We start from the raw sequence: 110569 nt of genomic DNA, 5'->3' as shown, positions 1-110569 counted from the left end.
ACTCGAAGCGCGGATCGACGCGGAGAGCGTGGCCAGGCGGGCCTTCCAGGCCATGGCCGGACTACCAGACGGTGATCGCGCGATGCTCGAACTGGTCGTCATCGACCAGCTCACGATCAGCGAGGCGGCCGCCGCTCTGGGCATCCGGCAGGGGGCCGCCAGGGCCAGGCTGCACCGCGCCCGCCGCACGCTCAGGAACGTGCCGGGGCTAGCTCCCTTCGTCATGGAAGGAATGCGATGAAATTCAAGGAGCACGTACTGATGGAACTCAAAGCCGAGATCGTCGCCCGGAACAAGGCTCGACGCCTGCTCGTCAGGCGGCGCCTGCTCGCCGGAGCGGCGGTGGCCGGGATCGCGGCGGCGGCGGCCGTCGCGGTGCCGTTCCTGAACGGGTCGGGGACCCCGGCCTACGCGGTCACCAAAAACACCGACGGCACGATCACCCTGAAGATCAACGAGTTCAGGGACCCCGCCCAGGTGGAGAAGGACCTGGCGGCACTCGGTCTGACCGCCGACGTCTCCTACGTCAAGCCCGGCACCCGGTGTGCCCCCGACCGCGGCCACACCGACGCAGGCCCCTCGTTCTCCAAGGAGGAGCTCAACAGCAGGGATCCCGAGGTCCAGAAGAGGATCAGGAAAGCCATCGACAACTCGCCGAACGGCAAGGCGTTCAGGATGGGCGGTGGCGAGGTGCGGATCAGTCCGCAGCACATCAAGCCAGGGCAGACAGCCGTGATGGAGTTCACCGAGAACGAGGACCAGACCTCGGGCCCGGAGAAGCCCAGAGCCCTGTGGCAGTTCAGCGGCTACCTCGTCACCGGTCCGGTCAAGCCCTGCAAAGTCGTCGACGACCCGTCCTGGAGCAAGATGCCCGACCCCGGGACGAACCCCGGGGCATACCCGCCGCCTGGTAGCTGACCCTCGCCGGGCGGGAGCACGGCAGGCGCCACGTGATCCGCCGGAGCGAGCGACCGGACCAGGTCCGACCCGGGCAGCGCGGCCGGTATGCGGCTCCGATGACGGACATCACCTTCCCACCCCTGACGGCGGCTACCACGGGTGGCCGCCGGACGAACTGCGCGATCCATTGGCAGCGGTTGGCGCGACACCTGACCAGGATGCCGACCGCATCGTGAGAAGACCGCACGGAACCCTCGGCGAGCGGCAGGTGTCTCGTACCATGACTGGGTGGAGGGTTTTCTTCGCTCCGTGTGGAACGAGCCCCGTCCCCCCGACCCTCCGTCGCGGGTATGGCGAGACTGGGCGCTTGTGGCCGTGCTCGTGCTGCTCGCGGCGCTCGAAGGGATGTTCCGGCCGGACCTCCCGTGGCGAGCCCTCTCGCTGGTTCTCACCATCGGACTGATGCCCACGCTGTTGTGGCGCCGGACCAGGCCGCTGCTGATGGTCGTGATCGTCTTCGCCACCACGAGCCTGGCCCCGCTGCTGATGGACGGCGACGCCCTGGAGACGTACACGATGGTGTACGTACTGGTCTTGCTGTACTCGTTGTTCCGGTGGGGGTCGGGACGCGAGGTCGCGATCGGTTTGACGATCATGCTCGTCGTGGTCTCCCTCTCGCTGTTCTCCGGCCGCCTCACCCTCGGCGACACGGTCGGCGCGTTCGCCGTCACGTTCTCGGCCGTCGCCCTGGGCGGGACGTTCCGCTACCGGGCCGGGGCGAGAATGCGCGAGCTCGACCAGATCAAGCTGCTCGAACGCGAACGGCTGGCCCGCGACCTGCACGACACCGTCGCCCATCACATCTCGGCGATGGCGATCCGGGCACAGGCGGGCATCGCCACCTCGGCGTCGCGGCCGAACTCCGCGACCGAGGCACTCCACGTGATCGAGGCCGAGGCGGCACGCGCCCTCGACGAGATGCGCGCCCTGGTCCGCCTCCTGCGCCGGGACCAACCCGCGGAGCCGACACCCGGCCGTCGCATCACCGACCTCGAACAGTTCGCGAGCCCAGGCCGCTCCGGCCCGTCCGTCGACGTGGAGATCTCCGACGACATCGGTGACCTTCCCCTGTCGGTCGAGGCTGCGATCTACCGCATCGCCCAGGAGTCGGTCACCAACGCTCGACGGCACGCCCGTCACGCCACCCGCATCGAGGTTCGCGTCGCCGCCGACGACACATCGGTGCGCCTGCGAGTGAGCGACGACGGCGACAGCGGCCTGGTACGCCCGGCCGGGTCACCGGGATACGGGCTCATCGGCATGATCGAACGTGCTGACCTGCTGGGCGGCACCTGCGAAGCCGGCCCCGCCCCGGATAGAGGCTGGACCGTGACCGCCGTACTGCCCCGGACCGGAGCGGTGACATGAGCATCCGGGTGCTCGTCGCCGACGACCAGGAGATCGTCCGCACCGGGCTCACCATGATTCTCGACGCCCAGCCGGACATCGAGGTCGTCGGCGAAGCCGCCGACGGGTGGCGAGCCGTCCAGCTCGCGCGGCGCCTACGCCCTGACGTGTGCCTGTTCGACATCCGCATGCCCGGCCTCGACGGCATCGAAGCCACCCGCTCCCTCGCCGGACCGGGCGTCCAGGACCCCCTCGCCGTCGTCGTCATCACCACCTTCGACCTCGACGAGTACGTCTACGCCGCGCTGCGAGCCGGTGCCCGGGGTTTTCTGCTCAAGAACGCCGGAGCCGGCCTGCTCTCCCAGGCCGTCCACGCCGCTGCGAACGGCGACGCGCTCATCGCCCCGAGCGTCACCGCACGACTGCTGGGAACCTTCGCCCGCACCGTGCCCGCCACACCGCCGGTGCGCCCCATCGAGGCGCTCACGGCCCGGGAGGAACAGATCCTGGCCACCGTGGCACGTGGACGGACCAACAGCGAGATCGCCGACGAGATGCACATCTCTCTCAGCACGGTGAAGTCCCACATCGCCAGCCTGATGGCCAAGCTGGGTGCCCGCAATCGCGTCGAGATCGCCATGTGGGCCTATGAGACCAACCGCGTCAAGAACTGAGCGACGAGTTCCGGCTTTCCCACGTCATGACCGGCGTCGGCGGTGGCGGATCGGGGTCCGCCTGCCCTCGCCTGTGGGAACATCCCGTCACCGGCCCGCGAGAGTACGGGGCGAACTGAGCGGCCGCTGACGGATGAACCACTCGGCCACCGCGAGGTTGATCACCCACCCGGCGCCCACGAGCAGGGCTCTGGGGAACTCCCCAGGTGTACCGATGAACAGGAACCAGGGCAGATGGGTCAGCGCCTGCGTGCCCGCGCCCAGACCGATCGCGTAACCGCGGATCATCCAGGCGCGGTGCCTGGCGACGTCCCGTCGCCGGATCGCGGCGAGGCCGAGGAGAATGAACATGGTCATGGCCGTGCCGAACACAAGCCGGAACCCGGTGAGGAGATCGCCGTCGCCAACGGGGCGGGGATAGAACAGGCTCATCCAAAGACCGCTAAGCGCTGCGACGAGTCCGCACGGGACCAGAACCCGCCCGGCGACGCGGTGCCAGGCAGGTCTCCGGCGGCGGAAACGGGGAGCGAACTGGAAAGCCCCCAGAACGCTGTACAGGCTGACGCAGAAAATGTGCGTCAGCACGGGCAGGGGGGCCGCGAAGAACCGTGCGTTCTCCGGCGTGATCGCCGCACCACCGACCAGCTCGTTGAGGCGCACGGCACCCGCGACCATGGGAACGGCGCTGAGCAGGATCAGCGCGGCGGGCAAGAACCACCCCGCCCTCGTGGAGGAGGCCGCGGGGGAAGTCCCCGCTCCGTTCCGGTCGTCTGCCGGGCGGCCGCTTCGCGGCGCCCCGGGGAACGGGAGATGTTTCGTCGTGCTCTCGTCGGTCATGCCCCGATCATGACGATCGAGGCGACGCGGTTCATCGACAGAACGGCCCGACCCGAACCAGCCGATCATCCCCCAAACAGGCGTACTTTCGGCCGATGAGCCCTGTCCACAGGACTTCTACATTGCTCCTCAGCGAGAGGAGAAACGATGAAGGCGTTCGTTCTGCGCTCATACGGCTCACCTGACGTCCTGGACCTCACCGACGTCGACGAGCCCGTCCCCGGCGACGACGAGGTGCTGGTCCGGGTGCGGGCCACCTCCGTCAACCCGTACGACTGGCACAACATGAGAGGCGAGCCGTACATCGCGCGTCTGATGGGCGGCCTCGGACTGCGCAACCCGAAGCTCGAAATCCTGGGCGCCGACATGGCCGGTCAGGTCGAGGCGGTCGGCAAGGACGTGACGGGGTTCCGCCCCGGCGACGAGGTGTTCGCGGTGCTCGAACAGGGCGGCTTCGCCGAGTACGTGTGCGTCCGGGAATCCGAACTGGCGCCGAAGCCGAAGAACCTGTCGTTCGAGCAGGCGGCGGCGGTGCCGATGGCGGCCAACACCGCCCTGCTGGGCCTGCGCGACGATGGACGAATCCAGCCGGGGCAGAAGGTCCTCGTCAACGGGGCCTCGGGAGGGGTGGGCACGTTCGCCGTGCAGATCGCGCGAGCGTTCGGCGCGGAGGTCACCGGCGTCTGCAGCACGCGTAACGTCGACCTGGTCCGATCGATCGGCGCGAAAGAGGTCGTCGACTACACCGAGGAGGACTTCACCCGGAGTGGACGGCGCTACGACCTCCTGCTGGACATCGCGGGAAGCCGCCCGGCATGGGCGTGCCGGCGGGCGTTGACCCCTCGGGGAACCCACGTCGTCGTCGGTGGGCCGGGCGGCCGATGGCTGCAACCTCTCGGTCACGTGTTCTCGGTGCTTGCGATGTCGCCGTTCGTGTCCCAGCGGATGGCCCTCACGGACGCGACCCGATGCACGGAGAACAGACAGAACCTGATCACGCTGACCGAGCTCATCGAGGACGGAAAGGTCACCCCGGTCATCGACCGGCACTACTCGTTCGAGGAGATCCCGGCGGCCGTCGAATATCTGGAAGAGGGACACGCCCCGGGAAAGGTCGTCGTCACGGTTTGAGTCATCCGGCCGCCGCGTGCATGACGGGCGGCCGAGGTCCGTCTTTCGCCCCTCGCGGAACTGTCGGCCGCCCCGGCTACCATCTGTTCCTCCAAGGAAACGGACCAATCCGTTATTCCTTGTATATCTAGATCTGCCACGATTCGTCGTCGCAGATCATAAAAGGGGAATATTGTGGGATTATTAGGCAGGGCTGGGCGCCGAATCGGAGGGCTGGTGGCCATTATCGCCCTGGCGTCCGGCACCTTTGTTCCGACGGCGCATGCCGTACCGAAACCAGCCGTTTTCGGCACGGCTTCCGCTTCGCCGAAGACGCACAGCGGTGTCTGCCCGACGGTCGTGACGTTGTCCACCACGGTTCAGGTCCAAGCGCCGGTGGCGCTGAAGTACATGTGGATCTTCAGCGACGGAGACACCACCAGGACCAAGACGTACCGGGTCGGCGGCACGGGCCTCAAGACGGTGCGGCTGTCCGCATCGATCAAGGTCACCGGCGACGCCCGGGGCTGGGGCGCGGTGCGCCTGTTCGCGCCGGTGGAGAAGACCTCCAAGCGGGCCTCGTTCGCCGCCGACTGCGCCGGTGGGCACAAGAGCGGCGACGTGTGGAACTCCGTGTCCACCTCCGCCGCGGAGGTGGACACGCCACCGCCCGGGCAGGGTGGTGAGCCGACTCAGAATCTCGTGCGGAAGGCCACCATCGTCTTCGACCGGACCACCGCGTCGAAGTGCCCGTTGACCTTCAAGGTCCACGGCTTCTTCGAGGGGCTTCCCGACGGTGCGCAGGTCGTCCAGTACCGACTCGTCGGCACCGAGGAATGGAAGACCGTCAACGTGCCGGCCGACCACGGCGCCGTGTTCAGCACCGTGCTGGAGACGCTCGACTGGGGCTGGGAGACGGGCAAGACCTCGGTGCGGATCGAGATCAGGCAGCCGAACGGCCTCACATCCAACACCCTCTACTACTTCGAGTGCGGTCCGCCGGGGGAGAAGGAGAGGTTCGGCGCCACCGCCGAGAAGATCGCGCTGACCGCCGGTGGCGGCCCGCTGGCCGAACTGGTCGCCGACGCCTACCTGGACGCGGTCGAGGCCGTCTCCGGCGCACAGGTCGCCCTCGTCAGCAGGTACGGGTTCCGTACGGACCTGAATGCGGGTCCGGTCACCTATCCGGAACTGTGGACCGCCCAGCCCGCCGGGCTCGCCGTCGACGTGAACGCGATGACCGGCGCACAGCTCAAGAAGCTGCTGGCGCATCCGAACCCCTCGGGATGGATGCTGACCCCCTCGGCCTCGCTTCGCTACACGCTGTCCGGTGGAGCGGTCACCGAGATCACGCTGAACGGCGTTCCGGTGACCGACACCCAGGTGATCAAGATCGCGGCCAACTACATACTGATGGGCGGTGCGCAGGGCTTCCCGAGATGGGAGGGAAGCACCCGCGTCTATCGCGGCGGGCCGGATGACAGGGGAGCGCTGGCGTCCTACATCGCGAAAAACTCGCCGGTCAAGGCACCGAAGGGGGACCGCGTCACCATTCAATGAGTGACCCGACCGGCCGGGCGGGTATAACACCGGACGGCCGGGCCGATCGCCGGGCGGAATGCATTCCGTCCGGCGATTCGCCGTCAGTCAAACTATGCGTACTTTGAGAAGCTCGGTGCGCGCGAGTTTCCCCAAGACGTTTCCGCGGGGATTTCCAGGGCCGGGCCCACGGATTTACCCCACAGAGAAGGTTGTCGCCGCGGCTACCGGCGATGAGGTTCTTACAGCATCGCCCGGCCCAAGATCAGGCCGGCGATCCGCGCCGATCGGACCATGAAAGCACGCGCCTCCCTAGGATCCATCGCAGATCACGGGCACACGAGCTCAAGACACGACGCCGCTCCTCGTCAAGGACGCCGTGTTGAGAGCCGGCGTACGAGGTCACGATGCCGGCCGGGTAAGCATCGGCGAGGACTTCGCCCATGCTCGGAAACGACTGACCGAGGCGCTCGGCCCAGAGGACCGAGACCTCGCCGAAGACCGCTTCGTTCACCCGCCGTCAACCGGGCAAGAGACACCGGCGCCGCCGATGTCGCAGTGGCCACCGGGGTTCGGAAGGCTACCGCGGTCTGGACAAGAGATCACCTGGTTGGATTCCCGCCTCCGGTTTCAGCCGTCGGTGTCTTTCGGGTGACGGGGTGAGGCATAGACGATCCAGACAGTGCGAGTGGCGTCATCAATGGCATAGCGGACGCGCCCGCCGCTGGTGACCTCGAATTCCCATTGCTCCAGGTCCTTGCCATTATGACGATGAGTCGCGAGGTCGCCGCGTAGGCGATGTTGACGTTCATGATCCGCCCGTGAGCGTGGATCAGCGCGTAGCGCCTCGAAACATCGGCGTGTGTTGCCCAGGGCGTGACGGCACAACTCCTCCCATCCCTTGACCGCGTCACTGATACCGAACCGGATATCCCATTCGTCGTCCGGAGGCGGGACCGTGACCCGGTCACCACGCTTCGGACTCACGCTGAGACCTCTACCGGCCCGAAGTCGCCGCTTGTGGCATTGCGAGCCTGGGCGTAGTGCGCGGGGTCGGCCTTGATCCGAGCGGTCGCCCGCCAGCCCGCGATGACCTCCTGCGTGGTGACATCGACATCAAGTTCCGCGGCGTCGGAGAGTGCCTCCACCAGTTCGAGCGTGAAGGCACGCAGTTCGGCGGAGGTGAGGTGGCGAACCCAGGGGAAGACCTCGGGCATGGCGATGACCAGCGCGCGGGCGGTCGGATCGTGCTTGATGAGGGCGAGGAACAGACGGGATGCCGTAGCCAGCGTCTGCCCGCGCTGATCCTCACGGTCGGCGGCGGTCAAGTAGAAGTCCGGGGCATCGCGGTGGGTGACGCGTACTCGACCGAGGCGCGCGGCGCGTTCGGCGACGGCCCGGGGGTTTCTCGACAGGTCCGAGAAGGTGACGGCGTCGGCGTTGCTGGTGCTCACCCTGCCATCGTAAGTCAGAACACATTCTGAAGTCGGCGAACTGTGGCAAGGAGCGCCACACCATCACCTGTCAGCAAGCCGGGCAGGCCGAGTCGTCAGACGACTCGCACCGCGAAGAACAGCCATGAGTCGTGCAGCAAGCCTTGGGAGGTTGCCCTCGATCAGTTTCTGTTTCGATGAAGGAGCGACGGCGAAGCCGCACAGACGGACACGGCTCACGACCAGGAATCGGGCGCGAGCCGCACAGGTGAAACCCAGAAAACCACTCCTCGGTCGGGACCAGGCCGTCTGGCAGGCGGCCCATTCGGACGGGTCACCTGGCTTGACGTTGGTTCCGTCGATGGCGCGGCGACCCTCAGGGCCTGGGCGCGGGTTCCGGAGCCCTCGAAGCTCCGGAACCACAAGGCCGGGGCTCGGCGGATCTCACCTCCATCCGGCCGGCGCCGCAGATCCCACGGCTGGGCCGTTCCCTCTCGCGTGAAGGTCAGGTCGAGGTGAGCGCGGGCCGACGGTCAGTGCTTCACGAGAAGGCTGATCTGCGAGCCGAACTCCCGGAAACCGAGGGCTCGGGCGACTCGTCGCGACGGCTCCGGACGCGCTCTCCACTGCGGCAGCAATCCGTTGACCAGGGCGTCAGCCACCGCCGCCGAGGCTACCAAGCGAGCCAGGCCACGGCCGCGATACTTCGCAGCGGTCAAGACGGACAGCTGCGCCGCTGTATTCAACCATGGGCGATACCCGGCGGCGGCGATCACATTCCGGCCTTCACGGATCACCCAGACCGCCGAAGCGACCTCCTCCATCCCGCTTTCATCGGCATCCTTCTTGTCCACCGAGGCCACCAGGCCGTCGACATCGCGATGACCCGCTGACAGACGTTCGACTTCAGCGTCGACGCGGGCGGCAGCGAAGTCATCGGCATCGAGGTACGCAAGCGTTGCCGGGCCCAAGACGTCGCGGACCGGAAGCCCGGCGGGGAGCCGCGAAAGATCAATGCCGGTTTCGTGAAGATCGCCGAGCAGGACGTCACGCAACGGCTCGATCAAACCGGCGTCGGGCACCGTGACCAGAGCGGCCCCGTCCAACGTGACGATGCCCGTCCATCCCGACGGACACAACCACGACTCGGGAGAGACGACCACGGTCACGCCTCCACGCACGGGGAACGTGACAGGGACACGAGCCAAGCTCGCCCACAGCCGGCACGCGCGATCCAGGGAACTCCGCGACACTCCTCCATAATCCCGACGGCGAGCCCTCTGTCCAACCTGTTTTACCTCGACCGGAAAGCCCGTAACGAGGGCTTGGTGACGCGCGACCACGCGTGGGAGTGGCGCGGCCTTCGGAATGCCGAAGGGCGCTCACCATGTGGTGAGACTCTGCTGAACACAGGCCCAGACCACTCGTCCATCGAGATCGATCTGGTCCAGCACGAAGTCATCGGGAGACTTGGCCTCAATCTCCCAGGGCGCCAAGTGTTCTGAAGGAAAGTCCCTGAGATTTGACGTGACGATGCCCCGTGCCCCTACTTTGATCGCCGCAGCAAGCACATGCCGGTCATCCAATGTCCGCAGCTCGCTCTCCGGAACCAGGCAAGACGACAGGCAGTCGTAGCCCGTGGCCGCTGTTTCCGTCACGACGCCACCCTACGCACTCCACAGGCCCACTCCCACCCCGAGCGGCCGTGAAGCCACCCGGAGGTGTACAACTCTCTGGCCCATGATCGACTCCGGGCGCGCCGGGCGATCACGAGCCAGGTTCTGAGCATCTTCGCAGGTCTACGCTTCGCCGGAGGTCAGGCCGACCGGACAGGCAACGCCCGTTCCGCCGATCCCGCAGTACCCGTTTTTGTTGCGGTGAAGATACTGCTGGTGATACTGCTCGGCGAAGTGGTAGTCGCCGGCGGGGGCGATCTCGGTGGTGATGGCGCCGTAGCCGGAGTCGGTGAGGACCTTCTGGTAGGCGTCACGCGAGGTCAGGGCGGCCTTCTCCTGCCCGGGTGAGTGGAAGTAGATCGCCGAGCGGTACTGCGTGCCGACGTCGTTGCCCTGGCGCATGCCCTGGGTGGGGTTGTGCGACTCCCAGAAGACGCGCAGCAGTTCCTCGTAGGACACCCGGGCCGGGTCGAAGACGACGCGGACGAGTTCGGTGTGACCGGTCTGGCCGGTGCAGACCTCCTCGTAGGTCGGGTTCGGGGTGTAGCCGCCCCCGTAGCCGACGGAGGTGGAGACCACACCCGGGGTCTGCCAGAAAATGCGTTCGGCGCCCCAGAAACAGCCGAGGCCGAAGTCCGCGATCTCACTCCCCTCGGGGTACGGCGGAGCCAGCGGGGCATCGAGAACCTCATGACGCCCGGGCACCGCCATCCTGGTGGCACGGCCCGGCAGCGCGTTCTCCGGGGACACCATGGAAGTCTTGTCCTTGCCGAACAGCCAGCCCATTGCGAACCTCCTCCTGACACGTTCTCACCAGGAAGCAACCGAGGGCGACTCCCCCGTGTTCCCACAAGCGTTTCTTAACTGATCGAAAAGCACAGCTAAATTGTGTTAAATCGAGTAAGGAGCAAAGATAGGGGTCATGCCTGAAACACGCCGTGGAGTTCTCTATGGGATCGCCGCCTACGCAATGTGGGGCCTGTTCCCGCTCTACTGGCCGCTCCTGAAGCCCTCCGGCGCCCTGGAGATCCTGGCCCACCGCATCGCCTGGTCCCTGGTCGCCGTCGTCGCCATCCTGGCGGTACGACGCCACTGGTCCTGGTTCCGCGGGCTTCTGCGCACCCCGAGAAAGATCGGCCTTCTGATCCTGGCCGCGGTGCTCGTCACGATCAACTGGGGCGTCTACATCTACGCCGTCAACACCGGGCACGTGGTCGAGAGCGCGCTCGGCTACTTCATCAACCCCCTGGTCAGCGTGCTCTTCGGCGTTCTGCTACTGAAGGAGCGGCTGCGGCCGTGGCAGTGGGCCGCGGTGGGGCTGGGCGCGGTGGCGGTGGTCGTGCTGACCGTGGACTACGGGCGGCCGCCGTGGATCGCGCTGGCGCTGGCCGCCAGTTTCGGCACCTACGGCCTGGTCAAGAAGATCGCCGGGGTGGGTGCGGCGGAGAGCATGACGGTCGAGACGCTGGTGCTGCTGCTGCCCGCGCTGGGCTACCTGGCCTACCTGGGACAGCAGGGGACGAGCACGTTCGGCAACTGGGGGGCGGGCCACGCGCTCCTGCTGGCCGGAGCGGGTGTGGTCACCGCCGTTCCGATGCTCTGCTTCACCGCCGCCACGCTTCGGGTACCTCTCACCACGATCGGCCTGCTGCAGTACATCGCCCCGATCCTGCAGTTCCTGTGCGGGGTGGTCGTCATGCGCGAGGTCATGCCGCCCAGCCGCTGGGTGGGGTTCGCCATCATCTGGCTGGCGCTGTCGGTCTTCACCTGGGACAGCCTCAGGACGGCCACTCAGGCCCGCCGCGCGCCCAAGCAGGTAGCCGTACAGAACGCCTCATAAGCCTCAGGAGCCGCGTACGGCGAGGACCAGGGGAGTGAAGACCGGGTCGACGCCCGCCTGCTCCAGCGCGGCGCTCAGGGAGCGCTCGTAGGTGTGCCTGGCCGATGCCAGGCGGTTGCGCCCCTCGTCGGTGATCACCGAGTAGACGCCGCGCCGGTCGTCCGAACAGAGGTTGCGCCGGGTCATCCCGGCCCCTTCGAGACGGGCGACAAGGCGGGTCACCGAGCTCTGGTTGAGCCCCACCGCCTCGGCGAGTTCCTGCATGCGCATGGAGCCGTCGGAGACGGTGGCGAGCTGGATCAGTGCGCGGTACTCCGACAACCCCAGGCCGTGACCGCGCTGGAGTGCCTTGGCCAACTCCGCCTCCACGCGTGCGTGCAAGAGGGCGAAATGGTCCCACGACATGGTGATTCCTCCTGGAGTGTGCTATCCGGGAGGAGTCTACATGCACATACATTATTTGCTTTGCCCTGCAAGCAATATCGTGGAAGAAACACGAAAAACCCGGCTCGGCGCTGTCGCCGGGCCGGGCTGGGTCCTGTCCTGGACCGGCGCTCAGCCGGAGCGCTCGACGACGTAGTCGCAGAGGGCCAGGTAGGCGACACGGGCCGGGATGTCGGGAAGGCCCGCGAGGTCCTCGCGGGCACGGTCGGCCCAGTCGATCAGCTCGGCGCGGGCATGTCCCATGGCGGGGTCGGCGCGGAGCAGACGCAGGGCCTCCTCGATGTCCTCCTCGGCCACCGGACCGGCCAGCAACTCGCGCAGCCGGGCGCTCTCGGGGTTGTCCGACGCCAGGACGTAGAGCACGGGCAGGGTCCGGATGCCCTCGCGCAGGTCGGTGCCCGGCGTCTTGCCCGACTCGGCCGTCTCCGAGGCGACGTCCAGCAGGTCGTCGCCGAGCTGCCAGGCGACCCCGATGGCCTCGCAGGCCCGGGTCAGTCGCTCGACCACCTCGGGCGTGGCGCCGCTGAGCATGGCGCCGAACCGGCCGGAGGTGGCGATCAGCGAACCGGTCTTGTCGGCCAGCACCCCGATGTAGTGGGCCACCGGGTCCTCGCCGGAGCGGGGGCCGATGGTCTCGCGGATCTGGCCGCGGACCAGGCGGGAGAACGTCTGCGCCTGGATCCTGATGACGTCGGAGCCAAGGTCGGCGAGGATCTCCGAGGCCTGGGCGAACAGGTAGTCGCCGGTCAGGATGGCCACGGTGTTGTCCCAGCGGGCGTTGGCCGACGGAGAGCCCCGGCGGACCGGGGCCTCGTCCATCACGTCGTCGTGGTAGAGCGTCGCCAGGTGGGTCAGCTCGATCACCACGGCACCGGGCACCACTCCCGCCGCCGCGGGTGAGCCGAACTGGGCGGCGAGCAGGACCAGCATGGCCCGGAACCTCTTGCCGCCCGCCTCGATGAGATGCTTGGACGCCTCCGTGACGAAGGCGTCCTCACTCTCCACCGAGGACCGCAGCAGTTTCTCGACCTCGGCCAGTCCGGTAGCGAGGTCCTGCGCCAACCGTTCGTCGACGAACGGAAGATCAACAACCGGTGGCGCAGCCATGAACCGTTACTCCTCTAGCGAATGAACAACGCGGACGCAGCCTGATCCGCGAGATCGAGCACCGGCTGCGGGAAAACCCCTAGCACTACCGTAGCCGCTGCCGCGAGGGCGACCACAGCCGAGGTGCCCACCGTGGGCGTCGCGATGGACGGCCCGTCGACGGCGGGCTCGTTGAAGAACATCAGCACGATCACCCGGACGTAGAAGAACGCGGCGATCGCCGAACTGACCACACCCACGATGACCAGCGGCAGCGCGTCTCCGGCGACCGCCGCCGAGAAAACGGCGTACTTGCCGAAGAAGCCGCTCGTGAGCGGGATGCCGGCGAAGGCCAGCAGGAAGAAGGCGAAAATACCCGCGAGAACGGGGGAACGCTTGCCCAGACCGGCCCAGCGGGACAGATGCCCGGCCTCGCCTCCCGCGTCGCGGACCATGGTGACGACCGCGAAGGCGCCGACCGTGGTGAAGCCGTACGCGGCCAGGTAGAACAGGATGGCCGACAGCGCATGCCTGTTCTGCTCGGCGGCGCCGATCGCGACGACGCCGGTGAGCAGGAAGCCCGCGTGCGCGATCGAGGAGTAGGCGAGCATCCGCTTGATCTCGGTCTGGGTGATGGCCAGGATCGCACCGACGATCATCGTCAGGATCGCGATGCCCCACATGACCGGCTTCCAGTCCCACTCCAGGCCGCCCAGGGCGACCCAGAAGACCCTCAGTACCGCGCCGAAGGCCGCCACGAGCACCGTGGAGGCCATCAGAGCGGTGACCGCGGTGGGCGCTCCCTGGTAGACGTCGGGCTTCCAGGCCTGGAACGGCGCGGCTCCGACCTTGAAGAGCAGGCCGACACCGAGCAGCGCGAGGCCGAGCAGCAGCAGCGTCTCCTGACCGCTGACCTTGGTGAGCGCGGCGCTGATGGCCTTCAGGTCCACCGACCCGGCGTAGCCGTAGACCAGGGCCATGCCGTACAGGAAGAAGGCCGAGGAGAACGCGCCGAGCAGGAAGTACTTGACCGAGGCCTCCTGCGAGAGCAGGCGACGGTGGCGGGCCAGACCGCAGAGCAGATACAGCGGCAGGGACATGACCTCAAGGCCGACGAACATGGCCAGCAGGTCGTTGGCGGAGGCGAAGAGCAGCATGCCGCCGACCGAGAACAGCAGCAGCGGGTAGACCTCGGTCTGGGCGTGTCCGCTGAGGATCGCCTCCTCCTCGTCCGGGCTTCCCGGTACCGCCGCCGCCTGCGCGACGAACTGGTCCTCGTCGTTGATCAGGAGCGTGCTGACCAGCGCCAGGACGAGGATGATGCCCCAGATGAACAGGGAGGGGCCGTCCACCGCGATCGACCCCATGGCCGCCGGCGCGTCCGGCAGGCCGTTGAGGGCGGACAGGACGGTCATCACGAACCCGCCGAGCAGGGCGAGCAGCGTGAGCGGCATCTGGATCGACTTGCGCAGGTAGCGGGGCGCGAACGCCTCGACCAGCACCCCGATGATCGCCGCGCCGAACACCAGCAGCATCGGCGCGAGCAGCGCGTACTCGATTGTCGGGGCTTGGATGGTGCCGTTCACTGGCCGGCCCCCTTCTTCTCTGCCACGGCGGGCGTGAACGGTTCGATGTGGACGCTGGAGATCGTCTTGTCGACCGCGGGATTGATCACGTCAAGCACCGGCTTGGGGAAGAAGCCCATGGCGATGATCACCGCGATCAGCGGGCCCATCACCCAGATCTCGCGCCAGTTGAGGTCGGGCATGACATGGGCCGACTCCTTCGAGGGGCCGGTCATCGTGCGCTGGTACATCCACAGGATGTAGACGGCCGCCAGGATGACGCCGCTCGTCGCGATGATCGCTGCGACCGGGTAGCGCTCGAAGGTGCCGATCAGGACCATGAACTCGCTGACGAACGTGGACAGTCCCGGCAGGGAGAACCCGGACAGGCCGGCGATCAGGAAGGTGCCGGCCAGCAGCGGGGCGACCTTCTGCACGCCTCCGTAGTCGGCGATCTGGCTGGAACCCCGGCGGTAGATCAGGAAACCGGCGACCAGGAAGAGCGCGCCGGTCGAGAAGCCGTGGTTGACCATGTAGAGGGTGGCGCCCGCGCCCGCGTCCCTGGTCATCGCGAAGACGCCCAGCGCGATGAAGCCGAAGTGCGAGATCGAGGTGTAGGCGATCAGGCGCTTCATGTCGGTCTGGCCGATGGCCACGATCGCGCCGTAGACGATGCCCACCACCGCCAGCACGATCACCAGCGGGGTGAAGAACTTCGACGCGTCCGGGAAGAGCTCCAGGCAGAAGCGGAGCATGCCGTACGTGCCGACCTTGTCCAGCACGCCCACCAGCAGCACCGCGGCGCCGGCCGGGGCCTGCGCGGCGGCGTCGGGCAGCCAGGTGTGGAACGGCCAGAGCGGCGCCTTGACCGCGAACGCGATGAAGAAGCCCGCGAAGAGCCACTTCTGCGTGGTCGGGTCCTGGATGACGCCGATCAGCTCGGGGAACATGAAGGTGCCCTTGTCGGCGATCACGTAGAGCGCGATCACCGCGACCAGCATGAGCAGGCCGCCGAAGAGCGAGTACAGCAGGAACTTCACGGCCGCGTAGGACCGCTGGGCTCCGCCGTACGACCCGATCATGAAGTACATCGGGATGAGCATGGCTTCGAAGAAGACGTAGAAGAGGAAGACGTCGGTCGCCGCGAAGACGCCGATCATCATCGCTTCCAGCACCAGCAGCAGCGCGAAGTAGGTCTTCACCGAGCGCTTGGGCGGGGCCGCGGCCCCGGTTCCGTCGGCGTCGTGCCAGGAGGCGAGGATCACGATCGGCACGAGCACCGCCGACAGCGCGATCAGCACCAGGGCGATGCCGTCCACGCCGACGCCGTAGTGGACGCCGAACCGCGGGATCCACTCGTAGACCTCGGCGAACTGGAAGCGCGTCTCGGAGGCCGGTTCGAACAGGTACGCGAGGGCGCCGGTGAGCGCCAGCACGACCAGTGAGACCGCCAGCGCCAGCTGCTTCGCGAGCTTGTCACTCTTGACAAGGGAGACACCCACCGCGCCCAGAACGGGCACGGCAATCAGGGTCGAGAGCCAGGGCATCACATGTTCCCTACGTAGAGCAGCGCGCCAACGACCACGGCGGCACCGAAGAGGATGGACAACGCGTAGGACCGCACGTAGCCGGTCTGGATGCGGCGCAGCCGCCCGGAGGTCCCGCCGATCCCCGCCGCCAGGCCGTTGACCAGGCCGTCGATACCGCGGTTGTCGAAGAACACCGCGAACCGGGCCAGCCACTGGCCGGGGCGCATGAACAGCGCCTCGTTCAGCGCGTCGCCGTACAGGTCACGGCGGGCGAAGGTGGTGAGGAACGAGCCGCGCGGGGCGAGCCGGGGCACCTCGGCGGCACCGTAGCGGAACCAGGCGTAGACGACGCCGACGGCGACCAGCGCGAGCGTGGCCAGGCCGGCAGGAGTGAAGGGGTCGAACACGGGCAGGTGCTCGGGCAGGCCGACCGCCGGGGCGAGGAACCTCATGAGCCGGTTGTCCAGGATCAGGAAGGCGCCCAGGAAGACCGAACCGATCGACAGCAGGATCAGCGGCACGGTCATCACGGAGGGCGACTCGTGCGGGTGCGCGTCGTCTGCCCAGCGCCGCTTGCCGAAGAAGGTCATGAAGACCATCCGCGACATGTAGAAGCCAGTGATGCCGGCGCCGACGACCGCGAGCCAGCCGAGGATCTGGTTGTGGTGCATGGCCGTCTCGATGATGCCGTCCTTGGTGAAGTAACCGGACAGCAGCGGGAACCCGATGATCGCGAGATAGCCGATCATGAAGGTGGCCGCGGTGACCTTCATCACCGAGAACAGGCCACCGTACTTGCGCATGTCGACCTCGTCGTTCATGGCGTGCATGACCGAGCCCGCCCCGAGGAACATGTTGGCCTTGAAGAAGCCGTGCGCGATCAGGTGCGCGATGGCGAAGGCGTAGCCCACCGGGCCGAGGCCCGCGCCGAGCATCATGTAGCCGATCTGCGACATCGTCGAGCCGGCCAGGCCCTTCTTGATGTCGTCCTTGGCGCAACCGATGATCGCACCGGCGAGCAGGGTGGCCACACCGACGATCGTCACGACGAGCTGCGCGGTCGGGGCGGCCTCGAAGAACGCGCCGGAGCGGACGACCAGGTAGACGCCCGCGGTGACCATGGTCGCGGCGTGGATGAGTGCCGAGACCGGGGTCGGGCCCTCCATCGCGTCCAGCAGCCACGACTGCAGCGGCAGCTGGGCCGACTTGCCGCAGGCGCCGAGGAGCAGCAGCAGGCCGACCGCGGTGATCGTGCCCTGGGAGGCCGCGCCGGAGGAGATCGCCCCGCTGACGGCGCCCCCGGTGAGCTCGTTGAAGGCGACCGAGCCGAACGTCGTCCAGATCGCGAAGATCGCGATCAGCAGGCCGAAGTCGCCGACGCGGTTGACGATGAACGCCTTCTTGGCCGCGGCCGCCGCCGTGGGCTTGAACTGCCAGAAGCCGATCAGCAGGTACGAGGCGAGGCCCACACCCTCCCAGCCGACGAACAGCACGACGTAGTTGTCGGCCAGCACCAGCAGGAGCATCGCGGCGACGAACAGGTTCAGGTACGCGAAGAACCGGCGCCGGCCCGGGTCGTGCGACATGTAGCCGATCGAGTAGATGTGGATCAGCGATCCCACACCGGTGATCAGCAGGGCGAAGCTGATCGACAGCGGGTCGATCAGCAGCCCCATGTCGGCGAGGCCGGGGATGAACTCGTAGAGCCTGACCCCTTGGCGGCGCTGGGCCTCGGGCAGACCGAGCAACTGGACGAAGGCGGCGACCGCCACCGCGAACGCGCCCAGGGACATCGCGACACCGAGGAGGTGACCCCAGCGGTCGGTGCGGCGCCCGAACAGCAGCAGGATCGCGGCACCGAGCAGCGGGAGCGCGACCATGAGCCAGGAGACTCCGATCACACCCCCGGAATGCTGGATGATCTCAGCGGGTTCCACGGCCACCTCTTAGTACTTCAGCAGGTTCGCGTCGTCCACCGACGCGGACCTGCGGGTTCGGAAGATCATCACGATGATGGCGAGGCCGACGACGACCTCGGCCGCGGCCACCACCATCACGAAGAACGCGATGATCTGGCCGTCCAGGTTGCCCTGCTGCCTGGCGAAGGCGACGAACGCGAGGTTGCAGGCGTTGAGCATGAGCTCCACGCACATGAACACCACGATCGCGTTGCGCCGTACCAGCACGCCGATGGCGCCGATCGCGAACAGCAGCGCGGAGAGCACCAGGTAGTGAGTGGTCACTTGCCGTCCTCCTGCTGGGGCGCCACGTCCTCCGCCTGGACGGGCTCGTCGCCTGAGTCGGAATCGCGGCCTTGCGCCGCGTCCCTCTCCAGGACCTGCTTGATGAGCGCCGCCTTCACCGGGTCGGTCGGCGCGAAGCCGCCCTCCATCTCGTGCCTGGCGAGCACCCGGTTGATGGACTTGTCGGCGACCGTGCCGTCGGGCAGCAGGGCCGGCATGTCGATCGCGTTGTGCAGCGCGTAGGTGCCGGGTCCCGGCAGCGGCGAAGGCTGCGGGCCGTTGAACCGGGCGCGGGCCAGGTCACGCTGGGTGGCCTTGGGCCGGATGCGCTCACGGTGCGCCAGCACCATCGCGCCGAGCGCGGCGGTGATCAGCAGCGCCGAGGTGACCTCGAAGGCGAAGACGTACCGTGTGAAGATCAGCTGTGCCAGCGAGGGCACGTTGCCGCCCGCGACCTTCGTGGCCTCGGTGAGGCCGGCGGGCGCGGCGAAGGTGGCGTTGCCGACCCCCAGGGCGAGCAGGAAGGCGAAGCCCAGGCCCGCGATCGCCGCCCAGACGCGCTGTCCCTTGATCGTCTCGACCAGCGAGTCGGCGGAGTCGACACCGACGAGCATCAGGACGAACAGGAAGAGCATCATGACCGCGCCGGTGTAGACGATGATCTGCACCGCGGCGAGGAAGGGGGCGTCCTGTACCGCGTACAGCACGGCCAGGGAGAGCATGACGACGCCCAGCATCAGGGCCGAGTAGACGGCCCTGCGGCTGAAGACGAGCCCGAGGGCGGCCGACACCGAGACGACCGCCAGGATCCAGAACGTGATGGTCTCACCCATTGTTGCGTCCCAGCCGGTAGTAGTCCTCTTCGGTCTCGCCGAGACGCATGGGGTGCGGCGGGACCTCCATGCCGGGACCGAGCGGTGCGAGCAGCATTTCCTTGGTGTAGATCAGGCTCTCACGGCTGGTGTCGGCGAGCTCGTACTCGTTGGTCATCGTCAGCGCCCGTGTCGGGCAGGCTTCGATGCACAGGCCGCACAGGATGCACCGCAGATAGTTGATCTGGTAGGTGCGCCCGTAGCGCTCACCGGGTGAGAACCGTGCCTCGTCGGTGTTGTCGGCCCCCTCGACGAAGATCGCGTCGGCCGGGCAGGCCCAGGCGCACAGCTCGCAGCCGACGCACTTCTCCAGGCCGTCGGGCCAGCGGTTGAGCTGGTGCCGGCCGTGGAAGCGCGGCGCCGTGGGCCGCTTCTCCTCGGGGTAGTTGACCGTCTCGACCTTCTTGAACATCGTGTGGAAGGTCACGCCGAATCCCTTGATGGGATTCAGCCAATCAGTTGCTCCCACTGGGAACCTCCTTGCGCTCTACCCCGTGGTAGTGCGGCAGGTCGAGCGGCGGCACAGGGAAGCCACCCGCGGTCGGCTCGGCTTGGAGTTGCTCGAACTCGGCTTCGACCAGTGCGGCCTTGGCCTCCTTGCGCTTCTGCAGCACGCTGTCGAAGCGCCACCAGATCCCGAGGCAGGCGATCATCACGAACGCGGCCAGGATGAGCACGAGCGACCGGTTGACGTTTTCGAGCTGCAGGGCCCTGACCGTGGCCACGAGCAGGATCCAGGCCAGGTTGATCGGGATGAGGATCTTCCAGCCGAGGGCCATCAGCTGGTCGTACCTGACGCGCGGCAGCGAGGCGCGGCACCAGACGAAGAAGCCGAAGACCAGCACCATCTTGCTGAAGAACCAGAGCAGCGGCCACCAGCCGGTGTTCGCCCCGTCCCACATGGAGATCGGCCACGGGGCCCGCCAGCCGCCCATGAACAGGGTGATGGACACCGCGGAGACCACGAAGACGTTGACGTACTCCGCGAGCATGATGACCGCGAACTTCAGCGAGTTGGAGTACTCGGTCTGGAAGCCGCCGACCAGCTCGCCCTCACCCTCGGGCAGGTCGAAGGGGACCCGGTTGGTCTCGCCCAGCATCGTGACGATGTAGATCAGGAAGGACGGGATCAGCAGGATCATGTACCAGGAGGGCATCGGGATCTCCAGGCCGCCCAGCGTGAACACCCCGCCCTTGGCCTGCGCCGCGACGATCTCCGAGGTGGAGAGCGTCCCGGCGAACAGGAACACGCCCACGAACGACAGGCCCATCGCGATCTCGTACGAGACCACCTGGGCGCTGGCCCGCAGGCCGCCGAGGATCGAGTACGGGGAGCGTGAGCCCCAGCCCGCCAGCACGATGCCGTACACGCCGATCGAGGCCATCGCCAGCACCAGCAGCACCGCGACCGGGAGGTCGGTGAGCTGCAACGGCGTCTGGACACCGAACATCGACACCATCGGGCCCATCGGGATGACGGAGAAGGCCAGGAAGGCCGGTACCGCCAGGACGACCGGGGCGATGAAGTAGATCACCTTGTCGACGGTCCGGGGCATCAGGTCTTCCTTGAGCCCCATCTTCAGGCCGTCGGCCACCGACTGGAGCAGCCCGAACTTGCCCGCCCGGTTGGGACCGTACCGGTTCTGCATGCGGGAGATGAGCTTACGCTCGAACCACACGCCGAACAGCACGCCCAGCATCAGGACGATGAAGATGACAACGGCCTTGATGATGCTGATCCAGAGCGGGTCCTTGCCGAAGTCGGCAAGGGTCGGATCGGCCGCTAGAAGAGTCCGGGCATTCATTACCGCTCCTCGTTAGCTTCGCCGGCGGCGCTTACCTCGCCGGCCATGGTGCTCTCGGCGGTGTTCACCGCGCCGACCCTGACCACATCACCGGCGACGGCGTGCAGGTCACGGGTGACCGAGCGACCGTCGGAGTTGGCCGGCAGCCACACCACCCGGCCGGGCAGGTCCGCGATCCGCACGGGCAGGCTCAATGAGCCGTGCTCGGTGCCGACGACCACCTCGCCGCCGTCGACCAGGCCGCACTCGGCGGCGGTGGCCTCGGACACCAGCGCCACGCCGGGGCGGGCGGTGCCCGCCAGGTACGGCTCGCCCGCCTGCAGGCGGCCGTCGTCGAGCAGCAGGTGCCAGCTGGCCAGGACGGCCTCCCCCGCCCGCGGCCTGGCGGCGAGCGAGCCGCTCACCTGGGGGGCCGCGGCCCTGGGGCCACGCCACGCGCCGATCGAGCCGATCTCGCGGCGGGCGGCGGCGGGGTCGGGCAGGCCGAGGTGCACGTCCATGGCGTCGGCGATCGCGGAGACGACCCGCAGGTCGCTCATGATCCCCGGAACCCCGAGCGCCTCCTCGAAGGAGCGCCCGCGCCCCTCCCAGTCGACGAAGGTGCCCGACTTCTCGGCCACCACGGCGACGGGGAACACCACGTCGGCGCGGTCGGTGACCGCGCTGGCGCGCTGCTCCAGGCTCACGATGAACGGGGTGTTCTCCAGGGCCAGCAGGGCCGCCTGCGGCGCGGCCAGGTCGTAGGGGTCGACACCCGCGACGACGAGGGCGTCGAGTTGTCCGTCGAGCGCCGCCGCCAGCATGGCGGTGGTGTCGCGGCCCTCGCCCTCGGGCAGCGAGGTGACGTCCCAGGCCCTGGCCACCTCGGCGCGGGCGGTCTCGTCCGCGACCGGGCGGCCGATGGGCAGCAGGTTCGGCAGCGCCCCGGCCTCGACGGCCCCGCGCTCACCGGCGCGGCGCGGGATCCAGGCCAGGCGGGCACCGCTTGCGTCGGCGAGCCGCAGCAGCGCCGACAGCGCGCCCGGCACGGTGGCGAGTCGCTCACCGGCCAGGATGATCGCTCCCGGCTGCCTGATCGCCTCGGCGGCCGTCACGTCGACGGCGGCCAGGTCGTCCAGGACGGCGGTCTCGGTGCCCGGCACCGCCGGGATCAGCGTGCCGCCCATCTTGGCCAGCCCGGGGCCGGCGAACGGCGCGACGGAGAAGACCTTCAGGCCCTTCTTGCGCCATGCCTTGCGCAGGCGCAGGAAGACGATCGGCGACTCCTCGTCGGGCTCGAAGCCCGCCAGGAGCACCGCCGGCGCCTTCTCCAGGTCGGCGTAGCGGACCTCGATGCCCTTGCCGGCGACGGCGTGCGCCAGGAAGTGCGCCTCCTCCTCGGAGTGCGGCCTGGCACGGAAGTCGATGTCGTTCGTGCCGAGCGCGATCCGGGCGAACTTCGAGTACGCGTACGCCTCCTCGACGGTGACGCGACCGCCGACGAGCACGCCCGCGCGCCCGCGCGCCGCGGACAGGCCCTTGGCGGCGGCGGCGAACGCCTCCGGCCAGGAGGCCGGCACCAGGCGACCCTCCTCGTCACGGACGAGAGGGGTCTTCAGCCGGTCGGGCTGGGTCGCGTAGGTGAAGGCCCAGCGACCCTTGTCGCAGTTCCACTCCTCGTTGACCTCGGGGTCGTCCCCGGCCAGGCGGCGAGTGATCTTGCCGCGCCGGTGGTCGGCGCGCAGCGAGCAGCCGCTGGCGCAGTGCTCACAGGCGCTGGGCGTGGAGACCAGGTCGAACGGGCGGGCCTGGAAGCGGTAGGCGGCACCGGTCAGCGCGCCCACCGGGCAGATCTGCACCGTGTTGCCGGAGAAGTAGGACTCGAACGGCTGGCCGTCCGCGGCTCCGACCTGCTCCTTGGCCCCGCGCTCGAAGAAGTCGATGAGCGGGTCGCCGGCGATCTCGTCGGAGAAGCGGATGCAGCGCGCGCACTGGACGCAGCGCTCGCGGTCGAGCAGCACCTCCGAGGAGAGCGCGACCGGCTTCTCGAAGGTCCGCTTCTTCTCCACGAAGCGGCTCTCGCCCTGGCCGTTGGACATGGCCTGGTTCTGCAGCGGGCACTCGCCGCCCTTGTCGCAGACCGGGCAGTCCAGCGGGTGGTTCAGGAGCAGCAGCTCCATGACGCCGCGCTGCGCCTTCTCCGCGACCGGCGAGGTGAGCTGGGTCTGGACGACCATGCCCTCGGCGACCTCGATCGCGCAGGAGGGCTGCGGCTTGGGGAACCCCCGGCCGTTGCCCGCGTCGGGAATGTCCACCAGGCACTGGCGGCAGTTGGCGGCCGGTTCCAGCAGCGGGTGGTCACAGAACCGGGGGATCTGGATGCCGAGCAGCTCGGCCGCCCGGATGATCAGCGTGCCCTTCGGGACGCTCACCTGGAAGCCGTCGATGGTGACGGTGACCAGGTTCACCGGCGCCTGCGCCGGGGTGGTGGCTTCGACGGTCATGGCGTCTCCTCCGTCGGCCTGGCGACCGAGACGGTGCTGTGCTTGCCGGTGGCCTTCCCGCGCGCGCTCACTTCGCCCCCCACACCGTGGACGGGGCGTGATCGAACGGGCAGCCGCCGATCTCGAAGTGCTTGAGGTATTCGTCGCGGAAGTACTTCACCGACGAGTGGATGGGGCTGGTGGCACCGTCACCCAGGGCGCAGAAGGAGCGGCCCAGGATGTTGTCGGCGATGTCGGTGATCGTGGTCAGGTCCTCTTCGGTGCCCTGCCCCTTCTCCAGCCGCTTGAGCACCTGCTTGAGCCAGTAGGTGCCCTCCCGGCAGGGGGTGCACTTGCCGCAGGACTCGTGCGCGTAGAACTCGGTCCAGCGGAGCACGGCGCGCACCACGCAGGTGGTCTCGTCGAAGATCTGCAGGGCCCGGGTGCCGAGCATCGAGCCCTTGGCGCCCACGGACTCGAAGTCCAGCGGGACGTCCAGGTGCTCGTCCGTGAAGATCGGGGTGCTCGACCCGCCCGGGGTCCAGAACTTGAGCCGGTGGCCCTCCCTGATACCGCCGGACATCTCCAGCAGTTCGCGCAGCGTGATGCCGAGCGGAGCCTCGTACTGGCCGGGCCGGGTCACGTGGCCGCTCAGCGAGAAGATGCCGAAGCCCTTGGACTTCTCGGTGCCCATCCCGGCGAACCACTCGGCGCCGTTGGCGATGATCGAGGGAACACTCGCGACCGACTCGACGTTGTTGACCACGGTGGGCGAGGCGTAGAGGCCCGCCACGGCGGGGAATGGGGGCTTGAGCCGAGGTTGGCCGCGATGACCCTCCAGCGAGTCGAGCAGCGCCGTCTCCTCGCCACAGATGTAGGCGCCCGCCCCGCTGTGCACGACGAGCTCCAGATCGAAGCCGGTGCCGAAGAGGTCGGTGCCGAGGTAGCCCTTGGCGTACGCCTCGGCCACCGCCGCCTGCAGGCGGCGGATGACGTGCAGCACCTCGCCGCGCACGTAGATGAAGGCGTGGTTGGCCCGGATCGCGTACGCGGTGATGATGATGCCCTCGACCAGCGCGTGCGGGTTGGCCATCATCGTCGGGATGTCCTTGCACGTGCCCGGCTCGGACTCGTCGGCGTTGACCACCAGGTAGTGCGGCTTGCCGTCCCCCTGGGGGATGAAGCCCCACTTCATGCCGGTGGGGAAGCCCGCGCCGCCTCGGCCGCGCAGCCCGGAGTCCTTGACGACCTGGATGACCGCGTCGGGGTCCATGCCCAGGGCCTTCTTGGCCGCCGAGTAGTCGCCGTAGCCCTCCAGCGTGAAGGAGTTCGGCTGGTCCCAGTTCGCGGTGAGAACCGGGGTGAGAGTGGTCACTTCGTCTCCTCGCCTGGCAGCCCGTCGCTCCGTGACGAGACCGCTCCGTGCCTACCTGCTCGCCCGATCATGTTGACCTCGCGCCCGTTCACGCCTCGGGAGCCTTCCATCCGTTGGCCTTAGCGATCTTCAGGCCCTCCAGGGAGGGGCCCACCGCCGAGGGGCCGTCACCGGCCAGGCCGTCGGGCAGGCCCGAGAGCACCCGCGAGGCCTCCTTGAACGTGCAGAGCCTCTTCGGGCCGCGGGTCGGCGAGGGCTCCTTGCCGTCCCTGAGGTCGTCGACGAGCTGCTTGGCCGAGTCCGGGGTCTGGTTGTCGAAGAACTCCCAGTTGACCATCATCACCGGGGCGAAGTCGCAGGCGGCGTTGCACTCCAGCCGCTCCAGCGAGATCTTCCCGTCCGGGGTCGCCTCGTCGTGACCGACGCCGACGTGCTCGGAGAGCTCGTCCCAGATCTGGTCGCCGCCCATGACCGCGCAGAGCGTGTTGACGCACACGCCCACGTGGTACTGGCCCATCGGCCTGCGCTTGTACATCGTGTAGAAGGTGGAGACGCCCACGACCTCGGCCTTGCTCAGCCCGAGCATCTCGGCGCAGAACTCGTGGCCGTCGTCGGAGACGTAGCCGTCCTCGGACTGCACCAGGTGCAGCAGGGGAAGCAGCGCCGACCGCGGCCTGGGGTAGCGGCCGATGATCTCCTTGGCGTCGCGCTCCAGGCGCTCGCGCACTTCCGGCGCGTATCCATTGGTCATGGTCGCGCTCACCTCCTCGTTGCTCGACCGGGTGCTCTGCCCACCCGTCGGCTCACCGCCGGCAACCGCTCTCTCGTCGGGCGCGCTCATCGGTCGACACCTCCCATCACCGGGTCGATCGAGGCCACCGCCGAGATGACGTCGGCGACCATGCCGCCCTCGCACGTCGCGGGCATGGCCTGCAGGTTCGTGAAGGACGGATCGCGGAAGTGTACGCGGTAGGGGCGGGTGCCGCCGTCGCTGACCACGTGGGCGCCGAGCTCGCCGCGGGGCGACTCGACCGAGGCGTACGCCTGCCCCGCCGGGACCCTGAAGCCCTCGGTCACCAGCTTGAAGTGGTGGATCAGCGCCTCCATGGAGCCGCTCATGATGTGCGCGATGTGGTCGGGCGAGTTGCCCAGGCCGTCGGGGCCGAGCGCGAGCTGCGCGGGCCAGCCGATCTTCTTGTCGTCGACCATCACCCGGCCGCCCTTGAGCGGCCCGGAGAGCCGGTCCAGAGCCTGCTCAATGATCTTGAGCGACTCCTCCATCTCGGCCACCCGTACCAGGTAGCGGCCGTAGACGTCGGCGCTCTTCTCCGTCGGGACGTCGAACTCGTAGGTCTCGTAGCCGCAGTAGGGCTGCGACTTGCGCAGGTCCCACGGCAGACCCGCGGCCCGCAGCATCGGACCGGTGACGCCCAGCGCCATGCAGCCGGTGAGGTCGAGGTAGGCGATGTCCTTGGTGCGGGCCAGGTAGACCGGGTTCGCGTCGAGCATCTTGCGCATGTCCTTGATGCGCCCCGGCATGACCTTGAGCAGCTCGCCGACCTTGTCGACGGCGCCGGCCGGCAGGTCGACGGAGACACCGCCGGGCCGGACGTAGGCCATGTTCATCCGCAGGCCGGTGATGTACTCCATCACGTCGAGCACCATCTCGCGCTCGCGGGACCCGAAGAGGAACGGCGTGGTCGCGCCCAGCTCCATGCCGAAGGTGCCGATGGCCACCATGTGCGAGGAGATCCGGGTGAGCTCCATCATCATCACGCGGATGGCCTGGGCCCGCTCGGGGACCCGGTCGGTGATGCCGAGCAGCTTCTCGACGCCCATGCAGTAGGCGGTCTCGTTGAAGATCGGCGCCAGGTAGTCCATCCGGGTGACGAACGTCGTCCCCTGGGTCCACGTCCGGAATTCGAGGTTCTTCTCGATGCCGGTGTGCAGGTAGCCGATGACCGTGCGGGCCTCGGTGACCGTCTCGCCGTCCAGGTTCAGGATCAGGCGGAGCACACCGTGCGTGGACGGGTGCTGGGGACCCATGTTGATGACGAGCTGCTCGTCCTGCTGGCCGGTGAGGGTCTCGAGCAGTTCCGACCAGTCGTTGCCGGAGACGGTGTAGACCGTGCCCTCGGTGGCCTCGTCGTCAAAGGTGCTCATGTGTAAGACCTCCTCTGGTCCGGCGCGGGAATCTCGGCGCCGCGGTACTCGACCGGGATGCCGCCGAGCGGGTAGTCCTTGCGCTGAGGGTGGCCGTCCCAGTCGTCGGGCATCATGATGCGGGTCAGCGCCGGGTGTCCGTCGAAGACGATGCCGAAAAAGTCCCAGGTCTCGCGCTCGTGCCAGTCGTGCGTCGGGTAGACAGAGACCGTGGAGGGAATGTGCCGGTCGTCGTCGGGGCAGGAGACCTCGACGCGCAGGCGGCGGTTGTGCGTGATCGAGCACAGGTGGATCACCGCGTGCAGTTCCTGACCCGTCAGATGGGGGTAGTGCACGCCGGAGACACCGAGCGAGAGCTCGAAGCGCAGGGCGGCGTCGTCGCGCAGTGCCCTGACGACGTCGAGCAGGCGCTCGCGCCTGACGTGGAAGGTCAGCTCGCCGCGGTCGACGACCACGCGCTCGACGGCGTCGGCGAAGTCGCCGCCGAGGGCGCGCTCCAGTTCGTCGGCGACGGTGTCGAAGTACCCGCCGTACGGGCGGGGGGTGGAGAGCTCGGGCTTGCGCCGCACGACGAGGCGGCCGTAGCCCGAGGTGTCTCCGGTACCCGAGGTGCCGAACATGCCCAGGCGGGCGATGGGCTCCTCCGGGACCTCCGGAAGGTTTTCAGTGCTCATGTCTCGGTCGCCTACCGCTCCTCGTTCGCCACGCGGGCCGCTGTGAATCCGCTTCGCGCCATCGGTCGCTCACCGCTTCTCATTTGGCGGTTCCCTGGTCGATCAGCGGCAACGTCCGCAGTGCCTGCAGTTCGAGCTCGTCGATCTGCTTGGCGCGATGCGCGCCGAACTTCGTGTTCTGGATCTTGTCGTGTAGCTTGACGATCGCGTCGATGAGCATCTCGGGCCTCGGCGGGCAACCGGGCAGGTAGATGTCGACGGGGACGACGTGGTCGACGCCCTGCACGATCGCGTAGTTGTTGAACATGCCGCCGCTGGAGGCGCAGACGCCCATGGCGATGACCCACTTGGGCTCGGCCATCTGGTCGTAGATCTGACGCAGCACCGGGGCCATCTTCTGCGACAGCCGGCCCGCCACGATCATCAGGTCGGCCTGGCGCGGAGACGCCGAAGCGCGCTCCATGCCGAAGCGCGCCAGGTCGTGCTTGGGACCACCGGTGGACATCAGCTCGATGGCGCAACAGGCAAGACCGAAGGTGGCCGGCCAGACGGAGTTCTTACGTGCCCAGCCGGCGACCTGCTCGACCGTGCTGAGCATGAACCCGCTCGGAAGTTTCTCTTCAAGTCCCATATCTAGTCCCAGTCCAGACCCTTGCGGCGCCACACGTACGCGTAGGCCACGAGCACGGTGACGATGAACAGCACCATCTCGACCAGCCCGAACATCCCGAGCTGGTCGAACGCGACAGCCCACGGATAGAGGAAGATGATCTCGATGTCGAACACGATGAACAGCATCGCGGTGATCATGTACTTCAGCGGGAAGCGACCTCCGCCCACGGGCTGGGGCGTCGGCTCGATACCGCATTCGTAGGCGTCGAGTTTCGCGCGGTTCCAGCGCTTGGGACCGGTGAAGGGGGCGATCGTCACCGAGAAGACCGCAAATCCCGCCGCGAGAACGGCGAGCACCAGGATGGGTGCGTACAGCTCCATCGCTACGCCTCCTCTCCCATCTCCACGCGCGCCGGCGCGTAGCTCTGCATGTTGGTGTATTTCGAAAGTCTAGGCAGGGCGATCATCGCCCCGGGTCCCAGGTGTTCGGCGTTCGTTGAGCTCATGCCGGTGGTGCCACCTTCGACAGGGCGTTGATGATGCGATCCGACGCATCACCCCGCCGGTCGGTGAGATTAGCAAGGAGTTTGAGAGCGAACCTCATCAGGCGGGGGTGCGGCAGCGCGTGACGCGTGGCGAAGTTCATCACACCGCGGTGCCCGATGAGCTCGACGAAGCCCCGGCCGAGCGTGAAGTAGCCGCCGTAGGCGTCCTTCAGCGTCTGCGGGTAGGCTCGCAGCACACGTTCCCGCTGGGCGGGGGTGACCCTGCCCAGTGCCTGGACGATCATCTCGGCCGCGACGTGGCCGCTCTCCATCGCGTACGCGATGCCCTCGCCGTTGAACGGGTTGATCATCCCGCCGGCGTCACCCACCAGCACCAGACCCCGGGTGTAGTGCGGCTGGCGGTTGAAGGCCATCGGCAGCGCGGCGCCCCTGATCGGGGCCGTCATGTTCTCCTCGACGTAGCCCCACTCGGCGGGCATGCCCTTCACCCAGCGCTTGAGCAGGTCGCGGTAGTCCATGCCCTTGAAGGACTCGCTGGTGTTCAGCAGCCCGAGACCCACGTTGGACGTGCCGTCGCCGACGCCGAAGATCCAGCCGTAGCCGGGCAGCAGGGTGTCGCCGTCCCACAGCTCCAGCCAGGTCTCCAGGTAGTCGTCGTCATGGCGGGGGCTCTCGAAGTACGTCCGCACCGCGACGCCCATCGGGCGGTCCTCGCGCTTGTGCAGCCCCATGGCCAGGGAGATCCGGGTGGAGTTCCCGTCGGCGGCGACCACCAGCCGGGAACGGTAGGTGACCTCCTCGCCGTTCTGCCTGGCGAGGACGCCGACGATGTGCCCGCTGCGGTCGTCCAGGACCGGGGCCGTGACGTTGACCCCCTGCAGCAGGCGGACGCCCGCCCTGACCGCGTTGCCGGCCAGGATCTCGTCGAAGTCCTGGCGGGTGCGGACCAGGCCGAAGTCGGGGTAGCTCGCCAGCTCGGGCCAGTCGAGCTCGAAGCGTATCCCGCCGCCGACCACGCGCAGGCCCTTGTTGCGGACCCAGCCGGGGGCGTCGATGTCGATCCCCATGGCGATGAGCTGCTTGACCGCTCGGGGCGTCAGCCCGTCGCCGCAGACTTTCTCGCGAGGGAAGGTGGTCTTCTCGAGCAGCAGGACGTCAAGTCCGGCCTGCGCGAGATGAAAAGCGGTTGTCGAACCGGCGGGTCCGGCGCCGACGACGATGACGTCGGCGTCAGCCTCAGCGACGTTCCGCTGTCTGGCGGCTGGCACGGTCACGGGACCTGTCCTGTCCTGCAAGCTTTGGGGGCCTCGGGGTAAGGGGCCTTTCGTTCTTTGTGAAGGTCTTCACAAACTTGTCGGCCCGAAGTCTAACGCCTTTGCGGGGCAAAGTGTCAGGTGGGTACTGCTATCGCCTGCCAATCTTCTATGCGGGCTTATATCCGCGGTGGAGGGCCACGATGCCCAGCGCGAGATTGCGCCAGGCGACCCGTTCCCAGCCCGCTTCCTGAATGATCCTCGCCAGCCCCGCCTGGTCCGGCCAGGCCCTGATCGACTCCGCCAGATACTCGTAGGAGTCGTCGTTGGAACCGAAGAGCTTGGCTGCCTGCGGCATCAGCCTCATCAGGTACTGCGAGTATACGAGGTCGAAGGACCTCGACGTCGGGTGCGAGAACTCCAGGATCACCAGGCGCGCACCCGGCTTGGCCACCCGATACATCTCGCGCAGCGCCTGGCCGGTGTCCTGCACGTTGCGCAGCGCCGTGGAGATCGTCACCGCGTCGAACACGTCGTCGGCGAAGGGCAGCCGCAGCGCGTCGCCCGCGATGAAGCTGACACCCCGTACCCCCCCTCCGGAAACGCCCGAGCCGCCCCTGCGCCTGACCCCGGTGCTCAGCATGCCGAACGAGAAGTCGGAGGCGATCGCGCGGGCACCCAGCGAGGTGAACGAGTCGGTGGACGTGCCGGTGCCCGCACCGAGGTCGAGGACCAGCTCACCGGGGCCCGCGTCGACGGCCGCGGCGGTCGCCTTACGCCACAGCCGGACCTGGCCCAGGGAGATAACGTCGTTGACAAGGTCGTACCGCCGGGCCGTGCGATCGAACATCGCGGCGACCTCGTGCGGCTGCTTGTCCAGAGAAGCGCGCGTCATGGCACCAAGCCTAGGCCCGCCCCGACAATCCACGGAAAGTAGTCATTCGATTACCCAGAGCATGCTAAAAATTATCGAATGTTTGCCAGAACCGCTTACCTGCCGACCGCGGCCCTGATCCTGATGCTCCCCGGGACCGCCGCCGCCGGCACCACGGAGCACAGCAGGGTCGTCCTGACCGATCCGGTGAACACCACTCCCCACGTGCTCGACGGGATCGTCAACGCCATCGCGCTGGTGGGCGGCACGGTGGTGGTCGGAGGCTCGTTCAGCGAGGTACGCGAGGCCCGGAGCACGAGGGTGCTGTCGCGCGACAACCTCTTCGCCTACGACCTGGCCACCGGGCGGGTGCTGCCCGGTTTCGCACCACGCCTCGACCGCCCGGTCCAGGCCCTGGCGGCGGGGGTGCACGACACCGTCTACGCGGGCGGCCGGTTCACGACGACCGACGGGGCGCAGACGCGGGGCCTGGCCCTGCTCCGGCTGTCCGACGGATCCCCGGTGGCCCACTTCGGCGCCCAGGTCCGCGACGGAACGGTCACCAGCCTGGCCAGGCTGGGCCGCCACCTCTACGTCGGCGGCGACTTCACCCGTGTCGGCCCTGTCGCCCTTACCGCACTGGCCAGGCTGGACGCCGTCAACGGCTCGGTCGACCCGACCTTCGCGATCAGGCCGGACGAGCCCAGGGGTGGCAGGACCAGGGTCCACGCGCTCTCCCTGAGCCACGGCAGGCTGGCGGTCGGCGGCGACTTCGCCACCCTCGACGGCCTGTCGCGCCCGCAGCTCGGCCTGATCGACGTCGCCGCGTCACCGGCCAAGGTCGCGCCCTGGCGGACCGGCGCCTACCGGGGCAGGTGCATGGCCGACTTTCCCAGCTATGTGCGGGGCCTGGACTTCGCCCCCGATGGGAGCTATCTCGCCGTCGTCACGACCGGCGGCCCCGGGGGGTGGGACAGGATGTGCGACACGGCCGCGCGCTTCGAGACCCGCGCCCGCGGCGAGGTACGCCCCACCTGGGTGAACCACACCGGGGGCGACTCGCTGTACGCGGTGGCGGCGACGGGGGCGGCGGTCTACGTCGGCGGGCACCAGCGCTGGCTGGACAACCCGCTCGGCCACGACTCGGCGGGACCCGGAGCGGTGGCGCGTCCGGGAATCGGAGCGATCCACCCCCGCACCGGCAAGGCCCTGACATGGAACCCCACCCGGGAACGCGGAATCGGAGTCAAGGCATTCCTGGCACATCCTGGCGGATTACTCGTTGGTAGTGACACAACCCGGCTTGGTCACGAGTACCATGCCCGAGTCGGCATGTTCCCGTCGCCGCTCACTCCCGATTCTTAGTGATTCGCTCGCTTACCGCGTCCCGCTGCTTTGACAGCAGGACGTAGCTGGCCACGCCGCTGACCAGGAATGCGGCGACAAGCAGGATCAGCTGACGCAGGCCGAGGACATAGAGCACTCCCAGGCTCACGGCGAGTAGACCGACCCGGGACGCGGTGTAAACGATGACGGGATGCACAACGTCGAGGCTACGTCACTCCGCTCATCGCCCAGGCATGACCGTGCCGACCGCGGGAGCACCCTTCGCATTGACTGCGAGCGCTGCTAGTGTTCACAACAGACCAGTTTCGTAAAGAAACACCCACGAGAGTCCCAAAGAGGCTCTATCATATAACAATCGGGCAGGCAGTAGATAACAACCCGTGATCTTTGTTGAAAACCACGGATAAATCAGGCTTCGCTCGGCACACTGGTTACCTGTCCGCCCGCTGGCAGGAAGCGGGATGCGAGGGGGAGAGATTGTGGAGAGTAGCAGCGAGCGTCTGCTGACGCCCGGAGAGGTTGCCGCCCTCTTCCGGGTCGACCCAAAGACGGTTACACGCTGGGCCGCGGCAGGCCGCATCAGCAGCATCCGTACCCCCGGAGGGCACCGGCGTTTCCGCGAGTCGGAAGTGCACGCCCTTCTGCGTGGAGAGGACGTCTTGACGGCCGAACGGCCTGCAGGCGAGTCCCCGCGCGTCTGACGACTTAGGACGTCACACCATCGGTGATCCTGCGCGCCTTACCCGGAAGCCGCAGGGTCACCGTGGAGTCGTGTGAAGTGCCACACGACCGGACGGTGACCACGCCCGTGCCTGAACCGGCCTAGGTCTCCTGCTCGGCCTTGAAAGCCAGGAACTCCCGCTCCAGGTCGTCGTTCTCCGCCGACCAGCGCCGCCGCCGCTCGACCCACTCCTCCTCGGTGAGCGACTCGGCCAGCCAGCGGTCGTAGTCGGGATCCCCCGGAGACACCTCGACATAGGCGTTGCCGATCAGACGCCCGTCATCGCCGGCCAGGGTCTGCGGAACGCGCAGAGTACCGTCAGCGAGCCTGACGACGTACATCCCAGATCACCTAGATTCCGTAGCGCCGGTTGAAGAACAACATGACGTTGAGCGCCATTCGCGTGTCGCCGCCCAGCATGTCGACCAGCGCGGGGCGCTGCCGGGAGACGATCGCGGCGAAGGCATCGGCGAAGAACTCCTTGCGGCCCAGGTCGCCCGGCTGGAGATGGAACCCCGAGGCCAGCACGGGAACGCACTGGGCGTAGAGGGCGGCGAACTCCGGGCAGTCGGAGACCCAGTCGCCGTGGGGGGCGTCCACATCGTCCAGGGCATGCCCGACCTCGTGCATCATCACGTCGGGGGTGGGCGAGGGGCGATCTCCCACCACGATCTTGCGGTCGCCGTACGCTCCCGCGCAGACGTCCCAGGTCGCCCGGCCCGAGGGCAGCGGCGCACCGCGCAGGTATCCCATGTCGTCCAGGTCGGGCACCCCGCCCGCGCCGACGTAGATGCCGTCGAGACCGTCGGCCAGCTTGTCCTTCAGCAGGTCGGGCAACCTGGCCAGGCTCTCCACCGCCCGCACGACCTCCGGGGGCGGGACCTCCCACCGCGAGTCCCACTGACGGTGCAGAATGCGCTCCAGGCGCCCGCAGTGGCGCAGGCCGTCACCCAGATCCGGAGTGTCCGGGGAGTTGGGCTGTGCCCGGGGACGCTCGTCGTCGAGCTCGAAGTCCTTCCAGGTGTACTGCGGGCGGTCGACCACCGGGGCCGTGACCGCCCCGACCCGGCGCTCCGCTTCGCGGGGAACCTCACGGGGAGCTTCCCGCACAGCACTCTCCGCACGCGCGGCCGGACCCCGCTGCCACCACCGCCGTCGATGGCGGCCCTTGTCGCCCGATTGTGCCATCGCACCCCCTGGGGACGTGTCAACGGGTTCTACGTTAACCGGGTGAGCCCTCGCCAGTCATCCGTAACCGAGGGCTGACAGCAACGGGTCTCACAATGGCTTACAGTTCGGGCATGCCCCTGCTTGTCGGTCTGGCGATATTCGCCTTCTGGCTCTACTGCCTGTTCGACGTCATCACCACGCCGGACGAGGAGTCCAGAAACCTGCCCAAGCTCCTCTGGGTGCTCATCGTGGTGCTGCTGCTGGCCGTCGGAGCTCTCTTCTGGCTGCTGCTCGGCCGGCCGTACGGCCCCAGGGCGCCCCGCTCGCTCCTGGCGGAGGACATGCCACAGCGCCCCGAGGCCCCGAAGGGCCCCGACGACGACCCCGACTTCCTCAAGGACCTCGACCGCCGCCTGCGCGACGAGGACTGACCGGGCGGACGACGACTGACCGGCCGCCGATGCGGCCGGTCAGCGGGGGGCTCGGCGCCGGACTCAGGGAACCTCGGCGTAGGAGTGCAGGCCCCCGAAGAAGATGTTCACCCCGACCAGGTTGAACAGCAGGCAGACGCAGGCGACGAGCTGCACGATCGTGGCGGCATTGCCCTTCCAGCCCGCGGTGGCCCTGGCATGCAGGTAGGCGGCGTAGACGACCCAGGTGATGAACGCCCAGACCTCCTTGGGGTCCCAGCCCCAGTAGCGGCCCCAGGCCTTGTCCGCCCAGAGCGCCCCGGCGATGACGGCGAAGGTCCAGATCGGGAAGCCGATCACGATGGCCCGGTGCGCGACCCGCTCCAACTGCGGCCGGGACGGCAGCAGGACCGCGGTGTCCTTCCTGACCAGGTAGAGGATGCCGGCGATGCCGGCCATCAGGAACAGGCCGCTGGCGACGATCGCCGCCGACACGTGGATCAGGACCCAGTAGCTGTTGAGCGCGGGCACCACCGGGCCGGCCTGCACCTCCAGGTATCGGACCGCGAAGCCGAGCCCGAGAGCCGCCGTGACCATGACGAACGCGCCGAGGAAGCGGACCCGGTAGCGGAGATTCATGAACAGGAACGCGCTCACCGCCGCGAAGCACATCGCGACCACGAACTCGTACATGTTGCCCCACGGCCACCGGTCCACGGCCAGGCCCCGGGTGAGGAGGGCCCCGAGGTTCGCGGCCCAGCCGAGCCAGCTCAGCCCGACGGCCACCGGCCCAACCCGCGTCGCCCAGGCACCGGGCGCCTTGTCAGTGGGACCTTCGCCCCCCACCGGGGCGGACTCCGGGGCGGCCGGGGCCGCACCACCGCCGACGGTGGCGAGCGCGGGCTGCGCCGCCGCGCGGGCCGACACCCCCGCGGACCGGCTGAAGGCCAGGTCGAGGGCGTAGGCGATCATTGCGAAGACGTAGAGCAGCACCGTCGCCAAGATGAGCTGATCGCTCAGGGTGGCGAGGCCGGCATCGACCTCAACGGGCATCCTTAACTCCTGGGTTGGGAATTCCTGGGTTCAAAGCGGAGACGATCTCGGCGAACTCCTCGTCGAAATCGCCCCCCTCGGTACGCGTGAGGCCGCCCACCTCGACCCGCCGGTTCTCGCCCTCGGGCTGGACCCGCACCCACACCCTGCGGCGGCGGACGGTCAGGGCCGGCACGAGGCCGGCCACGGCGAGGACCGAGGCGACGAACGCCGGCATCCGGCCGGGATCGTGGGTGATCTGCAGGGCGATCCACTCCCTGACGCCGGTGAACTCGATGGAGCCCATGTCGTCCGGGAGCGTGAGCTTCTCGCCCACCGCCAGCGGGTCGGCCTTCATGACCAGCGGCTTCATCTTCTTCAGGCTCTCGGGTTCGAGCTCGTAGACCGACTGCGGCCGGCCGTCCTTCAGACCCAGGTCACCGGCGAAGGCGCCGTAGACCTGGGCCGTGGGATTGGCGGCGCCGGGGAAGACCGACACCCACTCCGAACCCACCGGAACCGTCGTCGGCAGGAAGCCGATCAGGAGTCCGAGCTGCTCCGGCTGCGCGTCCGGGACCTTGATCACGCACTCGGAGGTGAAGTTGGCGGGCTGGACGACCAGGCAGGGCACCGGCCCGTCGAAGGCGACCTGGCCCTTGCCGTCGGTGATCCTGAAGGTCGGCGCGTACCCGTGGTCGATCAGGTAGCTCTGCGTGCCGTTGACGTTCAGCGGCTCGTTGACCTTGAGGGCGTAGTCGCGCACGGGGGCGCCGGGGGCATCCTCGACCTTGAGCCTGGCCTCGAAGTCGAGAGGCTGCCCGGCCTTCTCGCCCTTCGCGATGTAGGTCGCCTGGAAGTCCTCGACGGTGAAGGAGAACGGCTCCAGCGACTCGGCGTTCACCTGCGGTCCCGGCATGTAGCGGTCATAGGCCGCGACCGTGTTGGCGAACCCCTCGCCCTCCACGACCAGCACGTTGCCCCGGTAGCCGTAGAGCGTGCCGATCCCGACCGCGAGCAGCAGGCCGAGCAGGGACACGTGGAACAGCAGGTTGCCGGTCTCGCGCAGGTAGCCCTTCTCCCCGGCGACCCAGCCGGGCCCCGTGATCACCCGGAACCGCTTGGCGCGCAGCGCGGCGGCGGCCTCCTCGACGGTCAGCGGGGCCTCGAAGGAGGCGTGCTGCGGCAGCCTGCCCAGGTTGCGCGGCGCCGCGGGCGGCTTCCTGCGCAGCTCCCGCAGGTGGGCCATGGTACGGGGGAGCACGCAGCCGATCAGGGACAGGAAGAGCAGCAGGTAGATCGCGGCGAACCAGGGCGCCCTGAACACGTCGAACAGCCAGAACCTGTCCAGCCACTCGGCGAGCTGGGGGCTGTCCTCGAAGTACTGGAAGACCTTGGCGTCGGAGACGCCGCGCTGCGGCCAGATCGAGCCGGGAATGGACGCCAGGGCGAACAGGAACAGCAGGATCAGCGCGATCCGCATCGAGGTGAGCGTCCGCCAGAACCAGCGCGCCCAGCCCACGAACCCGATTCCCACGGGCCGCGGTTCCTTGTTCCTCCCGTTCTTTCCGCCGGCCTCGGGGCTGCTCGCGGCCACCGTCTCCGTCTGCGGCTCGGTCACCGCTCGCTCTCCCGTCCCGGGGTCGATGTGCCCCATCAGATCACCGGCTCGAATCCGCCGACCCAGCCCTGGATCATCGCGACGAGCTGCTCCCAGAGCCCGGTGACGAGCAGGACGCCGACGACGACCAGCATGACGCCGCCCACCCGCGTGATCAGCTGTGAGTGCCGGCGTACCGCCTTGAAGGTCTTCAGGGCCCTGCTGTACGCCAGCCCGGCCGCCACGAACGGCAGGCCGAGGCCGAGCGCGTACGCGAAGGCGAGTATCGCGCCGCGGCCGGCGCTGCCCTCGTTCAGGCCGAGGGTGAGCACGACCCCGAGGGTGGGGCCGATGCAGGGGGTCCAGCCCAGGCCGAACACCAGGCCGAGCAGGGGCGCCCCCGCCAGGCCCGCGGCCGGGAGCCGGTGGATACGGAAGTCACGCTGCAGGCCGGGGATGACGCCCATGAAGGCCAGGCCGAGCACGATCGTGAGGGCGCCCAGCACTCGCGTGATGATCCCGGCGTTGCCGAACAGCATCGCGCCGAGCCCGCCGAAGAGCGCCCCGCCGGCCACGAACACGGCGGCGAACCCGAGGACGAACAGCACGATGCCCGCGACCATGCGCCCCCGCCTGGGGTCGGCGCTCATGCCGGTCACGTACGACAGGTAGCCGGGCACGAGCGGCAGCACGCACGGCGACAGGAACGACACCAGTCCGGCCGCGACCGCTATCGGCAGCGCCAGCGCCAGCGAGCCGCTCGCGACGGTGCTCACGAGGTCGGCGATCATCGCGGGCCCAGCCATCGGCCGGGGCTATTATCCCTCATTGGCGACCTTGGTCACGGCGTCGAGGAGGTCGTTGTACTTGACCGCGCCGAGTGCCCTGGCGGCGATCCTGCCCTGGCGGTCGATGATCAGTGTGGAGGGGATGGCCGCGGGCGGGACCGTGCCCTGGAAGGAGAGCGCGATCTTGCCCGGCTGGTCGAAGATACTCGGGTAGCCGGACTTGTGGCTCCGTTCGAAGGCGAGCGCGTCGGCCTTGCGGTCCTTGAAGTCGACGCCGAGGAACTCCACACCGTCCGCCTTCGTCTTGGCGGAGATGTCCTTGAGCACCGGCGCCTCAGCCCGGCAGGGCGCGCACCAGGAGGCCCAGAAGTTGAGCACCACGACCTTGCCCTTGTGTGCGGCGAGCGTCGCGGTGCCCCCGTCGAGGGTCTCCCCCTCTACAGGCGGCGCGACCTTGCGGTCGGCGGCCTGGAACAGGGTGATCTTGCCGTCGCCGGCGATGAACCGGGTGTCGCCGGTCTGCGGCTGCGCCCCCTGGTTTCCGGCGCATCCGGCCACGGCGATGAGCAGCGCAACGGCGGCAAAGGATTGTGCGCGCATGAATGACGGAGGCTCCCTGTACTACAACCGGTAGAGCAATCACTGTACCGGCGGGGTCAGGCGCCCGGCACAGTGGGGCGTTTGACGAGTGCCGCCGCGGGCTCGCTGTACCCCACGCTGATCAGACGGTCCCCCTCGAAGGCGAAGCTGGTGAGGCTGGCCAGAGCGCACTGCCTGCGGCGTGGGTCGTGCGGCAGGCGCCTGCCCTCGGCGGCGAGCCGGATGATCCAGATCGGGAGCTGGTGGCTCACCATGATCGCCTCATGGCCGCGCGCCGCCCTGCGAGCGGCGTTGATCGCGCCGCTCATCCGGTTGACCAGGTGGATGTAGCGCTCTCCCCAGGAGGGACGGAGCGGGTTCCACAGGTAGCGGTAGAAACGCGGGTTACGGAAGACACCGTCGCCTCCGCCGACGGAGAGACCCTCGAAGATGTTCTCGGCCTCGATCAGCCGCTCGTCGAGCGTGACGTCCAGGTGAAAGGTCGCAGCGAGCGGGGCGGCGGTCTCCTGGGCACGCTCCAGCGGGGAGGAGAACAGCGCGACGACGTCGCGGCCGGCGACCACCTTGGCCACCGTCTCGGCCATCTGCACGCCGTTGTCGGAGAGGTGGTAGTCGGGAAGCCTGCCGTACAGGACGTTAGCGGGATTGTGCACCTCACCGTGGCGCAGGAGGTGAACGACGGTGGTCTCAGCCATGGTTCCGCCAGCCTACCCACAGCTACCGGCCCACAGCCGGTCAGGTGGACCACTGGGAGCGCGTGGCGAAGGCGAGTAGGGTCTGGGGCGTTTGTGGCTAAGGTTCCGCGGTCCGGCGGTCCGGAAAGGTCCCCCGTGAGCCTGTTCGCCCTCGCCCTCATCCTTACCTCGGCCGTCGCCCACGCCTGCTGGAACCTGCTGAGCAAGCAGGCCGCCGACGCCGACGGCGTCGTCTTCGTCTGGATGGTGGCCGCCGCGTCCACGGCGGTCTGGACCCCGGTCGCGCTCGGCTATCTCCTCCTCGGCGACACCGGCCTCTCGTGGGCCGACCTCGGGGTGATCGCCGCGAGCACCACGCTGCACCTGGGCTACTTCATGTTCCTCCAGCGTGGCTACCGGCACGGCGACCTGTCGACGGTCTACCCGATCGCCCGAGGCACCGGACCGCTGCTGGCCAGCCTGGTCGCCGTCCTGTTCCTGGGCGAGCGACCCGGCCTGACGGGCATCGCGGGGATCGGCCTGATCGGGGTGGGTGTCTTCCTGCTCAGCATGGTTCGCAGGCCCAGCCGCCAGGACCTGAGCGGCATCGGGTTCGGGCTGGCCACCGGAGTGTTCATCGCGGCGTACACCGTCTGGGACAAGCAGGTGGTGAGCGCCTTCGCGGTCGCGCCGATCCTGCTCAACTACTTCGGCGACCTCGGCCGCACCCTCGTGCTGACCGCACCGGTGCTCGGCGGCCACCGCCGGGGCCTGGTCCTGCCCGTCTGGCGCGAGCACCGGACGCGGGTGCTGGGTGCGGCGGTGCTGATGCCGCTCTCCTACCTGCTGGCGCTGACCGCGTTCACCCTCTCGCCGATCAGCGCGGTGGCCCCGGTACGGGAGGTCAGCGTGCTCGTCGCGGTGCTGCTCGGCGGCAGACTGCTGGCCGAGGGCGACCTGACCAGGCGGCTGCTGGCCGCCTGCGTCATCGTCGGCGGCGTGGTGACGATCGCCCTCAGCTAGGCCCTGCGCCCTGGATCCTCTGCCCGCCGTTCCTCGGCTCGGTGAGGTCCACGGCACGGGGCCTGCGGTGGTCGCTCACTCGGCCGGGTCGACGTTCCCGGCCAGGACGGTGGACAGCGCCGATCCGACGGACTCGGAGATGGGGATGTGGAAATCGGCGGAGACGGCCTTCAGCGCCTCGACCGCGGCGCGGATCGCCGGGCGACGGGCCGCGTCACTGCGCCAGAGCGCGTAGAGCCTGCGGGTCGGGCGCGATCTGATCGGGACGACCCGCACCCCGGAGGGGACGAAGTCGCGACCCAGCCGGGGAATGATCGCGCATCCCTGCCCGGCCGAGACGAGGGCCATCTGGGTGGGGTACTCATCCGCCATGCAGGTGATGTCCGGCTCCAGCTCGGCCGAGCGCAGCGTGTAGACCAGCCAGTCGTGGCAGACCGTGCCCGGTGAGGAGCTGATCCACTGCTCCCCGGACAGCTCGGCCAGCTCGATCTCGGCGCGGTCCGCCAGCGGGTGGGTCGCGGGCAGGACCACGTCGGCGATGTCGTCGAGGAGCGTCGCCCGGGACAGTCCCTCGGGGATCGCCATCGGGCGGTTCATCCAGTCCTGGATCACCGCGAGGTCGAGCTCTCCCCTGGCCACCTCGCGGATCTGCCGCTCCGGCTCACGTTCCATGAGCTGGAGACGCAGGTCGGGGTGGCGGGTGCGCAGCAGGGCCAGCGCGGCGGGCATCAGCCCCCTGGCCGCGGTGGGGAAGGCGCCGATGCAGAGTCGCCCCACGACCTGCCCGCGCAGTGCCTCGAAGTCGGCCTCCGCCGTCTCGACCAGCGCGAGGATGCGCCCGGCGTGGTCGGCGAGCAGCCCCGCCGCGTCGGTCAGCCGCACCCCGCGCCCGTTGCGCTCCAGCAGGGTCGCGCCGGTCTCCCGCTCCAGCTTGGCGAGCTGCTGGGAGACCGCTGAGGGGGTGACCATGAGCGCCTCGGCCGCCGCGCCCACCGATCCGTAGACGGAGACCGCGTGCAGTGCCTTGAGCCGATTGAGATCCAACACATAAGCAACTCTAAACGGCATAGGCCAGAAATTTTCGCTTGTGCTGAAATATCGCTGAAAACGACGATGGATGTATGCGTACCCGGCACCTCCTCCTCGCCATCGGCCTCACCGCCCTCTGGGGCTTCAACTTCGTCGTCATGGAGGTCGGGCTCCGGCACTTTCCACCGCTGTTCTACGTGGCCCTGCGTTTCATCCTGGCCGCCTTCCCCGCGCTGCTGTTCGTCGGCGGCCCCGGGGTGCCCTGGCGCAAGGTGCTCGTCACCGGAGCCACCCTCGGTATCGGCCAGTACACCCTGCTGCTGCTGGGCATGCGGGCGGGCATGCCCGCCGGGCTGACCTCGCTCGTCGTCCAGGTTCAGGCGGTCTTCACCGCCGTCCTGGCTGTCGTGCTGCTGGGGGAGCGGCTCACCACACGGCGGATCACCGGCATGGCCGTCGCGCTCGCCGGGCTGGTGCTGATCGCCGCCGACCTGGGCACCGGCGGCCCCGTTGGCGCGTTCCTGCTGGTCGTCGGCTCGGCGTTCTTCTGGAGCGCGGGCAACATCGCGGTCAGGAGCGCCGCCCCGCCCAACTCGCTCCGCTTCATGGTCTGGATCAGCGCGGTCGCGGCCCTGCCCATGCTGGCCCTGTCCCTGCTGGTGGAGGGTGTTCCCCGGCTGGAGTTCTCGGTGGAGGGGAGCCTGTCCGTGCTCTACGTGGCGCTGATCTCCACCCTCGGCGGTTTCGGCATCTGGGGCTTCCTGCTCCAGCGCTACGACGCCTCGGTGGTCGCGCCCTCCGCCCTGCTCGTCCCGGTCTTCGGCATGTCCTCGGCCGCCCTGCTCACCGGCGAACCCATCTCCCTCGTCAAACTCACCGCCGCCGCCCTGATCATCTCCGGCGTCCTCTACGCGAGCACCCGCGCCCGCCACGCTCCACCTTCGATGACCTCTTCTTCTTCCGTTCGGGGCGAAACGGGAGAGAATAGAACGAGGGCAACGGAGATGATGTGAATGGACACGCCGAGTGACGGGGACGATGTTATGGTGACCGACGTGAGCGCCGCACTCGACTACTGGCCCTCCCCACCCCCATGGGGATGGACCGCCGATGATCTCGACAACCTGCCGGCTGAGGGACCGAACGGCGAACCTGACTTCTTCAAGCACGTCGAACTCATCGATGGAGCTCTCGTCTTCATGTCCCCCCAGAAGCGCTTCCACGAGCGCGTGCTGTTCGGCCTCCGCGTCGTCCTGAACGCTCAGGCTCCCGAACATGTCTCGGCCGTGAATCAGATGGACGTCAAGCTCGGTCACCGGATGCGCCCCTGTCCCGACATCGTGGTCGTCGACGCGAAGGCCGCCGATGACGACGACCGGACGTTCTACACTCCCGGTGAAGTGCACCTCGCCATCGAGGTGGTCTCGCCCGAGTCCGAGGACCGCGACCGCAAGACCAAGCCGTTCCGCTACGCCGAGGCGGGCATCCCGCACTTCTGGCGGGTGGAGAACAACAACGGCGCACCCGTCGTCTACGTCTACGAACTGGACCCGGCCACCCGCGCGTACAGCCTCACCGGCATCCACCACGACCGCGTGACCGTCCCGGTCCCCTTCCCCCTCACCATCGACCTCGGCGACCTGCCCAGGTAAGCACCCAACTCACCCCAGGCCGTCGAACTCGCCCCCTTTGACACCACCAACAAAGGCCCGCCACCCGCCAGGGGAAAAGACAAGCACCGGGCCCAGCGGGTCCTTATTGTCTCGGACAGCGGTGATGCCAGAAAGATTGCCGGCCACCTCAACGCAGTCCGCGCCACCATTACCACTCAGACTGCTTTTTCGCCACAGAGCGTTCACCAGATCAGTCATTGAACACCTGTATCTCTCACCTCCGAGAGATCTTTTCTCTGTCAGTCGCGCGATCAGGGACGCGTGTCGAAGTTTCCAGCCTTGACCCAGCCCAGGAAGGCGGCCCAGCCACTTGGCGCGAAGGAAAGTATGAAGCCGTCAGGATCCTTGGAGTCGCGGACGAGGTAGCGGCTGTCCTCGCGAGCTACCTCGACACAGTTGCCGCCGTTGGTGCTGCGGCTGCTCTTACGCCATGTGACAGAGGGAGAATTTTCATTCGTGGCCATCCCACGCTCCTTTTCCAGCGAGCACGATGTCATTAGTCGATCATGGAGGAGATGAGGATCGCAGACTCCTCAGCGGTGAGCGATTGAGTGATTAAATTATTGAACATCCAGCTGTATTCCGCGAGTTCCTCGGCCTCTTCGAGGACCAGGCCACTGATGGCCTGTTCGATGTAGACGAGAGCCGGGTCCACAGGATTAGGGAACTCCAGGATGACGAACGGACCATCTATGGCCGGGTGGGCACCCTGCTTGAAAGGCAGCACCTGGATTGTGATGTTCGGTAGCTTGCTCCGCTGGAGCAGGAAGGCCAGTTGATCGCTCATCGTCGTCGTTCCACCCACCTCGCGCATCAACACCGCCTGGTCGAGCACCGCGTGCAGATGGATCGGGACATCGCGGGTCAGGAGCTGCTGGCGGGCAAGGCGAACATCGGCCTTCTCCTCCACGTAGGCCGTATTGGGTTTTCTGACCGTTGCCTCTATGACCGCTCGGGCGTACGCCTCGGTCTGCAGGAGGCCGGGGATGACCTGCGCCTCGTAGGTCCGGATCGTCGCCGCGTCGGCCTCAAGGCCGATGTAGGAGTCGAATCCGGCCTTCAGGGTGTCGCGGTGGCGGTGCCACCAGCCTTTCTGCCGGGACTCGCGTGCCAGCGTGATCAGCTCTTGTCGAAGTGTGTCATCGGTGACCTTGTAGTGGTCGAGCAGGTCGCCGACATCGCCGTGATGGACGCTCACGCGTCCGGTTTCGATCCGGGAGACCTTGGTGCCGGACCATCCCAGGGCGGCGGCCACGTCGGTCCCGTTGAGACCGGCGGCTTCTCGCAGGCGCCGTAGCTCGATCCCGAGTCGGCGACGCCGAGCAGTGGGACTGATGGCCATCGGCACCTCTCTCGTTGGGGCTCTCAGCTTGGCAAAGCCCGCCAGGGCTTGCACGTACAACCGACTTAAAGATTTCGCGTGAACGCGATTGCGCGAAAGCACTTGCTCGTGCATGCTCTGAGCGTACGACTGGTGACTCTGAGTAGGTATCAGGTATCGAAAAGTAGTGACATGCCAGTCAAAATGGCAACAGAAGGGCTAGTTGTGAAGGAACGTGATCCGCAAGAGCAGTTGATTCACCTGGTGCGGCTGGGCTGGGACCTGCGGGGCCTGGGGGTGAGCACCTCGCTGGTGCTGCCCCAGGTGGGGCAGCCGGTGCTGGAGGTGATGGCGGCGGGCGAGACCCGCGTCCGGATCGCGGTCATCCGGCGGGCCTGTGGGTGGGTGTTCGTCTGGCGGCCCTGGTGGGCCAGGGTGTGGCGGCCGGGCGAAGGCGTCTGGGCCGGGGCCGACAACGCCGCCGACGTCATCGTCTCGGCGGCGATCGCATGAACACCTACGGGCAGGCCACCTGCCGCTACGAACGCCGGCGGGCAACCGCAGCGCGCTGGGCCGTACTGCACCCGCTGGGTCACGCCGAGTTCGCGGGCCTGGCCTGCTCGGTCGCGACGGTCCGCGCCTGGGCACGAGACCTGCTCACCGGAAGAGTCGACGACTCCGCCCTCGACGACGTGGTGCTCCTGCTCAGCGAAGTCGTGACGAACTCCATCGTGCACTCCGACTCCGGAAGGACAGCAGCAGGATCGATCACGGTCTGCCTGGGCCTGGGCGGCGGCATGATCCACGCCGAGGTCATCGACGACGGCTCGGCGACCAGCCTCCCCTTCGTCCGCGCGGCCGAACTCGACAGCGACGGCGGACGCGGCCTGCTCCTGGTCGAGGCCATGGCCACCGCCTGGGGCACCCACCACGACCCCGAAGCAGGCACCGCCGTCTGGTTCCACCTCCCAACCAACGAAACCAACAGAACCGACGGAGCCAACAGAACCGACGGACCTGACGGACCCGGCCCCCTCTCCAACTGACCCATCTGACCGAAGTTCCTCTCCCGAGGCGTACCCCTCCCTCCGGTCGCAGTGGCGGTCCCTCCGGTCGCGGCGGCGGCCCGAGTCGCGGTGTGAGGTGCCCTCTTAGACGATCACACTCGCCCCCGAGCCAAGCCACAACAAGCCGACCAGCGACGGCAAATCACGACAGGCCTGACGAACCACGGCGAGCCCCCTGCGCTCCTTCCCGCACCGGCGCTTCAGCTACGACGATGGACCCAGAACGCCCCCGTACGGATCGCTTCAGCGTCAAAGAGCCCAATGAGCGGCCCGCAGGAAAGCGGCTACGGCCCGCAGGCCGTACGGCGAGACAAGGGGTGCGCGGAGGTGGGCGGGTGTTCCGGGCGGCTTATAAAAATCCGCAACCAGCGCGCCCGCCAGGCCGAAGGCCTGCACCCACAAGACCGCGACCAACGACGGCCGCCCGGAACACCCGCCCACCGGAGCGCGAACACACCCGATAGAGCAGTCGGCCCACAAGGGAGCCCCGGCCCTCCAGAACAACGGCCGCCCGGAACACCCACCCGGCAGGAAGAACCCGAGCAGGCCGCCCGCTAAGCGGAAACGGAAGCGGCGGCCTTGGCCGCGGCGGGAAGGGCGTCCGCGATCCGGGAGAGGGCCTCGTCGTCGTGGGCCGCGGACAGGAACCAGGCCTCGTACGCCGACGGCGGCAGGTAGACCCCCTGGTCGAGCATCGAGTGGAAGAACGCCCGATAGGCGGCGGTGTTCTGCCTCTGGGCGGTGTCGAAGTCGACCACCCGCTCGTCCGTGAAGAAGATGGAGAACAGGCTCCCGGCACGCTGCAGGCGGTGCGGCACCCCGGCGGCGGCCAGCGCGTCGGCGGCGGCGCGGCCGATGACCAGGGCGGCGGCGTCCACCCGGTCGTAGACGCCCTCGTCGCAGGCGCGCAGGGTGGCCAGGCCGGCGGCACAGGCCAGCGGGTTTCCGGACAGGGTGCCCGCCTGGTAGACCGGCCCCTCGGGAGCGAGGTGGGCCATCACGTCGGCGCGACCGCCGAACGCTGCGGCGGGCAGGCCACCGCCCATCACCTTGCCGAAGGTCATCAGGTCGGCGTCGACCGGGTCGAGCCCGTACCAGCCCGCCTCCGAGACCCGGAAGCCGGTGAGCACCTCGTCGATGATCAGCAGGGCGCCGTGCGCGGTGCACAGCTCCCGCAGCCTGGCGTTGAACCCGTCCAGCGGCGGGACGACGCCCATGTTGGCCGGGCACGCCTCGGTGATCACGCACGCGATCTCGGCGCCGAACGCCTGGAACGCCTCGGTGACCGCCTCGATCGAGTTGTACGGCAGCACCACGGTGTCGGCGGCCGAGGCGCCGGTCACGCCGGGGGTGTCGGGCAGGCCGAAGGTCACCAGGCCGGAACCGGCCGAGGCGAGCAGGGCGTCGACATGGCCGTGGTAGCAGCCGGCGAACTTAATGATCTTGGATCGGCCGGTGAAGCCGCGCGCCAGCCGTACCGCGGACATGGTGGCCTCGGTGCCGGAGCTGACCAGGCGGACCTTCTCCACCGGGTCGACCCGGGCGACGATCTCCTCGGCGAGCTCGACCTCGCCGGCCGTCGCCGTACCGAACGAGGTGCCGTCGCGCAGCGCCTCCTGAAGGGCCTCGATCACGGCGGGATGCCGGTGACCGAGGATCATCGGCCCCCACGAGCAGACCAGGTCGACGTAGCGGTTGCCGTCCACGTCGGTGATGTAGGGCCCCTGCCCCGACGCCATGAAGCGCGGCGTGCCGCCGACGGCTCCGAAGGCGCGGACCGGGGAGTTGACACCTCCCGGAACGATCTCACGTGCGCGGGCGAACAGGTCCTCGGAGTTCTCAGTACGGCTCACGCCCACCAGGGTAGTCACCGCGGGACGAGCCTCCGCCTGCGGCGTTCCCGCCCCGGGTTCGCACCCCCGGAGGGACAGAGCCGGGAAGCGCCACCCGAGCCTTCCCCACCAGACACACCCGTGAACCAGTGAGACCCAGAAAAATCATTCCAGAACGGGACATCTGCCCCGGGACAGCGGGACATCACCTGGGAGATCCTGCCCTCATGGCAGTCACGACGCCCCCCGCACAGCCCCCCGCTGCCCAACCATCCGGCGTCCACACCGTGCTCAGCTGCGTCCTGGTCTACGGCACGCTGGCGCTGGTCGCCGGCGGGATCTACTCCGGCCTGACCTGGCTGACCCGCGCGCTGTCCGGCGCCGAGGACCCGGTGGCCGGGCTCGTCGCGGCGCTGATCGTGGGCGCGATCTTCCGCCCGGTACGGCTGCGTCTGCGGCGTGCCGTGAGCCGGCTGCTCCGGGTCGAGCACGACCCCTACCGGGTGGCCGACCGGCTGAGCCGCACCCTGCAGGAGGCCGTCGATCCCGCCGAGGGGCTGGCCACCGCCGTGGTACTGATCCGCCAGGCACTGCGTGCCGACGGCGTGGCCGTCGAGGTCAACGGTGGCACCGTCGCCGACGGCGAGCTGGGGGAACGGCCGGTCGAGACCCCGCTGGTCTGGCATGGGGAACCGGTCGGGCGACTGCTCAGCAACGGCCCCGCCCCCGCACCGGACCTGCTGAACGTGCTGGCCCAGCACCTGGCCGAGCTGGCGCACGCCGTACGGCTCACCGCGGACCTCCGGCGGTCCAGGGAGCACATCCTCACCACCCGGGAGGAGGAGCGGCGCAGGCTCCGCCGCGACCTGCACGACGGGTTGGGGCCGACACTGGCCAGCCTGGCGATGACCGTGGACGAGGCCAGGCTCCGGCTGGAACGGGACCCCGAGGCCACGGAGGGGCTGCTGATCCGCGTGCGCGACCAGATGGGCACCGCGATCGCCGACGTCAGGGACCTGGTGTACGGCCTGCGCCCGCCCACGCTGAAGAACCTCGGCCTGGCCGACTCGCTACGCTCGCTGGCCAACGCGCCGGGACCCCGGGTGGACATCGCGCTGGCCGGCCCGCTGGACGACGTACCCCCGGCGGTGGAGGTGGCGGCCTACCGGATCACCCAGGAGGCGCTCACCAACGTCCGCCGCCATGCCCAGGCCACCACCGCCCTGGTACGGGCCGAGGTGCTACGGGCCGAGACCGAGGGCGTCGAGCCCACGGTCACCGGAGGCAAGTCCGGCGGCATGGCGGTGGCAGGTGAGGTGCGGCTCTCGATCGCCGACGACGGGATCGGCCTGCCGGAAAGGGTCCGCGGTGGCGTGGGCCTGCTCTCCATGCGCGAACGGGCGGCGGAGACGGGCGGCTCGTGCACGATCGGGCCGCGTCCCGGCGGCGGCACCGAGGTCGTCGCCCGGCTCCCCCTCGGAACGGAGGCGCGGTGATCTCCTCCACGGACGAAGACCTCACGATCTCACTCACGGACAAGGAGCCGGCATGACCTCCCCCACGATCGCGGGCACCGTGACCGTCCCCGGGAACGGAGACACAACGACCTCCTCCACCGGCAAAGAGCCCACGACCGCAGACGCCGTGACCTTCCCCAGGGACGAGAACTCCATGACCTCACCGGTGGACGGAGACGCCGTGGGGGACCGGCGGCGGACGGCGCTGGCCGTTCTCGTCTGGACCGGCGCGGTGCTGGCGCCGGTCGGCAACCTCCTGGCGGTCTGGCTGGTCGAGCTGAGCGCCTCGACCTGGCGCGAGGACTTCATCACCCTGGATCCGACGGCCATCCTGTTCCCGGCCGCCGGCGCCTTCCTCATCACCCGCCGGCCCCGGCTGCTCGTCCCCTGGCTGCTCTGGACCAGCGGGGTGGTCGGCGCCCTCTACTACCTGATCTACAGCGCCGCCCACTGGCTCTACCTCACCGACCCCGAAGGGATCACCCCCTACCTCGGGTGGCTGGCACTGTGGCTGTGGCTGTGGCACGTTCCGGTGTTCATCTCGCTGCTGCCGCTGCTCTTCCCCGACGGCCGGCTGCCCTCCCGGCGCTGGCGGCCGGTCCTGTACGCCAACCTGGTCCTCATGGTCGGGCACTCGCTGTTCCTGGGACTGGCCCCGGATCCCGAGTTCGAGCTCCAGCTCCCGATCGCGAACCCCTTCGGCGTCGAGGCGCTGCGTGAGATCTCCCCGGTCGTGGAGTCGTACATCGGCGCCCCGATGATGGCGCTCACCGCGCTCGGCGTGCTCTCGCTGGTCTTCCGCTACCGGTCGGGCGACACCGAGCTCCGGCGCCAGATCGCCTGGTACGTCGGCGCGCTGGTGGTGCTCCTGCTCTCCTGGATCCTCCGGGTGGCGACCGGATCCTGGCTGCTGAAGGCCACGGAGACCCTCTTCATGGCCGGAGTGCCCCTGTCGATCATCGCGTCGGTGCTGCGCTACCGCCTCTACGGCATCGACGTCGTGCTCAACCGGGCGCTGGTCTACGGATCCCTCGTCGCGGTCACCGGAGGCGTCTACTTCGGGCTGATCTGGCTGGCCGGTGCCCTGGCCAGCGACCTGAGCCAGGGCGCCGGGCTGATCTCCGCACTGGCCGTGGGCGGTCTCTTCCACCCGGCGCGGCTACGCCTGCAGCGGTTGGTGGACCGGGCCTTCGCCGTCGAACGCGACCCCTACCGGGTCGTCGGCCTGCTCGGCCGTACCGGGCAGGGGGCACAGGACCCGGCGGCGGCCCTCGGCGAGGCCGTGGCCCTGATCCGCGGGGCGCTGGGAGCCACCGGGGTCGGCGTCGAGGTCCGCACCGGGCGGGGCGCGACGCGCGTGTTCACCGACGGGGAGCTTCGGCAGGGGGCGGCGGAGACGCCGCTGTTCTGGCACGCGGACTGGGTCGGGACCCTGATGGTGGCGGGGGTTCGGCCGGGCCGCGAGCCGATGGAGGTGCTCGCCAGGCACCTCGCCGAGCTGGCGCACGCCGTACGGCTCACCGCCGACCTGCACCGCTCCCGGGAACGCATCCGGTCCACCCGGGACGAGGAGCGCCGCAGGCTGGGCAGGGAACTGCACGACGGGCTCGGCCCGGCGCTGACCAGCGTCACATTCGCCCTCGACGAGGCGCGGAAAAGGCTCGACACCGACCCTCGGGCCGTCGAGAAGCTGCTGGTCCGGATCCGCGAGGAGATGATCGCGACGATCGCGTCGGTCCGCGAGCTGGTGTACGGCCTGCGCCCGCCCGCGCTGGACGACCTGGGTCTGGAGGGCGCGCTGCGCGCAGCGGCCGGGGAGACCGCGGTGACCGTGGACGGCCCGCTGGACGACCTGCCCGCGGCCGTCGAGGTCGCCGCCTACCGCATCGCCCAGGAGGCGCTCACCAACGCCCGCCGCCACGCCGGCGCGACCACCGTCCTCATCCGGCTGCGCCGCCTGCCGGGCGAGTTGCGCGTGGAGGTCGCCGACGACGGGATCGGCCTGCCCGAGAACCCGGTCGCGGGCGTGGGGCTGACCTCGATGCGCGAGCGGGCGGCAGAGGTGGGAGGCTCATGTGTGATCGGCCGCGGGCCGGGCGGCGGCGCGGAGGTGATCGCCAGGTTGCCGGTGGAGGAGGCCAAGTGATCACGGTACTGATCGTGGACGACCATCCGATCTTCCGGCAGGGTCTTCGCGGCCTGCTGGGGGCCATGGACATCGAGGTCGTCGGGGAGGCCGTCGGCGGCCAGGAGGCCGTGACGCTGGCCGCCGAGCTCCAGCCCGACGTGGTCGTGATGGATCTGCAGATGCCCGGCGGCAACGGCATCGAGGCGACCAGGACGATCATCAGAACCAGCCCGCGGATCGGGGTGCTGGTGCTGACCATGTTCCGCGACGACGACTCGGTGTTCGCCGCGATGCGCGCCGGGGCCCGCGGTTACCTGCTCAAGGAGGCCGGCGCCGAGGAGATCGCCCGCGCCGTACACGCCGTCGCCGCCGGCGAGGCCATCTACGGGCCCGAGATCGCCCGCCGCGTCCTGGCCTACTTCACCGGCATGCCCGATCCGTCACGTACCGCCTTCCCCGAGCTCACCGAGCGGGAGCGGGAGGTGCTCGGGCTGGTCGCCCAGGGCAAGGGCAACAGCGAGATCGCCGGGCTCCTCTTCCTGTCCGGCAAGACCGTGCGCAACCACGTCTCCAACATCTTCATGAAGCTCCAGGTGGCCGACCGCGCCCAGGCGATCGTCCGCGCCCGCGAGGCGGGCCTGGGGGGCTCTCCCTGACCGGGCGACTGCTCCCCGTACCAGAGTCACTCGCAGACGTCGGCGAGAAACTCCAGGACGCGGAGCGGATCGGGCAACGGGCGGCCGTCCGGCGGGCGCAGCCACGAGCAGTGCTGGCCACCGGGCAGGAGCGAGGGCGGGGCGAGGACGTAGCTGTCGCGGCAGTGCCAGCGCAGGCCGGGCATCTCGTCGATGGTGGACGGGCCGAAGTCGAGGGCGCAGGACCACCACTCGTCCTCGTCGTCGGAGACGTTACGGGTGGCCACATAGAACAGGGCCCGGTCGCCGTTGACGGCGACCGGGCCCGAGGCTGCTCCGGCGGAGTCCATGCTCGCGAGGGCGGTGCGCCCCGCGGCGAGCGGTACGTCGAACACGTCGAACACCCGCCCCGTGGGGAGAATCACATTCGCCTCGGGTTCGTACCGCCACCAGTTGGTCAGCAGGGTGGGGTCGGTGGTGGCCTGCATCTGCCAGGCCACCGAGAGAGGGTGGCGTCCCGGGTCGGGACAGCCGACGCGGTCACAGGAGCAGGAGCGCGAACCGCCTCTCAGCGGCCGCGCGCCCAGGCAGCTCGCCCAGCCCAGCTCGGCGTACTCCAGCACAGAACTGATCATCTGCTTCGAATGGCCATGTCGTCTGTTTCGACGAACCATCGGTACCCCGACCATTGTGTCCTCCGTCGTCCGCGCATCCCGCGTGCCACCCGGATGCGACGACCTGTCCACACTCTGGTCAGTGGGAACGTCAAACCCCCCAGGGTCTACGCCACCTGGGACACATCCGCACCGGTTATCGCACTCTAACGCACACGTATCTCCAGCAAGCGACGAACCTCCAGTTCTCGGTACGTGCCGCCGATCTCATCTCAGCTTCGCGGCGGCCTCGGTCGCCCAGTAGGTGAGGATCATGTCGGCCCCCGCCCTGCGGATCGCGACCAGCGACTCCATGATCACCCGATCCCGGTCGATCCAGCCGTTCGCGGCGGCGGCCTCGACCATGGCGTACTCGCCGCTGACCTGGTACGCCGCCACCGGCACGTCCACGGCGTCGCGCACCTGGCGCAGGATGTCGAGGTAGGCCAGGGCCGGCTTGACCATGACGGCGTCGGCGCCCTCGTCGAGGTCCAGCCGCACCTCGCGCAGCGCCTCCCCGACCGGTCCCGCCGCGTCCTGCTGGTAGGCGTTGCGGTCGCCGAACCGCGGAGCGCACTCGGCCGCCTCGCGGAACGGGCCGTAGAACGCCGAGGCGTACTTGACCGAGTACGCGAGGATCGGGACCTGCTCGAAGCCGTCACCGTCCAGGGCCGCCCTGATCGCCGCCACCTGGCCGTCCATCATGCCGCTCGGCGCGATCACCTGCGATCCGGCCCGTGCCTGGGCCACCGCCGCGGCCGCGTAGCGCTCCAGGGTGGCGTCGTTGTCGACCTCTCCCTCACCGGTCAGGATGCCGCAGTGCCCGTGGTCGGTGAACTCGTCCAGGCAGGTGTCGGTCATCACGACCATCGTGTCACCCACGTCGGAGACCAGATCGGCGACGGCTCGCTGGACGATCCCCTCCGGGTCGTCGGCCGCCGACCCCCTGCCGTCCTTCACCGCGGGGATGCCGAACAGGATGAGGCCGCCCACCCCTGCCTCGGCCGCCTCGTGGGCGGCCTTGCGCAGCGAGTCGCGGGTGTGCTGGAACACTCCGGGCATCGAGCCGATCGGGTTCGGCTGGTCGATGTCCTCCTTCACGAACATCGGCAGCACCAGTTCCGCCGGGTGCAGCCGGGTGCCGGCCACCATCCGGCGCATCGGTGCCGTGCGACGGAGCCTTCGCGGGCGTGCGACAGGGAACTGGGCCGTCATGGTGTCTCCCTCTTCCCCCGGCCGGTAGGGGACTGCGGGCCGGAGAAGCTCGATGTGTGCCGGCTCACCGCTCGCCGCGACGCGCCGCTGTCTCATGGCGCGCCGCCCGGCACCGCACATCACGCACCGCGTTCCGCGGCACTCCGGTCACCACGCCCCACCACCTGTGGCGACGCACCGTCTGCCGGGGCGCCGCCGGTCACGGCCCGGCGCGCTCGCGCGGGACCGTCGAGCACGGCCTGCCCGCCCTTTTCGCGCGGGCAGCCGCCTTGTTCAAGGTTACTTGGCGCGGCGCCGGGCCCCTCTTCGGGTCTGCGAGGGCCTGCGGGGAACGTCCCCCGCCATGACCGCGGCCTGCCGCTGCTTGGCACCGTACTCCGCCAGCGCCGCCGCGAGGGCGGAAGTCGAAGGTTTGTCGGCCATGACGTCGACCCTGAGCCCGAATTCCTCCGCGGTCTTGGCGGTCTGCGGGCCGATCACGGCGATGACCGTGACGTTGTGCGGCTTGCCCGCGATGCCGACCAGGTTACGGACGGTACTCGACGAGGTGAACAGCACCGCGTCGAACCCACCGCCCTTGATCGCCTCGCGGGTGGGGGCGGGCGGCGGCGCGGCGCGGACGGTCCGGTAAGCCGTCACGTCGTCGCATTCCCAGCCGAGCTCGATCAGCCCGGCCACCAGCGTCTCGGTCGCGATGTCGGCACGCGGCAGCAGCACCCGGTTGATCGGGTCGAGCATCGAGTCGTACGGGGGCCACTCGACCAGCAGGCCCTCCGACGACTGCTCGCCGGACGGCATCAGATCGGGCCTGACGCCGAACTCCACCAGGGCCCGCGCGGTGCTCTCGCCCACGGCCGCGACCTTGAGCCCGGCGAACGCGCGGGCGTCCAGGCCGTACTCCTCGAACTTCTCGCGCACCGCCTTGACCGCGTTCGCGCTGGTGAAGGCCACCCACTCGTAGCGCCCCGTGACCAGGCCCTTGATCGCCCGATCCATCTGCTGCGGGGTGCGCGGCGGCTCGACGGAGATCGTGGGGACCTCCTCGGGCACCGCGCCGTACGAACGCAGCTGGTCGACCAGGCCGGCCGACTGCTCCTTGGTCCTGGGCACCAGCACCCGCCAGCCGAACAGCGGTTTGGTCTCGAACCAGGACAGCCGGTCGCGCATGCCGACGGCCTCCCCGATCACGATCAGCGCGGGCTCGACCATCCCGGCGTGCTTGAGATCGGGCCCGATCCGGCCCAGCGTGGTCACCACGGTGTGCTGCTCGGTCGTGGTACCCGCGCTGCTGATCGCCACCGGCGTCGAGTCGGGACGGCCTGCCGCGATCAGCGCCTTGCCGATCGGGACCGCCTCGGCGATACCGTTGTAGATCACCAGAGTGCCCGCTCCCGCGGCGTAGGCGGACCAGTCCTTGATCTGGGTCGCGTCCACCACCCGGAACTCGGGCACCGACACCGCGGCCGGGATCCCGGCATAGGTGAGCACCGCCGTCGCCGGGGGCACCCCGGGGACGATCTCGAAGTCCACCTCCGCCTTGGCACAGGCCGCGACCTCCTCGGTGATCGAGGAGAAGAACATCGGGTCACCCGCGCACAGCCGCACGACACAGCTCCCGCTCTTGGCCGCCTTGACGGCCTTCAGCGAGACGGCGCCCTCCTCTGCCGCGCCGATGACCTCGACGCCCTCGCGACAGTGGCGTAGCAGCGGGCCGTACGCCTCCTGGTCGAGGATGACGATGTCCGCTCTGGAGAGCAGTTCGGCACCGCGTAGCGTGAGCAACTCCTCATCGCCGGGACCCGCTCCTACGAAGGCGACGAACCCTGACGGGTGCTCGAAGGTGGTACTTCTGGAGCTCAATGTGCTTGCTCCCCTATCAACGTGCCGGCCCCTTCGGCGATCATCTCGGTCGCGAGGTCGCGACCGAGATCCATGGGCGCAGAAGAGCTGCCGACGGCGGACTTGCGCACCGCCCGCCTGCCGTCGACGGCGACGGCAGCGGCGGTCAAAACCAGATCTCCCCCGCGGGAGACCGCGTACGTGCCCAGCGGGGCGGCGCACCCGGCCTCCAGGGTGTTGAGCACCGCGCGCTCGGCAGTGACCTCGGCACGGGTACGGGCATCGTCGAGCACGCTCAGCAGCTCGACCATGTCGCCCCGGTCGGAGCGGCATTCCACGGCCAGCGCTCCCTGCCCCGGGGCGGGCAACATCTCCTCGACCTCGAAGATCTGGGAGATCTCGGCCTCTCGCCCCAGCCTGCCGAGCCCGGCGGCGGCGAGCACGACCCCCTGCAGCTCGCCGGAGGTCACCTTGGCGATCCGGGTCTCGGCGTTGCCCCGGATGGGGACGCACTCAAGGTCGGGACGGAGCATCCGGAGCTGGGCGATCCGGCGCGGGGAGCCCGTGCCGATCTTCGAACCGGATGGCAGGTCGGCCAGCTTGGCGACGCCCACCAGAGCGTCCCTGTGGTCGTCGCGCGGCGGGATCGCCGCGATGACCACCCGTGGGTCGGGTGTGGTGGGCAGATCCTTCAGCGAGTGGACCGCGAAGTCGATCTCACCGTCGATCAGCTTGTCACGTAGCGCGCTGATGAAGACGCCCGTGCCGCCGAGCTGGGTGAGATCGCCCTTGGTCACGTCGCCCAGGGTGACGACGCCGACGAGCTCGACGGCCCTGCCGGTCAGCTCGGTAAGGCGGGCGGCGACCAGGCCCGACTGCGTGGTCGCCATGACGCTCCGCCTCGTTCCCAGCCGGAGCGGAGGAGAAACGCTGCTCACAGGCCTGCCTCCTTCTTGCTCGGCTCGGTGTTCCTACCCGGCTCGACGTCGATCGTCTCGATACGCCGCACCGCTTCGGGAACCTTCGGGTCAAGATTGAACAGTTCGCGGAGTGCTTCCGCATAATGATCGCCCGCCGCAGACTCCGCCAGCTGCTTGACACGCACGGTGGGCTCGTGAAGCAGTTTGTCGACCACCCGCCTGATGGTCTGGGTGACCTCGGCCCTGACCCGCCCGTCGAGTTCGGGAACCCGCCCGACGAGCCGCTCGAGCTCCGTCTCGACCACCTGTGCCGCCTTGCTCCGCAGCGCCACCACGGTCGGCGTGACGCGCGCGGCGCGCTCGGCCGACAGGTAGGCGGCGACCTCCTCGGCGACGATGCCGCGCACGGAGGTGACGGCCTCGGCCCGGCCGCCGTCGTCGGTGCCCGCGTCGACCCCGCTCTCCTGCATGGACTCCAGGTCGACCAGCGTCACGCCGGGCAGCCGCCGTACGGCGAGATCGACGTCGTGCGGCAGGGCCAGGTCCAGTATGAACATCTGACGGGGGGTCACCATGTCGGCGGTGATGACCAGGTCGGTGGCGCCGGTGCAGGAGATGACCAGGTCCGCCCCCGCCAGCTCGCTCTCCAGCTCACCGAACTCGGCGGCCCGGCCGCCGACCGTCTGCGCCAGCCGCACCGCGCGATCGTGGGTCCGGTTGACCACCACGATGTCGGTGAGGCCCGCCCGCTGCAGGGTCGCGGCCGACAGGGCGCTCATCGAGCCCGCGCCGACCACCAGGGCCCGCTTCCCGCTGAGAGGGCCGAGGGTCCGCTCGGCGAGCGTGAGCCCGACCGCGACGAGGGAGGCACCGGCCCGGTCGATGCCGGTCTCGGTGTGCGAGCGCTTGCCCACCCGCAGTGACTGCTGGACGAGCTCGTTGAGCGTCGGGCCGAGCGTGCCCTCCTCCTGGGCCAGCCTGAGCGCCGAACGCACCTGACCGAGGATCTGCCCCTCGCCCAGGACCATCGAGTCCAGGCCCGAGCCGACCGAGAACAGGTGCTCGATCGCGCGGTCCTCGTAGTGCACGTAGAGGTGGGCGGCCAGCTCGTCCATGGGGACGCCGGAATGGGTGCTGAGCAGCCAGGAGATCGACGTCACCGCGGCGTGGAACCGGTCGACCTGGACGTAGACCTCGACCCGGTTGCAGGTCGAGACGACCATGGCCTCGACGACGTGGACATCCCGGTGGACGTCCTGGAGCAGCTTCACCAGCGAGTCACCGGAGACGGAGACCCGTTCCAGCAGGGCCACCGGGGCCGTGCGGTGGCTCAGGCCGACGACGAGAACGCTCATCGCCCCTCCACCGCCTTCCCCGAGAGGGTGCGGTCCACCCTCGTCGGCTCCATGTCCGTGGTACGCGTCGTAGTGATCATGCTCATCGTGGTCGCCCGGGAAGGCCTGAAGAGTGTGTGCCCGTCAGTTCGTGTGCGGTGCTCCCTCACAAGTCCACCGCCTCGGGCCACTCCTCGGCCATCGCGGGCCCCCCAGTCATCCGATCCGTCTTACGTTGCTCGTGGAACGCAAGGATCTGTAGTTCAATCGATAGGTCGACTTTACGGATATCGACACCTTCTGGAACAGAAAGTACAACGGGGGCAAAGTTCAGGATGCTGGTGACCCCCGCGGCAACGACCCGGTCGGCCACCTGCTGGGCCGCCACAGCCGGTGTCGCAAGCACCACGATCGACACTCCCCGCCGTCGTATCACGGCTTCCAGCTCGTCGATGTGCTCCACATTCAATCCCGCGATGTGGTCGCCCACCACTTCGGGGTCCGCGTCGAGCAGCGCCGCGACCCTGAATCCTCGGGAGACGAACCCGCCGTAGTTGGCGAGCGCACGACCGAGGTTACCCACTCCGACGATGGCAACGGCCCAGTCCTGGGTGAGACCCAGCTCACGGGAGATCTGGTAGATCAGATATTCGACGTCGTAACCGACCCCTCGGGTGCCGTACGACCCGAGGTGGGAGAGGTCCTTGCGAAGCTTGGCGGAGTTGACACCGGCCGCGACGGCCAGGTCCTCCGAGCTCACGGTCGCCAGGCCACGCTCGGCCATGCCGTTCAGCGCTCGCAGATAGAGCGGCAGCCGGGCGACGGTCGCCTCGGGTATGCCGCGTTCGCGGGCTTGGGACAGACGGCGGATCACGTGCCGGAGCTCCAGGGGGACAGGCGACCGGCGCGGCCCGGACGCGACGGATGACGAGGTGAGGCCACTGTCATTCAGATTAGTCCTTTTGTGAACCGGTGCACAAAGTGAGTGTTCACAATCTTGGCCACCCCCTCCTCCGGTTCGCGGTCCGACCCCCTCATCAGGGCCCTGACCTGCGCCTCCGGCAGGTCCCCGAGGGCCATCACCGGACTGCCCACCGCCCACCACGCGGACCGGCGGGCAGTCCGGTGTGGCGCCCTGACTCGGCTACCGTGGCGGTCATGTCACCCCGAGACCATCGCATCACCCTGCTCGGCAAACCCGGTTGCCACCTGTGCGACAACGCGCGGGCGGTGATCGAACGGGTCGCCGCCGAACTCGGCGTCCCGTGGGAGGAACGCGACATCACGGCCTCAGCGGAGGATCAGGCACGGTACTGGGAGATGATCCCGGTCACCTTCGTCGACGGCGTGCAGCACGACTTCTGGCGCGTCGACGAGAACCGCCTCCGCGCCGCCCTCGGCGCCTGAGACGTCTCTCCTGATCCGGCGCGCGGACGACCACCGCCCGCGCGCCGCGGTCACGGCCTGAAGGCCGTCGGGAGCGGCATCACCTTCGCGGCGTTCATGGTGATCTCGATGATGTTGGTGGCGAGCACCATCGGCTGGCGCTCGGTGACGAAGCGCTCGGTGTGCGGCTGGCGTTGATGGTCGCTGTAGGCGACCTCGTCACGGTAGATCTCGTAGACGATGCGCTGGAGCGGCGCCGACTTCACCGAGTGGCAGGCGTAGATGAGCGTGTCCGGCTCGGATCGGCGTACCGCCTCGACGGTCTCCTCGGCGAGCCGGTCGAACCTCTCGCCGGTGCCGTCGAGGAGGGTGAAGACGGTCAGCATGCCGAAGATGCTCGGGGAGGGACGGCCCGAGCCGCCCGGCAGGTCACCCGCCCCGCCCGGTCCACCCGGGTACATGGCACCGCTTGCGGGGGCGGCGCCGAATGCCTGGTCATAGCCGTGAAAACCGCCTCGCCCCTGGTCCATGCCCGGGGAGGGCGCGCCGCCGAACGCCTGGTCGGCGGGCATGGGCTGGAGACTGCCCGGCCTGCCGAACTCACCGGTGGCGGGCCCGGCGGGCCGGCCGAACTCACCGGTGCCCGGGCCGGACTGCCTGCCGGGACCGGGAGTCCCGTGCCTGCCGAACTCGTGGGCCGGAATGTCGTACTCACCGGTCGCCGGCCCCCCGGCCGGCATGCCGAACTGACCGGTGACCGGCGGCTGTCCCCCGGGGGGGCCACCCCGTCTGCCGAGGTCGCCGCCGAACGGCTGGTCGGGAGAGGGCATGCCGTACTCACCCGCCATGAACATCCCGGTGGCGGGTCCGCCGAACCTGTCGTCGCTCGGCAGAGGCTGCTGCCCCATGCGCGCCGCGTAGTCGACGTCCTGGTCGCCCGCGCGGTACTCGGCGACGAGGTCGCCGAGCCCGGAGCGGCGGGGAGGCTCCTCGGCCAGGGTCCGGCCGCCAGGGGCCTCCTGGGACATCCTGCGTCCGGCGACCTGCACGTCGCGGGGCTGGTACTCGGGGGGCCGGAGTGTCGGGAGACGCTTCTCCCAGTCGTCGTCCTCGGCCTCCTCGTCGTCGTCCTCGTAGGGCGCGAGCGGACGGAGCATGGCGTACCAGACGGCGGCGGCGGTGACGAAGAGCAGCAGCGCGGTGAACATTCCGGGCACCGCGAAGCTGACGGCTCCCACCAGGGCGAGACCGGTGGGGCCGAGCACCAGGAGCGCGTGCATGTTGTCGGCGTCGTAGTCGTCGCCGCCGCGCCAGCGCACGACCGCGAGCAGCAGTCCGGCAAGCAGCACGATCGCGACGATCACGTGGACGACGAGCAGCAGGTATTTCGACGGCAGGTCCCAGTGGTGGCTACCCAGCGGGAGGACCTTGGCGAAGTCCTTGTCCTGCAGGACCGGGTCGACCGCCAGGATCACCGTCGCGATGACGGTGAGTGCGATCCCCAGGAGCCACGAGGCGAACCTGGCCGTGCCCTTACGGGCCAGCAGCTGGATGGCTCCGACAGCCAGCCACAGGGGCGCCAGCATGGATCCGGTCAGTTGATAAACACGAAATATTCCTGCCTCAAACCCGGTCAGGTAGCCGATGGCGATTACTCCGAGTGAGACGGAGAGAGAAGCCGTCGTGATGCTCCAGGCGATCAGCCAGCCCTTGGGCTCACTGCGAAGACGGCTGATGAGAGCACCGGTGGCAATGACGGCGAGCAATGCACCGGCGAAGGCGATGACAGCGACGAGGACTTCCATGGTGTCTCCAATGCTGCCGGACATTACCCCCTAACCGGTAGCCGAGCCCTCGGTCGGCTACCGGAGTCGGCGTGAAACAACCGACCCAACACCGTATCTGGTGATTACCCCCAGTCACGGCGCTTCGAAGTGGATTGTGGAATTACCGCTTGGTTTCCTAGAGTGATCAGGCACGCCGTACCCCCTTCCCCTCAGGGATACCGGATGCCTGAAACGTGGCCGCTCGCCGGGCACCTCCCCACGACCGTCGGGATGGCCCAGCCCGTCCGCAGTAACGACCTCACTCTGCGTGAGGACGCCTCCGAAGAACTCCGGAGGCTCGTTTTGCGTGCCAAAACCGGAGACACGGATGCTTTTGGCACGCTCTATGATCGCTACCTCACCCTGGTCTACCGCTATGTCTATTTCCGGGTCGGCTCACACCCGCTGGCCGAGGATCTCACGAGCGAGACCTTTCTCCGCGCGCTCCGCCGGATCACTGACTTCACGTGGCAAGGGCGTGATTTCGGGGCCTGGCTCGTGACCATCGCGAGGAACCTGATCACCGATCACTTCAAGTCCGGCAGGTACCGTCTTGAGGTCACAACGGCCGAGGTGATCGACACCCCGCTCGACGGCCCGCATATCCCGGAGAACGCCGTCGTCATCTCGATGATCAGCGACCGGGTGCTCAGCGCCGTCCGCGACCTGGGCCCAGAGCAGCAGGAGTGCGTGGTACTGCGCTTCCTGCACGGTATGTCACTGGCGGAGACCGCGCTCATCATGGGCAAGAAGAGCGGCGCGATCAAGGCGCTGCAGTTCCGCGCGATCCGCTCCCTGGCCCGCGCGCTCCCCTCGGACCTGGGCTGACGCCGCGTCCGCGCCCCTTACCCCGCCCTCGAAGACCTCGCCCGGGGGAGCCTGCGGGAAGAATCCCGCGTCCGGCCGGGCACAAGAGGATTGTTCACCATGCCGATGCCGGTGCGGCGCGTAACCTGACGCGCGGAGTCGTCGTTAGGCAAGTGACACCGATGGATCATGAGCTGGGGGCGGCAGGGAGCGTTCATGGGGAAGTGGCTGCCCGGAATCTCACGGAGATCGCAGGCTCACATCCAAAACCGCGTGTCGCGCCTCGGTAACCGTATGGCGGCCACCCCCCGTCCCGAGTTCCACGCCAGGCTCCGCGAGCAGCTCACCCAGCCCCCTCCCGGAGAGGACCTCTCGGAGCGGCCGCCGACCGGCCCGCGCCACTCCCGGCGCAGACCTCGTACGGGGCTGTTCACGCAGTTGCTGAGCGTCGTCCTGGTGGCCGCGATGATCACCTCCGGTATATGGACCTCCCGGTCGATGCCCGGTGACACCTTCTACCCGCTCAAGCGTGCGGCCGAGAGGACGCTGTTCCACCTGAGCACCGACGAGGCCGAGCGGGCCGGCCGCTCCTTCGGCTACGCGGAGACCCGCGCCCGCGAGGTCGAGGAGCTCCTGGGCTCCGGCGAGCGCGAGGACATGATCGGGGAGACCCTCCAGGCGATGGAGGACACCACTCGCTCCGCGGTGACCTCCCTGCGGCAGGTCCGGCGCCGTGACGCCGCGAACGCCAGGGAGCTCAGGCGCTTCGTCCAGAAACAGCGCACCCAGATCAGTGGGATGATCCCCAAGATGGATGCCGAGGATCGGATCAAGGCCCACGTCTACCTCAACTACATCGACGGGCTGGCCCCACCCGATTAGCCTGTTCCGTCCGGGTCGTGCCATACCGTATGACACCGAGACGTCACATTTGGCTAACACGGCGGCTACCGATCTACCCCCCGTGTCCCGGTTAAGCTGAGGTGCTATGAGGCGGCTACTACGACGACGGGGCGAAATGGCGACGGTCGGGGAGCAGGCGGCCGGGGAGGTCGCGGCCGCGGCCGCCGTGGCGATGCCGATGGCCGAACCCGACCCGGTGGCCGCCGCCTTCTTCGACGTCGACAACACCATGATGCGCGGCGCGTCCATCTACCACTTCGCCCGGGGCCTCGCCTCCCGAGGCCTGTTCACCAGCAAGGACCTGTTCAGGTTCGCGCTCGGCCAGGCGGTCTTCCGGGTCCGCGGCGACGAGAACCCGGCCCACATCGCAGAGGCCAGGGAGACCGCGCTGGCGTTCGTGGCGGGCAGCAAGGTCGAGGAGATCGTCCGGCTCGGTGAGGAGATCTACGACGAGGTGATGGCCGACCGCATCTGGGCGGGCACCCGCGCCATCGCGCAGGCGCACCTCGACGCCGGCCAGCGAGTCTGGCTGGTCACCGCGACCCCGGTGGAGCTGGCCCGCGTGATCGCCCAGCGCCTCGGCCTGACCGGTGCCCTCGGCACCGTCGCTGAGACCGAGAACGGCGTCTACACCGGCCGCCTGGTCGGCGACCTGCTCCACGGCCCGGCCAAGGCGGAGGCCGTCAGGGCCCTGGCCCGCAGGGAGGGGCTCGATCTGACCCGCTGCTCCGCCTACAGCGACTCGGCGAACGACCTGCCGCTGCTCTCCCTGGTCGGCCACGCCACCGCGATCAACCCCGATGCCGAGTTGCGCGACTTCGCCAGGGAGAACGGCTGGGCGATGAAGGACTTCCGCACGGGGCGTAAGGCGACCTTGATCGGCCTGCCCATCGCGGCGGGCGCCGGGGCCCTCGCGGGGAGCGTCGCCGCCGCCATCGCCCTGCGCCGCCACTACCGTTCCGGCGGCTGACCCACCCGCCGCTCCGGCGCCCGCGGGACGGCCCGGTGCGGCTCCGGTCAGCCTGCCGTACCGGCGGCCGTGATCCGGTCCAGCAGCGCGGACAGTTCCCGGTTGACGGCCTCCGGGCGTTCCAGGCCGATCATGTGGCCGGCCTCGGGGAACACGACCAGCCTGGCGCCCGGCAGGGCGCCGGCGATGCGCCTGCTGTGCGCCGGTGGAGTGAGACGGTCACGGTCCCCGACCATGACAAGCGTCTCGACCCCGCCGAACGCGGCCAGCGCGGCCAGCTTGTCGTGGATGAGGAAGTCACGGAAGAAGCCGACCATGACCTCCGTCGGGGTGGCCGCGGCCATGTCGTTGACGAAGCGCACCTGCTCGCGCGGGGCTCGGGGCCCGAAGGCGACGTACCGGGTCACCGGCAGGTTGGTGCGAGATTTGAGGGCCGCGCTGCGGTCGATGAGCGTGCCCCTGGCCAGCATGCGTTCGAACATGAGGGGCGTGACGCGCGGGGCGAGCCGCCCGATCGGCCCGGGGAGCCCGAACGTGCTGCCGCTCAGCTGCCCGGACGACGTGCTCAGCAGGGCCACTCCCGCCACCCTGGCGGCGAACGTCTCCGGATGCCGCCCGGCGAACGCCATGACCGTCATACCGCCCATGGAGTGGCCGACGAGGACCACCGGCAGCCCCTCGGGCACGGTGGCCTCGATCACCGCGGCGAGGTCGTCACCAAGCCGGTCGACGGTGCAGGCGTCGAGGGCACCTGCCGAGGAGGCGCCGTGCCCACGCTGGTCGTAGAAGATCAGGGTGGCCCGACCGGCGAGCGCCTCACGCTGGAAGTGCCAGCAGTGCCTGTTCATCACCCAGCCGTGCGTGAAGATCACAGCCAGCTCGGGCGCCCCGGCCTCCTCGATGTCGACCGCGAGCCGCACGCCGTCACCGGTGGTGACGGTGGCCGACCGGCCGCGGTGCCCGCCGAGCACCGTGCCCGCGTACGCCCTGCGCCGCCGTACGGCGACTCCCAGCACCGCCCCCACGGCCAGCCCGGCAATGGCGGCCCCTGTCGCGGTACGGCCTGCGCCCATGACCACTCCCTTGATCCGGAAGACCGATGTTGAGCACACCATACCGACAGAAAGCACCCGTTGTTAGACGTCGTGACTAATAAAAACCGCCCCTGCTTGCCCGCTGGGCGCGCGCTCGCGCGACAGGTCTCCATCCGGATCGGCGGGACGCCGGAGAGCCTCAGAAGAAGGGCGGGAACGCGTGGCCGCGCTGGAGCCGGAGCTCGTCCAGTTGCTGCTGGACGGTCTCCCGGACCTGATCCGTGAGGTTGAGGACCAGCATCGGGTCGTCGGCGTCGGCCGGGTCGAACTCGTCGGTACGGATCGGCTCACCGAAGCTGATCATCCACTTGGACGGGAGCGGGACCAGCCCGAGGATCCCGAACCAGGGGAACAGTGGCGTGACCGGCAGGTAGGGAAGGCCGAACACCCTGGCCAGGAGACGTAGGTCACCGATCTTGGGGTAGATCTCCTCGGCGCCCACGATGGCACAGGGAACGATCGGCACGCCCGCGCGGATGGCGGAGGCGACGAAGCCGCCCCGCCCGAAGCGCTGCAACCGGTAGCGATCGGAGAACGGCTTGCCGACCCCCTTGAACCCCTCGGGAAAGACGCCGACGAGTTCGCCCTTGCGGAGCAGCCGGTCGGCGTCCTCGCGACAGGCCAGGGTGTGGCCGGTCTTACGGGACAGGTGCCCGAGCACCGGGAGCCGGTAGACCAGGTCGGCCCCCAGCAGGCGGAGCGCGCGGCGCGCGGGATGTTCGTCGTGCAGGGCCACCTGCAGCATGAGCCCGTCAAGCGGGAGGGTGCCCGAGTGATTGGCCACGATCAAGGCGCCGGAGTCGTCGGGCACGTTGTGCAGGCCGACGGCCTCGGTGCGAAACCAGTGGCGGTACAGCGGGCGGATCAACTCCAACAGCACCCTGTCGGTGAGCTCGGGATCGAACCCGAACTCGTCGACCTCGTACTCTCCGGTCACCCGGCGCCGCAGGAAGGCGAGCAGTTCGGCCGACCTCTGATCGTCGCCTCCGCCCACCGGCGCGTCCGGCGTCTCCTCGGAGACGGGCTCGCCAAAGGTGCGGGCGCGGGTGATGGGAATCACCTCGGCCTCCCGGCTCTCCCCTGCCGTCCCGGTCATTCCGTCACCGCCCGGGACAGCATGTCCATCATGGCGGCGGGAAGGCCACCGGCCAGATCGCGCGCGCGGATGAAATCCTCGAAGGCGGTGGCGGTGGAGAACCTCGGCTTCCAGCCGAGAGCCGCGGACAGCAGGGTGGTGTCGACCACCCGGCCGTGACACATCAGGCGGAGTTGCTCGGGGGAGAAGTCGACCAGCCCCGCACCGCGGGCGAGGTCGCCCATGAGACCGAAGACGGAAGAGGGCATCGGAATCGGGAGCAGGCCCACCCGGCGCACGCACTGCGACAGGAGCAGCACGCCGTCCCCGGCCACGTTGAACGTGCCGGGGTGGTCCTCCATCGCCATCCGCCGCAGCACCTCGACCGCGTCGTCCTCGTGCACGAACTGCAGCCGCGGGTCGAACCCGAACACGGTCGGCAGGACGGGCTGGGCGAAGTAACGCGTCAGTGGGGAGTCGACACCGGGCCCCATGAAGTTGGCGAACCTGAGCGTCGACACGACCACGTCGCGGCGCCGCCTGGCAAAGCCCCGGACATAGCCCTCCACCTCGGAGGCGTCCTTGGCATAGCCGTGGCTCGGCGGCTCGGCCGGCTCGGCGTTCTCGGTGAAGACCGCGGGATCGTGCGGAGAGGAACCATAGACGGCGGTGGTGGAGCGCATGACGACACGGCGGACCGTCGCGGACCGCTGACAGGCACCGAGCAACTGCATGGTGCCGATGACGTTGTGCTCCTTCATGAGTGCCCGGCCACCGCTCCGGGGAGGAGCGCTCACCAGGCTCATGTGAACGACGGTGTCGATGTCGGCGGCCGCGATCACCTGCGCGATGTCGGGGCTGCGCAGATCGACGCGGACGAACTCCGTCCGGCCGAGAGGTACGCCGCCATCACGTGAGAGCGAGGGCGGCGGCACCGTATCCACTCCGATGACCCGATCGACGTCCGGGTCATCCGCGAGAACGCTCGCCACTCGGGCGCCGATGTGGCGCGAGACCCCGGTGACAAGCACGGTGTGGGTCATCGGCGCCTCGCAGATCCGCGCGGTTACTTCTTGTTACGCCGCTGGATGCGGGTCTTCTTCAGAAGCTTGCGGTGCTTCTTCTTCGCCATGCGCTTACGACGCTTCTTGATCACAGAGCCCACGGGACCCCCAGGTAGCTGGTAGCCGAGAATGTCAAACCGGCATGCGATAGCACACCGGCACAACAGACTACCGGCGATCCACGGTAGATCGCCCCTGGGGGGGACCCCGGGCACATCAACTCACGACGTGGCGCACACGTCGCTACCTCGACGAGACAGAGACCTGTCACACACCGGTCGCACCGGAAATCATGCTCCGGCACGACCGGAAGGGACAGACTCACGAGCCGTCAGCGCGCCTCGCCCACCTCACGGCCGGATGCTCCCTCCACCGGCCGCTCGGCTCGGCGCGCCGAGCCCCTGTCTCAACCTGCCTCGATGTAGGCATCCCTGAGATAATCGTGCACCGCCTGCTCAGGCACCCGGAAGGATCGACCGACCCGGATGGCCGGCAGCTCGCCCGAATGCACGAGTCGGTACACAGTCATCTTGGACACCCTCATGACAGTGGCCACTTCTGCCACCGTCAGGAACTTCACCTCGCTGAGAGGTCTTTCGCCTGCACCCATCGGACGCCTCTTCCGCACGTGTATCCGGGTTATCCCCACTGGTGCCATTGCTCACGCACGTGTACTGCCGTCAGCGTAAGTCGGGAGGCCGGGCACGCAAACCCCCTATTTTCTCAGCCCTCTGAACCTCACGTCAGTGAAACCGACAAAATCGCTGGCCAGCAGCCGGACCGTGCCCCTGTTTTCGATCTTGGAACGGACCAACTGTCTCCTATTAGAGTCGCCCACAATCACCAAAAAGTTGGCAAACGGTCGGCGAGCTCCATGGAATGCAGGCGCGAAATACTTGTATAGGGATGACCCAATTTGCGCATCCCCCGTCTCAGAGGGCTCGCGCGACCCTCTCGACCAGGTGGTGCGTCAGCGGTTCGTAATGCCTCGGTAGCACGTTGTCATCGAGCGGAACGGTCGCCGCGATCTTGCCCTCGGCCTCCCCGACGAAGAGCGCGGGGTCGTTGCTGTCGGCGAATCCGACGGTGAGGATGCCCGCCTCGCCCGCCGCTCCGGCCCAGCCGTGGTCGGCGATCACCAGATCGGGACGGTCCGCGTCAAGCTCGGCGATCATGGCCCGCATCGGGGCGGGGTCGTGGGTGTGCACGAAGGCGCCCTTGTCGTCGAGCATCGCGACGTCGTCCAGATAACGGATCTTGCGCCTGCGGCCGAACCCGCTGCCCCAGTACGACCACCCCTCGGCCGGGCTCATCAGGACCGCCCCGCGCGCCCTGAGCATCCGGGCCAGGGCCAGGTGAATGGTGAGCAGGCCGGTGGGGTGCCCGGTGGCGATCAGGATCTGCGGATTCTCCCTGCCAAGCACTCCCGCGATCGTGTCGCCCATCTTCTCGACCGCCTCGATCGTACGGTCGGGGTCGATGGTGTCCTGCCCCTCCCGGTGCAGCGGATCGGCCACCACCCCGGCGGACTTGGCCATCAACTCCAGCACGTCCCGATAGGACCAGGTTCCGTCCACGGTCAGCCCGAACATGTAGTGCGGATCACGGTTGGCCAGCGACCGGTAGTGGTCCAGGTTGTTCTCCCGACTGGTCGCCACATCACCGGCGATCCGAGTCCGGACCAGGTGCTCACGAAGCTCGGCACGGGTCATCGGCGACGCCTCGCGTCGCGGTTCGGCCCCTCTTACCCGGCTCCTTCCCTCGTCGCTCATCCGCTTCGCTCCTTCGCTCCTCAGTCCAGTCACCGGCGCGTCCTCACGAGTAGTCCCTCAAGGCGGACCACTTACCCCGTCCTTCGCGGCTTCAGATCAAGTAACCGGCGCGACCTCGCGGCGCTCCCCAGTTCGGTTGAGGGCCGATCTCCCTCCGGAAGGGGCCTGGGGGATCCGAGGGCCTGGGTTACGGGAGGGGGTCGAGGCCGTGGAAGGGGAAGATGGCTTTTCTTGTCGCCATGATGGCTCGGTCGATCGGGTCTGCTGGGTCATAACCGGCGGAGAAATCGCGAAATTCCGGATTCCGGCCATCGGTCAGCGTCAGGGGTGCCGACTGGTTGGTCCGTTCCTTGACGAACGTGCGCCACGCCCCGGGAGTGGCGGTCCTCGGGTCGAGCGGGTGGCCCGCCACCTCCGCGATCAGGTGGGTCCACGCCCGGGGCACGACCTGCACCAGCTCGTACCCCCCGCCACCGGTCACGACCCATCGCCCGCCCGCGGTCTCGTGGGCCAGTTCGTGCAGCGCCGCGTACGCCACGCGCTGGCCGTCCAGGCTGAGCATCAGGTTGGCCAGCGGGTCGAGGGCGTGACTGTCGCAGCCGTGCTGGGTGACCAGGACCTCGGGGGCGAACTCCCGCAGCAGCGGCGGGACCACCGCGTGGAAGGCCCGCAGCCAGTCGCTGTCGCCGCAGCCGGCGGGCAGGGCCACGTTGACCGCGGTGCCCTCCGCGCCGCTCTCATTGGGGAAGCCCGTACCGGGGAAGAGCGTACGGGGGCTCTCGTGCAGGCTGATGGTGAGAACCCTGGGATCGTCGTAGAACATCGCCTGCACGCCGTCGCCGTGGTGCACGTCCACGTCCACGTAGGCGACCCTGGACGCGCCCTGGGCCAGCAGCCACGCGATCGCCACACCTGGGTCGTTGTAGACGCAGAACCCGCTCGCCAGGGCGGGCATCGCGTGGTGCAGGCCGCCCGCGACGTTGACCGCGTGCTCGACCTCGCCGGTCCACACCGCGCGGGCCGCGGCCAGGCTGGCCCCGGTGATCAGCGCGGACGCCTCGTGGACCCCGACGAAGGCGGGATTGTCCTCGGTGCCGAGCCCGCAGGCCAGGTCGCGTCGCCCGGTGGCGGAGACCCGTTTGACCGCCTCGATGTAGTCACGCTTGTGAACGAGCGCCAGCTCGTCGTCGGTGGCGGGCGCGCATCCGCTCATCTCCACCAGGTCCAGCACGCCCAGTTCCCTGGCCAGCGCCATGGTCAGCTCGACCCGCACGGGCGCGAGCGGGTGCCCCGGGCCGAAATCGTAGGAGATGAGCGCATCGTCCCAGACAACCCGCACGGATCGGCTCATGCGCACTCCCTGTCTGGTCGCGACGCCACGCGCCACGGCCCGATCTTCCTACTCCCGGCTCGACGTTACCGCACGTGTACGGAATGCGGTTTACGCACGCGTCTCGGAGGACAGAGCGGTTTTCATCTGAGCGAAATATCCTAATTTATTGCTATTAACAGTTCCGGGTGCCGGGACACGAGACCGCTGCCCGGAACACCGTCCGGAGCACCCTCCGGACGATGTGGTCAGGTGGGGTGCACCCGGCGCAGTCCCCGGACAGCGGGGACCAGGAGAAGTGAGGCGCATCCGGCGACCGCCACGATCGAGGACACCGTCAGCAACTGCGGCGCACCCATCACCCCTGCCACCGGGCCGGCGAGCACCTGGCCGATCGGGACGAACAGGGTCGAGCCGGCGACCTCGTAGGCGGTGACCCGGTTGAGCGCCTCCGCGGGCACCTGGGTCTGGATGCTCGTGGCCCACATGACCGACCAGAACGCCCATCCCGCGCCGCCGATCACATGCGCGGCCATGAGGACCCCCTGCGGCGATGCCAGGGCGATGGAGAGCGGCTCCAGGGCGAAGCCGAACAGGCCGATCGCGCCGGCCATCAGCGGCCGTCCCGGGCGGACCCGCATGGCGATCAGACCGCCGACGACAGTGCCCGCGCCCGAGGCGGACATGACCAGGCCGTAGGCGGTCTCGCTGAGCCGCTCGGTGATCAGCACCGAGCCCAGCGGAATCATCGGGCCGAACAGGGCGACGCCGAAGACCGTCCAGACCAGGATCACCGACCACATCCAGGTCCTGGAGCGGAACTCCTGCCAGCCACCGCGCAGGTCACGCCAGACCGACCGCGCCACGGTCTGGAAGGCGACCGCGGGCAGACGCAGGAGGAGCAGGCAGACCGCGCTGACGGCGAACCCCACGGCCTCGATCGCGAAGACGACGCCGACCCCCCAGAAGCCGACGATGGCACCGGCGACCCCCGGCCCGGCCAGCATCATGATCGACTCGGAGACGCGCAGGGTGGCGTTGGCCCTCTGCACGTCCCGCGCCACCCGCGGGACCGTGCTGGAGACCCCCGGCTGGTACATCGCGGCGGCGACACCGTTGACCGCGGAGATGACGAGGATCTGCCAGAGGTCCGGCCTGCCGGAGATGAACAGCACCGCACTGATCCCCTGGGTCACCATCCGGACCGTGTCGGCGCCGATCATCATGCGGCGCGGCGTGAACCTGTCGGCGAACACCCCGCCGAACAGGATCAGCACCGCGAAGGGCGCCATCCAGGCGGCCAGCGCCAGCCCCACCCCGGTGGGACCGTAACCGAGCCCGCCCACCCCCACCGCCGTCGCGAACGGCACCATCGACGCGCCGAGCATGGAGATCGATCTGGCGGTGAAGAAGAGCAGGAAGCTCCGCGTCCAGACGGAGGGGCCGCCGAGTTCCCGCTGATCATCATCCAGTACGGCCTGCCCCACGATGGCCCCATTTCCCCCGAAGTTCTGCGGAAAATGATGCCGCTATATAGGAAAATTTCCTAACAGATTTCCTAGCGGGGCGAGCTCAGCCCTCAGCGAGTTGGCGTCCCCTGTCCCTGGCGGCCTCGATGGCGGCCAGGAAGGCGGCTCGGACGCTGTGCCGCTCCAGTTCGGCGATGGCGGCAATGGTGGTGCCCCCCGGCGAGGTGACCGCCTCACGCAGTATCACCGGGTGCTCGCCCGAGTCACGGAGCATGATCGCCGCGCCGACGATCGACTGGGTGACCATGTCAAGGGCGGCGGCACGGGGCATGCCGAGCAGGATTCCGGCGTCGACCATGGCCTCGACGAGATAGAAGAAGTAGGCGGGACCGCTACCCGACAGGGCCGTGGCCGCGTCCTGCTGCGCCTCCGGGATGCGCAGCACCTTGCCGACCGGGCTGAACAGGTCCTCGGCACGCTTGAGGTGCTCCTCGGAGGCGTGCGCTCCCGCCGAGATCACGCTCATCGCCTCGTCGACCAGCACCGGCGTGTTGGACATGACCCGGACCACCGGGATCTCGGCGCCGAGCCGCGACTCGACGAACGAGGTCGTGATGCCCGCCGCCGCCGAGATGACCAGCCGGTCGGCCGGCAGGTGCGCCGCGATCTCGGCGAGCAGGAACCCCATGTCCTGCGGCTTGACCGCGAGGATGATCGTGTCGGCGCTCTTGGCGGCCTCGGCGTTGGAGACCACCCGGATGCCGTACTGCTTCGCGAGGGCCTCGCCCCGCTCGGCACGTCGTGCCGTCGCCATCACGTCGCCCGGCTTGAACCCGGCTCTGAGCAGCCCGGACAGCAGGGCCTCTCCCATCTTGCCGGTTCCAAGAATCGCGATCATGTGAGCACCTCGAAGTCGGGGATCGAAACTCCCCGCAGCCTATCGGCCCTCCTCCCGGCGAAATCATCCCGCCGAACAGGGGGATGGCGGTGTATGCTATGGACATACATCACCAACATAATGGGGGTGAAAATGAGCATCACCCAGATCGACCTTGACGACGAGGCGCTCGCGGAAGCGATGCGCATGCTTGGCACCACCACGAAAAAGGACACGGTGAACGCCGCCCTGCGAGAGTACGTGACACGCGTCAGGCGCATCGAGGCGCTGGAGGCACTCTCCGCCCGAGCGGCCCAAGGAGAGTTCGACAGTGCGGCGAAGGCACACCGCGCGGCCAAAGAGACCCGGGATGACGCCTTCTCGTGATTGCCTACCTGGCGGACACGTCCGCGCTGTGGCACCTCCTGCGCACTCCCGAGACGCAGGAGGCGTGGGTCGACCGGATAGCCTCGGGGGCACTGAGGATCTGCGAGCCCACAAGAACCGAGTTCCTCTACTCCGCGCTCGGCCCGGCCCACCGCGACGAGTTGGAGGCGGAGCTAAACGATCTCTGCGGCCTGGCGACGGTCCCCAAGTCCGCGTGGCGCTGGGTGGAGAACGCGCAGTACAAGCTCACCCAGAAGGGCCTGCACCGTTCCGCCGGGCCGATCGACCTGCTGCTGTGCGCGACCGCCGTACACCACGGGCTGACGGTGCTCCACGTCGACAACGACTTCGTCACCGTCTCGGCGGTCATGACCGACGTACGGCAGCGCGACATCAGGATGTCCTGAACCTGACGGGACTCCGGTCCGTCTTAGGAGTATGCGTATGATCGCGACCTCCATCCTGGCCGGAAGCCTCCTGCTGGCCCTGGGCTGCGGCACCGACCCCAGCGCCACCGTCACCACCAGCGCCGCCCCCTCGCAGCCGGTGAGCCATACCGTGGCGCCCCGGGACGAACCAACCGGCGGTGTCCCCAAGCCGACGAGACCCGAGGGTCACACGGACAATCCCCGCAAGGTCAGGTGGCTGACGGCCAAACCGTCGAAGGACGGCCGGAGCCTGCGGATCGTCTGGTGGTCCGGGGTCGAGCCGTGCACCGTGCTCGACCGGGTCACCGTGCGGGAGACCTCCAAGAGGGTGACCGTCACCCTCTGGGAGGGCCCGAGCAGCAAGGCCCAGAACGTCGCCTGCATCGAGATCGCCATCCAGAAGGTGACGACCGTCAAGCTCAGGAAACCCCTCGACGGCCGCAAGGTGGTCGACGGCGCCAAGCGCTGAGCCCGGTACGGCTCCCGCAGTGCGGGAGCCGTACCGGAGGGGTCAGCAGGTGACGCCGGCCTTCCCGCGGCAGCCCGGGGGAAGCTTGGGCCGCTCATCGGTCCAGCCCATCTTGTCGATGACGATGGAGGAGACCACAATGCCCTTGGGGAACCCGCCTTCGGCGTTCACCGTGACGAATCTCTCGGTCGTGCCCTCACCGGTCCGAGAATCGAAGAAGATCTCTTTCGTGGTCGGCACCAGGCGGGTGCCCACCTGGTAACTGATCTCGTCACCGACGGTGACGACGATGGCGGAACGGCCCAGCGGATCGTTGCCCTCCCGTGCCGTCCGGGCCTCGGACTGTTCCGCATACAGGCGCAGCAACGCCGCCCGGAGTCCGGGACGGGTCGGCGCGGTCATCATGTTGCGCACGGCACTCCTGATGAATTCCTCCCAGGACCACGGGACGCCCCGCTTCTGATCGGCCTTGTGGTAGCCCTCAAGGCGCTCCCGCAGCCGCGCCGGATCGGTCGGGAGGGCATCCAGCTCGGCGACGCTGAGACCGCCCATGCCGGGTTCGGTGACCTGTCCCATGGTCCGGTACTTGCGTCGCGACCGCTTGTCTTCGAGGACGGTCGGACCGCAGACAGAGGCGTTGTCGCACTTGGGCAGGCGCCACCGGTCGGGCGAGCCCTGCTTCCGCCAGATCTTCTCGTCCGCCGGTGTGTCCGGCCGGATACCGAACGACTCCGTCTCCTGGACGTACAAGGCTCCCGGCTTCCGCGGGGCCCACTGGACGATGTCCCCTCTGGACGCGATCCAGTAGCGCGTGGGTTCCTTGCCGACCAGATGCCGGTGGACGCGAGTCCCCTGGACACGCCAGTAGGCGCCGGTCTCGGCTGGCAGCTTCTCCACCCTGTCCGCGAGTTCCAGGAGCAGTCGCTCCCCGGTCTTCGGCGTCCCCAGCACCGGGGCCGGGGCCGGGGCCAGGAGAGTCGCGGCGAGTGCGACCACGGTGATGACGGCGGCGGTTGCCATGGCGGCTCCAATGATCAGCGTCCAGTTGAGGTGACGGCCGCGCCGTACCCCGTGGGTGGTGTGGGTGGTCAGGCGGGCGCGGGCGCGGGCGACCACCTCGGGCGCGGGCGGCGGCGCGTCCGGCAGGGAGGACGCCAGCAGGCCGATCTCATCCATCGTGGGCCTCCTTCAGCGGGTTGACGTCGCCCAGTGCCTTGCGGAGTTGCCTGCGGGCGCGGTTCAGCCGGGACGCCACGGTCCCGTAGGGGATGCCGAGCGCATCCGCCACCTCGGCGTGGCCGAGGCCGCCGAGGGCGACGAGCAGGACGACGTCGCGGTCGCGCTTGGCCAGACCGGCCAGCGCCCCCGCGAGACGGCCGGTCACCTGCCCCGCGGCGACCCTGGCGGTCACGACGTCCTCGTGGCCGTCCACCTGACCCGCCGCCTCGACACGGCTGAGCGCCTTCCACCGGCGCACCTCGCTGCGCCGGTGTTTGGCCAGCAGGTTGGTGGCTATGCCGTACAGCCAGGGCCGGACGCCGCCCCGCGCGGCGTCGAAACGGTCGCGGGCCCGGAAGGCCACAAGGAAGGTCTCGGCCGCGAGGTCGTCGGCGGCGTCGACGTCCAGACGCCGGGCGATGTAGCGGTGGATCTCGGCGAAGTGGGCGTCAAAGACCCGGTCGAAGTCGTCGCGTGGCGACCACTCACCGGTGCCGGGCGCCAGGCCGAGTTCGGGAGAGCCGATCACGTCCCGGTCCTCGGACCGGGATCAGGGGGAGCGATCACGCGTGCTCCTTCGTTGGGAGACAGGGAACGCCTGCTGTTTCCCGGAAGCCGGGAATGCTTTCACGCGGTCGAGGGTTGAGCGCAATAGACTCAAGTCGTTTGACAAACCTTGCACGAGGTTCCACTATGAGTGGCATCGACTCAACTTTGACTACAAGGACGTACTCATGGCACGTGCGGTAGGTATCGACCTGGGGACGACCAACTCCGTCGTCTCGATTCTTGAGGGCGGTGAGCCCACCGTCATCGCCAACGCCCAGGGTTCGCGGACCACGCCGTCCGTGGTCGCCTTCGCGAAGAACGGCGAGGTCCTCGTCGGAGAGGTCGCCAAGCGGCAGGCCGTCACCAACGTCGACCGGACGATTCGCTCGGTCAAGCGCGAGATGGGCACCAACTGGGCCGTCGAGATCGACGGCAAGAAGTTCTCCCCGCAGCAGATCAGCGCCTTCGTCCTGCAGAAGCTCAAGCAGGACGCCGAGGCCTACCTGGGCGAGAAGATCACCGACGCGGTGATCACCGTTCCCGCCTACTTCAACGACGCTCAGCGTCAGGCCACCCAGGAAGCCGGCACCATCGCCGGCCTCAACGTGCTGCGCATCATCAACGAGCCCACCGCCGCGGCGCTCGCCTACGGCCTGGACAAGGACAAGGACGAGACCATCCTCGTCTTCGACCTCGGCGGCGGCACCTTCGACGTGTCCCTGCTCGACGTCGGCCAGGAGGACGGCCACGGCTTCGTCGAGGTCAAGGCCACCAGCGGCGACAACCACCTCGGTGGTGACGACTGGGACCAGCGCGTCGTCGACGAGCTCGCCACCCGGTTCAAGAACGCCCACGGCGTCGACCTGACCAAGGACAAGATGGCCCTCCAGCGCCTGCGTGAGGCCGCGGAGAAGGCCAAGATCGAGCTCTCCAGCCAGTCGGAGACCTCCATCAACCTGCCCTACATCACCGCCTCGGCCGAGGGTCCCCTCCACCTGGAGGAGAAGCTCACCCGCGCCGAGTTCCAGCGGCTCACCGCCGACCTGCTCGAGCGGTGCAAGGGCCCGTTCAACCAGGTCGTCAAGGACGCCGGCATCAAGGTCTCCGACATCGCCCACGTGGTGCTCGTCGGCGGCTCGACCCGTATGCCCGCCGTCGCCGACCTCGTCAAGGAGCTGACCGCCGGCAGGGAGCCCAACAAGGGCGTCAACCCGGACGAGGTCGTGGCCATCGGCGCCGCCCTCCAGGCCGGTGTGCTCAAGGGCGAGGTCAAGGACGTCCTGCTGCTCGACGTGACCCCGCTGAGCCTGGGCATCGAGACCAAGGGCGGGATCTTCACCAAGATCATCGAGCGTAACACCACGATCCCGACCAAGCGCTCCGAAGTCTTCACCACGGCCGAGGACAACCAGCCGTCGGTGCAGATCCAGGTCTACCAGGGCGAGCGCGAGATCGCGGCGTACAACAAGAAGCTGGCCACCTTCGAGCTGACCGGCATCGCCCCGGCGCCGCGCGGGATCCCGCAGATCGAGGTCACCTTCGACATCGACGCCAACGGCATCGTCAACGTCTCCGCCAAGGACCTCGGCACCGGCAAGGAGCAGACGATGACGATCACCGGCGGCTCCGCGCTGCCGAAGGACGACATCGAGCGCATGATGCGCGAGGCCGAGTCCTACGCCGACGAGGACAAGAAGCGCCGCGAAGAGGCCGAGACGCGTAACAACGCCGACTCGCTCGTCTACCAGACCGAGAAGTTCCTCGGCGAGAACGCCGAGAAGGTCCCGGACGACATCAAGACCGAGGTCAACGAGGCCGTCGCCGAGCTCAAGAAGGCCCTGGAGGGCACCGACTCGTCCGAGATCCGCGCCTCCGCGGAGAAGCTCGCCACGGTCAGCCAGAAGATGGGCTCCGCCATCTACGCTCAGTCGCAGGCCTCCGAGGCCCCGACCGGCGCCCCCGGGGCGGACGCCACCGCCGGGCAGAAGGCGGATGACGACGTGGTCGAGGCCGAGATCGTGGACGACGACCCGAAGCGCGACAGCGACACCAAGTGACGGCCGGAAAGTCGAGGGGAGCAGCAGCGTGAGCACGCGCGAGAACGGTTCCGAGGAGGAGCCGGTGATCCGCGACAACCGGAAGATAGACCCGGAGACGGGACAGGTCCGCGAGACGGCCCCGGCGGAGGCCACGGGTCAGAGCGACAAGGAGCAGGCCGACAGGTCGTCCTCGTCCTCCCTGGCATCGGACCTCGCCTCGATCGAGCTGGCCACCCAGCTCGCCGAGCGCACCGCGGACCTACAGCGTCTTCAGGCCGAGTATTCCAACTATCGCAAGCGGGTCGAGCGGGACCGGGCTGTGGTCAAGGAGCAGGCGGTGGCCGGTGCGCTGGCCGAACTGCTTCCTGTCCTCGACGACATCGGCCGGGCCCGCGACCACGGCGAGCTGACCGGCGGTTTCGCCAAGGTGAGCGAGTCGCTGGAGACGGCCACGGGGAAACTGGGGCTGAGCGCCTTCGGTACCAAGGGCGAACCGTTCGACCCGACGGTGCACGAGGCCCTGATGCACAGTTACTCCCCCGACGTCACGGAGCCGACCTGCGTGGAGATCCTGCAGCTCGGTTACCGGATCGGCGAGCGAGTGCTCCGCCCCGCGCGAGTCGCGGTGGCCGAGCCCGAAGAGCCGGCCGCGGACGACAACTGACCCCCCAAGATCCGATCTCTGAGAAGGAACGTGGATGAGCACCAAGGACTACTTGGAGAAGGACTACTACGCCGTCCTTGGTGTGCCCAAGACCGCCACGGCCGATGAGATCAAGAAGGCGTACCGGAAGCTGGCCAGGAAGTACCACCCTGACGCCAACCCCGGAAGCTCGGCGACCTCCGAGAGCACCGCCAAGTTCAAGGAGGTCTCCGAGGCCTACGACATCCTGTCCGACACCAAGCGCCGCAAGGAGTACGACGAGGCGCGGACGCTGTTCGGATCGGGCCTGGGCGGCTACGCGGGGACCGGGGGGGCTCCGCGCACCGGCGCGGGTGGGTTCCCGTTCGATCTGGGGGACCTCTTCGGAGGCACCCACCAGCAGAGCGGCGCCGGGGAGCGCATCGGCGACATCTTCGGCGGCCTCTTCAACCGGGGTGGCGCGAGCCGCCCCGGCGGGACGTCGACCAGGGCACGGCGCGGCCAGGACATCGAGTCCGAGGTCTCGCTCTCCTTCTCCGAGGCGGTGGAGGGCACCACGGTCTCGCTCCGGCTGACCAGTTCGTCCGCGTGCACCGCGTGCGGGGGAACCGGCGCCAAGGCCGGCACCACCCCGCGGGTCTGCCCGACCTGCGAGGGCACCGGGGCGGCCAGCCGCAACCTCGGAAACTTCGCCTTCTCCGAGCCGTGCCGCGACTGCAAGGGCCGCGGCCTGCTGGTGGACGACCCGTGCCAGGTGTGTGAGGGGAGTGGGCGGGGCAAGAGCACCCGCACGATCCAGGCCCGCATCCCGGCAGGGGTCGGCGACGGCCAGCGCATCAAGGTCAAGGCGAAGGGCGCGCCCGGGGAGAACGGCGGCCCCGCCGGTGACCTCTACGTCCAGATCCACGTCAAGCCGCACTCCGTGTTCGGCAGGACGGGTGAGAACCTGACGGTCACCGTCCCGGTCACCTTCACCGAGGCGGCGCTGGGAGCCGAGATCAAGGTGCCGATTCTCAAGGGAATGCCGGTCACGCTGCGCATCCCCGAGGGCACCCCGAACGGCCGCACCTTCCGGGTGCGCGGCAGGGGTGTGGCACGCAAGGACGGCACCAAGGGCGATCTGCTCGCCACGATCGAGGTTCTGGTGCCACAGCAGCTGGAGGACAAGGCGAGAGGGGCCCTTGAGGAGTTCCGCGACGCCACCTCGGGTGGTGACCCACGGGCGGACCTCATCGAACAGGCCAGAAGCGAGTAGCCATGGAAGCCAACTACTTCGATCTGTCGGATGACACACCCGTCTATGTGATCTCGGTGGCCGCCCAGCTGTCAGGTCTGCACCCGCAGACCCTTCGCCAGTACGACCGTCTCGGCCTGGTCAGCCCAGGCCGTACGGCGGGACGCGGACGCCTGTACTCCACCCGCGACATCATGATGCTCCGCGAGGTCCAGCGGCTCTCCCAGGAGGAGGGCATCAACCTCGCGGGCATCAAGCGAATCCTGGTCCTCGAAACGGAGGCCCTGCGCCTGCGTGACGAGAACCACCGTCTCCGCGCGGAGATGAACATGATCCGCGCCCTCATCCAGTACCAGCTACCTCCCGCCTGAAACCCCCACCCGTGAGCACCCTCCGGCGACTGAATCCGGAAGCCGTAAAAGACGGGATAAGTGATCCCTCTCGTGGGACTACCCGTGAGGCCGCGCCGGCGACTGGACTGAGGAGAGCGGGGTTGCGAGGAACGAGCAACCCCGCTCGACGAGGGAAGGAGCCGGGTAAGAGCGGCCGAACCGCGACGCGCAGCGTCGCCAGCAGCACGCCCTGAACCACACGAGGGAAGTCAATGGACTACAAGCTCACCCAGAAGAGTCAGGCGGCGGTCTCCTCCGCCATCCGGCGGGCAGCCGCGGAGGGTAACCCCGAGGTCGCCCCGGCCCATCTGTTCACCTCACTGCTCGCCCAGACCGGCGGCACCGCGGTGCCCCTGCTCGAAGCGGTGGGCGCCGACTGGAAGCAGTTGCGGATCGAGGCCGAGAAGCAGCTCGCGGCCCTGCCGAAGGCACAGGGCGCCACGGTCAGCGCCCCGTCGAGCTCCCGGCAGCTTCTCACCGTGATGAACACGGCGGCCCAGCGGGCCCGCGGCCTTGAGGACGACTACGTCTCGACCGAGCACCTGCTGGTCGGTCTCGCCACGGACGGCGGCCCCGTCGCCGAACTGCTCAAATCGCGCGGCGCGAGCCCGAACGCGCTGCTCGACGCCTTCGAGAAGGTACGCGGGCACGCCAGGGTGACCAGCGAGACGCCCGAGGACACCTACCAGGCGCTGGAGAAGTACGGGATCGACCTGACCGAGCGGGCCCGGGCGGGCAAGCTCGATCCGGTGATCGGCCGCGACTCGGAGATCCGGCGCGTCGTCCAGGTGCTCAGCCGCCGTACCAAGAACAACCCGGTGCTCATCGGCGAGCCCGGCGTCGGAAAGACCGCCGTGGTGGAGGGGCTGGCCCAGCGGATCGTCGCGGGTGACGTGCCCTCCAGCCTGCGCGACAAGCGCCTGATCGCGCTCGACCTGGGCGCGATGGTCGCCGGCGCCAAGTACCGCGGCGAGTTCGAGGAACGTCTCAAGGCGGTGCTCGGGGAGATCAAGGAGAGTGACGGCCAGGTCGTCACCTTCATCGACGAGCTGCACACCATGGTCGGCGCGGGCGCCGGCGAGGGCGCGATGGACGCGGGCAACATGCTCAAGCCCATGCTCGCCCGCGGCGAGCTGAGGATGATCGGCGCCACCACACTGGACGAGTACCGCGAGCGCATCGAGAAGGACCCCGCGCTGGAGCGGCGGTTCCAGCAGGTCTACGTGGGCGAGCCCACCGTCGAGGACACGATCGCCATCCTGCGCGGCCTCAAGGGGCGCTACGAGGCACACCACCAGGTCCAGATCGCCGACGGCGCGCTCGTGGCCGCCGCCGCCCTCTCCGACCGCTACATCACCTCCCGCTTCCTGCCCGACAAGGCGATCGACCTTGTCGACGAGGCCGCCTCCCGGCTCCGCATGGAGATCGACTCCCGTCCCGTCGAGATCGACCAGCTCCAGCGGAACGTGGACCGGATGAAGATGGAGGAGCTGGCGCTCTCCAAGGAGACCGACGAGAGCAGCCTGCAGAGGCTGGAGCGGCTCCGCGGGGAACTCGCCGACCGCCAGGAGGAGCTCAACGCCCTGGTCGGCCGGTGGGAGCAGGAGAAGGCCGGACTCAACCGGGTCGGTGACCTGAAGAAGCAGATCGACGAGGTGCGGAGCGCCGCCGAGCGCGCGCAGCGCGACGGCGACTTCGAGGCCGCCTCGCGGCTGATGTACGCCGAGGTGCCCAGCCTGGAGGCCAAGCTCGCCGAGGCCAGCAAGGCCGCCCAGCCCGAGAACCCGATGGTCAAGGAGGAGGTCGGCGCCGACGACATCGCCCAGGTCATCTCCTCGTGGACCGGCATCCCCGCAGGTCGGCTGCTCGAAGGCGAGACCAGCAAACTGCTCCGCATGGAGGAGGAACTCGGCAGGCGGCTGATCGGCCAGCGGCAGGCGGTCGAAGCGGTCTCCGACGCCGTACGGCGAGCGCGGGCCGGCATCTCCGACCCGGACCGGCCGACCGGCAGCTTCCTGTTCCTTGGTCCGACGGGCGTCGGCAAGACGGAGCTGGCCAAGGCGCTGGCGGACTTCCTGTTCGACGACGAGCGGGCGATGGTCCGCATCGACATGAGCGAGTACGGCGAGAAGCACAGCGTCTCGCGGCTGGTGGGCGCCCCACCCGGTTACGTGGGCTACGAGGAGGGTGGCCAGCTCACCGAGGCCGTGCGGCGCAGGCCGTACACCGTGGTGCTGCTGGACGAGGTCGAGAAGGCCCACCCCGAGGTCTTCGACATCCTGCTCCAGGTGCTCGACGACGGACGGCTCACCGACGGACAGGGCCGGACCGTCGACTTCCGCAACGTGATCCTGATCCTCACCTCCAACATCGGCTCGCAGTTCCTCGTGGACCCGAGCATGGCGAAGGAGGCTCAGCGGACCGCCGTGATGGCCGCGGTCAGGAGTTCGTTCAAGCCCGAGTTCCTCAACCGGCTCGACGACGTGATCCAGTTCGACGCGCTCGGCACCGAGGAGCTCTCCCAGATCGTGGACCTGCAGGTGACCCACCTGGCCAGGCGCCTGGCAGACCGGCGGCTCACGCTGACGGTGACCCCGGCGGCACGCGACTGGCTGGCGCTGACGGGCTACGACCCGCTGTACGGCGCACGCCCGCTCCGCCGCCTCGTCCAGTCCGCGATCGGCGACAAGCTGGCCAAGGAGGTGCTCTCCGGCGAGGTCCAGGACGGCGACGAGGTGCTGGTCGACCTCGACGAGGCGAGCGACTCCCTGAGCATCGGCCCGGTAAGGGCTTGACCATCACCGGATGGGGTCCGGTAATGGCTCGACCACCATTGGGTTAAGCGCGCCCCTGGGCAAGACCCCCCTGTTACGTTCAGCAGTCATCGGATTACCGAACGCAACAGGGGGACGCGCATGTCGAACTCATCACGGAACATCAGGGGAATCCTCGCGGTGGCGCTGCTCACCGCCGGCGCCGGCTGGACCATGGTCTCTCCGGCCTCGGCGGAGGTCGCACCCTGCCAGGAGCGCGAGGCGGCGGAGGCACCACAGGCGCCCGGGGCCATGGCGGCCGCCTGCGAGGAGGCCGGCGACGTCGGAGGCGCCGCGGCAGCCGGCGGGACGACGACCGCCGGGGCGCCGGCGACCGCGGACGGTTCCGGGGCGTCGGTGACCGCGAACATCGGCGAGACGCCGGTCGTGACGGACGGCGCCGGGGCATCGGTGACCGCCGGCACCGGCGAGATGCCGGTGACCGCGGACCGGCTCGCACACGTCACCGACCTGCCGGATCTCTCCCAGGCCTCGGCGCTGGTCAGCTTCGCCGATGCCGGGGGCGTCGCCGCGGGCACCGGCTACCACGCGCTGCCCTTCGGGCTGTCGAGCCTTCCCGGTCACGAGTGGACGAACTCCTGGGTGAGCATCGTGGCCGACGCGCCGGACCTGCCCGGCCTGCCGGGCGCGCCGGGTGCTCCCAGCGACGGCATCAGCTGGCTGCGGGCCCCGGTGCCCCCGGCGCCCGAGCGGCCCGCCGAAGCGGCGGTCACGCCGGACGACGACACGGCGCCGCTGCCCCAGCCGGCCCAGGCGGACGCCGTCACCGAAGACCTGCCGTCGGCCGAAACGCCGGTGGTGGAGCCTCCGGCCGTCGCACGCCCGGAGACCCCCGCGGCGCCGGAGACTCCCGCGGTGCCGGACACCGCCGCGGGCGAGGCCGCCACCACGGAGGGCAGCGCGGAGCTTTCCGTCCTCCCCGCGCTGGAGAGGACGATCCCGGGCCTCAATGTGGGGTAGTCACCGGATCGCGAACCACCACGGAGGAAGGGTCGTGCCTCAACGGGCACGACCCTTTCCTGGTTTCAGGGCAGGCAGCCGGAGCGGCGGCCGCCGTCAGCACGAAGCGTCAAGGAGGGCGTCGAGCTCGTCTTCGGGGAGCCCGAGGTCGACGCGGATCCGGTAGCGGGTTCTGAGCAGGGCGATGTGCTCACCCCCGCCCTCCACCGCCCGGTGCGCCCCCTCGGTGGCCCACCGATGGGCCTCCCCGAGGTCTCCGTAGGCGACGAGCGTCTCAGCGACCGTGAGAGCGGTGGCCGCGGTGACCTCGCCGACCGCGTGAATCGCGGCGATCACTTCTCTCGCCTCGTCCGGCTGTTCGAGCTCGAAAAGGGTGTCGGCGATCCCGGCCCGGGGATCGACGCTCACCTCGCCACCGTCGTCCACCGCCCGCTGGAAGCAGTCAAGGGCCCGAGCGGGCTGTCCGGCCTGCCGCCACTCCTCGGCGGCGAGCACGAGGATCGCCGCCCGCGACATGTCGCCGGACGCGTACGCCTCGACCAGGGCTTCGAGTCGCCAAGCCAGGGCTTCGTGATCGTCGGCCAGAAGTGCCTGCTCAAGCAATCGATCAAGTTGCTCACGTGTCACATGCGCCACATCGCGAGAGTACCGAGCGACGCTCGACCGCGTACGGCCAACGGTAGGTATTGGCCACATGACCTTGAGTAAACGAACGACTACGGTGCGCGTGTTTCTCCAGTAAAACGGGCATATGAGCGATGACTCCTGCTAGGGGAGCACATCATTGGGAGGAGCTGCGATGGGCATGTCCAGGCAGACGGCCTTCACCCTGATGCTTCTCCTGGCCTTCTCTGTGATCGTTCCGGGGTCCGCCGGATATCTGTCGGTCAAGATGGAGGCGATCGGTCAGGCCCACCAGGAGCTGCTCACCCTGGAGAGCAGGCTCCGTCATGAGAAGCTCGCCGCCCGGATCAAGAGGATGGAGCAGGTCCAGCGGGCACGACGTCTCCAACCGGTCCCCCCCTCCGGCCGCGAGCCCTCCGAGCCCGTCCGGAGCTCCCGCGTCGAGTCGGGGACGCTGCCGCCCGGACCCGGCACGGTCGTAGCGGTGCCGATCGAGCCGAGCGCGGAGTGGCCGCGCGAGAGACGGCCGCGCGCGCAACGGCAGGATGTGCAGCGGCAGAGCACCCAGAGACCGGGAGCAGCCTGGCAGAACCCGCAGGGGCTGGAAGCGCAGAGACTGCTGGAAGCGCAGAGACCGACGGCACAGAGGCGCGTTGAGACCGGGACGGCCGGGGCGGCCGAGGCGGCCGGCGGGACCTTCGCGCAGGAGCGGTGGTCCCAGCTCGAACGCCGGGGCAGGGTCCGGCAGTATCAGGAACGGCTCACCGCCCCGGGGCCCGTGTTCACCACGCCGGACTCGATCGGCGGCGGGAACCCGCGTGAGGACACCGGCGAGTCTCTCGCCGAGAACCTTCTCCCCCAGCTCCCTCAGACCGAGACCCGGGCGAACTGACGGTTCAGATAGCCACGGATCAGCCGCTTGGCCTCGGCCACGATCTCCGGGTCGCCGTTCGGATCACGGCGGAACGCCAACTTGAGCACCGCGTCTCCGGCCTCCACCGCGACCAGGATGGCCAGGTCGAACTCCTCGCTGTCGGCCAGGCCGTACTCCTGCAGGAGGAGGCCGCGCAGCCGTCCGGCGATCACCGTGTTGTTCTCAGAACCGGCGTCGAGCAGGTTGAGGTCGACCACGTCGCCGAAGTGCAGGGACCGGAAACCCGGCACGGTCCTGTGCATCTCCACGTACTCATCGATGATCGCGTCGACCGCGTCCCACCAGCCCGCGTAGTCCTCCGACAGGAAGCGTCTCCCGATCCGGGAGACGAACCCCTCGATGTGACGCCGGGTCACCGCCTGGGCGATGGCTCGTTTGTCGGGAAAGAACTGGTAGACCGAGCCGATCGCGACCCCCGCGCGTTCGGCGATCCGTGTGGTGGAAAGCGCGTCGTAGCCGATCTCGTCCAGCAGGTCGGCGCACGCGTCGAGCATTCGCTCCACGCGCCGTGCGCTCCGTCGCTGGGTGGGCTGACGCCGCAGCGGGACTTCGCAGGGCTCCTCGGCGGGCACGATGGACACCCCACCATCTTGCCCGCCTGACGCCGTCAGGTCAGTGCTTATTCGTCATTGAAGCGCTCCCCACGGCTAAAGCCGGGGATTCCAGCCGGCTTCGCCGCCGCCAACCGTACCGGCCGGTGCACGGCCGCCGGGCCGGTTCCCGCGCGGTTCCCTGGAGGGCGGTGCCCCTCGACGTGCTCGGCGAACTCGGTGATCATGCGGGCGAGCACCCGGGGATGGCTGCGCTGCGCCCAGTGACCCGCGGGGATACGACGGCGACGCGGCGCGGGGAGGACGGGGCCGGTCCGGCTCGGTCAGCCGGACCGACCGGGTCTGGCGGCCAGTCCGGTGCAGTCACGCAGCGCCTTCCAGTTCGCGACGGCCTGCTGCCGCCCGAGCCCGGTGATCGGGATCGGCACCCCGCCCTGGATGCTGGCCGGGGTCCACTGGTCCTTGAGCACCCTGCGGCCGTTGATCGTCAGAGTGAGCACGCCGGTCCTGCCGGTCTCCGGACCCCAGTTGTAGAAGACGAAGTTACCCATGCCGTAGTTGACGTAGCTGTTCTTCAGGTAGCCGCCGCCGAGCAGGATGTGCGCGTGGCCGCCCACGATGACATCCGCCCCGGCCGCGACCAGCTTGGGTGCCAGGCCGCGCTGCGCCTCGTTGGGGCACTTCTGCAGTTCGGTGCCCCAGTGCAGGTGGACGATCACGGTGTCGGAGTTCTTGCGGGCCCTGCGCACCTCCTGGATCAACCGTGCCTCGTTCTTGGCCGAGGCGAGGCCGGCCTTGTCACCGGAGGCAGTCCACGCCCCGACGAACTCCGCGTCCAGCACCTGGGTGGCGCCGATGATGGCGACGCGGTTGCCGTTCACGGTGGTCCGCCACGGCCGGTAGGCCTCGGCCTCGTTCCTGCCCACGCCCACAACGGGGAATTTGGCGCGTTTTATGGCGGCGAGGGAGTCGGTCAACCCGCTCTGCATGTAGTCCATGCCGTGGTTGTTCGCCAGGGACGCCACGTCCACCCCTGACGCCTTCAGCGCGGTCAGCGCGGCCGCCGGAGCACGGAAGGTGTACTGCTTGCCCGGGGCGGGGGTGCCACCGGTGGTGATCGCGGTCTCCAGGTTGACCATCGCCAGGTCGGAGCGGCTGAGCACCTTGGCGATCGGACCGAGCGCGGTCTTCGGGTCGGCGTTCAGACGGGTTCGCAGCACGCCCTCGAAGTGCACGTCGCCACCAAAGGAGATGGTGTACGGCTTGCGCTCGGGGGTGGGCGTGGGCTCCGTCTGGGGGGTCGGCTTCTCCTCGACGTCGGCGAGTGCGCCGGGGGTGACCGACTCGGCCGTGGAGCAGGCCGCGAGGAGCACGGCTGAGGCGGTGATCGTGGCGGCCAGGGCAAGACGTCGGGCGGTGCTGTACGTGTCCATCGGTATCCGAGGATGCCATCTCACCCGCGATGTGTGGCACAACTCGCCCTACGAGATTCGATTCCTCCGCCCCGGAGGTCACCGCCGAGACGAAGAAGCGCGTCGTGGAGTACTGGACGAACATCCACAAGGACCTCGGCCGGGGCCTGGGCGTCACCGCCGAATGGTCACACCCTCTCCTCGGATGGCTCGCACCTCCGACAGGTGCGGGCCATACGGCTTTTCCCCGGTTTCCGGAGAGACCGCCCCCGGGGACGCGAAAGGGGCCTGACCGCCGTTGGGCAAGCCCCCGTCCGAGGTGCGGAACCGTTCAGAGGTCGAACTCCCCACCCTTCACCCCACCGACGAACGCGGCCCATCCGGCATGGCCGAAAACGAGCACCGGTCCTTCCTGGTCCTTGCTGTCGCGCACACCCACTTCGCGTCCGGAGAGCCGTGCCACCTCCACACAGTTTCCATTGAGGGAACTGTGGCTGCTCTTCTTCCAGATCAACGCATCACCTGATTCCATGCCCGTCCTCTCACCCAACAGCACCAATGTCAGAATCTCATCGAGAAGACGTGGAAAGGCAAGACTCTTACATGGAATAGTCCGCTAACCAGCGGGTTTATCGCGTCAGGTCCCATACCGGGAAACCGGCGACGGTGGAGCCCACGGTTCCCCCACCATCTGCACCCGCATGGGCATCCCCGTCAGCGCCGCCCGCTTGAGGCGCCTCAGGCCGCGGGGCGGGTATCCACCAGGCCCCTGCCCGAAAGATCGTTGATCGCCCGGCACACCGTCTCCATCCAGCGGTCGGCGACGGGCCCGTGAACCTCGAACCGGATGTACAGCTTCGCGGCCCGGCAGTCCTCGACCCGCACGAGGCGATGGGAGGTGCCCGGGGAAACGGCCCGCGGCCATCGACCGGCGGGCCGTTTTCAACTCTCAGAGATGTAATCCGTCTTTCTTGATCGCGCCGATGAAGATCCCCCACTCCTCGCGGGTGAAGACCAGGACCGGCCCTGACCGCTCCTTGCTGTCCCGGACCCCCATGTGGCCCCCGTCCAGCGCCGCCACCTCGACACAGTTCCCGTTCACGGAACTGAGCGAGCTTTTCTTCCAGTCAGCGGCGCTGATATGTTTCTTGTTCATTTGTCTTCCAATATGTGCATAGCGGCCTGCCGCTATCTTTCCCAGTATTCCGTTGTGTTTCTCAGCAGTTCCTGCGACGCCACCTCGTCCAGAGCCCGCTCCGCCAGATGACCGAAGGCCCGTTCGTACCCGTAGACCATCTCCGCGTCCTCTATGAACCGTCCGCCGAACAAGGACTCCAGATAGACGACATCGGGGAACTCGGAGAACGTCAGGTGCACGAAGGCGCCCGTGGACACCGGCGGCGGAACGTCCTGGGGCAGGATCCGTATCTCCACGTGCGGTAACCGGGAGATCTCGATCAGATGCAGAAGTTGGTCTCGCATGACCTGGGCGTCGCCGTACTGGTTCTTCAGCACGGACTCGTGGAAGACGCTTATGTGCGTCAGCGGTCGCGGCGCGCGCAGCAGGGTGTGCTGGCGCATCATCCGGATCTCCGCGCGATCCTGAAACCAGCTCGACGGTAGCTGGCTGGCGTGTTGACCCGCCGCGAGGACCTCCCGGGCGTATTCCTTCGTCTGGAGAAGGCCGGGCACGACCTGGGGTTCCCAGTTTCGCGTCATGGTGGCCTCCGCCTCCATCCCGATGAGCGTGATGTAGTCATCGGGGACGGAACTCCGATATCTCTCCCACCACCCCTTCCGGGCGGCGTCGTGTCGCAGCGCGACCAGAGCCTCCCGGAGGTGTTCGTCGACCCCGTAGAGCCCGCAGAGCGCCTCGACGTCCTCCTCCCTGGCCAGTGTCCTGGCGGTCTCGATGCGGCTGACCTTGGCGGTCGACCACCCGAGACGGTCGGACACCTCGTCGCCGGTCATGTTCAGGCCTTCGCGGAGCCGGCGAAGCTCCATGCCCAGCCGACGCCGGCGGAGCGCTGGACTACCACGTTCCGGCATCACGACCTCCTCGCCATGACGGGCGGGTGGACGTCATGGTCTCGACAGGAACCAGACGAATGGTAGTGCAAATTACACTGTCGTTTGCAGTGCATTCGGAGAAGTTTATTGCTTTTTTCCTTACGGCAAGTCTTGCAGGGAAATCTCTACTGAGCGACTATCAGAACAGGAAGGTTCTCGGAAGATCGGGGAATCCACCGGTGATCATCCGGGGGATGTCTTCGAGGACCTCCGCTAATCGCGCGCAGGGCGAAACGGGCGCGCACCTGATCGGCAACGGCGCCGTCTCCAGCGCGACGGAGTTGAACCGGGGAGGCCAGCAGGGGGAGCGGAGGAAACCGGCCGGCGACGGCCCAGAGTCGCACGCACCAGGGGGCGCCCGATCGGGCGCAAAAAAGCACCGGGTCGGCGGCCACCGACCCGGTTGGCACAAGAACTCCACGTTGAAACCACGAAGGGAGTCTCCTATGTCCTTCCACCGTACCAAGGGACTCTGCGGAATCAAGACCCTCATCCTCGATCTGATCTACATCATCGACCGAGAACTCTGCATGGACCAGGACGAGTGGGCCCACCGGCTCGGCTGGACCGTGACCAGGACCGGTTTCGTGAGCAGGCACTACCGCGAGCCCCGGTTCGACCTCCTGGCGGCCGAGCGGACCGCCGCCCCCGCCCTCGCCCTGGCGCCCGTCCCCGGCAAGAGGGCGGGCGGCGATGTCGCGGCGTAACCTCCGCAACAACCGCTACGGTCGCCCCGACGTCCGGCCACCCGGCAGGACGGGCCTCCTCGTCCGGCTGTGGCGCTGGCGGACGGAGATCGTCCTGCTCGCCGCCGCCTCGACCGTCCTGGCCGCGGCGGCCCTCTCCTTCAAACAGGGCCACTGGTGGCCCTCCGCCCTTCTGGCCTGCACCTCCGGCGTCCCCGCCGCCTCCCGCTCCGGGCGCAGGTGGGTGAAGGCGCACGCGTGGTGTCTGATCTCCCGGCACCGCCTCCAGAGGACGTGCGTGGAGACCGGGATACACACCCGCTCGGGACGGCTTCCGCTGGTGCTGTGGATCACTCCTTCCGCCGTCGGGGAGAGGGCGCTGATCCTCGCCAGGGCCGGGATCTGTGCCGAGGACTTCGAGGCGTTCTCGGCCGAGATCGCGTCGGCGTGCTACGCCCGAGACACCGTGGTCCTTCGGCACCGCAGGTGGGCGCACCTGCTGGCCGTCGAGATCGTCCGCAGGGACGAGTTCACCGGCCCCCCGATGGGAATCGACCGGTTGTACGGGCGGGCGGACTGGGTCAGCCCACGGGCCCACCGGACCGTGCGGGAGGAGTCCGGCGTCCGCTCCGCCGCCGCCCTGCTCCCCGGGCCGCACGAGCCCGCCGACCAACGGCAACGGGCCGCGTGAGCCTCCGGTCCACGGGAAGCAGACCGCGAGAACCTCCCGGTCGCGGGACACAGCGGGCCACCTGGGTTCCAACGGAAGCCCCCCGAGTTCGCCCTCGGGGGCTTCCCCTCGCCCCGGCCTACGGCCATGATGAGTTCACTTGCCGAACTCAGGAGTGCCGATGAGAACAGCACACCGGACCTGCCCCCTCTGCGAGGCCGTCTGCGGCCTCCGGCTCACCCTCGACGACGCCGGGCACGTCACCTCGGTCAAGGGCGACCCGGACGACCCGTTCTCCAAGGGGTTCATCTGCCCCAAAGGGGCAAGCCTGGGCCGCCTCGACGAGGACCCGGACCGGCTGAGCGTCCCGATGATCCGGACGGGCGAGACGTGGCGCGAGGCGTCCTGGGACGAGGCCTTCCGTACGGTCGAGGAGGGTCTGAAGGGCGTGATCGACGCACACGGCCGCCAGTCTCTGGCCGTCTACGTCGGCAACCCGAACGCCCACTCCATGGCGGGCGCCCTGTACGGCACACCCCTGATCCGCGCTCTCGGCACCTGTAACGTCTTCTCCGCGAGCACCGCGGACCAGATGCCCAAGCACGTCTCCTGCGGCCTGATGCTCGGCGACCCGCTGGCCATCGCGGTGCCCGACCTGGACCGCACCGACCACCTGCTGATGCTCGGCGCCAACCCGCTGGAGTCCAACGGCTCGCTCTGCACCGCCCCTGACTTCCCCGGCCGCCTCAAGGCGCTGCGCGGGCGCGGGGGCAGGCTCGTGGTCATCGACCCGCGCCGCACCCGCACTGCCGCTCTCGCCGACGAGCACCTGTTCGTGAGGCCGGGCACCGACGCCTACCTGCTGTTCGGCATCGTCCACACCCTCTTCGCCGAGGATCTGACCTCGGTGGGCGTCGAGGTCAACGGGCTGGACGAGGTCAGACGGCTGGCGGAGGACTTCGCCCCGGAGACCGTGGCCCCGGTCTGCGGGGTGCCCGCCGCGGAGATCGTACGGCTGGCGCGCGAGCTGGCCGCGGCCCCGACCGCCGCCGTCTACGCCCGGATCGGCACCTGCACCGTCGAGTTCGGCACCGTCACGCAGTGGCTGGTCGACGTCGTCAACATCCTGACCGGCAACTTCGACCGCCCCGGCGGGGTCATGTTCGCGAAAACCGCGGTGGAGAACGGCCGCAGGAGCAGGCCGTACACCACGGGACGCTGGCACAGCCGCGTCCGCGGACTGCCGGAGGCGAACGGTGAGCTCCCGGTGGCCACCCTCGCGGACGAGATCGAGACACCGGGCGAGGGGCAGGTCAGAGGGCTGGTCATGGTGGCCGGCAACCCGGTGCTGTCGGCGCCGGGCGGCCCCCGGCTGGACGCGGCCTTCCGTGACCTGGAGTTCGTGGTCTGCGTGGACCCGTACCTGAACGAGACCACCAGGCACGCGAACGTCATCCTGCCGCCGCCCCGGGTGATGCAGTCGCCGCACTACGACCTGTCGCTGCTGTTCGTCGCGGTCCGCAACTACGCGAGGTTCTCCCCGCCGGTCCTGCCGCTGGAGCCGGGACGTCCCTCCGAGGCCGAGATCATGGCGCGGCTGACGATGATCGCCTCTGGGCAGGGGGCGAACGCCGACCCGGCCCTGCTCGACGAGCTGATCCTCGACCAGATGCTCCGCAGGGCGGCCGAGACGCCCGGCTCACCGATGGAGGGCGGGGACCCGGCCGAGCTGCGTGCCTCGCTGGACGGCGGCAGCGGAGCCGAGATGCGGCTGGACGCCATGCTCAGGCTCGGCCCCTACGGACTCTCCCTGGCCACGCTCCTGGCGAACCCGCACGGCATCGACCTGGGCGCTCTGGAACCCCGGCTGACGGAGATCGTCCGCACCGCCTCGGGGCGGGTGGAGCTGGCCCCGCCGCGGCTGGTCGAGGACGTCGCGCGGCTGCGCGGGCGGCTGACCGTGCCCCCCGCGGAGATCGTGCTGATCGGCCGGCGCCATCTGCGCTCCAACAACAGCTGGCTGCACAACGTGGGCCCGCTGGTCGGCGGGACCAACCGGTGCACCCTGCAGATCAATCCGGACGACGTGAGCAGGCTCGGGCTGGGCGAGCACGCGGTGGTGCGCTCGGCGGCCGGCGAGCTGGTCGTACCGCTGGAGCCGACCGACACGATCATGCCGGGAGTGGTGAGCCTGCCCCACGGATGGGGACACGCGGGCACCTCGCAGCTGGTGGCCGCCGAGCACGCGGGGGTCAACGCGAACGCGCTGACAGACGATTCCATCGTGGACGTACCCTCGGGAAACGCCGTGTTCAACGGGGTCCCCGTCACACTCGGCCGGGCATGATCCCATGATCGCTCGGAAAAGGGGGATCGACGCGCATTAGGCTTGCGCGCGTGACCACCCCTTTAGCACAGGACCGTCTACACGCTCAGCTCACCTTCGCCATGGAGATCGACAAGCTCAGACGCGTCGTCCGCCGCAACACCCTCATGGACGGGTCGCGGCGGGAGAACGACGCCGAGCATTCCTGGTACGTGGGCATGCTGGCGATGGTCTTGGCCGAACACGCACCACCGGGCACCGACCTCGACAGGGTCGTCGCGATGCTGCTCGTCCACGACATCGTCGAGATCGACGCGGGAGACACCTTCATCTACGACGCCTCCGCGGTCGAGGCCCAGTTGGGCATCGAGCGCAAGGCCGCCGACCGGATCTTCGGGCTGCTCCCGGATGACCAGGCCGCGCGGTTGCGCGACCTCTGGGACGAGTTCGAGGAGCGCAGGACTCCCGAGGCCAAGTTCGCCAAGGCCCTCGACCGGATCGCGCCCATCATGGCCAACCACCACAACGAGGGCGGCACCTGGTCGCTCTACAAGGTGACGGCGGAACAGGTGCTGGAGAAGGTGAAAATCATCGAGGAGGGGTCGGCGACGCTGGGCGCCTACGCCACCGAGATCATCGCTCTCTCCGTCAGCCGAGGACATTTGGCGCGTGCATAACACCGTTCCCGGGTAGGTCCCTATGGGTCGAGAAGGGGGCGATAGTGAAGGAAACCGTCAAAACAGGGCGCCGAACTTTTAAGCGCCTGGTGCCCGGGGTCGAGTTCACCGAGCGGATCGAGCGGTCCCCCAGGGCCGATCGGCCGATCCGCATACTCGCCAAGGCGGTACGCCGACGGATCGGCCCCGGCCTGCTCCGTGACCTGCTGCACGGGGTACCGCTCGGCAAACCACTCCATCCACCGCTCGCCAACCTCAGCCTGGGCCTCTGGGCGGCGACCGCGGTGCTCGACGTGACCCGCTCGGATCCACGCGCGTCGCAACTGCTGGTCGCGAGTGGACTCGCCACCGCCACCCCGGCGGTGGCCGCGGGCATCGTCGACTGGTCCGCGCTCCACCGCGAGCAGCAGCGGGTGGGGTTCGTGCACGCGATCGCCAACCTGACCTCCCTGGGGCTCTACGCCGGATCGCTGGCGTTCCGGTTGACCGGGCGCGACCGGACCGGGCGGCTGCTGTCGTTCGTCGGGCTGGGCGCCGCGAGCGTGGGCGGCTACCTCGGCGGCTACCTCGCCTACCGGCAGGCGGCCGGGTCCAACCACGCCGAGTCCGTCGCCCACCTGGTCCCGCTGGGCTGGCACGACCTGTGCGAGATCGGCGATCTGCCCGACGGACGTCCGGTGACGCGACGGCTCGGCTACATCGACCTGTTCGTGCTCCGAGTCGGGGGCACCGTCACGGTTCTCGCCGACCAGTGCGCCCACCTGGCAGGGCCACTCCACCAGGGGCGCCTGATCTCGGAGGAGGGCACCGCCTGCGTGGTCTGCCCGTGGCACGGAAGCACCTTCAGACTCTCCGACGGTGCCGTCGTACACGGCCCGGCCACGGCCCCCCAGCCGTCCTTCGAGACCCGGGTCCGCCGCGACGGCGTGCTCCAGGTCCGTCCCGCCCAGGCATGACGGACCGCCCCACCCGGGCGCGACACGAACCGGCCCGCCACCGTCCCTGAGCTGTTCGGGCCTGTCCGGGGTTATGCGGGCTTGCTGTCGGCGGGGTGTTCCACCAGGGCGAGGATCCGGCTGGACATGAACCGGGCGGTGCGCACGGCCGTTCCGCTCCGGGTGACCTCGCTCACCTCGACGACGCCGCCGCGTGCGTTGGCCACCTCAACGCGGCGTCCCGCTCTGGTGGCGCTGACCTCGTAGGTACGGGAACTGTCTCCTGCGTCGATGACAACCTCGACCTTGTCACCTTTCATACCTAATTGGTACCCACTAGTAGGCAGGTTCACCCGTACACCAGTTTGACTATCGCCACCACACCAATACAGACGACGAACCAGCGCAATACCGGAGCGGGCAGCCTCCTGCCGATCTTCGCACCGAGGAAACCGCCGATCGCGGCGCCCAGCGCCACCATCAGCACCGCCAGCCAGTCGATCTCCGCGATCAGGATGAACAGCGCCGCGGCGGACATGTTGATCAGCAGCGAGAGCACGTTCTTGGCCGCGTTGATCCGCTGCAGGCCGTCGTCGAGGAAGCTGCCGAGCAGCCCGATGAGCAGCACGCCCTGCGCGGCGCCGAAGTAGCCGCCGTAGATGCCGCAGGCGAAGACCCCGATCCAGAGCCAGGGGCCGCCGTGCGGCTGGGCGTGCTCCCGCCGGGCGCTCAGCCACCTGTTGAGTCTCGGCTGGGCGATCACCAGCACGCACGCCACACCGATCAGGACGGGCACCACGACATTGAACGTCTCCGCGGGGAGATAGAGCAGGAGCACCCCGCCGATCACCGCGCTGATGATCGTCGGAATTCCCAGCCGGATCAGCCGCTGGCGCTGCCCCTTCAACTCCGCCCGGTAGCCGAGCGCTCCGGTCAGCGAGCCCGGGACCAGGCCGACGCTGTTGCAGACGTTGGCGACGACCGGCGGCATCCCCAGCGCGACCATGGTCGGAAACGTGATCAGAGACCCGGAGCCGACAACGGCGTTGATGCCTCCGGCTCCGATACCGGCCACAAAGATCGCGGCCGCCTCCCACGGTGTCATGAACTCCCCTTCGCTGGTGAGGCTCGCGCCCATGACAAGGTGCACGGCACTTACCGGATGCTAGGAGGAGCCCGGCCGCCGTCTCACAGCAGGGGTATGCTTTATCGGCTTTTGGACAGCCGAAACGAGCTCAGAGTTGGTGCGCCCGCGCGTACCACCGGCCGTCCCTCCCCTGATCCAGGCTGAGCGGGACGCTGAAGGTGTGCGACAGGTTCTCCGCCGTCATCACCTGCTCGATCGGCCCCTGGGCCACCACGGAGCCGTGCCGGAGCAACAGCGCGTGGGTGAACCCGCTGGGCACCTCCTCCACGTGGTGGGTGACCAGCACCATGGTCGGCGCCTTCGGATCATGCGCGAGCGTCGACAGGCGGCGGACCAGGTCCTCGCGCCCGCCCAGGTCCAGGCCGGCGGCGGGCTCGTCCAGCAGCAGCAGCTCCGGGTTCGGCATGAGCGCGCGGGCGATCTGGACCCGCTTACGCTCTCCCTCGGACAACGTGTTGAACCGGCGCCGGATCAGGTGGGCGCATCCGAACTGGTCGATCAGCTCGACGGCGCGCGTGACGTCGTGCGAGTCGTACTCCTCCGTCCAGCGGCCGAGGATGGCGTACGAGGCCGTGAGCACCAGGTCGATGACCTTCTCCTCCGGCGGCACCTTCTCCGCCAGTGAGGCGCTCGCGAGCCCGATGCGGGGCCGCAGTTCGAAGACGTCGCTCTGGCCGAGCCGCTCGCCCAGAATCTCCACGATGCCCTCGGTGGGGAACAGCATCGCCCCGACCACCTGCAGCAACGTCGTCTTCCCCGCGCCGTTGGGGCCGATGACGACCCACCGCTCGTCCTCGTGAACGGTCCAGTCGATCTCCCGCAGCAGGGCCGCCCCGTCCCTGCGGACGGTGACGTCCTGTAGCCGAAGCACCTGACCGCCCATCCCTTACGCCTCCTTGTGAATCGCTGGAACAAAACCTATTGCAGGGTGAGCGCATATCGTGGATCGGTGCACCCTGATTCACCGATCTCGGCCACCCTGGTCTGCTGGGGCAACGCCTGGCTCGCCGGACAGGTCGGCCTCGACGAGGCCGCCGACCGCGTGGAACGACAGGCCGGCCCCCAAGTCGTCGCCGCGGAAAGCGGCGACCTTCCCCTCCGCGGGTTCCTCGCCGACCTGCGGATCGGGGGTATGAAGTCGCTGCGACTGGCCCTGCCCGTCCCGGGCGACCCGCTCGGGCTCACCGGACCGCCCCCCTTCAACTCCGCGGCCATCGAGGCCGGACAGGCGGCGACAGCCGTGCTCGGTGACAGATGCCTTGGCCTGGTCCCGGTAAAGGACCACCGCGGGTCATCGTACGCCGGGGTTCGCTGGAGCGTGCTGGAGGCCCGAGCCACGGCACCCGACCTGCCCTCTCTCCCCGACGCGGAGCACGAGCTGACCCGCGCGATGCGGGTGGCCACCGACGCCCTGCTCGGCGTGCAGGGTCCGGCCCAGGGCCACCGGCAACTGAAGATCACCGATGACGGCCTGGCCCCCGGCTATCCCGCCCGCGCCCATCGGGTCGCCGCCCTGGCCGCCCGGCTCACCGCGGTGCTCCGCGTCGCCGACGAGCGGGGGCTCACCTCGGGCCAGCTCGCCGTGCGCGCCGAGGCCCTGCGTGAGCTCGACCGCGCGGTGCGCCGGGCCCGCGTGGTCGCCCACCACGCCATCACCGAGCTGGTCTGAGGGCCCGGTCTGAGGGCCTGTCGCGGGACGGGTCACCGGCCGGAGGTCAGCTTCCAGAGCTTGACGGTGCGGTCCTTGCCCGCCGAGACGGCCACCATACGGTCGCCGACGGTGATGACGGTGACCGAGTAGACCCCGCCCTTGTGTGCCTTGATCGCCTTGCCAAGGGGTTCGCCCTCGGCCGGGTCCCAGAGCCGGACGGTCCCGTCCGTGCTGCCCGACACCAGCACGGTGCGCCCGTCCACCGTGCCGAACGCCAGGGAGTAGACGTTGCCTCCGTGGCCTTTGAGCGGCTTGCCGATGGTCTTGGAGGTCTTCGGGTCCCAGATCCTGATCTTCTTGTCCTTGCCGCCCGAGGCGACCACGGTGCGGTCGCCCAGCTTGCCGAAGGCCACCGAGAAGACCCGCCCGCCGTGCCCCCGGTAGACCTTGCCGTACCGCTTCCTGGTGACGAGGTCCCAGATCTTCAGCGTCTTGTCGGCACTGGCGGACACGACGACGGAGCGCTTTCCGATCTTGCCGAAGGCGAGCCAGTTGACGTCGTCGCGGTGCGCGGAGACGACTCTGAGCAGCCTGCGGCTCTTCAGGTTCCAGAAGTGGAGCGTGCCGTCGCCGTCCCCGGTGACGGCGACCGGTGAACCGTTCACGATGCCCGACGCGGCGGAGAAGACCGCGATGGGGTGGTGGCCGAGAACCCTGCTCTTGCGGGTCTTCAGGTTCCACAGGCGGACGGAGTGGTCGTAGCCGCCGGTCACCGCGTACGGCGTGCCGCCGAAGGTGACGGTGGCGACCGCGTAGACCTCGCCCCGGTGGCCGCGGAGCCGGTGGAGCCTCTTGTGCTCGGCGGGGTCCCAGATCCCGAGCGAACCGTCCTGGCTGCCCGAGACCACCGTGGGCCTGCCCTTGATCTCGACCTTGGCGAGGGACTGTACGGCCCTGCTGTGCCCCTTGAGCGCCTTGCCGTCCTGACCGTCGAAGAGCACCGCGGTGGGCGGCATGGCGAGCGGCTCGGACGGCTCGGAGGTCGGCGCCGTCGTGAGGCTCGCCGTGGGGGCCGGGGTCGGGGCCTGCGCGGCAGGTGTCGGGGCCTGCGTGACAGCCTGCGAGGCGGCCATGGGGGGCCGCGTGGCGGGAATCGAGGACGACGGCCGCGTACCGTCGTCGGGAGCCGGGGAGCTCGCCGTGGTGTCGTTCCGCATGTTCGGCACCGCCACCAGCACGGCGGTGGCCAGGGCCAGGGCTCCCGCGAGCACCCCGGTAACGAGGGCGGCCCGTCTGCGCCGCGTCCCGTGCTCGCCGGGCGCGCCGGGTCCCGGGTCACCGAAGAGGTCCGGGTGCCGCGGCGGTGGCGGAGGGTACGCCCCCCGCGAGGGCGCGGCCTGCCGGCCGACGGGCGTCAGGTTGCCCGGGTAGTGCGCGGGGCCCGCGGGGGAGGTGAAGGGGACAGCCGCGGGCGGAGGAGCGGCTGGGGAGGTGCCCGCCCTGCCACCCGGAGCGTGGCCGGGGGCCGCGCCGGGCTCCCCCGGGTCCGCCCCTGACGGCCGCACCCACAACGTCTCGGGAGCGGGCGGCGGGGGCACGGTCGAGGCGGCGGGCGGAGGCACGGGAGCGGCTGCCTCCTCTGACTGGGTGTCCAGAAGCGCGAACAGCACCTCGGAGGCGTCGGGCCGTTCCTCGGCCCGCTTGCTGAGGCACGAGGTGACGATCGGCCGCAGGGTGTCGGGAAGCTCGGACAGGTCGGGGGCCTCGTTCATCACCCGGTAGATGACCGCGGGCACACTGTCCTGGCCGAACGCGGGCCGCCCGGTCGCGGCGAACACCATCGTCAACGCCCAGCTGAACATGTCGGAGGAGGGCTCGACCCGGTGCCCGGAGACCTGTTCCGGCGACATGTAGGCGGGGGTGCCGACCACTCCGCTCGTCACGGTCATCGCCGAGTCGAGGGCCCTGGCGATGCCGAAGTCGATCACGCGAGGTCCGTCGGGACCGAGCAGCACGTTGCTGGGCTTGAAATCGCGGTGCACGATGCCCGCCCGGTGGATGGCGGCCAGCGCGGTCACGGTACCGACCGCGAGCCGGTGGAGCACGTTGCCGCCGCGGGGTCCCTCGGCCTGCACGACCCGCTGCAGGGAGATCCCCTCCACCAGCTCGCTCACGATGTAGGGGCGGTCACCGTCCATGTGGGCGCCCAGCACCTGGGCGGTGCAGAACGGCGCCACCCGGCGGGCGGCGGAGACCTCACGGAGGAACCGGGCGCCGTCCATGCCGGTGTCGCTCAGCCTGGGGTGGAGCAGCTTGATCGCCACCATCACCCCGTCGGACCCCCGGCCCGCGTAGACCACCCCCTGCGCCCCCTCGCCGAGGCGGCCGAGCAGCCGGTAGTCGCCCAGTGACTCCGGGTCCTCCCTGCGCAGCGGACTCGTATCCGGCACCTGAGCCTCCCCGTTGTCCAGCCTGTGAACCGCCGCCATCCCCGAGTCACCAAAGATACGCAAATAACTAATTTTCAGGTAGATCACTCACGCTTCCGACACATCATTCTTAAGTCATAATCTTCGAAACAAATGGTGACTACGGTCGCCCCTAGCTCGCGCGGAGACGCCCATGCGCCGAAGCTTCGGCACGCTCCTAGGTCTCAGCCTCATCACTCCGCTCGCGATCGTCCCCAGCGCCTCGGCCGCCGCCGCGAACACACAGTCCCCGGCTTCCTCCGAGGTCCTGTCGGCGACCCGGACGGACGTCTCGGCCGTGGCCCCGTCAGCGGCGAGTCTGGACAGGCCCTGGTCCGCTTTCAAGGTCTCAGTGAAGGCCCCAAAACGGGTCAGAAGCGGCCAAGAGTTCATGTATACGATCAAAATCACCAATCGGGGACCACAGAAGGCCGACTACTTCTACGTGGGCGGGACCCTCCTGCCAAAAGGCATCAACGACACCGTCTACTACAAGGGCCCGAAAGGCACCGACTGCGACTTCTACACCGACGGCTTCTGGTGTGTGACGCCCTGGATCATCGGCAAGGGCGAGTCGGAGACGGTGCGCATCTGGGTCAAGCTCAACAAGCGGACCAGGGGCACCGCGGTCGCCAAGCTCGGCGCCGACACCTGGAACGTCCCGACCGGAGGCGCGGACCTCAACCGCGACGAGTGGAGGCGGCTGAACTTCCCCCACTGGTACTACCTCAAGACGGTGAAAACCAAGATCGTCCATCCCACATCGTCCAAACCCAAGCGCGGTGGGGGCGGGAATTACACCCCGCCACCGCCACCGCCTCCCCCGCCGCCGCCCCCACCGCCGGGACGGCGTGAGGAGAAGAAGGACACCTGACCTCGCACGCCGGTCAGGCCAGGCCGTTCCGCACCGCGTAGAGGGCGGCCTGGGTCCTGTCCTGCACGCCCAGCTTCATCAGCACGTTGGAGACGTGGGTCTTCACGGTCTTCTCCGTCACGGTGAGCTGTCTGGCGATCTCCCTGTTGGAACGGCCCGACGCGATCAGCGCGAGCACCTCGCGCTCCCGTTCGGTCAACGGTGCCACCCGCCTGTCCTCCGGCGTGGCCGGAACGGATCCGGAGAGGGAGAGCATCGCCTCCGCGGCCTCCGGAGCGAGCAGCACCTGGCCGCCGTGCACCGCCCGGATCGCGTGCACGAGCGCCGCCGGTTCGACGTCCTTGTACAGGAAGCCCGCCGCGCCCGCCCGCATCGCCGGGGCCACGTCCTCCCGGTCACTGACCGAGGTCAGCACGAGCGCCCGCGGCGACAGTCCCCGCTCCCCCAGCAGGAGCAGCGCGCCGAGCCCGTCGAGGACCGGCATCTTCAGGTCGAGCAGCAGCACGTCCGGGGCGAGGGTCTCCACCAGGGCGACCGCCTCGGCGCCGTCGGCGGCCTCGCCGACCACGTCGAGGTCTTCCTGGAGGTCCAGGAAGGTACGCAGCCCCTGCCGGACGACCGGGTGGTCGTCGGCGATCAGGACGCGGATCACGCCGGCACCTCCATCCGGACGAGCGTGCCGCCCCCGGGCTCCGACCTCACCCGCACGCTGCCGCCGACGGCCTCCGCCCGATCGCCCATCGAGGCGATGCCCAGCCCTCGTCCCACGGCGGCGGTCACCTCGAATCCCGTCCCGTCGTCGCTCACCTCCAGAAACACGCGCCCGCCCTCGCAACCCAGCCGTACGCCGACGGCACGCGCCTTCGAATGCCTGGAGGCGTTGTGCAGCGCCTCCTGGGCCACCCGCAGCACGGCCGCCTCGATCTCGGGTTCGAGGTCGCACACCGGAGCCTCCTCGAACGAGAACGAGGCCGGGTGGAGCCGGTCGAGCAGGCGGACGTGCTTGCGGAGCGTCTCGGCCAGGCCGTGCCGGTCGAGCTCGGCCGGCCGGAGCTCGACGATCACCGCCCGCAGTTCGGCCAGCGCCTCGCCCGCCAGCCGTTCCACCCGGTCGAGCTCCCGCACCGCCCGTACGGGGTCGCCGGCGACCAGCGACGCCGCGGCCCGCGCGGTGAGGCGCAGCGAGAACAGCTTCTGGGTCACCGCGTCGTGCAGTTCCCTGGCCATCCGGGTGCGCTCCTCCACCAGGGTGAGCTCTCGGCTCCGCTCGTACAGGCGGGCGTTGGTGAGGGCGAGCGCGGCGTGCGCGGCGAACATGGTGAGCAGCCGCTGGTCGGCCTCGGTGAAGCCGCCCGGGGACCGCTTGTTGGACAGGAAGATGATGCCGAGCACCTCGTCCCCGTCGAGGATCGGCACCCCGAGGAAGTCCTTGAGCACCGGATGGGCGCGGGGCCAGTATTCGAACCGGGAGTCCCTGCGGATGTCGGAAAGCCTGACCGGCACGCCATCGCGCAGCAGGGCGCCGAGCATGCCGTGCTGGCGGGGCATGGGCCCGATCGCGTCCCACTCCTCCTCGGAGATGCCCTCGGCGACGAACTCGGCGAATGCCCCCTGGTCGTCGGGCACGCCCAGCGCGGCGTAGCGGGCGTCCAGCAGCCGCCCCGCCGACCGCACGATGACGCCGAGCACCTCCCGGACCGACAGATGCCTGGTCACCGCGAGGACGGCCGAGCTCACCGCGTGCAGCACGGCGTCCCGGTCCTCACTCTCGGAGCTCACGGAACGACTCTAGCCCCGGTCCGACGAGAGCTCGGAGCCACCGTTCGGCGGGCTCGGTACCGGTGGGCGAACCCTGCGGCGGCGTGCGAGGGAGCGGGTGCGGCCCGGACACCGCCTGACCGCGCTGATCGGTCACACGCTCGCTCACACTCACGTACCGGATGGTTCGGGGCATGGACACGCCGGACGCGCCGGCACACCATACGAACGGAGGGGACCAATGCCACTCATCAATGTGAAGGTCATCGAAGGGGTCTTCACCGACGCCCAGAAGTCCGAGATCGTGAAGACGCTCACCGAGGCGTTGGTCGTCATCGAGGGCGAGAACATGCGCTCCGTGACCTGGGTCGTCGTCGAGGACGTCAAGAGCGGTAGCCGGGGCATCGGCGGACTGCCGCTGACGACCGCGGACGTGAAGGCCCCGGCCGCGGGCACGCCGGCCGGCTGACTCAGGCCCGGTGGACGGACGCCCGTGCGGCGGCCGGTACCACGGTCAAAACCGAGGAGGTGCGCTCATGTTGACGATCCGGTTGCTGGGGACGCCGGCCATCGAGCGGGACGGCCGTCCGGTCCGTCAGCCGCGGGGCCGAAAGGCGTGGGCCCTCCTCGGATACGTGCTGCCGGCGGAGCGGCCACCCAGCCGTAAGCGGCTGGCCGAGCTGCTCTGGCGATGGCCGAGACCGACGAGGAGTTCGCCGCGGTTCTCGGTGTCCGTGGCATGAACGCCTCCGACCTCGGCGACTACCCGGCCGCCTTCGAGCACCTCGGGGAGTCGGTCCGGCGGGCCGGTGGCTGCGCCGACCGCCGGCAGGAGGCATGGTCGTTGTCGATGATGGCTCGGGCTCACCTGCTGCGCGGCGAGCTCGGCAGGCGCTCACGTCCGCTCGACTGCTCGGCGCGGACATCGACAATCCGGTGCTGACCGAATTGCTCAACGGTTCCTGATCGGCCGTCCCATCAAGGACCATGAGAAGGAGGATCGCCGCCCGCCGGGTCAGGTGAGGGAGGCGGGCACCCGACGCGTCGTCCAGCCGCTCACCGTTCGGCCGGCCAGTCAGTCACAAGGAATCTCCAAGTGGGCTCCCGCATGCTGATCGCAGTAACCAACGGGGGATCACCGAATTCCGACTGGAGTAAAGAAATGCGCCGGCACCTGACCGCCTTCGCCGCCATCGCCCTGGCGGGAGGCATGCTGCTCACCCCTGGAACCGCGAACGCCGCGGCTCCCCGGATCACCGCCCCGCAGGGGACGGTCCACGCCGACCAGCCGCTCGCGCCGCTGAAGCTGACCGTCACCTACCCGCGCAGGGCCTGGGCGGGTGACTCGTACGTCTACACGCTCACGACCAAGAACGTCGGCAAGTGGTACACCGACATCGCCTACATCGGCGGTTCCCTTCCCTCGCAGGTCTCCAAGGTCCGCGTCATCCGCAAGCCCGCCGGGTCGTACTGCGAGATCTCCGGCCGCGAGGTGGGCTGCCTGCTCGACACCCTGAACCCCGGAAAGACGGCCACCATCAAGGTCAGGGTCTGGTTGAAGAACAGCGCCAGGGGCACCGCGACCGCCGATTTCGGCTCGGCCTCGATCGACGTCCCCGCGGGCGGGCTCGGCACCTTCGACATTCACGGCATCGACATCGGCAGCGACGTCAAGTATGTGCGGGTGAAGACCCGGGTGCTCCGCTAGCCGCGCGTTCCGCGCGTGCCACCCGATCGCCGGAACAGCGACGATCGTGACGCCCCGTACGTCGACGACGCGGCACGCGCGGAAAACAGCCTCAGCCGGTTTTATCCCCTAAAGTCCTCTTAGGACGCCTTTGGGGAATTTTCGAAACCCGGCCTTCCCCGGCTCGGGTTCCTCACGAGGCCCAGGCCTCCGCACGGCGCGAAGTCCCGGCCCTTTCGAGCCTCAGGTCGCTCCGGGCCCGGATCGCACGAGGCGTGCCGGTCGGTGTGGCTCCGCCCCGCCCGGCACCTCCACCCGATACGGCGCCGCGCCAGATGTTCCACCTAAATCACATAGCGAAATATGATTTCTCCCCACATCTATATATGTGATAAAACGCTGGAACTTTACGGGGCGTCCCAGGCGTCCCCTTAACCCTTCAGCTGGGAGACGTTTGATGCGCCACCCGATCTCCAAGATCGTCGCCCTTGCTCTGGTCGCCCCGCTGGCCGGCGGCATGCTGCTCGCCACCCCCGCCTCGGCGGCTCCCGCGCAGGTGCCGGCGGCGGTCAAGGCCGCAGCCAAACCGTTCTCCTCCTTCACTGTCAGCGTCTCCGCGCCGAAGAAGGCCAAGGCCGGCTCAAAGATCACTTACAAGATCAGGGCCACCAACAAGGGCCCCTACCCGGCCGACGCCTTCTACATGGGCGGCCTGCTGCCCAAGCACTCCAAGATCACCGTGATCTACGGGCCCGAGGGCACGACATGCGACACCTACGAAGACGGATTCTGGTGTTGGTCTCCCTCCGTCCTTGAGATCGACGACTACGAGACCATCGCGATCACGGTGAAACTCGGCAAGAAGTCGGGACGGACCGCCGAGGCCATCCTGGGCGTCGACAGCTACGACGTCCCGACCGGCGCCGAGAACCTCTCCCGGGACGAGCTCGAGCGCCTGGGCAACAAGAACTGGTTCTTCATGAAGAAGGTCAAGACCGGGATCGTGCGCTAACACACCCACCGGGAAGGCGAGCAGCCCCGGCCCGTCGCGGGCCGGGGCTGCTCGCCTTCCCGGTTCGGGGACACCGCTCAGAAACGGCCCCAGTCGTCGGCGGCGGCGCGCCAGACGTCGATGTTGCGCGGGTCGACGGCCATCCTGCGCGGCCGGTGCGTCTCGTGCTCCTCGGGGGTGAAGACCCGGTGGCCGTCGCACAGCTCGTACCTGGGCCCGTGCTTGGGTTCGAACATGTAGAAGGCGATCGAGGTCGACGCGGAGTGGTTGACCATGTCGGACGCGATCGGCACCCCCTTGTACAGGGCGCGTGCCCTGCCGCGCATGACGTGGTCGAGGCTCTTCATCATGAAGCACAGGTGCGCGACGTAGTACTCGTTGTTGCGCTGCAGGGCCAGGCTGTGGTGGTAACGGTCCTCGGCCCGCAGGAACACGGTGCCGTCCCCGACGTAGTCGGAGGCCATGAAGCCGAGCACCCCGGTGTAGAAGGCCAGGGACTCGTCGTACTTGTCGGTGGCGATGAAGGGGTGCACGAGGTCGAGCGGGCGCAGCTCGATGACGGGCGCCTCGGCGTACTCCTGGAACTCGGTGAACAGCTCCACGATCAGCCCGTTCGGGTCGCTCACGCCGAAGCCGCGCTGGCACAGGCCCTTCATCCTGTCCTGCAGGGGCAGCACCTCCAGCCCCGCCGCGAGCACCCTCTCCCTCAGGTCGTCGAGGACCTCGTCGGACTCCACGCTGAAGCCGATCGCGACCGTGTGCGACGTCTCCCTGCCGGGCTCGTGGAGCAGTTCCACACAGTGGTGCTCGATGTCGGCGCGCAGGTAGGCGTACTCGTCGTCGTGCTGTTCGAGCTGGAGACCCACGTGATACCGGAGGAACTCAATGGTCGCTGCCATATCCGGCACCGCGATCCGGGCGTACTCCATCCCGTACGGTGCCCGGGGACGGGCGTCAGCTGTCATGGTGCCTTCCTCATTCCTTCTTGGTTCTTCGTGGCGTGCTCGTCGTGTGGTGCCGGTCGGCGCGGGATCAGCAGTGCAGGCTGACGATGGCCTGCCGCTCGATCACCGGCCGCCAGCGCAGCCGCACGAACTCCTCGTGCGAGGAGCTGTGCAGGTAGTCCAGCAACTCCTGCTCGGAGTCGAACCCGACGACGAAGCCGTGCGTCATGCTCGTGTCGCGCGTGCTGACGTTGGGGCCGCAGGCCCAGTCGCGCATGGCCGGATACCTGCTCGGGAACGTCTCCAACTCCGCCAGGACCGCCGCCACCGTCTCGGCCGGCACGTCCTCCTTGAAGCGGAAGACCAGCATGTGCCTGATCATCAGAGGATGAAGCTCAGCCGTGCGCCCGCGTCCATGGCCTCCATGGTGGGAATCGACCTGCGGAGCCTGAAGCGGAGCCCCTCGTCCTCGATCAGCAGGACATGCTCGTAGCGGCCCACGTAGCTGTAGGTCCCGCCGTCGCGGTAGCGGTGGACGATGAAGTTGGCACTCACCCAGACCGTCTTGTCGCCCTGTTCCAGGATGAGCACGTTGGAGATCATCCGATGGGTCCTGGAGTGCGGGTTCTCCGCGTGCGCCTTACGGCTCTTGAGCCGCTTCACCCTGGCCTTGATGAGATCGTAGTCGTCACACATGAAGGAGCCGGCCTCCGAGCTGTCCCAGCCCTTCCAGTCGGTGGTGGCGACCTCAAGCCGTCCGCCCTCCTCGAAGAGGGCGAACCACTCGTCGAGGCGCCACTCGTCGAGCAGCGACGCCTCGCGGTAGAGAAAGTCCTCCACCTCGTGCCGGGTGATGGTCCTGCCGCCCACGGCGCTCTCCTTACTCTTCTTACCGTCCATCGACTCGGTCCCGGCCCGCTCAGTCCTGGCCCACGACGGTGGCCCAGTGGCGCCAGAAGCTGCGCATCGCGCCCTCGTCGATGGAACGGCCCTGGTTGCCCTTTTTCTCGTTGGCCATGCCGCGCGACATGTCACTCCAGTCGAAGCCGGGGTCCGCCGCGTTCGCGGTCGCCTCGATCCCGCGCTGCACCGCCTCGTACGCCTCGATGTCGTCCGGCGTCGCGAGGCCGCCGGGACCGACGAAGCTGACCATCGTCTTGATCCGCAGCGCCCGCACCTCGGCGGGCTCGTCCACCTCGACGAACTGCCAGGCCCGCACGCTGGTCTGGCCGGCGGAGACCGGATCGATCTGGCGGATGGTCAGCGCCTCCAGGTCGAACAGGAGCAGGTTGGGGAAGACGAAGAGGATACGGCTGGCGTCGGCGACCTCCTTGGCCAGTTCGGGACCGAGCCGGTCCTCCATCTCCTGGCGCTTGAGAGCCGTCCGCTCCTTCTCCGCCTCACCGAACCTCGGCTCCCAGACCATGCCGATCCGCCCGTTGTGGCCGGTCAGGATGAGCAGTCCGTGGCCGCCGCCGAGGTCGTAGGCGTACTGGTCGTCGTCGGTGACGGCGAAGCCGGTCTCGCGCAGGTAGCCCACGAAGGTGTTGTGGGTGGGCGCGAAGTGGTAGCCGTCCATCGCGTTCTCGACCGCGAGCTTCCAGTTGCCCTTGACCGAGTACAACTGCACCCCGGGCACGGTCTCCATGCCCGCGGGACCGATCTTCGCGGTCAGCGACATGTAGTGGGCGGCCTCGCCGAGGTGGGTCATCAGGTCGGGCACGTCCGGGTCAAAGGCGATGAACACGAAGCCCTCGTGGCTCTGGATCCTGGGCACCGAGCGCAGCTTCATCGCCTCGCGGAACTCCGGCACGTCGACGTACGCGTCGTCGCCGGGCAGCGCCGAGAGGTCACCCGAGTTGCTGAACACCCATGCGTGGTAGAAGCACTGGAAGAACTTCGTGTTGCCCTCGCTGTGGCGGCAGAGCACGGTGCCCCGGTGGGTGCAGGCGTTGAGGAAGACCTGGACCTCGCCGGAGGAGTCGCGGCAGAAGATCAGCGGACGCCCGCCGAGAGTCCTCGTCTTGAAGTCACCCGGCTTGGGGATCTCCGTCTCGTGGCCGAGGTAGAGCCAGGTGTGCCCCCAGATCCGGGAGATCTCCGCCTGGAAGACCTCTTCCGACCGGTAGGCGGACCTGTGCACCTTGAACGACAACGCCTCCCCATCCTCCTTCACGAGGGAGGAGATCGGATATCCCTGTGTCAGCTGCGTCATCGCGGCGCCTGGCCTTCCTACGGACTTTGAACGAGAATTCGAGATGCCATCTCGCTATGTGATGCTGCTACCACGCCATCTCGGTGTCAAGTGCCAGTCTTCGCAGCGAAATCTTCGGTTACTCCCCGTTAACGGCGACGCAACACTTGTCGAGTTTTCTCAGCCGGTGACAGCGACGTATCCCCCGTGGAGGGACAATGCTCCAGCCGAAGACCGGCCGCATCGATGGTTCCCACTACCTCCCCACCAGCCCGGACACCAGCCTCTGGGGCCTGTTGCCCAATCGCGACCACCGGCACGTGCTCCGCGTCGAGTCCGGTGACACCGTCACCGTCGATACTCTCAGTCACGAGGGAATCCTGGAGGACCAGGGTCGTGACCCGGTCTCCTACCTCGCCGGGTTCGGCGTCGGCGCCGACCAGGTGCTCACCGACGCACGCGACCTGGCCGCCTCCGACGTCGCCCACGACTACGACGACGACGGCCCGCACGTGGTGACGGGGCCGATCTCGGTCGCCGGGGCCCAACCCGGCGACGTGCTCAAGGTGGACGTGCTCAGCCTGCTGATCCGGGCGCCGTACGGGTTCATCAGCAGCAGGCACGGCTACGGCGCGCTCCCCGGGGAGTTCCCCGAGACCGCCGCCGACACCGGCCCGCTCGCGGACGGCGCGCGGGAGTACAACAGCGTCTGCGTCTTCACCGAGGTGGTCGAGGAGGCCGGGCGCCTGCACGGCGTCATCCCGTTCGGCGAGGGGCGGGCGGCGCGCTTCCCGCTCGCGCCGTTCCTGGGCCTGATGGGGGTGGCGGTCGACACCGGCGACCAGGTCCACTCGGTGCCGCCCGGCTCCTTCGGCGGGAACCTCGACATCAACGAGCTGCGGGTCGGATCCAGCCTCTACCTGCCGGTACAGGTCCCGGGTGCCGGGTTCTACGCGGGCGACCCGCACTACGCCCAGGGCGACGGCGAGGTCGCCCTGACCGCGCTTGAGGCACCGCTGCGCGCCACACTGCGCCTGTCGGTGATCCCCGCCAAGGAGGCCGGCACGCTCCTTGGCACGCTCGGTGAGCCGTTCGCCGAGACCTCGACCCACTGGCTCCCCGTCGGCCTGCACACAGACCTCAACGAGGCCATGCGGCGTGCCGTACGGGCAGCCGTGACGTTCCTCGAACTCACCCAGGGCATGGAACGCCCAAAGGCGCTCGCCTACCTCAGCGCGGCGGCCGACTTCGAGGTCAGCCAGGTCGTCGACCAGGTCAAGGGGGTGCACTGCCTGATCAGGAAGGCCGACTTCGGGCGGTAGCCGCCGGGCCGCCCGGGATGCTAGCTCCCGGGCAGCCAGACGGAGTCACCGAAGTCCGCCCGCGGGGGACTGAACACGTCGACGTTGACGCACGGCCCCTCGGTGGGCTCGACGTAGTGCTCGGCCCCCCGGGGGACCAGCATCATCGAACCCGCGGACATCTCGTGCGGCACGCCGTCGACGTAGTAGTTGCACCTGCCCTGCAGGATCAGTACGAGCTGATCGAAGTCGTCGTGCTTGTGCGGGTTGAGCGTCATGCCGACGGCCAGTTCGTGCCAGGCGAGCATGGTCTCGTCAGTGGAGTACACCTTGCGCCGGACACCCGGCCGGATCTCGGTCGCGGGGATGTCGTCCCAGTTGACGGCGGTGGCGTACAGCCGCTGGTTGAACACGGGCATTCCTTTCATTGATCCCACTTGTCCATCACCTCGCGCAGGGCCGAACCGAGGAGTTGCAGGTCCGAACCGACGATGAGGTAGCGCGCGGCGCCGAGGCCGCTTTCGGCGGCCGGTTCGGCGTCCGCACGGGCGAGCCAGCCGCCCGACGCCACCCCGGCGGAACGAGCCGCGTCGACGATCTCCCCCACCCGCGCGAGCAGCGCCTCCGCACCGGGCAGGCCCAGGCTGACGGCCAGGTCGGTGGTACCGACGAAGGCCACGTCCAGGCCGTCCAGCAGCTCCGGCAGCGGGTCACGGGTGGTGGCGGTCTCGATCTGCCCGACAAGCAGCGGCGGCTCCGCCGCCTCCGCCGCCAGGTACGCCGCCAGATCCACGGCGCCGAAGCCCGCGGCCGGGTGGGAGAGGCTGATGCTCCGCCGCCCGTGGGGGGCGTAGCGGGCCGCGGCGACCAGGGCGGCGCTCTCGGCGGCGGCGGTCAGCGTCGAGAGCTGCACTCCCGCCGCGCCCGCCTCCAGCACCCTGTTGATCAGCGGCGGATCCACGACCGGCACCCGGACCAGGGCCGGGATGCCCGTCGCGGCGGCATGCCGCACCAGGGAGATCACCGTCTCCGCCGACAGCGAGGAGTGCTCCAGGTCGACGACGACGAAGTCGAACCCGGCCTGCCGGGCGAGATCCACGGAGTCGACGGTGGGCAGCTTGACGAACGTGCCGACGACCCGGCCCCCACCGGCCAGCGCGGTTCGCAGCCTCCGCCTCGCCTCGACGACCGGCGTCACCGGCCGGTGTCCAGGCCACGCCAGGGCGTCGTCTCCACCCGCTGCCCACCGTGCAGGACGAGGGCCGGTTCCAGCCTGGGTGCCACGATCGAGTTGCCCGACGCGTCGGGCAGGGTCGTCTCCTCGGTGTCCTCCAGCACCGTGACGTGGGCGGGGCCGCCCTCGACGAGGGTGCCGTACCCCTCGGTGTCCAGGCCGAGCCGCCGGGCGGGGGCGATGGTCATCCGCGGCACGATCTCGTCCATGGTCATGCCGAGCGCCCGCAGCTTGGCGGCGCTGGTGATCAGGTCGAAGACCGGCCCGCGCCAGTTCCTGGCGCT

At 68.9% G+C, this 110569-nt stretch carries 119 protein-coding genes and 1 pseudogene (2 of these 120 only partly in view); 44 read left to right on the top strand and 76 right to left on the bottom strand.

The window, feature by feature from the left end; genetic code table 11:
* From ACQP0P_RS04970 to ACQP0P_RS04955, 4 genes are all read left to right on the top strand, one after another.
* Positions 1–241, top strand: the 3' portion of a protein-coding gene (locus ACQP0P_RS04970; protein ID WP_433371465.1) for an RNA polymerase sigma factor. The gene continues 320 nt to the left of window position 1, outside the view; the window shows 241 of its 561 coding nt (coding positions 321–561); its start codon lies off the left edge, out of view; it ends in the stop codon at positions 239–241.
* Positions 242–261: 20 nt separating this feature from the next.
* The gene (locus tag ACQP0P_RS04965) at positions 262–918 is read left to right on the top strand and encodes a hypothetical protein (RefSeq protein ID WP_433371463.1); all 657 of its coding nucleotides are present in this window, start codon (positions 262–264) and stop codon (positions 916–918) included.
* A 270-nt stretch (positions 919–1188) separates the two neighbouring features.
* Entirely contained in the window at positions 1189–2328 is a 1140-nt protein-coding gene (locus tag ACQP0P_RS04960; RefSeq protein WP_433371460.1) for a sensor histidine kinase, read from the top strand.
* Positions 2325–2981: a response regulator gene (locus ACQP0P_RS04955; protein WP_433371457.1), complete on the top strand. Its 657-nt coding sequence runs from the start codon at positions 2325–2327 to the stop codon at positions 2979–2981. The genes ACQP0P_RS04960 and ACQP0P_RS04955 overlap by 4 nt, the downstream gene beginning before the upstream one ends.
* Positions 2982–3068: 87 nt before the next feature.
* Here the strand turns inward: ACQP0P_RS04955 and ACQP0P_RS04950 are convergent, their stop codons facing one another.
* Positions 3069–3818 carry a DUF2306 domain-containing protein gene (locus tag ACQP0P_RS04950; RefSeq protein ID WP_433371454.1) on the bottom strand — a complete coding sequence of 250 codons (750 nt, stop codon included), beginning with the start codon at positions 3816–3818 and terminating at the stop codon, positions 3069–3071.
* Between the two features lie 147 nt (positions 3819–3965).
* On the opposite strand from ACQP0P_RS04950, the gene ACQP0P_RS04945 reads away from it, so the two are divergent.
* Positions 3966–4949 carry an NAD(P)-dependent alcohol dehydrogenase gene (locus ACQP0P_RS04945; RefSeq protein ID WP_433371451.1) on the top strand — a complete coding sequence of 328 codons (984 nt, stop codon included), beginning with the start codon at positions 3966–3968 and terminating at the stop codon, positions 4947–4949.
* 345 nt (positions 4950–5294) lie between these two features.
* Positions 5295–6488, top strand: coding sequence for a 5'-nucleotidase C-terminal domain-containing protein (locus tag ACQP0P_RS04940; RefSeq protein WP_433371448.1), 1194 nt, complete (start codon positions 5295–5297; stop codon positions 6486–6488).
* 609 nt (positions 6489–7097) lie between these two features.
* On the opposite strand, the gene ACQP0P_RS04935 is transcribed toward ACQP0P_RS04940, so the two are convergent.
* From ACQP0P_RS04935 to msrA, 5 genes are all read right to left on the bottom strand, one after another.
* Complete coding sequence (locus tag ACQP0P_RS04935) at positions 7098–7454, bottom strand: hypothetical protein (RefSeq protein ID WP_433371445.1); 357 nt, start codon at positions 7452–7454, stop codon at positions 7098–7100.
* Positions 7451–7921, bottom strand: coding sequence for a hypothetical protein (locus ACQP0P_RS04930; RefSeq protein ID WP_433371443.1), 471 nt, complete (start codon positions 7919–7921; stop codon positions 7451–7453). Before ACQP0P_RS04930 ends, ACQP0P_RS04935 begins: the two co-directional genes overlap by 4 nt.
* Positions 7922–8433: 512 nt before the next feature.
* Positions 8434–9069, bottom strand: a complete 636-nt coding sequence (locus ACQP0P_RS04925; RefSeq protein ID WP_433371440.1) for a GNAT family N-acetyltransferase — start codon at positions 9067–9069, stop codon at positions 8434–8436.
* 213 nt (positions 9070–9282) lie between these two features.
* Positions 9283–9558 carry a hypothetical protein gene (locus ACQP0P_RS04920; RefSeq protein WP_433371438.1) on the bottom strand — a complete coding sequence of 92 codons (276 nt, stop codon included), beginning with the start codon at positions 9556–9558 and terminating at the stop codon, positions 9283–9285.
* Positions 9559–9699: 141 nt separating this feature from the next.
* On the bottom strand, positions 9700–10362 hold the full coding sequence (gene msrA / locus ACQP0P_RS04915; protein ID WP_433371435.1) for a peptide-methionine (S)-S-oxide reductase MsrA: 663 nt from the start codon (positions 10360–10362) through the stop codon (positions 9700–9702).
* A 136-nt stretch (positions 10363–10498) separates the two neighbouring features.
* Here msrA and rarD point away from each other — a divergent pair, with 136 nt between their 5' ends.
* Positions 10499–11416, top strand: a complete 918-nt coding sequence (gene rarD, locus ACQP0P_RS04910; RefSeq protein WP_433371432.1) for an EamA family transporter RarD — start codon at positions 10499–10501, stop codon at positions 11414–11416.
* A gap of 3 nt (positions 11417–11419) precedes the next feature.
* On the opposite strand, the gene ACQP0P_RS04905 is transcribed toward rarD, so the two are convergent.
* The 19 genes from ACQP0P_RS04905 to ACQP0P_RS04815 form a co-directional block, all read right to left on the bottom strand.
* Positions 11420–11821 carry a MarR family winged helix-turn-helix transcriptional regulator gene (locus tag ACQP0P_RS04905; protein ID WP_433371429.1) on the bottom strand — a complete coding sequence of 134 codons (402 nt, stop codon included), beginning with the start codon at positions 11819–11821 and terminating at the stop codon, positions 11420–11422.
* A 150-nt stretch (positions 11822–11971) separates the two neighbouring features.
* Positions 11972–12967 (bottom strand): polyprenyl synthetase family protein, encoded by a 996-nt coding sequence (locus tag ACQP0P_RS04900; protein WP_433371426.1) that lies wholly within the window; start codon positions 12965–12967, stop codon positions 11972–11974.
* A gap of 14 nt (positions 12968–12981) precedes the next feature.
* Entirely contained in the window at positions 12982–14481 is a 1500-nt protein-coding gene (gene nuoN, locus ACQP0P_RS04895; protein WP_433381696.1) for an NADH-quinone oxidoreductase subunit NuoN, read from the bottom strand.
* Positions 14482–14528: 47 nt separating this feature from the next.
* On the bottom strand, positions 14529–16058 hold the full coding sequence (locus ACQP0P_RS04890) for an NADH-quinone oxidoreductase subunit M (RefSeq protein ID WP_433371423.1): 1530 nt from the start codon (positions 16056–16058) through the stop codon (positions 14529–14531).
* Positions 16058–17920, bottom strand: coding sequence for an NADH-quinone oxidoreductase subunit L (gene nuoL, locus ACQP0P_RS04885; protein ID WP_433381693.1), 1863 nt, complete (start codon positions 17918–17920; stop codon positions 16058–16060). The genes ACQP0P_RS04890 and nuoL overlap by 1 nt, the downstream gene beginning before the upstream one ends.
* 66 nt (positions 17921–17986) lie before the next feature.
* Complete coding sequence (gene nuoK, locus ACQP0P_RS04880) at positions 17987–18283, bottom strand: NADH-quinone oxidoreductase subunit NuoK (RefSeq protein ID WP_350918451.1); 297 nt, start codon at positions 18281–18283, stop codon at positions 17987–17989.
* The gene (locus tag ACQP0P_RS04875; protein ID WP_433371420.1) at positions 18280–19116 is read right to left on the bottom strand and encodes an NADH-quinone oxidoreductase subunit J; all 837 of its coding nucleotides are present in this window, start codon (positions 19114–19116) and stop codon (positions 18280–18282) included. Before ACQP0P_RS04875 ends, nuoK begins: the two co-directional genes overlap by 4 nt.
* A complete protein-coding gene (nuoI, locus tag ACQP0P_RS04870; RefSeq protein ID WP_433381690.1) occupies positions 19109–19567 on the bottom strand; it encodes an NADH-quinone oxidoreductase subunit NuoI in 459 nt (152 codons plus the stop codon). The genes ACQP0P_RS04875 and nuoI overlap by 8 nt, the downstream gene beginning before the upstream one ends.
* A gap of 43 nt (positions 19568–19610) precedes the next feature.
* On the bottom strand, positions 19611–20960 hold the full coding sequence (gene nuoH, locus ACQP0P_RS04865) for an NADH-quinone oxidoreductase subunit NuoH (protein WP_433371417.1): 1350 nt from the start codon (positions 20958–20960) through the stop codon (positions 19611–19613).
* Positions 20960–23443 (bottom strand): NADH-quinone oxidoreductase subunit G, encoded by a 2484-nt coding sequence (locus ACQP0P_RS04860; RefSeq protein WP_433371415.1) that lies wholly within the window; start codon positions 23441–23443, stop codon positions 20960–20962. Before ACQP0P_RS04860 ends, nuoH begins: the two co-directional genes overlap by 1 nt.
* A gap of 67 nt (positions 23444–23510) precedes the next feature.
* Positions 23511–24797: an NADH-quinone oxidoreductase subunit NuoF gene (gene nuoF / locus ACQP0P_RS04855; protein WP_433371412.1), complete on the bottom strand. Its 1287-nt coding sequence runs from the start codon at positions 24795–24797 to the stop codon at positions 23511–23513.
* An 88-nt stretch (positions 24798–24885) separates the two neighbouring features.
* Positions 24886–25548, bottom strand: coding sequence for an NADH-quinone oxidoreductase subunit NuoE (nuoE, locus tag ACQP0P_RS04850; protein WP_433381687.1), 663 nt, complete (start codon positions 25546–25548; stop codon positions 24886–24888).
* Positions 25549–25634: 86 nt separating this feature from the next.
* Positions 25635–26960 (bottom strand): NADH-quinone oxidoreductase subunit D, encoded by a 1326-nt coding sequence (locus tag ACQP0P_RS04845; RefSeq protein WP_433371410.1) that lies wholly within the window; start codon positions 26958–26960, stop codon positions 25635–25637.
* A complete protein-coding gene (locus ACQP0P_RS04840) occupies positions 26957–27634 on the bottom strand; it encodes an NADH-quinone oxidoreductase subunit C (protein ID WP_350918471.1) in 678 nt (225 codons plus the stop codon). The genes ACQP0P_RS04845 and ACQP0P_RS04840 overlap by 4 nt, the downstream gene beginning before the upstream one ends.
* 79 nt (positions 27635–27713) lie before the next feature.
* Positions 27714–28265 carry a NuoB/complex I 20 kDa subunit family protein gene (locus ACQP0P_RS04835; RefSeq protein ID WP_030916695.1) on the bottom strand — a complete coding sequence of 184 codons (552 nt, stop codon included), beginning with the start codon at positions 28263–28265 and terminating at the stop codon, positions 27714–27716.
* A 2-nt stretch (positions 28266–28267) separates the two neighbouring features.
* The gene (locus ACQP0P_RS04830; protein ID WP_433371407.1) at positions 28268–28627 is read right to left on the bottom strand and encodes an NADH-quinone oxidoreductase subunit A; all 360 of its coding nucleotides are present in this window, start codon (positions 28625–28627) and stop codon (positions 28268–28270) included.
* Positions 28628–28629: 2 nt separating this feature from the next.
* Positions 28630–28752: a hypothetical protein gene (locus tag ACQP0P_RS04825; protein ID WP_433371404.1), complete on the bottom strand. Its 123-nt coding sequence runs from the start codon at positions 28750–28752 to the stop codon at positions 28630–28632.
* Entirely contained in the window at positions 28749–30026 is a 1278-nt protein-coding gene (locus tag ACQP0P_RS04820) for a geranylgeranyl reductase family protein (protein ID WP_433371402.1), read from the bottom strand. Before ACQP0P_RS04820 ends, ACQP0P_RS04825 begins: the two co-directional genes overlap by 4 nt.
* 148 nt (positions 30027–30174) lie before the next feature.
* On the bottom strand, positions 30175–30900 hold the full coding sequence (locus ACQP0P_RS04815) for a demethylmenaquinone methyltransferase (protein ID WP_433371399.1): 726 nt from the start codon (positions 30898–30900) through the stop codon (positions 30175–30177).
* A 78-nt stretch (positions 30901–30978) separates the two neighbouring features.
* On the opposite strand from ACQP0P_RS04815, the gene ACQP0P_RS04810 reads away from it, so the two are divergent.
* On the top strand, positions 30979–32244 hold the full coding sequence (locus ACQP0P_RS04810) for a delta-60 repeat domain-containing protein (protein ID WP_433371395.1): 1266 nt from the start codon (positions 30979–30981) through the stop codon (positions 32242–32244).
* On the opposite strand, the gene ACQP0P_RS04805 is transcribed toward ACQP0P_RS04810, so the two are convergent.
* On the bottom strand, positions 32228–32422 hold the full coding sequence (locus ACQP0P_RS04805; RefSeq protein WP_355615070.1) for a DUF4229 domain-containing protein: 195 nt from the start codon (positions 32420–32422) through the stop codon (positions 32228–32230). The two genes, ACQP0P_RS04810 and ACQP0P_RS04805, sit on opposite strands and share 17 nt — an antisense overlap.
* 265 nt (positions 32423–32687) lie before the next feature.
* Here ACQP0P_RS04805 and ACQP0P_RS04800 point away from each other — a divergent pair, with 265 nt between their 5' ends.
* Positions 32688–32927 carry a BldC family transcriptional regulator gene (locus ACQP0P_RS04800; RefSeq protein WP_012887349.1) on the top strand — a complete coding sequence of 80 codons (240 nt, stop codon included), beginning with the start codon at positions 32688–32690 and terminating at the stop codon, positions 32925–32927.
* 121 nt (positions 32928–33048) lie between these two features.
* Here the strand turns inward: ACQP0P_RS04800 and ACQP0P_RS04795 are convergent, their stop codons facing one another.
* Together ACQP0P_RS04795 and ACQP0P_RS04790 are read right to left on the bottom strand one after the other, a co-directional pair.
* Complete coding sequence (locus ACQP0P_RS04795) at positions 33049–33288, bottom strand: hypothetical protein (protein WP_433371392.1); 240 nt, start codon at positions 33286–33288, stop codon at positions 33049–33051.
* 10 nt (positions 33289–33298) lie between these two features.
* Positions 33299–34057 carry a hypothetical protein gene (locus ACQP0P_RS04790; RefSeq protein ID WP_433371389.1) on the bottom strand — a complete coding sequence of 253 codons (759 nt, stop codon included), beginning with the start codon at positions 34055–34057 and terminating at the stop codon, positions 33299–33301.
* A 191-nt stretch (positions 34058–34248) separates the two neighbouring features.
* Between ACQP0P_RS04790 and ACQP0P_RS04785 the strand changes: the two genes are divergently transcribed.
* The gene (locus tag ACQP0P_RS04785) at positions 34249–34548 is read left to right on the top strand and encodes a PLDc N-terminal domain-containing protein (protein ID WP_433371386.1); all 300 of its coding nucleotides are present in this window, start codon (positions 34249–34251) and stop codon (positions 34546–34548) included.
* Positions 34549–34611: 63 nt separating this feature from the next.
* Here ACQP0P_RS04785 and ccsB read toward each other — a convergent pair whose 3' ends face one another.
* From ccsB to ACQP0P_RS04760, 5 genes are read right to left on the bottom strand one after another with little or no spacing between them, the layout of a single operon-like run.
* On the bottom strand, positions 34612–35580 hold the full coding sequence (gene ccsB / locus ACQP0P_RS04780; RefSeq protein ID WP_433371384.1) for a c-type cytochrome biogenesis protein CcsB: 969 nt from the start codon (positions 35578–35580) through the stop codon (positions 34612–34614).
* Entirely contained in the window at positions 35570–37213 is a 1644-nt protein-coding gene (resB, locus tag ACQP0P_RS04775; RefSeq protein WP_433371381.1) for a cytochrome c biogenesis protein ResB, read from the bottom strand. Before resB ends, ccsB begins: the two co-directional genes overlap by 11 nt.
* Entirely contained in the window at positions 37213–37962 is a 750-nt protein-coding gene (locus ACQP0P_RS04770; protein WP_433371378.1) for a cytochrome c biogenesis CcdA family protein, read from the bottom strand. Before ACQP0P_RS04770 ends, resB begins: the two co-directional genes overlap by 1 nt.
* A 12-nt stretch (positions 37963–37974) precedes the next feature.
* Positions 37975–38544 (bottom strand): TlpA family protein disulfide reductase, encoded by a 570-nt coding sequence (locus ACQP0P_RS04765; RefSeq protein WP_433371375.1) that lies wholly within the window; start codon positions 38542–38544, stop codon positions 37975–37977.
* A 56-nt stretch (positions 38545–38600) separates the two neighbouring features.
* Positions 38601–39239: a histidine phosphatase family protein gene (locus ACQP0P_RS04760; RefSeq protein ID WP_433371373.1), complete on the bottom strand. Its 639-nt coding sequence runs from the start codon at positions 39237–39239 to the stop codon at positions 38601–38603.
* Positions 39240–39374: 135 nt separating this feature from the next.
* Between ACQP0P_RS04760 and ACQP0P_RS04755 the strand changes: the two genes are divergently transcribed.
* Positions 39375–40241 carry an EamA family transporter gene (locus ACQP0P_RS04755; RefSeq protein WP_433371371.1) on the top strand — a complete coding sequence of 289 codons (867 nt, stop codon included), beginning with the start codon at positions 39375–39377 and terminating at the stop codon, positions 40239–40241.
* Positions 40242–40316: 75 nt separating this feature from the next.
* On the opposite strand, the gene ACQP0P_RS04750 is transcribed toward ACQP0P_RS04755, so the two are convergent.
* Entirely contained in the window at positions 40317–41288 is a 972-nt protein-coding gene (locus ACQP0P_RS04750) for a LysR family transcriptional regulator (RefSeq protein ID WP_433371368.1), read from the bottom strand.
* A gap of 74 nt (positions 41289–41362) precedes the next feature.
* On the opposite strand from ACQP0P_RS04750, the gene ACQP0P_RS04745 reads away from it, so the two are divergent.
* Positions 41363–42283: an EamA family transporter gene (locus tag ACQP0P_RS04745; RefSeq protein WP_433371365.1), complete on the top strand. Its 921-nt coding sequence runs from the start codon at positions 41363–41365 to the stop codon at positions 42281–42283.
* A 42-nt stretch (positions 42284–42325) separates the two neighbouring features.
* Positions 42326–42922 carry a Uma2 family endonuclease gene (locus ACQP0P_RS04740; protein ID WP_433371362.1) on the top strand — a complete coding sequence of 199 codons (597 nt, stop codon included), beginning with the start codon at positions 42326–42328 and terminating at the stop codon, positions 42920–42922.
* A gap of 9 nt (positions 42923–42931) precedes the next feature.
* Here the strand turns inward: ACQP0P_RS04740 and ACQP0P_RS04735 are convergent, their stop codons facing one another.
* Genes ACQP0P_RS04735 through ACQP0P_RS04725 form a run of 3 tightly spaced genes read right to left on the bottom strand, consistent with a single transcriptional unit; the run spans position 42932 to position 44399 of the window.
* Positions 42932–43141 (bottom strand): DUF397 domain-containing protein, encoded by a 210-nt coding sequence (locus ACQP0P_RS04735; protein WP_433371360.1) that lies wholly within the window; start codon positions 43139–43141, stop codon positions 42932–42934.
* A 53-nt stretch (positions 43142–43194) separates the two neighbouring features.
* Positions 43195–43407: a DUF397 domain-containing protein gene (locus ACQP0P_RS04730; RefSeq protein ID WP_433371357.1), complete on the bottom strand. Its 213-nt coding sequence runs from the start codon at positions 43405–43407 to the stop codon at positions 43195–43197.
* Positions 43408–43439: 32 nt separating this feature from the next.
* The gene (locus tag ACQP0P_RS04725; protein ID WP_433371354.1) at positions 43440–44399 is read right to left on the bottom strand and encodes a helix-turn-helix domain-containing protein; all 960 of its coding nucleotides are present in this window, start codon (positions 44397–44399) and stop codon (positions 43440–43442) included.
* Positions 44400–44489: 90 nt separating this feature from the next.
* On the opposite strand from ACQP0P_RS04725, the gene ACQP0P_RS04720 reads away from it, so the two are divergent.
* Complete coding sequence (locus ACQP0P_RS04720) at positions 44490–44777, top strand: hypothetical protein (RefSeq protein WP_433371351.1); 288 nt, start codon at positions 44490–44492, stop codon at positions 44775–44777.
* Entirely contained in the window at positions 44774–45310 is a 537-nt protein-coding gene (locus tag ACQP0P_RS04715) for an ATP-binding protein (protein ID WP_433371348.1), read from the top strand. The genes ACQP0P_RS04720 and ACQP0P_RS04715 overlap by 4 nt, the downstream gene beginning before the upstream one ends.
* Before the next feature lie 575 nt (positions 45311–45885).
* Here the strand turns inward: ACQP0P_RS04715 and hemL are convergent.
* The gene (gene hemL, locus ACQP0P_RS04710; protein ID WP_433371345.1) at positions 45886–47184 is read right to left on the bottom strand and encodes a glutamate-1-semialdehyde 2,1-aminomutase; all 1299 of its coding nucleotides are present in this window, start codon (positions 47182–47184) and stop codon (positions 45886–45888) included.
* Positions 47185–47390: 206 nt separating this feature from the next.
* Between hemL and ACQP0P_RS04705 the strand changes: the two genes are divergently transcribed.
* From ACQP0P_RS04705 to ACQP0P_RS04695, 3 genes are read left to right on the top strand one after another with little or no spacing between them, the layout of a single operon-like run.
* Entirely contained in the window at positions 47391–48659 is a 1269-nt protein-coding gene (locus ACQP0P_RS04705; protein ID WP_433371342.1) for a sensor histidine kinase, read from the top strand.
* Between the two features lie 52 nt (positions 48660–48711).
* Complete coding sequence (locus ACQP0P_RS04700) at positions 48712–50826, top strand: sensor histidine kinase (protein WP_433371340.1); 2115 nt, start codon at positions 48712–48714, stop codon at positions 50824–50826.
* On the top strand, positions 50823–51464 hold the full coding sequence (locus ACQP0P_RS04695) for a response regulator (protein WP_433371337.1): 642 nt from the start codon (positions 50823–50825) through the stop codon (positions 51462–51464). The genes ACQP0P_RS04700 and ACQP0P_RS04695 overlap by 4 nt, the downstream gene beginning before the upstream one ends.
* Before the next feature lie 26 nt (positions 51465–51490).
* Here the strand turns inward: ACQP0P_RS04695 and ACQP0P_RS04690 are convergent, their stop codons facing one another.
* The 6 genes from ACQP0P_RS04690 to ACQP0P_RS04665 all read right to left on the bottom strand — a co-directional run bounded on the left by ACQP0P_RS04690 (position 51491) and on the right by ACQP0P_RS04665 (position 58278).
* A complete protein-coding gene (locus tag ACQP0P_RS04690) occupies positions 51491–52132 on the bottom strand; it encodes a bifunctional DNA primase/polymerase (RefSeq protein ID WP_433371335.1) in 642 nt (213 codons plus the stop codon).
* A gap of 192 nt (positions 52133–52324) precedes the next feature.
* Positions 52325–53311 carry a porphobilinogen synthase gene (gene hemB, locus ACQP0P_RS04685; RefSeq protein ID WP_433371332.1) on the bottom strand — a complete coding sequence of 329 codons (987 nt, stop codon included), beginning with the start codon at positions 53309–53311 and terminating at the stop codon, positions 52325–52327.
* Between the two features lie 279 nt (positions 53312–53590).
* The gene (locus tag ACQP0P_RS04680) at positions 53591–55171 is read right to left on the bottom strand and encodes a uroporphyrinogen-III synthase (RefSeq protein WP_433371329.1); all 1581 of its coding nucleotides are present in this window, start codon (positions 55169–55171) and stop codon (positions 53591–53593) included.
* Entirely contained in the window at positions 55168–56040 is an 873-nt protein-coding gene (hemC, locus tag ACQP0P_RS04675; protein WP_433371326.1) for a hydroxymethylbilane synthase, read from the bottom strand. Before hemC ends, ACQP0P_RS04680 begins: the two co-directional genes overlap by 4 nt.
* 44 nt (positions 56041–56084) lie before the next feature.
* Positions 56085–57425: a glutamyl-tRNA reductase gene (locus ACQP0P_RS04670; protein ID WP_433371323.1), complete on the bottom strand. Its 1341-nt coding sequence runs from the start codon at positions 57423–57425 to the stop codon at positions 56085–56087.
* Positions 57426–57570: 145 nt separating this feature from the next.
* The gene (locus tag ACQP0P_RS04665) at positions 57571–58278 is read right to left on the bottom strand and encodes a redox-sensing transcriptional repressor Rex (RefSeq protein WP_433371320.1); all 708 of its coding nucleotides are present in this window, start codon (positions 58276–58278) and stop codon (positions 57571–57573) included.
* Positions 58279–58562: 284 nt separating this feature from the next.
* Here ACQP0P_RS04665 and ACQP0P_RS04660 point away from each other — a divergent pair, with 284 nt between their 5' ends.
* Entirely contained in the window at positions 58563–58811 is a 249-nt protein-coding gene (locus ACQP0P_RS04660) for a glutaredoxin family protein (RefSeq protein ID WP_433371318.1), read from the top strand.
* A gap of 50 nt (positions 58812–58861) precedes the next feature.
* On the opposite strand, the gene ACQP0P_RS04655 is transcribed toward ACQP0P_RS04660, so the two are convergent.
* A complete protein-coding gene (locus ACQP0P_RS04655) occupies positions 58862–60595 on the bottom strand; it encodes a putative quinol monooxygenase (protein WP_433371315.1) in 1734 nt (577 codons plus the stop codon).
* 204 nt (positions 60596–60799) lie between these two features.
* Between ACQP0P_RS04655 and ACQP0P_RS04650 the strand changes: the two genes are divergently transcribed.
* The 3 genes from ACQP0P_RS04650 to ACQP0P_RS04640 all read left to right on the top strand — a co-directional run bounded on the left by ACQP0P_RS04650 (position 60800) and on the right by ACQP0P_RS04640 (position 63296).
* Complete coding sequence (locus tag ACQP0P_RS04650; protein ID WP_051752836.1) at positions 60800–61444, top strand: sigma-70 family RNA polymerase sigma factor; 645 nt, start codon at positions 60800–60802, stop codon at positions 61442–61444.
* A gap of 273 nt (positions 61445–61717) precedes the next feature.
* Positions 61718–62305, top strand: a complete 588-nt coding sequence (locus ACQP0P_RS04645) for a DUF5667 domain-containing protein (protein ID WP_433371312.1) — start codon at positions 61718–61720, stop codon at positions 62303–62305.
* A gap of 136 nt (positions 62306–62441) precedes the next feature.
* Entirely contained in the window at positions 62442–63296 is an 855-nt protein-coding gene (locus ACQP0P_RS04640) for an HAD family hydrolase (RefSeq protein WP_433371310.1), read from the top strand.
* A 47-nt stretch (positions 63297–63343) separates the two neighbouring features.
* Here the strand turns inward: ACQP0P_RS04640 and ACQP0P_RS04635 are convergent, their stop codons facing one another.
* From ACQP0P_RS04635 to proC, 9 genes are all read right to left on the bottom strand, one after another.
* On the bottom strand, positions 63344–64369 hold the full coding sequence (locus tag ACQP0P_RS04635; RefSeq protein ID WP_433371307.1) for an alpha/beta fold hydrolase: 1026 nt from the start codon (positions 64367–64369) through the stop codon (positions 63344–63346).
* 160 nt (positions 64370–64529) lie between these two features.
* Positions 64530–65486 carry a lysophospholipid acyltransferase family protein gene (locus tag ACQP0P_RS04630; RefSeq protein ID WP_433371304.1) on the bottom strand — a complete coding sequence of 319 codons (957 nt, stop codon included), beginning with the start codon at positions 65484–65486 and terminating at the stop codon, positions 64530–64532.
* Positions 65483–66508, bottom strand: coding sequence for an NAD-dependent epimerase/dehydratase family protein (locus ACQP0P_RS04625; protein ID WP_433371301.1), 1026 nt, complete (start codon positions 66506–66508; stop codon positions 65483–65485). Before ACQP0P_RS04625 ends, ACQP0P_RS04630 begins: the two co-directional genes overlap by 4 nt.
* A 23-nt stretch (positions 66509–66531) precedes the next feature.
* The gene (locus ACQP0P_RS04620) at positions 66532–66630 is read right to left on the bottom strand and encodes a 30S ribosomal protein bS22 (protein ID WP_018654693.1); all 99 of its coding nucleotides are present in this window, start codon (positions 66628–66630) and stop codon (positions 66532–66534) included.
* A gap of 305 nt (positions 66631–66935) precedes the next feature.
* Positions 66936–67139 carry a helix-turn-helix domain-containing protein gene (locus ACQP0P_RS04615; protein ID WP_012887307.1) on the bottom strand — a complete coding sequence of 68 codons (204 nt, stop codon included), beginning with the start codon at positions 67137–67139 and terminating at the stop codon, positions 66936–66938.
* Between the two features lie 322 nt (positions 67140–67461).
* Positions 67462–68301, bottom strand: coding sequence for a phosphatase (locus ACQP0P_RS04610; protein ID WP_433371298.1), 840 nt, complete (start codon positions 68299–68301; stop codon positions 67462–67464).
* Between the two features lie 187 nt (positions 68302–68488).
* A complete protein-coding gene (locus ACQP0P_RS04605) occupies positions 68489–69652 on the bottom strand; it encodes an acetoin utilization protein AcuC (RefSeq protein ID WP_433371295.1) in 1164 nt (387 codons plus the stop codon).
* A 227-nt stretch (positions 69653–69879) separates the two neighbouring features.
* The gene (locus tag ACQP0P_RS04600; protein ID WP_433371292.1) at positions 69880–71118 is read right to left on the bottom strand and encodes an MFS transporter; all 1239 of its coding nucleotides are present in this window, start codon (positions 71116–71118) and stop codon (positions 69880–69882) included.
* 85 nt (positions 71119–71203) lie between these two features.
* A complete protein-coding gene (proC, locus tag ACQP0P_RS04595) occupies positions 71204–71998 on the bottom strand; it encodes a pyrroline-5-carboxylate reductase (protein ID WP_433371290.1) in 795 nt (264 codons plus the stop codon).
* A gap of 132 nt (positions 71999–72130) precedes the next feature.
* Here proC and ACQP0P_RS04590 point away from each other — a divergent pair, with 132 nt between their 5' ends.
* The 3 genes from ACQP0P_RS04590 to ACQP0P_RS04580 are packed head-to-tail and all read left to right on the top strand — an operon-like array spanning position 72131 to position 73261.
* Complete coding sequence (locus ACQP0P_RS04590) at positions 72131–72364, top strand: type II toxin-antitoxin system VapB family antitoxin (protein ID WP_433371287.1); 234 nt, start codon at positions 72131–72133, stop codon at positions 72362–72364.
* Positions 72361–72771 (top strand): PIN domain nuclease, encoded by a 411-nt coding sequence (locus tag ACQP0P_RS04585; RefSeq protein ID WP_433371285.1) that lies wholly within the window; start codon positions 72361–72363, stop codon positions 72769–72771. The genes ACQP0P_RS04590 and ACQP0P_RS04585 overlap by 4 nt, the downstream gene beginning before the upstream one ends.
* A gap of 37 nt (positions 72772–72808) precedes the next feature.
* On the top strand, positions 72809–73261 hold the full coding sequence (locus ACQP0P_RS04580; protein ID WP_433371283.1) for a hypothetical protein: 453 nt from the start codon (positions 72809–72811) through the stop codon (positions 73259–73261).
* Between the two features lie 42 nt (positions 73262–73303).
* Here ACQP0P_RS04580 and ACQP0P_RS04575 read toward each other — a convergent pair whose 3' ends face one another.
* Positions 73304–74437 carry a hypothetical protein gene (locus ACQP0P_RS04575; protein WP_433371280.1) on the bottom strand — a complete coding sequence of 378 codons (1134 nt, stop codon included), beginning with the start codon at positions 74435–74437 and terminating at the stop codon, positions 73304–73306.
* Positions 74430–75008 carry an RNA polymerase sigma factor gene (locus ACQP0P_RS04570; protein WP_433371277.1) on the bottom strand — a complete coding sequence of 193 codons (579 nt, stop codon included), beginning with the start codon at positions 75006–75008 and terminating at the stop codon, positions 74430–74432. Before ACQP0P_RS04570 ends, ACQP0P_RS04575 begins: the two co-directional genes overlap by 8 nt.
* A gap of 205 nt (positions 75009–75213) precedes the next feature.
* Here ACQP0P_RS04570 and dnaK point away from each other — a divergent pair, with 205 nt between their 5' ends.
* From dnaK to ACQP0P_RS04540, 6 genes and pseudogenes are all read left to right on the top strand, one after another.
* Complete coding sequence (dnaK, locus tag ACQP0P_RS04565) at positions 75214–77085, top strand: molecular chaperone DnaK (RefSeq protein WP_433371274.1); 1872 nt, start codon at positions 75214–75216, stop codon at positions 77083–77085.
* A 28-nt stretch (positions 77086–77113) separates the two neighbouring features.
* Positions 77114–77731, top strand: coding sequence for a nucleotide exchange factor GrpE (grpE, locus tag ACQP0P_RS04560; protein WP_433371272.1), 618 nt, complete (start codon positions 77114–77116; stop codon positions 77729–77731).
* A gap of 34 nt (positions 77732–77765) precedes the next feature.
* Positions 77766–78965 carry a molecular chaperone DnaJ gene (dnaJ, locus tag ACQP0P_RS04555; RefSeq protein WP_433371269.1) on the top strand — a complete coding sequence of 400 codons (1200 nt, stop codon included), beginning with the start codon at positions 77766–77768 and terminating at the stop codon, positions 78963–78965.
* 2 nt (positions 78966–78967) lie between these two features.
* Positions 78968–79220, top strand: a pseudogene (locus ACQP0P_RS04550) (heat shock protein transcriptional repressor HspR); the annotation flags it as partial.
* Positions 79221–79548: 328 nt separating this feature from the next.
* Positions 79549–82131, top strand: coding sequence for an ATP-dependent chaperone ClpB (clpB, locus tag ACQP0P_RS04545; protein ID WP_433371266.1), 2583 nt, complete (start codon positions 79549–79551; stop codon positions 82129–82131).
* 120 nt (positions 82132–82251) lie between these two features.
* Positions 82252–83130 carry a hypothetical protein gene (locus tag ACQP0P_RS04540; RefSeq protein ID WP_433371263.1) on the top strand — a complete coding sequence of 293 codons (879 nt, stop codon included), beginning with the start codon at positions 82252–82254 and terminating at the stop codon, positions 83128–83130.
* 96 nt (positions 83131–83226) lie between these two features.
* Here ACQP0P_RS04540 and ACQP0P_RS04535 read toward each other — a convergent pair whose 3' ends face one another.
* Positions 83227–83766, bottom strand: a complete 540-nt coding sequence (locus ACQP0P_RS04535; RefSeq protein ID WP_433371260.1) for a hypothetical protein — start codon at positions 83764–83766, stop codon at positions 83227–83229.
* A 169-nt stretch (positions 83767–83935) separates the two neighbouring features.
* Here ACQP0P_RS04535 and ACQP0P_RS04530 point away from each other — a divergent pair, with 169 nt between their 5' ends.
* Entirely contained in the window at positions 83936–84646 is a 711-nt protein-coding gene (locus ACQP0P_RS04530) for a hypothetical protein (RefSeq protein ID WP_433371258.1), read from the top strand.
* On the opposite strand, the gene ACQP0P_RS04525 is transcribed toward ACQP0P_RS04530, so the two are convergent.
* From ACQP0P_RS04525 to ACQP0P_RS04500, 6 genes are all read right to left on the bottom strand, one after another.
* Positions 84622–85269: a TetR/AcrR family transcriptional regulator gene (locus ACQP0P_RS04525; RefSeq protein WP_433371255.1), complete on the bottom strand. Its 648-nt coding sequence runs from the start codon at positions 85267–85269 to the stop codon at positions 84622–84624. The genes ACQP0P_RS04530 and ACQP0P_RS04525 overlap by 25 nt on opposite strands.
* Positions 85270–85562: 293 nt before the next feature.
* Positions 85563–86672, bottom strand: a complete 1110-nt coding sequence (locus ACQP0P_RS04520; RefSeq protein WP_433371252.1) for a CapA family protein — start codon at positions 86670–86672, stop codon at positions 85563–85565.
* A 310-nt stretch (positions 86673–86982) separates the two neighbouring features.
* Positions 86983–87183, bottom strand: a complete 201-nt coding sequence (locus ACQP0P_RS04515; protein WP_433371249.1) for a DUF397 domain-containing protein — start codon at positions 87181–87183, stop codon at positions 86983–86985.
* A gap of 206 nt (positions 87184–87389) precedes the next feature.
* Positions 87390–87536 (bottom strand): hypothetical protein, encoded by a 147-nt coding sequence (locus ACQP0P_RS04510; protein WP_433371246.1) that lies wholly within the window; start codon positions 87534–87536, stop codon positions 87390–87392.
* Between the two features lie 64 nt (positions 87537–87600).
* On the bottom strand, positions 87601–87807 hold the full coding sequence (locus ACQP0P_RS04505) for a DUF397 domain-containing protein (RefSeq protein ID WP_433371243.1): 207 nt from the start codon (positions 87805–87807) through the stop codon (positions 87601–87603).
* Positions 87808–87839: 32 nt separating this feature from the next.
* Positions 87840–88700: a helix-turn-helix domain-containing protein gene (locus ACQP0P_RS04500; protein ID WP_433371241.1), complete on the bottom strand. Its 861-nt coding sequence runs from the start codon at positions 88698–88700 to the stop codon at positions 87840–87842.
* 467 nt (positions 88701–89167) lie between these two features.
* Between ACQP0P_RS04500 and ACQP0P_RS04495 the strand changes: the two genes are divergently transcribed.
* The 5 genes from ACQP0P_RS04495 to ACQP0P_RS04475 all read left to right on the top strand — a co-directional run bounded on the left by ACQP0P_RS04495 (position 89168) and on the right by ACQP0P_RS04475 (position 94036).
* A complete protein-coding gene (locus ACQP0P_RS04495) occupies positions 89168–89428 on the top strand; it encodes a hypothetical protein (protein WP_433371238.1) in 261 nt (86 codons plus the stop codon).
* Complete coding sequence (locus tag ACQP0P_RS04490) at positions 89415–90098, top strand: hypothetical protein (protein ID WP_433371235.1); 684 nt, start codon at positions 89415–89417, stop codon at positions 90096–90098. The genes ACQP0P_RS04495 and ACQP0P_RS04490 overlap by 14 nt, the downstream gene beginning before the upstream one ends.
* 160 nt (positions 90099–90258) lie before the next feature.
* A complete protein-coding gene (locus tag ACQP0P_RS04485) occupies positions 90259–92424 on the top strand; it encodes a molybdopterin-dependent oxidoreductase (protein ID WP_433371232.1) in 2166 nt (721 codons plus the stop codon).
* Positions 92425–92525: 101 nt separating this feature from the next.
* Entirely contained in the window at positions 92526–93080 is a 555-nt protein-coding gene (locus ACQP0P_RS04480; RefSeq protein ID WP_433381684.1) for an HD domain-containing protein, read from the top strand.
* Positions 93081–93169: 89 nt separating this feature from the next.
* A complete protein-coding gene (locus ACQP0P_RS04475) occupies positions 93170–94036 on the top strand; it encodes a Rieske 2Fe-2S domain-containing protein (RefSeq protein WP_433371230.1) in 867 nt (288 codons plus the stop codon).
* Positions 94037–94107: 71 nt separating this feature from the next.
* Here ACQP0P_RS04475 and ACQP0P_RS04470 read toward each other — a convergent pair whose 3' ends face one another.
* The 3 genes from ACQP0P_RS04470 to ACQP0P_RS04460 all read right to left on the bottom strand — a co-directional run bounded on the left by ACQP0P_RS04470 (position 94108) and on the right by ACQP0P_RS04460 (position 96045).
* Complete coding sequence (locus ACQP0P_RS04470; protein WP_433371228.1) at positions 94108–94335, bottom strand: hypothetical protein; 228 nt, start codon at positions 94333–94335, stop codon at positions 94108–94110.
* Positions 94336–94364: 29 nt separating this feature from the next.
* Entirely contained in the window at positions 94365–95120 is a 756-nt protein-coding gene (locus tag ACQP0P_RS04465; RefSeq protein WP_433381681.1) for a sulfite exporter TauE/SafE family protein, read from the bottom strand.
* Positions 95121–95250: 130 nt separating this feature from the next.
* Positions 95251–96045: an ABC transporter ATP-binding protein gene (locus ACQP0P_RS04460; protein ID WP_433371225.1), complete on the bottom strand. Its 795-nt coding sequence runs from the start codon at positions 96043–96045 to the stop codon at positions 95251–95253.
* Between the two features lie 66 nt (positions 96046–96111).
* Here ACQP0P_RS04460 and ACQP0P_RS04455 point away from each other — a divergent pair, with 66 nt between their 5' ends.
* Complete coding sequence (locus ACQP0P_RS04455) at positions 96112–96831, top strand: hypothetical protein (RefSeq protein WP_433371222.1); 720 nt, start codon at positions 96112–96114, stop codon at positions 96829–96831.
* Positions 96832–96863: 32 nt separating this feature from the next.
* Here ACQP0P_RS04455 and ACQP0P_RS04450 read toward each other — a convergent pair whose 3' ends face one another.
* Positions 96864–99263, bottom strand: a complete 2400-nt coding sequence (locus ACQP0P_RS04450) for a protein kinase domain-containing protein (protein WP_433371219.1) — start codon at positions 99261–99263, stop codon at positions 96864–96866.
* A 409-nt stretch (positions 99264–99672) separates the two neighbouring features.
* Here ACQP0P_RS04450 and ACQP0P_RS04445 point away from each other — a divergent pair, with 409 nt between their 5' ends.
* Entirely contained in the window at positions 99673–100155 is a 483-nt protein-coding gene (locus ACQP0P_RS04445; RefSeq protein WP_433371216.1) for a hypothetical protein, read from the top strand.
* A gap of 13 nt (positions 100156–100168) precedes the next feature.
* Here the strand turns inward: ACQP0P_RS04445 and ACQP0P_RS04440 are convergent, their stop codons facing one another.
* Together ACQP0P_RS04440 and ACQP0P_RS04435 are read right to left on the bottom strand one after the other, a co-directional pair.
* Positions 100169–100807: a response regulator gene (locus ACQP0P_RS04440; RefSeq protein ID WP_433371213.1), complete on the bottom strand. Its 639-nt coding sequence runs from the start codon at positions 100805–100807 to the stop codon at positions 100169–100171.
* Positions 100804–101934 (bottom strand): GAF domain-containing sensor histidine kinase, encoded by a 1131-nt coding sequence (locus ACQP0P_RS04435; RefSeq protein ID WP_433371211.1) that lies wholly within the window; start codon positions 101932–101934, stop codon positions 100804–100806. Before ACQP0P_RS04435 ends, ACQP0P_RS04440 begins: the two co-directional genes overlap by 4 nt.
* 220 nt (positions 101935–102154) lie before the next feature.
* Between ACQP0P_RS04435 and ACQP0P_RS04430 the strand changes: the two genes are divergently transcribed.
* The 4 genes from ACQP0P_RS04430 to ACQP0P_RS04415 all read left to right on the top strand — a co-directional run bounded on the left by ACQP0P_RS04430 (position 102155) and on the right by ACQP0P_RS04415 (position 104612).
* Positions 102155–102382, top strand: coding sequence for a tautomerase family protein (locus tag ACQP0P_RS04430; RefSeq protein ID WP_433371208.1), 228 nt, complete (start codon positions 102155–102157; stop codon positions 102380–102382).
* A 222-nt stretch (positions 102383–102604) separates the two neighbouring features.
* Positions 102605–102856 (top strand): hypothetical protein, encoded by a 252-nt coding sequence (locus tag ACQP0P_RS04425; protein ID WP_433371205.1) that lies wholly within the window; start codon positions 102605–102607, stop codon positions 102854–102856.
* A gap of 219 nt (positions 102857–103075) precedes the next feature.
* Entirely contained in the window at positions 103076–103621 is a 546-nt protein-coding gene (locus ACQP0P_RS04420; protein WP_433371202.1) for a hypothetical protein, read from the top strand.
* A gap of 436 nt (positions 103622–104057) precedes the next feature.
* Complete coding sequence (locus tag ACQP0P_RS04415) at positions 104058–104612, top strand: hypothetical protein (RefSeq protein WP_433371199.1); 555 nt, start codon at positions 104058–104060, stop codon at positions 104610–104612.
* Positions 104613–104689: 77 nt separating this feature from the next.
* Here ACQP0P_RS04415 and ACQP0P_RS04410 read toward each other — a convergent pair whose 3' ends face one another.
* The 4 genes from ACQP0P_RS04410 to ACQP0P_RS04395 all read right to left on the bottom strand — a co-directional run bounded on the left by ACQP0P_RS04410 (position 104690) and on the right by ACQP0P_RS04395 (position 107771).
* Complete coding sequence (locus ACQP0P_RS04410) at positions 104690–105577, bottom strand: VOC family protein (RefSeq protein ID WP_433371196.1); 888 nt, start codon at positions 105575–105577, stop codon at positions 104690–104692.
* Positions 105578–105644: 67 nt separating this feature from the next.
* Entirely contained in the window at positions 105645–105938 is a 294-nt protein-coding gene (locus tag ACQP0P_RS04405) for a Dabb family protein (protein ID WP_433371193.1), read from the bottom strand.
* Positions 105938–106456 carry an aromatic-ring-hydroxylating dioxygenase subunit beta gene (locus ACQP0P_RS04400; RefSeq protein ID WP_355550608.1) on the bottom strand — a complete coding sequence of 173 codons (519 nt, stop codon included), beginning with the start codon at positions 106454–106456 and terminating at the stop codon, positions 105938–105940. The genes ACQP0P_RS04405 and ACQP0P_RS04400 overlap by 1 nt, the downstream gene beginning before the upstream one ends.
* Positions 106457–106475: 19 nt before the next feature.
* Complete coding sequence (locus ACQP0P_RS04395) at positions 106476–107771, bottom strand: aromatic ring-hydroxylating oxygenase subunit alpha (protein WP_433371191.1); 1296 nt, start codon at positions 107769–107771, stop codon at positions 106476–106478.
* A 197-nt stretch (positions 107772–107968) separates the two neighbouring features.
* Between ACQP0P_RS04395 and ACQP0P_RS04390 the strand changes: the two genes are divergently transcribed.
* Entirely contained in the window at positions 107969–109072 is a 1104-nt protein-coding gene (locus ACQP0P_RS04390; protein WP_433371188.1) for an acetamidase/formamidase family protein, read from the top strand.
* Positions 109073–109092: 20 nt separating this feature from the next.
* Here the strand turns inward: ACQP0P_RS04390 and ACQP0P_RS04385 are convergent, their stop codons facing one another.
* The 3 genes in view from ACQP0P_RS04385 to ACQP0P_RS04375 are tightly spaced (at most 11 nt apart) and all read right to left on the bottom strand, a layout consistent with a single transcriptional unit that may run on beyond the window.
* The gene (locus ACQP0P_RS04385; RefSeq protein ID WP_343961829.1) at positions 109093–109464 is read right to left on the bottom strand and encodes a cupin domain-containing protein; all 372 of its coding nucleotides are present in this window, start codon (positions 109462–109464) and stop codon (positions 109093–109095) included.
* Positions 109465–109475: 11 nt separating this feature from the next.
* Positions 109476–110249 (bottom strand): HpcH/HpaI aldolase family protein, encoded by a 774-nt coding sequence (locus ACQP0P_RS04380; protein WP_433371185.1) that lies wholly within the window; start codon positions 110247–110249, stop codon positions 109476–109478.
* Positions 110246–110569, bottom strand: partial view of a hypothetical protein gene (locus tag ACQP0P_RS04375; RefSeq protein ID WP_433371182.1) — the 3' portion only. The gene runs 834 nt beyond the window's last position; the window shows 324 of its 1158 coding nt (coding positions 835–1158); its start codon lies off the right edge, out of view; its stop codon occupies positions 110246–110248. Before ACQP0P_RS04375 ends, ACQP0P_RS04380 begins: the two co-directional genes overlap by 4 nt.

The organism is Streptosporangium sp. CA-115845, from assembly GCF_050943795.1.
Taxonomy (GTDB): domain Bacteria; phylum Actinomycetota; class Actinomycetes; order Streptosporangiales; family Streptosporangiaceae; genus Streptosporangium.
This window is presented reverse-complemented; position numbering and strand designations above follow the sequence as displayed.

What these genes read in the sequence shown, in the direction of transcription:
- ACQP0P_RS04815 (WP_433371399.1), bottom strand. Translation starts at nt 30,900, where the DNA reads ATGACGCGCGCTTCTCTGGACAAGCAGCCGCACGAGGTCGCCGCGATG.
- msrA (WP_433371435.1), bottom strand. Translation starts at nt 10,362, where the DNA reads ATGGGCTGGCTGTTCGGCAAGGACAAGACTTCCATGGTGTCCCCGGAG.
- dnaJ (WP_433371269.1), top strand. Translation starts at nt 77,766, where the DNA reads ATGAGCACCAAGGACTACTTGGAGAAGGACTACTACGCCGTCCTTGGT.
- ACQP0P_RS04495 (WP_433371238.1), top strand. Translation starts at nt 89,168, where the DNA reads ATGTCCTTCCACCGTACCAAGGGACTCTGCGGAATCAAGACCCTCATC.
- ACQP0P_RS04810 (WP_433371395.1), top strand. Translation starts at nt 30,979, where the DNA reads ATGTTTGCCAGAACCGCTTACCTGCCGACCGCGGCCCTGATCCTGATG.
- ACQP0P_RS04950 (WP_433371454.1), bottom strand. Translation starts at nt 3,818, where the DNA reads ATGACCGACGAGAGCACGACGAAACATCTCCCGTTCCCCGGGGCGCCG.
- nuoL (WP_433381693.1), bottom strand. Translation starts at nt 17,920, where the DNA reads ATGGTCGCGCTCCCGCTGCTCGGTGCCGCGATCCTGCTGCTGTTCGGG.
- ACQP0P_RS04470 (WP_433371228.1), bottom strand. Translation starts at nt 94,335, where the DNA reads ATGAAAGGTGACAAGGTCGAGGTTGTCATCGACGCAGGAGACAGTTCC.
- ACQP0P_RS04890 (WP_433371423.1), bottom strand. Translation starts at nt 16,058, where the DNA reads ATGCCCTGGCTCTCGACCCTGATTGCCGTGCCCGTTCTGGGCGCGGTG.
- ACQP0P_RS04845 (WP_433371410.1), bottom strand. Translation starts at nt 26,960, where the DNA reads ATGAGCACCTTTGACGACGAGGCCACCGAGGGCACGGTCTACACCGTC.
- ACQP0P_RS04530 (WP_433371258.1), top strand. Translation starts at nt 83,936, where the DNA reads ATGTCCAGGCAGACGGCCTTCACCCTGATGCTTCTCCTGGCCTTCTCT.
- ccsB (WP_433371384.1), bottom strand. Translation starts at nt 35,580, where the DNA reads ATGCCCGTTGAGGTCGATGCCGGCCTCGCCACCCTGAGCGATCAGCTC.
- hemC (WP_433371326.1), bottom strand. Translation starts at nt 56,040, where the DNA reads ATGGCGACCACGCAGTCGGGCCTGGTCGCCGCCCGCCTTACCGAGCTG.
- ACQP0P_RS04605 (WP_433371295.1), bottom strand. Translation starts at nt 69,652, where the DNA reads ATGAGCCGATCCGTGCGGGTTGTCTGGGACGATGCGCTCATCTCCTAC.
- nuoN (WP_433381696.1), bottom strand. Translation starts at nt 14,481, where the DNA reads ATGCTGCTGGTGTTCGGCGCGGCGATCATCGGGGTGCTGGTCGAGGCG.
- nuoE (WP_433381687.1), bottom strand. Translation starts at nt 25,548, where the DNA reads ATGACCAATGGATACGCGCCGGAAGTGCGCGAGCGCCTGGAGCGCGAC.
- ACQP0P_RS04705 (WP_433371342.1), top strand. Translation starts at nt 47,391, where the DNA reads ATGGCAGTCACGACGCCCCCCGCACAGCCCCCCGCTGCCCAACCATCC.
- ACQP0P_RS04650 (WP_051752836.1), top strand. Translation starts at nt 60,800, where the DNA reads ATGCCTGAAACGTGGCCGCTCGCCGGGCACCTCCCCACGACCGTCGGG.
- ACQP0P_RS04745 (WP_433371365.1), top strand. Translation starts at nt 41,363, where the DNA reads ATGCGTACCCGGCACCTCCTCCTCGCCATCGGCCTCACCGCCCTCTGG.
- ACQP0P_RS04515 (WP_433371249.1), bottom strand. Translation starts at nt 87,183, where the DNA reads ATGGAATCAGGTGATGCGTTGATCTGGAAGAAGAGCAGCCACAGTTCC.
- ACQP0P_RS04660 (WP_433371318.1), top strand. Translation starts at nt 58,563, where the DNA reads ATGTCACCCCGAGACCATCGCATCACCCTGCTCGGCAAACCCGGTTGC.
- ACQP0P_RS04500 (WP_433371241.1), bottom strand. Translation starts at nt 88,700, where the DNA reads ATGCCGGAACGTGGTAGTCCAGCGCTCCGCCGGCGTCGGCTGGGCATG.
- ACQP0P_RS04800 (WP_012887349.1), top strand. Translation starts at nt 32,688, where the DNA reads ATGCGAGGGGGAGAGATTGTGGAGAGTAGCAGCGAGCGTCTGCTGACG.
- ACQP0P_RS04690 (WP_433371335.1), bottom strand. Translation starts at nt 52,132, where the DNA reads ATGGTCGGGGTACCGATGGTTCGTCGAAACAGACGACATGGCCATTCG.
- ACQP0P_RS04480 (WP_433381684.1), top strand. Translation starts at nt 92,526, where the DNA reads ATGGAGATCGACAAGCTCAGACGCGTCGTCCGCCGCAACACCCTCATG.
- ACQP0P_RS04575 (WP_433371280.1), bottom strand. Translation starts at nt 74,437, where the DNA reads ATGGATGAGATCGGCCTGCTGGCGTCCTCCCTGCCGGACGCGCCGCCG.
- nuoH (WP_433371417.1), bottom strand. Translation starts at nt 20,960, where the DNA reads ATGAATGCCCGGACTCTTCTAGCGGCCGATCCGACCCTTGCCGACTTC.
- ACQP0P_RS04485 (WP_433371232.1), top strand. Translation starts at nt 90,259, where the DNA reads ATGAGAACAGCACACCGGACCTGCCCCCTCTGCGAGGCCGTCTGCGGC.
- ACQP0P_RS04770 (WP_433371378.1), bottom strand. Translation starts at nt 37,962, where the DNA reads ATGGCTGGGCCCGCGATGATCGCCGACCTCGTGAGCACCGTCGCGAGC.
- resB (WP_433371381.1), bottom strand. Translation starts at nt 37,213, where the DNA reads ATGGGGCACATCGACCCCGGGACGGGAGAGCGAGCGGTGACCGAGCCG.
- ACQP0P_RS04630 (WP_433371304.1), bottom strand. Translation starts at nt 65,486, where the DNA reads ATGACCGGGACGGCAGGGGAGAGCCGGGAGGCCGAGGTGATTCCCATC.
- ACQP0P_RS04670 (WP_433371323.1), bottom strand. Translation starts at nt 57,425, where the DNA reads ATGAGCGTTCTCGTCGTCGGCCTGAGCCACCGCACGGCCCCGGTGGCC.
- ACQP0P_RS04540 (WP_433371263.1), top strand. Translation starts at nt 82,252, where the DNA reads ATGTCGAACTCATCACGGAACATCAGGGGAATCCTCGCGGTGGCGCTG.
- ACQP0P_RS04760 (WP_433371373.1), bottom strand. Translation starts at nt 39,239, where the DNA reads ATGGCTGAGACCACCGTCGTTCACCTCCTGCGCCACGGTGAGGTGCAC.
- clpB (WP_433371266.1), top strand. Translation starts at nt 79,549, where the DNA reads ATGGACTACAAGCTCACCCAGAAGAGTCAGGCGGCGGTCTCCTCCGCC.
- ACQP0P_RS04615 (WP_012887307.1), bottom strand. Translation starts at nt 67,139, where the DNA reads ATGGGTGCAGGCGAAAGACCTCTCAGCGAGGTGAAGTTCCTGACGGTG.
- ACQP0P_RS04425 (WP_433371205.1), top strand. Translation starts at nt 102,605, where the DNA reads ATGGCCGAGACCGACGAGGAGTTCGCCGCGGTTCTCGGTGTCCGTGGC.
- ACQP0P_RS04645 (WP_433371312.1), top strand. Translation starts at nt 61,718, where the DNA reads ATGGCGGCCACCCCCCGTCCCGAGTTCCACGCCAGGCTCCGCGAGCAG.
- ACQP0P_RS04420 (WP_433371202.1), top strand. Translation starts at nt 103,076, where the DNA reads ATGCGCCGGCACCTGACCGCCTTCGCCGCCATCGCCCTGGCGGGAGGC.
- ACQP0P_RS04445 (WP_433371216.1), top strand. Translation starts at nt 99,673, where the DNA reads ATGTATACGATCAAAATCACCAATCGGGGACCACAGAAGGCCGACTAC.
- ACQP0P_RS04735 (WP_433371360.1), bottom strand. Translation starts at nt 43,141, where the DNA reads ATGACTGATCTGGTGAACGCTCTGTGGCGAAAAAGCAGTCTGAGTGGT.
- ACQP0P_RS04725 (WP_433371354.1), bottom strand. Translation starts at nt 44,399, where the DNA reads ATGCACGAGCAAGTGCTTTCGCGCAATCGCGTTCACGCGAAATCTTTA.
- ACQP0P_RS04840 (WP_350918471.1), bottom strand. Translation starts at nt 27,634, where the DNA reads ATGAGCACTGAAAACCTTCCGGAGGTCCCGGAGGAGCCCATCGCCCGC.
- ACQP0P_RS04400 (WP_355550608.1), bottom strand. Translation starts at nt 106,456, where the DNA reads ATGGACGGTAAGAAGAGTAAGGAGAGCGCCGTGGGCGGCAGGACCATC.
- ACQP0P_RS04490 (WP_433371235.1), top strand. Translation starts at nt 89,415, where the DNA reads ATGTCGCGGCGTAACCTCCGCAACAACCGCTACGGTCGCCCCGACGTC.
- hemB (WP_433371332.1), bottom strand. Translation starts at nt 53,311, where the DNA reads ATGACGGCCCAGTTCCCTGTCGCACGCCCGCGAAGGCTCCGTCGCACG.
- ACQP0P_RS04580 (WP_433371283.1), top strand. Translation starts at nt 72,809, where the DNA reads ATGATCGCGACCTCCATCCTGGCCGGAAGCCTCCTGCTGGCCCTGGGC.
- ACQP0P_RS04830 (WP_433371407.1), bottom strand. Translation starts at nt 28,627, where the DNA reads ATGGAGCTGTACGCACCCATCCTGGTGCTCGCCGTTCTCGCGGCGGGA.
- ACQP0P_RS04405 (WP_433371193.1), bottom strand. Translation starts at nt 105,938, where the DNA reads ATGATCAGGCACATGCTGGTCTTCCGCTTCAAGGAGGACGTGCCGGCC.
- ACQP0P_RS04905 (WP_433371429.1), bottom strand. Translation starts at nt 11,821, where the DNA reads ATGTCGTGGGACCATTTCGCCCTCTTGCACGCACGCGTGGAGGCGGAG.
- ACQP0P_RS04730 (WP_433371357.1), bottom strand. Translation starts at nt 43,407, where the DNA reads ATGGCCACGAATGAAAATTCTCCCTCTGTCACATGGCGTAAGAGCAGC.
- ACQP0P_RS04590 (WP_433371287.1), top strand. Translation starts at nt 72,131, where the DNA reads ATGAGCATCACCCAGATCGACCTTGACGACGAGGCGCTCGCGGAAGCG.
- ACQP0P_RS04715 (WP_433371348.1), top strand. Translation starts at nt 44,774, where the DNA reads ATGAACACCTACGGGCAGGCCACCTGCCGCTACGAACGCCGGCGGGCA.
- ACQP0P_RS04625 (WP_433371301.1), bottom strand. Translation starts at nt 66,508, where the DNA reads ATGACCCACACCGTGCTTGTCACCGGGGTCTCGCGCCACATCGGCGCC.
- ACQP0P_RS04410 (WP_433371196.1), bottom strand. Translation starts at nt 105,577, where the DNA reads ATGACAGCTGACGCCCGTCCCCGGGCACCGTACGGGATGGAGTACGCC.
- ACQP0P_RS04610 (WP_433371298.1), bottom strand. Translation starts at nt 68,301, where the DNA reads ATGAGCGACGAGGGAAGGAGCCGGGTAAGAGGGGCCGAACCGCGACGC.
- ACQP0P_RS04415 (WP_433371199.1), top strand. Translation starts at nt 104,058, where the DNA reads ATGCGCCACCCGATCTCCAAGATCGTCGCCCTTGCTCTGGTCGCCCCG.
- ACQP0P_RS04635 (WP_433371307.1), bottom strand. Translation starts at nt 64,369, where the DNA reads ATGGGCGCAGGCCGTACCGCGACAGGGGCCGCCATTGCCGGGCTGGCC.
- ACQP0P_RS04430 (WP_433371208.1), top strand. Translation starts at nt 102,155, where the DNA reads ATGCCACTCATCAATGTGAAGGTCATCGAAGGGGTCTTCACCGACGCC.
- ACQP0P_RS04700 (WP_433371340.1), top strand. Translation starts at nt 48,712, where the DNA reads ATGACCTCCCCCACGATCGCGGGCACCGTGACCGTCCCCGGGAACGGA.
- ACQP0P_RS04505 (WP_433371243.1), bottom strand. Translation starts at nt 87,807, where the DNA reads ATGAACAAGAAACATATCAGCGCCGCTGACTGGAAGAAAAGCTCGCTC.
- ACQP0P_RS04395 (WP_433371191.1), bottom strand. Translation starts at nt 107,771, where the DNA reads ATGACGCAGCTGACACAGGGATATCCGATCTCCTCCCTCGTGAAGGAG.
- rarD (WP_433371432.1), top strand. Translation starts at nt 10,499, where the DNA reads ATGCCTGAAACACGCCGTGGAGTTCTCTATGGGATCGCCGCCTACGCA.
- nuoI (WP_433381690.1), bottom strand. Translation starts at nt 19,567, where the DNA reads ATGTTCAAGAAGGTCGAGACGGTCAACTACCCCGAGGAGAAGCGGCCC.
- dnaK (WP_433371274.1), top strand. Translation starts at nt 75,214, where the DNA reads ATGGCACGTGCGGTAGGTATCGACCTGGGGACGACCAACTCCGTCGTC.
- ACQP0P_RS04835 (WP_030916695.1), bottom strand. Translation starts at nt 28,265, where the DNA reads ATGGGACTTGAAGAGAAACTTCCGAGCGGGTTCATGCTCAGCACGGTC.
- proC (WP_433371290.1), bottom strand. Translation starts at nt 71,998, where the DNA reads ATGATCGCGATTCTTGGAACCGGCAAGATGGGAGAGGCCCTGCTGTCC.
- ACQP0P_RS04965 (WP_433371463.1), top strand. Translation starts at nt 262, where the DNA reads ATGGAACTCAAAGCCGAGATCGTCGCCCGGAACAAGGCTCGACGCCTG.
- ACQP0P_RS04520 (WP_433371252.1), bottom strand. Translation starts at nt 86,672, where the DNA reads ATGGACACGTACAGCACCGCCCGACGTCTTGCCCTGGCCGCCACGATC.
- ACQP0P_RS04875 (WP_433371420.1), bottom strand. Translation starts at nt 19,116, where the DNA reads ATGGGTGAGACCATCACGTTCTGGATCCTGGCGGTCGTCTCGGTGTCG.
- ACQP0P_RS04465 (WP_433381681.1), bottom strand. Translation starts at nt 95,120, where the DNA reads ATGACACCGTGGGAGGCGGCCGCGATCTTTGTGGCCGGTATCGGAGCC.
- ACQP0P_RS04460 (WP_433371225.1), bottom strand. Translation starts at nt 96,045, where the DNA reads ATGGGCGGTCAGGTGCTTCGGCTACAGGACGTCACCGTCCGCAGGGAC.
- ACQP0P_RS04785 (WP_433371386.1), top strand. Translation starts at nt 34,249, where the DNA reads ATGCCCCTGCTTGTCGGTCTGGCGATATTCGCCTTCTGGCTCTACTGC.
- ACQP0P_RS04655 (WP_433371315.1), bottom strand. Translation starts at nt 60,595, where the DNA reads ATGGAAGTCCTCGTCGCTGTCATCGCCTTCGCCGGTGCATTGCTCGCC.
- ACQP0P_RS04955 (WP_433371457.1), top strand. Translation starts at nt 2,325, where the DNA reads ATGAGCATCCGGGTGCTCGTCGCCGACGACCAGGAGATCGTCCGCACC.
- ACQP0P_RS04765 (WP_433371375.1), bottom strand. Translation starts at nt 38,544, where the DNA reads ATGCGCGCACAATCCTTTGCCGCCGTTGCGCTGCTCATCGCCGTGGCC.
- ACQP0P_RS04825 (WP_433371404.1), bottom strand. Translation starts at nt 28,752, where the DNA reads ATGAGCTCAACGAACGCCGAACACCTGGGACCCGGGGCGATGATCGCC.
- ACQP0P_RS04900 (WP_433371426.1), bottom strand. Translation starts at nt 12,967, where the DNA reads ATGGCTGCGCCACCGGTTGTTGATCTTCCGTTCGTCGACGAACGGTTG.
- ACQP0P_RS04390 (WP_433371188.1), top strand. Translation starts at nt 107,969, where the DNA reads ATGCTCCAGCCGAAGACCGGCCGCATCGATGGTTCCCACTACCTCCCC.
- ACQP0P_RS04860 (WP_433371415.1), bottom strand. Translation starts at nt 23,443, where the DNA reads ATGACCGTCGAAGCCACCACCCCGGCGCAGGCGCCGGTGAACCTGGTC.
- ACQP0P_RS04945 (WP_433371451.1), top strand. Translation starts at nt 3,966, where the DNA reads ATGAAGGCGTTCGTTCTGCGCTCATACGGCTCACCTGACGTCCTGGAC.
- ACQP0P_RS04640 (WP_433371310.1), top strand. Translation starts at nt 62,442, where the DNA reads ATGGCGACGGTCGGGGAGCAGGCGGCCGGGGAGGTCGCGGCCGCGGCC.
- ACQP0P_RS04795 (WP_433371392.1), bottom strand. Translation starts at nt 33,288, where the DNA reads ATGTACGTCGTCAGGCTCGCTGACGGTACTCTGCGCGTTCCGCAGACC.